Genomic DNA, 115,343 nt, shown 5'->3' with positions numbered 1-115,343 from the left:
GGCGGCGGCACCGTGTGGATCCCGGCAGGCGACTTCAGGCTCGACTCCGAGCTCAGCGGCGTCGAGAACGTGACCATCCAGGGCGCCGGCAGCTGGCACTCGGTCGTGCACGCCTCACGGTTCATCAACCAGAGCGGCTCCGCGGGCAAGGCCGTCATCAAGGACTTCGCGGTCATCGGCGAGGTCACCGAGCGGGTCGACAGCAATCCCGACAACTTCGTCAACGGCTCCCTCGGCCCGGACTCCCGGGTCAGCGGCATGTGGCTCCAGCACCTCAAGGTCGGCCTCTGGCTCACCGGCAACAACGACAACCTGGTCGTCGAGAACAACCGGATCCTCGACACCACCGCGGACGGCCTGAACCTCAACGGCAGCGCCCACGGCGTCCAGGTCCGCGACAACTTCCTGCGCAACCAGGGCGACGACTCGCTCGCCATGTGGTCGCTGAACGCCGCCGACACCGACTCCGTCTTCGCGAACAACACCATTTCCCAGCCCAACCTGGCGAACGGCATCGCGATCTACGGCGGCAGCGACATCACCGTCAAGGACAACCTGATCAGCGACACCAACGCCCTCGGCAGCGGCATCGCCATCTCCAACCAGAAGTTCGCCGATCCCTTCTTCCCCCTCGGCGGCACCATCACGGTCTCCGGGAACACTCTCGTACGCACCGGTGCCGTCAACCCCAACTGGGGCCACCCCATGGGCGCGCTGCGCGTGGACGCGTACGACAGCGCCATCGAGGCGCAGGTGAAGATCACCGACACCACCCTCACGGACAGCCCCTACAGCGCCTACGAGTTCGTCTCGGGCGGCGGCACCGGCCGGGGCGTCGAGAACGTGACCGTCGACGGGTCGTCGGTGGACGGGGTCGGCACGGTCGTCGTCCAGGCGGAGACGCCGGGCGCCGTGACGATGTCGAACGTCACGGCCACCGGCGTCGGCGCGGCAGGGGTCTACAACTGCCCGTACCCCGAGGGCTCGGGCACCTTCACCCTCACCGACGGCGGCGGCAACTCCGGCTGGGACAGCACCTGGGACGACTGCTCGGCCTGGCCCGAGCCGGACAGCGGGAACTGAGGCGTGTCCGCACCACCCCCTCCCCACACCGAAAGGAACGCTGTGACCAGGAGAGACCGGAGCCGGCGGGCCATCGCCCTCGCACTCGGCGCCACCCTGACCGCCGCCTGGCTGCTGCCGGCCGCCGCACACGCGGCGCCGGCACCAGGACCGGCCGCCGCCGCGGCCGACCGGGGCGCCGCGACCCCGTACACCGAGTACGAGGCGGAGGACGGCACCTACGACGGCACCTTGCTGGAGACGGACGCCACCCGCACCTTCGGGCACACCAACTTCGCCACCGAGTCCTCGGGGCGCAAGTCGGTACGCCTGGACACCACCGGCCAGTACGTGGAGTTCACATCGGCCGGCTCCACCAACTCGATCGTCGTCCGCAACTCGATTCCCGACGCGCCGGGCGGCGGGGGCCAGGACAGGACGCTGAGCCTCTACGCCGACGGCACGTTCGTGCAGAAGCTCGACCTGTCGTCCAAGCACAGCTGGCTGTACGGCAGCACGGACGACCCGGAAGGCCTGACGAACACCCCCGGCGGCGACGCGCGGCGGCTGTTCGACGAATCGCACGCCCTGCTCGACAAGACCTACCCCGAGGGCACCACCTTCCGCCTTCAGCGGGACTCCGGTGACGACGCCGCGTACTACGTCGTCGACCTGGTCGACCTGGAGCAGGTGGCGCCGCCGGCGAGCAAGCCCGACGCGTGCACCTCGATCACCGAGTACGGCGCGGTCCCCGACGACGGGAAGGACGACACGGACGCCATCCAGAAGGCCGTCACCGCCGATCAGAACGGTGAGATCGACTGTGTGTGGATCCCGGCCGGGCAGTGGCGCCAGGAGCAGAAGATCCTCACCGACGACCCGCAGGACCGGGGTCAGTACAACCAGGTCGGTATCCGTGACGTCACCGTCCGAGGCGCCGGGATGTGGCACTCCCAGCTGTACTCCCTGACCCCGCCGCAGGACGCGGGCGGCATCAACCACCCGCACGAGGGCAACTTCGGCTTCGACATCGACGACAACACCCAGATCTCGGACATCGCGATCTTCGGTTCCGGCACCATCCGGGGCGGCGACGGCAACGCCGAGGGCGGCGTCGGTCTCAACGGCCGGTTCGGCAAGAACACCAAGATCACCAACGTGTGGATCGAGCACGCCAATGTCGGGACCTGGGTCGGCCGCGACTACAGCAACATCCCGGAGCTGTGGGGCCCCGGTGACGGCCTCGAATTCAGCGGGATGCGCATCCGCAACACCTACGCGGACGGCATCAACTTCACCAACGGCACCCGCAACTCCTCCGTCACCGACTCCTCCTTCCGCAACACCGGGGACGACGCGCTGGCGGTATGGGCCAGCAAGTACGTCAAGGACCCCGCCGTGGACATCGGCCACGACAACGTCTTCAGCGGCAACACCGTGCAACTGCCCTGGCGGGCCAACGGCATCGCCGTCTACGGCGGCTACGGCAACAGGATCGAGAACAACCTGGTCTACGACACCATGAACTACCCGGGCATCATGCTGGCCACCGATCACGACCCGGTGCCCTTCTCCGGCGAAACCCTGATCGCGAACAACGGGCTCTACCGCACGGGCGGGGCGTTCTGGAACGAGGACCAGGAGTTCGGCGCGATCACCCTGTTCGCACAGGGCCCCGACATCCCCGGCGTCACGATCCGTGACACCGACATCCAGGACTCGACGTACGACGGCATCCAGTTCAAGACCGGCGGCGGCGCCATGCCGGATGTGAAGATCAGCAATGTGACGATCTCCGGCTCCGCCAACGGCTCCGGGATCCTCGCCATGGGCGGCGCGCGGGGCAGCGCGACGCTCACCGATGTGACGATCAGCGGCTCGCGCGACGGGGACGTCCTGGTCGAACCCGGATCGCAGTTCGTCATCGACACGGGCACGGGCACGGCCCGGACCGCCGGCGGGACGCGGGGCGGCGGCCAGGCACGGTAACGACCTGCCGCTCCACCGGGCCGCCCTGATCCGCACCGGATCCGGGCGGCCCCCGCCCTGGCGGGCCGGTGCAAAGAGCCGGCAAAACCCGGCGTACGCTGCGGATATGAGCGAGCGACGCGCCCTGCAGAGGCGTATACGCGTGTGGTTGGCCGTCTTCGTCATCTGTCTGGTTCTGAGCGGGCTGACCGCCTTCCCGCTCGTCCACGAACTGCGCTGGACCGAGGACCTGCTGAGCTCCTCGGCCTCGCCCGTCCCCGAGCACTTCCCCGCCCTGATGGAGTGGATCACCCGGGTCCGCACCGGCCTCGACACGGCCGACGCCGAGTACCCCTTCGTCCTCTACGGCACCGACTGGCTGGCCTTCGCCCACCTCGTGATCGCGGTCGCCTTCTACGGCCCCTACCGGGATCCGGTCCGCAACATCTGGGTCATCGAATTCGGCATGATCGCCTGCGCCGGGATCATCCCGCTCGCGCTGATCTGCGGGCCCATCCGCGACATCCCGTTCTGGTGGTCGGTCATCGACATGTCGTTCGGTGTCTTCGGAGTCATCCCGCTGCTGATCGTGCACCGCAAGATCAAGCGGCTGGAGGCCCTGGAACGGACCCCGGAAGCGGCGCCCGCGCCGGAGGCCGCTGCGGTCGGCTGAGCCGGCCGGAGCCCCCGCCGTGCGGTGGGGAATGGTCAGCGCTTCCGCGCCACCGCGCCGAACTGCGCCACCTCGGGCTCGGCCGTCCCCGGTGACGGGCGCCAGCGGGCGCAGGAGACGATGCCAGGCTCCACCAGGTCGAGGCCGGTCAGGAACGAGGCGAACTCGAAGCGGGTGCGGGCGGTGATCGGGGGTGTGGCGTTCTCGTTCCAGAACCGCATCGCCGCCTCGTTGCCCTCGCCGCCCAGCTCGAGGGTGGGGTGGGTGAGGACCAGATAGCTGCCGGAGGGCACCGCGTCCATCAGCACACGGACGACGCGCGTCGCCTCGTCCGTGTCGAGGACGAAATTCAGGATGCCCAGCAGCATCACGGCGACCGGCCGCCGAAGGTCCAGGGTCGGCTGGGCGGCCCTCAGGATCAGCTCCGGGCGGCGCGCGTCCGCGTCGACGTACTCGGTCGCGCCCTCCGGGGAGCTGGTGAGCAGCGAGCGGGCGTGCGCCAGGACGATCGGGTCGTTGTCGACGTAGACGACCCGGGCGTCCGGGGCGGTGTGCTGGGCGACCTCGTGGGTGTTGTCCGCCGTCGGCAGACCGGTGCCGATGTCCAGGAACTGGCCGATCCCCGCGTCCCCGGCCAGATACCGCACCGCCCGGCCCAGGAACGCCCGGTCGGCCCGCGCCACCTCGCCGATGCTCGGGTACATGGCGGTGACCTGGTCGCCGACCGCGCGGTCCACGGGGAAGTGGTCCTTGCCGCCGAGCCAGTAGTTCCAGACCCGGGCGTTGTGCGCGACATCGGAACGGACCCGGGCGGGGAGGGAGTTGCTGCGGGGCGTGGTCACGTCTGCTCCTTGGCGCCGGCCTGGCATCGGGGACGATGAGGTGCCGTCCATGATGCCGGACCGATCAAGTCGCGTCGCCGCCCGCGGACTTGAGGATCAGCCGGTGCAGGACGTCGACCCGGTTGGTGGTGACGGAGTCCACGCCCGCGCGGATCAGCCGGCGCATCGTCCGACCGGTGTCCGCCGTCCACGCCGAGACCAGCAGCCCGTCCCGGTGGTTGCGGTCCGTCAGCTCGCGGCTCACCAGCCCGAACCGGTAGTTCAGCCAGCGCGGCCCGATCGCCTCCAGCAGCCCCGCCCGGGGCGGGGCGAGCGAGGTCCAGGTCATCGCGATCTCGGCGGACGGGTCGGCCGCGCGCACCCGCAGCATGGCCTCGGGCCCCGCGCAGTAGTAGGCGCGCTCACCGGCCCCGCACTCGCGGACCACCCCGACCGTCCTGCGCACGGACTCGTCCGTGGAGCCGGGCAGATCGACCATCACCCGGTGCGCCCCGACGGCGAGCAGGGCATCGCGCAGGGTGGGCACCCCGCCGCCGGTCAGCTCGGTCACCTCCTGGTGGGTGAGCCGGTCCAGCCGCACGTCATGGCCCCACAGCCGTTCCAGTGTGGCGTCGTGCAGCAGGACCGGCACCCCGTCGCGGGTGACCCGGACATCGATCTCGACCGCGTCCGCCCCCCGTTCGAGGGCGGAGCGGATCGAGGGAAGGGTGTTCTCGCGGAACCGGTACGGATCGCCGCGATGCGCGACCGCTGTGACGGGAGTGAGAGGGGTGACCATGGGCCCATTGTCACCGCAGGGGTGTCACCGGCCCGTGCGCGCGAGCCAGTCCGTCGTGTACGTGTCGATCTCGGCGGCCAGCGTGCGCTTGCCGGCCGGGTCGAGGAAGGACGCCTCGACCGCGTTCTTCGCGAGCGCGGCGAGACCCCGCTCGTCGAGGCCGAGCAGCCGGGCGGCCACCGCGTACTCGTTGTTGAGGTCCGTGCCGAACATGGGCGGGTCGTCGCTGTTGATCGTGACCAGCACGCCCGCCCGGACCATCTCCCCGACCGGGTGCTGCTCGATGTCGGCCACCGCGCGGGTCGCGATGTTCGAGGTGGGGCACACCTCCAGCGCGATGCGGTGCTCGGCGAGGTGGTCCAGCAGCTTCGGGTCGCGCACCGAGCTGGTGCCGTGGCCGATGCGCTCCGCGCGCAGATGGGTCAGGGCGTCCCAGACGGTCTGCGGTCCCGTGGTCTCCCCGGCGTGCGGCACGGAGTGCAGGCCCTCGGCGATCGCCCGGTCGAAGTACGGCTTGAACTGGGGCCGGTCCACCCCGATCTCGGGGCCGCCGAGGCCGAACGAGACGAGTCCTTCGGGCCGCAGGTCCACGGCGAGCCGGGTGGTCTCCTCGGCGGCCTCCAGACCGGCCTCGCCCGGAATGTCGAAGCACCAGCGCAGCACCACACCGAGCTCCGACTCGGCGGCCTTGCGGGCGTCCTCGATGGCTTCCATGAAGCCCTGCTCGGGAATGCCCCGGCGGGTCGAGGAGAACGGGGTGACGGTCAGCTCCGCGTAGCGGATGTTCTGCCGCGCCATGTCGCGGGCGACCTCGAACGTCAGCAGCCGGACGTCCTCCGGGGTGCGGATCAGGTCCACGACCGAGAGGTAGACGTCGATGAAGTGCGCGAAGTCGGTGAAGGAGAAGTAGTCGGCCAGCGCCTCGGGGGCGGTGGGGACCTTGGAGTCGGGGTGGTGCGCGGCGAGCTCGGCGACGATCCGGGGCGAGGCCGAACCGACGTGGTGGACATGGAGCTCGGCCTTGGGCAGCCCCGCGATGAAGGGGTGCAGATCGGTCATCGGTTTCTCCGGGGAGCTGGGACGGTGCGGTGTCCCGGGTCGCCGTCGGAACCGGGGCAGGGACGGGAGTCATCGTAGGACGGGGGCCGGGCCGTAGCATGACCGCATCACGATGGGGGAGGCCCATGTCAGACAACACAGAGCAGCCGGCGGACGGGGCCGCACCGCGCGATCCGTGGGCTCCGCCGGACAATCAGGGCAACCCGGGATATCCGGGCAGCAAGGTGCCGCTGGACAAGAGCACCGAGGACAGCCGCCCGCCGACGGACGGCGCCACCGGGGGCGGCCTGCCGCCGACCGTGCACGACCAGCAGACGGTCACCTCGATGCCGAGCGCCGGTACGGGACCCCTCCCGACGGCCGGCTTCGGCGCACCGGAGGCGGGGCAGCCCTCCGGCACCGGCGCGATACCCGCGCCGCCCGTCGGACCGAACGGTCCCGGACAGCCGGCCCCGCCGACCGCGGGGCAGTACGGCTACCCGGCCCCGCCGCAGTACGGCTATCCGGCGGCCCAGGGCCCGCAGGCCCCGCAGGCCCAGTACGGCTACCCGGCCGCGCAGCCGCAGTACGGCGACTACCCGGGATACCCCGGGTACGGCCAGGCCGGGTGGGGCGGGCCGCAGCCCGCGAACGGGATGGGCATCGCCTCGCTGGTGCTCGGCATCATCGCGGTGGCCGGCTTCTGCCTGTACGGCCTCGGCATCATCCTCGGCGTCCTCGCGCTGATCTTCGGGATCCTCGGCCGCGGCCGGGCCAACCGGGGTGAGGCCAACAACGGCGGTGTGGCCCTGGCCGGCATCATCCTCGGCTCGGTCGGCATCGTCGTCAGCGCGGCGTTCCTGGGCTTCTTCGTCTGGGCCGTCACCACGGACGACTTCGACGAGAGCCGCGCACCGGTCCACGCACCGGTCTCGGTGTCGGTGGCCGCCGACGCGGGGCAGCACCTCCCGCTGGGGGTGTGACCGGCCCGTCGCGGCGTGCCGCACAACGGCCCGCGGGGCGGTGGGAGCCTCTCCCGCCGCCCCGCAGGCCGTTTCATATGCCGTCCGCCCCGTCCCGCAGCCCCGCCCGGGCCTCCATCAGCGCGAACCCCAGCAGATTCAGCCCCCGCCACCTCGCCGGATCCTCGGCGCGCGGATCGTCCGCCGCCAGCCCGATGCCCCAGATCCGGTCCAGCGGGCTCGCCTCCACGAGGACCCGGTCACCCGTGGTCCGCAGGTACGCGGCCAGCTCCGGGTTCTGCCCGAACTTGTGGGCGCTGCCCGCCACCACCAGCCCGTACCGCTCGCGCACCCAGACCGCGTCGTCGAAATCGCGGACCAGGCGCCCCACCTTCTTGGCCTGTGCCGGGCTCTTCGCCGCCACGGCGCGCTCCTCCGCCTCCGCGTCACCGAACAGCCGCGCCTTGCCCGCCATCATCCAGTGCTCGGCGGACGCGTATGTCACCCCGCCGACCGTGAACGGAGACGGCCACCACTGGCTGAGGCAGCTCGCGCCGATCCGGCCGTCCGGGCGCGGACGGTGCCCCCAGAAGAGCAGGTACTTCACTCGTTCGCCCGCAGCGGCCAGCGACACGAGCGCGTCGACATCCCGGACATCCCCGATGTGTTCCATGACACGCGAGTCTGGCATTCGCCACTGACACTACGTACGGGGAATTCCATGCCGACCCGACACATGGTCGACAGATTCCGTCGCGTAACCAAAAGGCAACAACGGAATCACTTGTTGGGTGCGGGACCCTCTGTCAGGATCGGCACTCAAATCGAGCAGATGCTACGCCGCCCCCGGTCTGCGGGGAGCGGCGGAGGAGAGCGTGATGGGCAACAGCTTCCAAGTGCAGGACCGCTTCGCGGACGGCGCGCAGTACATCGGCGGAAGACTGCGGCCCGGCACATCGGGACGCAGCCACGACGTGGTGAACCCGGCCACGGGTGAGACCGTCTACACCTACGAGCTGGCGAGCACCGCCGATGTCGACGCGGCCGTCGCGGCGGCCCGCGAGGCGTTCCCCGGCTGGTCCGGGGCGAGCCCGGCCGAGCGTTCCGAGGCGATGCACCGCTTCGCCGCCGTCCTCGCCGGGCAGGCGGACGACTTCGCGTACGCGGAGTCCCTCCAGTGCGGCAAGCCGGTCAGGCTCTCCACCGAGTTCGACGTCCCCGGCACGGTCGACAACACCTCCTTCTTCGCGGGCGCCGCCCGCCATCTGGAGGGCAAGGCCGCCGGAGAGTACTCCGGCGACCACACCTCGTACGTACGCCGTGAGGCGATCGGGGTCATCGGCTCCATCGCCCCCTGGAACTACCCGCTCCAGATGGCCGCCTGGAAGGTCCTCCCGGCCGTCGCCGCGGGCAACACCATCGTGCTCAAGCCCGCTGAGATCACCCCGCTGACCTCGCTGATGTTCGCGCAGGCGGCCACCGAGGCGGGCATCCCGGACGGGGTGATCAACATCGTCACGGGCGCCGGCAAGGACGCCGGTGAGCACCTCGTCGGCCACCCCGACGTCGTGATGACCTCCTTCACCGGCTCCACGGCCGTCGGCAAGCGGGTCGCGGAGATCGCCACCTCCACCGTCAAGCGCCTCCACCTGGAGCTCGGCGGCAAGGCGCCCTTCGTGGTCTTCGACGACGCCGACGTGGAGGCCGCGGTCAACGGCGCGGTCGCCGGCTCCCTCATCAACACCGGCCAGGACTGCACGGCCGCCACCCGGGCCTACGTCCAGCGCCCGCTGTACGACGCCTTCGTCGAGGGCGTCGCCGCGCTCATGGAGTCCGTCCGGCTCGGCGACCCGTTCGACCCGAAGACCGACCTCGGCCCGCTGATCAGCCATGCCCAGCGCGACCGGGTCGCCGCCTTCGTCGAGCGCGCCCGCGCCTACGCCACGGTCGTCACCGGCGGCGAGGCCCCCGGCGGCGAGCTGGCCGCCGGCGCCTACTACCGGCCGACGCTGGTCACCGGCGCCGCCCAGGACAGCGAGATCGTCCAGTCCGAGATCTTCGGCCCGGTCCTGGTCGTGCTGCCCTTCGACACCGACGACGAGGGCATCGGTCTGGCCAACGACACCCCCTACGGCCTCGCCGCGTCCGCCTGGACCCGCGATCTGTACCGGGCCGGCCGCGCCACCCGCGAGATCAAGGCGGGCTGCGTCTGGGTCAACGACCACATCCCGATCATCAGCGAGATGCCGCACGGCGGATACAAGGCCAGCGGCTTCGGCAAGGACATGTCGGCGTACTCCTTCGAGGAGTACACACAGGTCAAGCACGTCATGTACGACAACACCGCGGTCGCCCGCAAGGACTGGCACCGCACGATCTTCGGGGACCGATAAACCGGCCGGTCCGGCCGCACACCCACCCGGAAGGGCAACGCGCATGGAGCAGTACGAGCCCGAGCGTCTCTCCGCGGCCCAGCTGGCCGCGATGCGTCGCACGCTGACCAACGGCAGGGGAGCCCTCACCCGCCGGTCGCTGCTGCGCGCCTCAGGTATGGGCGCGCTCGCGATCGGCGGGCTGGGCACCCTGAGCGCCTGCGGCATCCCGCCCGCCAAGCGCGAGGGCGACGCGGCCGCGGCCTCGGACGACCACTCGGCCAAGGAGAAGCAGGTCAACTTCTCCAACTGGACCGAGTACATGGACGTCAGTGACGACGGCAAGCACCGGCCCACCCTGGACGCGTTCACCGAACGCACCGGGATCAAGGTCAAGTACACCGAGGACATCAACGACAACGTCGAGTTCTTCGGGAAGATCAAGCCGCAGCTCGCGGCCGGCCAGGACACCGGCCGCGACCTGATCATCGTCACCGACTGGCTGGCCGCCCGCATCATCCGGCTCGGCTGGGCCCAGAAGCTCGACCCGGTGAACCTGCCGCACGCGTTCGCCAACCTCTCGGCCCAGTTCCGCACCCCCGACTGGGACCCGGGCCGCGCCTACACCTATCCGTGGACCGGCATCCCGACCGTCATCGCCTACAACTCCAGGGCGACCGGCGGCCGCAAGGTCGACTCCGTGACCCAGCTGCTCGACGACCCCACGCTCAAGGGCCGGGTCGGCTTCCTCTCCGAGATGCGCGACTCCGTCGGGATGACGCTCCTCGACATGGACAAGGACCCCGGGAAGTTCACCGACGCCGACTACGACGCCGCGATAGGCCGGATCCAGAAGGGCGTCGACAAGAAGCAGATACGCCGCTTCACCGGCAACGACTACACCGCCGACCTCGACAAGGGCGACATCGCCGCCTGCGTCGCCTGGGCCGGCGACATCATCCAGCTCCAGGCCGGGAACCCGGACATCAAGTTCGCCATCCCGGCCGCCGGATACATCACCTCCAGCGACAACATGCTGATCCCGGCCAGGGCCCGGCACAAGACCAACGCCGAGAAGCTCATCGACTACTACTACGAGCCCCCGGTCGCCGCTCGGCTCGCCGCGTACATCAACTACGTCTGCCCGGTCGACGGGGTCCGCGACGAACTCGCCAGGATCGACAAGGCGATGGCCGCCAACACGCTGATCCTCCCGGACAAGGCGATGGCCGCCAGGTCGCACGCCTTCCGCTCCCTGACCTCCGAGGAAGAGACGGCGTACGAAGAGAAGTTCGCCAAGCTCATCGGCGCCTGACGCCACCCCCTCGAAGACTCTCCGACCTCCCCCTGACACCACTGGGACTGCGATCCATGACACAGCAGCAGACAGGCGGCGATGTCCGCCTCACCGGGATCAGCAAGACGTACGGCTCCTTCCACGCCGTCCGCCCGCTCGATCTGACCGTCCCGCAGGGCTCCTTCTTCGCGCTCCTCGGCGCGTCCGGCTGCGGCAAGACCACCACCCTGCGGATGATCGCGGGCCTGGAGGAGGCCACCACCGGCACGGTCACCCTCGGCGGCCAGGACATCACCGCCCTGCCCCCGTACAAGCGGCCCGTCAACACCGTCTTCCAGAGCTACGCACTCTTCCCGCACCTCGACATCACCGAGAACGTGGCCTTCGGACTGCGCCGCCGCGGCATCAAGTCGGTGAAGAAGCAGGTCGACGACATGCTGGAGCTCGTCCAGCTCGGCGACTTCGCCAAGCGCAAGCCGCACCAGCTCTCCGGCGGCCAGCAGCAGCGCGTCGCCGTGGCCCGCGCCCTGATCAACCACCCGCAGGTCCTCCTGCTCGACGAACCCCTCGGCGCCCTCGACCTCAAGCTGCGCCGCCAGATGCAGCTGGAGCTCAAGCGCATCCAGACCGAGGTCGGCATCACGTTCATCCACGTCACCCACGACCAGGAGGAGGCCATGACCATGGCCGACACCGTCGCGGTGATGAACGCGGGCCGGGTCGAACAGCTCGGCGCCCCCGCCGACCTCTACGAGAACCCGCGCACGACGTTCGTCGCCAACTTCCTCGGCACCTCGAACCTCATCGAGGGCGAGGTCGTCTCCGGCGGCACCGACCTCGTCGTGGCCGCCGGCGGCGGGAAGCTCCGGCTGCCCGCCGGCCGATGTACCGGCCCCACCGACCAGGGCGGCAAGCTGCTGCTCGGCATCCGCCCCGAGAAGATCTCCCTCGCGGCCGCCGCCGAGGCGGACGCGATAGCGGACGGCCGCAACCGGGTCACCGGCCGGATCGTCGACTCCAGCTTCATCGGCGTGTCCACGCAGTACGTCGTCGAGAGCCCGGCGGGCAAGGCCCTGCACGTGTACGAGCAGAACGTCGAGTCCCGCTCCGGTCTGACGCCCGGCGCCGAGGTGGTCCTGCACTGGAACCCGGCGCACACCTTCGGGCTCGACGCCGCCCAGGACATCGACGCCGGTGTGGAGACGGTGGAGGACGCGGCGTGAGCCTCACCCAGGAGGCGCCGCCGGCTCCCGCAGCCGAGCCGGTCGTGCGCAAGCCCTCCACCCGCAAGCGCCTGATCCCCTACTGGCTGCTGCTCCCCGGCATCCTGTGGCTCGTCGTCTTCTTCGCGCTGCCGCTGGTCTACCAGGCCTCGACCTCCGTACAGACCGGATCCCTGGAGAAGGGGTTCGAGGTCACCTGGCACTTCCGGACCTACTGGGACGCGCTGAGCGACTACTACCCGCAGTTCATCCGCTCCCTGCTGTACGCCGGCACCGCCACGCTCCTGTGCCTGCTGCTCGGCTACCCGCTGGCCTACCTCATCGCCTTCAAGGCGGGCCGCTGGCGCAATCTGGTGCTGGTGCTGGTCATCGCCCCGTTCTTCACCAGCTTCCTGATCCGTACGCTCGCCTGGAAGACGATCCTCGCGGACGGCGGCGCGGTCGTCGACGTACTGAACACGCTGCACGTCCTGGACGTCACCAGCTGGCTCGGCTGGACCGAGAACAACCGGGTCCTGGCCACCCCCATGGCGGTCGTCTGCGGCCTCACGTACAACTTCCTGCCGTTCATGATCCTGCCGCTCTACACCTCGCTGGAGCGGATCGACGGCAGGCTGCACGAGGCGGCCGGCGATCTGTACGCGACCCCCGCCACCACCTTCCGCAAGGTGACGTTCCCGCTGTCCATGCCGGGCGTGGTCTCCGGCACGCTGCTGACCTTCATCCCGGCCAGCGGCGACTACGTCAACGCGGAACTGCTGGGCTCCACCGACACCAAGATGGTCGGCAGCGTCATCCAGACCCAGTTCCTGCGCGTCCTCGACTATCCGACGGCGGCCGCGCTCTCCTTCATCCTCATGGCGGCCGTCCTGATCATGGTCACCGTCTACATCCGCCGCTCCGGGACGGAGGACCTGGTCTGATGTCCGCACTGCGCTGGCTGCGACGCCATCTGGTCGTCATCGCGGGTCTGCTGACCCTCGCCTACATGATCCTGCCGAACATCGTCGTGATGGTGTTCTCCTTCAACAAGCCCAACGGCCGCTTCAACTACTCCTGGCAGCGCTTCTCGCTGGACGCCTGGAAGGACCCCTGCGGCGTCGCCGACATGTGCGGCTCGCTCTCGCTCTCCCTCCAGATCGCCGTCTGGGCCACGATCGGCGCGACCGCGCTCGGCACGATGATCGCGTTCGCCCTGGTCCGCTACCGCTTCCGGGCGCGCGGCGCGATCAACTCGCTGATCTTCCTGCCGATGGCGATGCCCGAGGTCGTCATGGCCGCGTCGCTGCTCACGCTCTTCCTCAACATGGGCGCGCAGCTCGGCTTCTGGACGATCCTGATCGCCCACATCATGTTCTGCCTCAGCTTCGTCGTGACGGCGGTCAAGGCGCGCGTCATGTCGATGGACCCGAGGCTGGAGGAGGCGGCCCGCGATCTGTACGCCGGACCGGTGCAGACCTTCGTGCGGGTGACCCTGCCGATCGCCGCCCCCGGAATCGCCGCGGGAGCGCTGCTCGCGTTCGCGCTCTCCTTCGACGATTTCATCATCACCAATTTCAACGCGGGCTCCACGGTGACCTTCCCCATGTTCGTCTGGGGCTCGGCACAGCGCGGCACGCCCGTACAGATCAATGTCATCGGCACGGCGATGTTCATCATTGCGGTACTGGTGGTTCTCACCGGCCAGCTGATCGCGAACCGGCGGAAGAACGCACGACCCTGAAAGTCCCGAAGGAGTTGGAAACCATGGCCCCAGCTGCCATGCGTACTGCTGCACAATCACTCTCCGACGCCAAGCCGGTGTCCTTCTGGCTGGACGACCCCGGCCGGCCCGAGGCGCTTCCCGCGCTCACCGGTGACGAGCGATGCGACCTCCTCGTCATCGGCGGCGGATACAGCGGACTGTGGACCGCCCTGCTCGCCAAGGAACGCGAACCGGAACGCGATGTCGTGCTGATCGAGGGGCACGAGACGGGCTGGGCCGCCTCGGGCCGCAACGGCGGATTCTGTGCCGCGTCCCTCACCCACGGGCTGCCCAACGGACTGGAGCGCTGGCCCGGGGAGATCGCGAGGCTGGAGGAACTCGGCGCGCGCAACCTCGACGCCATCGAGGAGGCCGTCGCCCGCTACTCCATCGACTGCGAGTTCGAGCGGACCGGCGAGATCGATGTCGCCACCGCGCCCCACCAGCTCGAAGAGCTGCGGGAATGGCACCGGGACGCCGAACGGCACGGCTTCGGCGGGGTGGAGTTCCTCGACCGCGACGCCCTGCGCGCCGAGGTCGACTCACCGACCTTCCTCGGCGGTCTCTGGGACCGGCGCGGGGTCGCGATGCTGCACCCGGCCAAGCTGGTCTGGGGCCTGAAGCGGGCCTGCCTCGACCTCGGGGTGCGGATCTACGAGCACACCCGGGGCCTGGAGCTGGCCCGAACCGGAACCGGAATGGCGGTGCGCACCCCGTACGGCAAGATCCTCGCCCGCCGCGTCGCGCTCGGCACCAACATCTTCCCCTCGCTCGTCAAGCGGGTGCGCCCGTACACCGTCCCGGTCTACGACTACGCGCTGATGACCGAACCGCTGAGCGAGGACCGGCTCGCCGCGATCGGCTGGAAGAACCGGCAGGGACTGGGGGACAGCGCCAATCAGTTCCATTACTTCCGGCTCTCCGCGGACAACCGCATTCTGTGGGGCGGATACGACGCGATCTATCCGTACGGGGGCCGGCTCAGCGCCGATCTCGACCAGCGCCCGGAGACCTTCCTGAAACTCGCGGGACAGTTCTTCGAATGCTTCCCGCAATTGGCCGGGGTGCGTTTCACCCACGCCTGGGGCGGTGCGATCGACACCTGTTCGCGGTTCTCCGCCTTCTTCGGTACGGCCCATCAGGGCCGGGTCGCCTATGCCGCCGGGTTCACCGGTCTGGGCGTCGGGGCCACCCGGTTCGGTGCCGACGTCATGCTCGACCTGCTGGCCGGCGAGCACACCGAGCGGACCGCGCTGGAGATGGTGCGCAAGAAGCCGCTGCCCTTCCCGCCCGAGCCCCTCGCCTGGGCCGGGATCGAGCTCACCAAGCGGTCGCTGGCCAGGGCCGACAGCAACGGCGGCCACCGCAATCTGTGGCTGCGCACGATGGACCGCGTGGGCCTCGGTTTCGACAGCTGAGCCCCGGCCGGCGGGTGCGTGACGCAGACCACTACCGATTGGTAGCCGAACCCGCGTAATGGATCGGCCCCACCCCGCTCTCTTCCCGTGAACGCACCGGCGACTCCCCGCCGGTGGGCAACGGAGTTGGAGGCGGGTTCATGGCCGGCGCGGAGATCAGGGCAGCGGTCGAGTGGCTGGCGTCGGCGGCGCCGGATCCCGACGCCTGCCGGTGGGAATGGGAGCGCAACCCCCAGGGGATCGCGCTCCTTCCCGCCGGCCGGCGCTGGGACGTGCTGATTCTTCCGGGGGAGCTGGGCTATCCCACGCTCGACGTGCTCACCCGGCTCATCGACCGCCCGGGGCCGGTCCTCTCGGACTTCGGCGAGGCCCGGATGGGCTTCTTCGTCCCGCCGGGGACCGTCACCCGCTGGGTGGGGACCGGGGTGCGGGGTGCGGGCCGGGGCACCTGGATCGTCGTGCCCCATCCGGGGCGGGCCGCCGGCGGGGTGCGCTGGCTGATCCCGCCGGACGGTTCGGGGACCCTCACCGACGCCACGCTGCTGGAACTGGCCATGCACGAGGCCGCGGGCAGCGCGGCGGCGGGGGAGCAGGAATAGGGCGCCCGGTGCCAGAGGTCTTGACAACCCGATTGGTCTGGACCATGTTGTGCGCCACACTCAATTCCCCCCTGCACGGAGGCCGTTGTGGAACGCACGGGACCCCCCGCCCGCATGACCGGACTTCTGGCCGTGTTCTCGGCCGCCCTGCTGGCCGTCGGCGGCCTGGCGGCCACGGCGCCCAGCGCCGCCGCGGCCGACGTCGATCTGGCGAGCAACGGCACCTTCGAGGCCGGGCTGACCGGCTGGACCTGTACGGGCGGCAGCGGAGCCGTCGTCAGCACGCCGGTGCACGGCGGGACTTCGGCGCTGAAGGCCACCCCGGCCGGCAGCGACAACGCCAAGTGCTCCCAGTCCGTGACGGTCAAGCCCGGCTCCACGTACACGCTGAGCGCCTGGGTGCAGGGCAGCTACGTCTACCTGGGGGCCGAGGGCACCGGCACGACCGACGTGTCCACCTGGACGCAGTCCGCCGGGGCCTGGCAGAAGCTCACCACCACGTTCACCACCGGTGCCTCGACGACCTCGGTCAAGGTGTACACGCACGGCTGGTACGGAACCCCCGCCTACTACGCCGACGACCTCACCCTCGTCGGACCCGGCGGCGACCCGGTCGCGCTCCCCGCCGTACCCACCGGCCTCAAGGCGGGCACGCCCACCGCGTCCTCGGTGCCGCTGTCCTGGAACGCGTCCTCGGGGGCCACCGGTTACAACATCTACCGGGGCGGCACGAAGGTCCTCTCGGCGACCGGGACCTCGGCGACCGTGACGGGGCTGACCGCCTCGACCGCGTACAGCTTCCAGGTCAGTGCCACCAACTCCGCGGGCGAGTCCGCGAAGTCCGCGGCCGTCCCGGCGACCACCGTCGCGGGCGGCGGCGGGGGCGGCGGCACGGAGCTGCCGGCCCACGCGCTCGTCGGCTATCTGCACTCCAGCTTCGCCAACGGCTCCGGCTACACCCGGATGGCGGACGTGCCCGACTCCTGGGACGTCATCGACCTGGCCTTCGGCGAGCCGACCTCCGTCACCTCCGGCGACATCCGCTTCTCGCTCTGCCCGGTCACCGAGTGCCCGAACGTCGAGTCCGCGGCCGAGTTCAAGGCGGCCATCAAGGCCAAGCAGGCCGCAGGGAAGAAGGTGCTGATCTCCATCGGCGGCCAGAACGGACAGGTGCAGCTCGCCACCACCGCCGCCCGCGACACCTTCGTCTCCTCGGTCAGCAAGATCATCGACGAGTACGGTCTGGACGGCCTTGACATCGACTTCGAGGGCCACTCGCTCTCGCTGAACACCGGCGACACCGACTTCCGGAACCCCACCACACCGGTGATCGTCAACCTGATCTCCGCGGTGAAGACCCTCAAGGCCAAGTACGGCGAGAAGTTCGTCCTCACCATGGCCCCCGAGACCTTCTTCGTGCAGCTCGGCTACCAGTACTACGGCTCGGGCCCCTGGGGCGGCCAGGACCCGCGCGCCGGGGCCTACCTCCCGGTGATCCACGCCCTGCGCGACGACCTCACCCTGCTGCACGTCCAGGACTACAACTCGGGCTCCATCATGGGCCTGGACAACCAGTACCACTCCATGGGCGGCGCCGACTTCCACATCGCGATGACCGACATGCTGCTGGCCGGGTTCCCGGTGGCGGGCGACCAGACCAAGGTCTTCCCCGGGCTGCGCCCCGACCAGGTCGCGATCGGCCTGCCGGCGTCCACCCAGGCGGGCAACGGCCACACCTCGCCGGCCGAGGTCACCAAGGCGCTCAACTGCCTGACGAAGAAGACCGACTGCGGCTCGTACGCCACCCACGGCACCTGGTCCGGGCTGCGCGGGCTGATGACCTGGTCCGTCAACTGGGACCGCTTCAACAACTGGGAGTTCTCGAAGAACTTCGACGCCTACTTCGGCGGCTGAGCGCCGGCGGGATCAGCAGCAGCCCGCACAGGAACCAGCTGCCCAGCACATCCAGCGGCCAGTGATAGCCGCGCAGCACCAGACCGATGCCCGTCGCCGCTGTCAGCAGGACAGCGGCGACGGGCATCATCCACGCGCGCCGCGCGTACGGGGCCAGCAGCAGCGCCGCCGCCCCGTACGCCACCGCGGCGGTCGCCGCATGGCCCGACGGGTAGTAGCCGGTGGCTTCGGTCAGCGGCCCGGGGCGGGCGATCCAGTCCTTGAGCGGAACGACGAGCAGCGGCACGGCGGCCATGGCGAGCGCGGCGGTGACCGGCGCCCGGCGCTCGCCGCGCAGCAGGCACCAGAACAGCGCGCAGCCCAGGACCGGGAGCGCGACCTGCATATTGCCGAGATCGGCGAGGAATTCGGTGAGCCACCGGGGGCCGTGTCCGACGAGGAACCGGCCGGTGCGTTCGTCGAGGGCGCGCAGCGGGCCGTCGGCCGCGATCTGCCAGGTGGTGAGGGCGAACAGGGCCGACAGCCCCGACACCGCAGAAAAGAGAAGAGCCGTCCGTCCCGGAACAGGGGGGGTGGTTCCGGGACGGACGGACGGACCGGTTTGCCGCGCGCCCCGGGGGGTGTGGGGCGGGCGGCAAACCGATCGGTGAGGAGTTCCGGAGCCGGAGGCTCCAGTGGTGTGCGCGAAGGCACAACCAGGACGGCGCTGGGGAAGCTCCGGCCCGGCGTCGCCCGCAGTCCCCTGCGGGCGGGGTGTTTCTCTCATCTGCGCAAACCGTACGTCAGGCGGTGGGGGACGGACAGCGGGTACCGTATCCCGCCATCGCCCCCGCACACCTTCTTCACAGGACCGTGCGGACGGTGGTCCGGCCACCGGGCATCCCGGCGGAAAACGCCCCGTGCGGAGCCCGGGACCGTACCGGCGTCAGACCGAGGCGAAAGCCCGCTCGATCACGTCGAGGCCCTCGTCGAGCAGGTCCTCGCCGATCACCAGCGGCGGCAGGAAGCGCAGCACGTTGCCGTACGTGCCGCAGGTGAGGACGAGGACGCCCTCGGCGTGGCAGGCCTTCGCGAGCGCGCCGGCCGCCTCCGGGTACGGGTCCTTGGTGCCCGGCTTCACCAGCTCGATCGCGATCATGGCGCCGCGGCCGCGGATGTCGCCGATGATGCCGCCGTTCGGCAGCTTGGCCCGCATCTCGGCGAGGCGGCCCTTCATGACCTCCTCGATGCGCCTGGCCTTCGCGTTCAGGTCAAGCTCGCGCATGGTCTCGATGGCGCCGAGCGCGCCCGCGCAGGCGACCGGGTTGCCGCCGTACGTGCCGCCGAGGCCGCCCGCGTGCGCCGCGTCCATGATCTCGGCGCGGCCGGTCACGGCGGACAGCGGCAGACCGCCCGCGATGCCCTTGGCGGTGGTGATCAGGTCCGGGACGATGCCCTCGTCCTCGCAGGCGAACCACTGGCCGGTGCGGCAGAAGCCGGACTGGATCTCGTCCGCGACGAAGACGATGCCGTTGTCCTTGGCGAACTGCGCGATCGCCGGGAGGAAGCCCTTGGCCGGCTCGATGAAGCCGCCCTCGCCGAGCACCGGCTCGATGATGATCGCGGCGACGTTGTCCGCGCCGATCTGCTTGGTGATCTCGTCGATGGCCTGCGCGGACGCCTCGGCGCCGGCGTTCTCCGCACCGGTCGGCCAGCGGTAGCCGTACGCCACCGGCACCCGGTAGACCTCGGGCGCGAACGGGCCGAAGCCCTGCTTGTACGGCATGTTCTTCGCCGTCAGCGCCATCGTGAGGTTGGTCCGGCCGTGGTAGCCGTGGTCGAAGACGACGACGGCGGTGCGCTTGGTGTAGGCGCGGGCGATCTTCACCGCGTTCTCGACCGCCTCGGCGCCCGAGTTGAACAGCGCGGACTTCTTGGCGTGGTCGCCCGGCGTCAGCTCGGCGAGCTGCTCGCAGACCTCGACGTACCCCTCGTACGGCGTGACCATGAAACAGGTGTGGGTGAAGTCCGCGAGCTGGGCGGACGCCCGGCGCACGACCGCCTCGGCGGAGGCGCCGACCGAGGTCACGGCGATCCCGGAGCCGAAGTCGATCAGCCGGTTGCCGTCCACGTCCTCGATGATCCCGCCACCGGCACGGGCGGTGAACACCGGCAGCGTGGAGCCCACACCAGCGGCGACCGCCGCCAGCCGGCGGGCCTGCAGCTCCACCGACTTCGGGCCGGGAATGGCGGTGAGGACGCGGCGCTCCTGCGGAATAGCGGTCATGCGGGGCTCCTGGGGGGTATTGCGGACGCTTCTCTTTCTGCAGGCTAGGGGCGGGGGAGGGGGTCCGGCATGCTCCGATCGGGAGTGGTGGCGGGCATGTCCTTGTCCGTGGCGGACAGAAGCCGGTGCGGAAACGTCGCGCACCCGGCCCGTCACCATCCGGGCGCGTTGCTGAACTCCCCGTGTTCCCGCACTAGATTGACCGGTGCAGGGGTCGGACCCGGCTGGTCAGGGGGCAACGGTTCATGGACAACGACGGTACGTACGGCGGGCGGGGTACGCGGGGGGCGCAGCCGCCCGACGACCGTGCCGGCCGGCCGGGGGGCTCCGTACCGCGTCCGGCGGGCCCGCCGCCCGCCGGACCGCCCCCGTTCCCGCCCGCCGTGCCGCCGTCCGTCCCGAGGCCGCCGGCGGCTCCGCCCCGGGCGGCGGGTGTCCCCGCTGCCACGGCCGACTGGCTGAACGCGCCCCGCCCGGAACCCGGGCCCGGCGTGTGGCGGTACGGCCATGTGCCGAGGCCCGACGAGCGGCCGCCGCGCCCCTCGCTGGTGGGCCCGGCCGCGACGTTCGCCCTGTGGCTGCTGCTGTGGCTGCTGCTGACGGAGCGCACCGTCCCCTATGTGAGCAAGCCGATCGAGATCATCACCGGGCCCGAGTGGTGGTCCTTCGGCGGTCTGCGGAAGGACGCGCCCGCGCTGGTGGTCAACTCCACCACGCTCTACTACCAGGTCCTGGTCTTCGGCCTCGGCTTCTGGGCCGCCCGGATCGGCGGCTGGGCCGGGGTGTTCCGCTATTTCGCCGGAGACGGCCTCGGCCGGGCCAGGGCCGTTCTCACGGCGACCGCCGCGGTGCTCATGCTCTGGCTCGTCTGGACCCACCGGGTGCCGCTCGCGGACATCGTCTTTCCCGCCGTCCCCACCGGGCTGATGCAGGGCGGCGGCAACAAGTACCTGGCGCTGCTCGTCTCGCTCGTGCTCTACGCCCTGATCGCCACCGCGATCGTGTGGCCCTTCGCCAGAATCGGCCGGTGGGCGACGGAGTTCGGCCCCTTCACGGGCCGGGCCCGGGGCGCCGCCGAGCACCCGGCCCGGCAGCCCGGCACCACCCCCGCCCCCGAGTCCACCGGCCCCCTCAGGGCCCACTGGCCGGATCTGCGCGCTGCGGGCAGCACCGACGCCGCCGAGGCGCTCACCGCCGCCGTGCACGCCGGCCGGATGAACGACGTGGACTGCGTACGGCTGCGCCACGCGTGGTCCACCGTCCGGACCCGCCCCGACCGGATCGCGTCCTTCACCGAGACGGTGCTGCGCAAGGGCCCCGACGCCTATCTCCACCCCTCCGGCAGCCGGGACGTACCCCGGCGCACGGCCGAGCACGACCCGCTCACCGGCCAGGTCCGGGTCGGCGACGTCGCCGACGACCCGCGCAACCCCTACCCCCGCCGGGGCTCGGGCCTGGCTCTGGACCCCGCGTCCCTCGGCACCTCCCTGCTGGCCGTCGGGCCCCCGGGCTCCGGCAAGACGGACCGGGTGGTCCGGCCCGTCGTCGAGTCCCTCGCCCTGCGGGCCCTCACCGGCCAGGCCGCGGTGCTGGCCGTCGGGGGAGCAGGTGCCGGGCTCGGCCCGGACGACGCCTACGACGTCGTCGTCCGGATCGGCGACCCCTCCTCCGTGCACGACTTCGACCTGTACGGCGGCACCACGGACCCCGACGAGGCCGCCGCCGCCCTCGCGGAGGGCCTGGCCGGTGACATCCCCGGCCTGGACACCCGGCGCGCGGCCACCGCGCTGGGCCAGCTGCTCGGCCCCTACCGGGCCGTCCACGGCCGCTTCCCCGCCGTCCCCGAACTCCGCGAACTCCTGGAGGGCTCGCCCGCCGCACTGGGCGCCCTGCGCCGGGCGCTGGAGGAGGCAGGCCATCACGCGATGCTGCGTGAACTGGACGCCCGGGCCCGGCAGGCGGGCGGCGCGGCCGACCCCGCCGCCGTACTCGCCGACCGGATCGCCGCACTCGACCGGCCCGCCTTCGCCGGGTTCTTCGCCACCGGCGAGGGCGCCCGCCCGTTCTCGCTGCGCTCCCTGGAGCAGCACCCGCTGCGGGTGCGCATCGATCTGCCCGAGCGCGTGCACGCCGAGGCGTCCCGCGTGCTGGCGCGGCTCGTCCTGGCCCAGTTCAACGCGATCGCCGCCGCCCGCGCCGACCGCTCGCTCTTCGTCTGCCTGGTTCTGGACGACGCGACCGGGACCCTCACCGCCGAGACCGTCCGGGGCATCCGGCGGCTGCGCTCCGTCAACGCCGGGGCGGTCCTCGCCCTGCGGACGCTGGACGACGTCCCCGAGGGGCTGCACACCGCGCTGCTCGGCGCGGTCGGCTGCGCCATGGCCTTCCCCGGGGTCACCACCTGGGACGGCAAGCGCTTCGCCGAGGCGTGGGGCAAGGAGTGGGTGGAGGTCCGGGAGGTCGCCCAGCACGGCGTCTTCGCCGACCAGCCCGTCACCCGCGCCCTGCACGCGCTGCGGAAGCTGGCCACCGGCAAGGCCGTGACCACGGACGCGGTGACCGTGCGCCAGGTCGAGCGGGAGCGCTGGTCCGCCTCCGGACTCGCGTACGAACTGCCGGCGGGGCACGCGGTGCTCTCGCTGACCACGGTCGGCGGTGAACACGTACCGCCGCTCCTGGTGCGGCTGACGGGCTGACCGGCGCAAAGGGGGCCCGGGGGTGGCAGCGGTGACAGGAACTCTGCCACCCTGGCAGAATCGACGACAGCCGTTCGTACGGGACGGCGTAATCGCCTCCTCCCAAAGGTCCCCCCATCCCCATGCCCCCCACCCTCGCCTCGCTCGTCCAGCACTCGGCGCTCAAACTCACGGTGCGTGCGGGGGCGGACCGGCTCGGTACGCCCGTGCGCTGGGCGCACGCCAGTGAGTTGACCGATCCCGTTCCGTACATGGAGGGCGGTGAGCTGCTGCTGGTCACCGCGACCAATCTCGACGCCGACAACCCCGAGGCCATGGGGCGGTACGTGCGGCGGCTGGCCGCAGCCGGGGTGGCCGGGCTGGGGTTCGCCGTCGGGGTCAACTACGACGACGTGCCGCAGCCCCTGATCGGCGCCGCCGAGGAGGCCGGGCTGCCCCTGCTCGAGGTGCCGCGCCGCACCCCGTTCCTCGCCATCGCCAAGGCCGTGTCCTCGGAGATCGCCGCCGACCAGTACCGGGCCGTCACCGCCGGCTTCGAGGCGCAGCGCGAGCTCACCCGGGCCGCGCTCGCCGGGGACGGGCCCGCCGATCTGCTCGCCCGGCTCGCCGCGCAGGTCGACGGCTGGGCCGCGCTGTACGACGCCTCCGGGGCCGTCGTGGCCGCCGCCCCCGACTGGGCCGCCCGCCGCGCCGCCCGGCTCACCCCCGACGTGGAGCGGCTGCGCGAGCGGCCGGCGCCGGCCAGCGTCGTCGTCGGCGACACCGACGACCGGGTCGAGCTCCAGTCCCTGGGCACCGGCCGCCGCGTCCGCGGCGCCCTCGCCGTCGGCACCGGGGCCGCGCTCGGCACGGCGGAGCGGTACGCGGTGCACTCGGCCGTCGCCCTGCTCACCCTCACCACGGCCCGCTCCCGCTCGCTCCAGGGCGCCGAACAGCGCCTGGGCGCGGCCGTCCTGCGCATGCTCCTGGCCAGCCAGCCCGACCACGCCCGGGCCGTCGCCGGAGACCTCTACGGCGGGCTGCTCGACGCCCCCTTCCGGCTGCTCATCGCCGAGGCCCCGGAGTCCTCGTCCACCGCACAGCTCGCCGAGGCCATGGAGACCGCGGCCGCCCGGTCCGGCGAGACCCTGCTGATGGTCCCCGAGGGCGAACGGCTGGTCGTGCTGGCCGCCGACGGGGGAGCCGCCGTCGCCGCCTGCGCGGCCTACGCCGAGGCCCAGGAGGACCGCCCGCCGCGCGACCCGGCGGCGGAGGACACCGAGGTCGTCGTCGGGCTCTCCGCCCCCGCGGGCCCGATCGCCGTCTCGGCCGCGTACAAACAGGCCGAGCAGGCCCTCTCGGTGGCCCGCCGCCGGGGCAGGGCCCTGGTCGAGCACGAGGAGCTGGCCGCCGGTTCGGTGCTGCCGCTGCTCGCCGACGACGCCGTACGGGCCTTCGCCGACGGCATGCTCCGCGCCCTGTACGAGCACGATGCCAAGGGCCGGGGCGACCTGGTCGCCTCCCTGCGCGCCTGGCTCTCGCACCACGGCCAGTGGGACGCGGCGGCGGCCGACCTGGGCGTCCACCGGCACACCCTGCGCTACCGGATGCGCCGGGTGGAGGAGATCCTCGGCCGCTCGCTGGACGACCCGGACGCCCGGATGGAGCTCTGGCTCGCCCTCAAGGTCACTCACCCCCCGACGGCCCCGTAGAAGCGCCCGCCCCTGCGACAAACCGGCGCACCCCGGCCCGCCTCTGCTCCACCCCGGACAAACGCCAGGCGGGCGGTACGGCCCTACGGTGGGGACCGGAACACCCCACGCCATCGAAGGGCCGGAACCTCCATGACCTCCACCCACGCCTTCTGGCTGGCCGGCCGCGAGGCCACCGGCGAGGAAAGCTTCGACGTCACCAACTCCTGGGACGGGCGCCTCGTCGGCACCGTCAGCGTGCCGACCGAGGCCCAGGTCGAGGAGGCCGTCGCCGCCGCGCACGCCGTGCGCGAGGAGTTCGCCGCGACCCCGGCCCATGTCCGCGCCGCCGCCCTCGACCACGTGGCCCGCCGCCTGACCGAGCGCACCGAGGAGATCGCCCAGCTGATCTCCGCCGAGAACGGCAAGCCGGTCAAGTGGGCGCGCGGCGAGGTCGGCCGGGCCGTCTCCGTGTTCCGCTTCGCCTCCGAGGAGGCCCGCCGCTTCAACAGCGGCGACGCCCAGCGCCTGGACACCGACGCCGGCGGCACCGGCCGCCTCGGCCTGACCCGCCGCTTCCCGCGCGGCACCGTCCTCGGCATCGCGCCCTTCAACTTCCCGCTGAACCTCAGCGCCCACAAGGTCGCCCCGGCCATCGCCGTCGGCGTCCCGATCATCCTCAAGCCGGCCCCCGCCACCCCGATCTCCTCGCTGGTCCTGGGCGAGCTGCTGGCCGAGACCGACCTGCCGGCCGGCTCCTGGTCGGTACTGACGGTCCCCAACGACCGCATGCCCGCCCTCGTCCAGGACGAGCGGCTGCCCGTCATCTCCTTCACCGGCTCCGCCCAGGTCGGCTACTCGATCATGGACTCGGTGCCCCGCAAGCACTGCACCCTGGAGCTGGGCGGCAACGGCGCGGCCGTCGTCCTCGGCGACTGGGCCTCCGATGAGGACCTCGACTGGGCCGCGACCCGCATCGCGACCTTCTCCAACTACCAGGGCGGCCAGTCCTGCATCTCGGTCCAGCGCGTCATCGTGGACGCCGCCGTCCACGACCGGCTGCTCCCGAAGATCGTCGCCGCCGTCGAGGCCCAGGTCACCGGCGACCCGTCCGACGCCGCCGCCGACGTCGGCCCGCTGGTCGACGAGGCCGCGGCGCGGCGCGTCGAGTCCTGGGTCGACGAGGCCGTCGCGGCCGGCGCCCAGCTCCTGGCCGGCGGCAAGCGCGACGGCTCGACGTACGCGCCGACCGTCCTCGCCGCACTCCCCGACGGCGTCACCCTGGCCACCGAGGAGGTCTTCGGCCCGGTCCTCTCGGTGCAGAAGGTCGACGGCGAGGCCGAGGCGTTCGCCGCCGTCAACTCCTCGAAGTACGGCCTCCAGGCAGGCGTGTTCACCCACGACCTGCAGACCGCGTTCCGCGCCCACCGCGCGCTGGAGGTCGGCGGCGTGATCATCGGCGACGTCCCCTCGTACCGCGCCGACCAGATGCCGTACGGCGGCGCCAAGCAGTCCGGCGTCGGCCGCGAGGGCGTCCGCTACGCGATGGACGACTACACCTACGAGCGGGTCCTGGTCCTCACCGGCCTCGCGCTCTAGGCACCCCCGGGCCCCCGGGGGCCGACGGACGGCCGGGGCCCCACTGTGCGGGGGGCTCCGGCCGTTCCGGCATGCCGCACGCGGTAGCGGGCACTGGAGTGGTGGCCGACCCGATCGGCGTCCGCAGGCTGGTGAGGGCGTCCGGAATCGGGTACATACGGACGAGTAGAACCGATAGGTGCGCACGGCGGACGGATCCCCGGACCGCCCGCGCGCCTGCCGGATCCACCCAACCGACGAAGCGGCGAGGTGAGCTCCTCATGTCCGCACCATCCGCACAACAGCACACGCCCAAGGTCTCCGAGCGCGAAGCGCGCCAGGTGGCCGAGGACGCGCGTGAGCAGGACTGGCACAAACCCAGTTTCGCCAAGGAACTGTTCCTCGGCCGCTTCCGCCTCGACCTGATCCACCCGCACCCGCTGCCCGCCGGCGAGGACGTCCGGCGCGGCGAGGAGTTCCTCTCCCGGCTGCGGGAGTTCTGCGAGACGAGGATCGACGGCGCGGCGATCGAGCGCGAGGCCCGGATCCCCGACGACGTGGTCGACGGGCTCAAGCAACTCGGCGCGCTCGGCATGAAGATCGACGTCAAGTACGGCGGTCTCGGGCTGACCCAGGTCTACTACAACCGGGCCCTCGCCCTCGTCGGCTCCGCCAGCCCGGCGATCGGCGCCCTGCTCTCCGCGCACCAGTCCATCGGCGTCCCCCAGCCGCTGAAGGTCTTCGGCAGCCAGGAGCAGAAGGACGCCTTCCTGCCCCGGCTGGCCCGTACCGACATCTCGGCGTTCCTCCTGACCGAGCCGGACGTCGGCTCCGACCCGGCCCGGCTGGCCACCTCCGCCGTCCCGGACGGGGACGACTACGTCCTGGACGGGGTGAAGCTCTGGACGACCAACGGGGTCGTCGCCGATCTGCTCGTCGTCATGGCCCGGGTCCCCAAGTCCGAAGGGCACAAGGGCGGCATCACCGCGTTCGTCGTCGAGGCCGACGCCCCGGGCATCACCGTGGAGAACCGCAACGCCTTCATGGGCCTGCGCGGCATCGAGAACGGCGTCACCCGCTTCCACCAGGTGCGCGTCCCCGCCGCCAACCGCATCGGCCCCGAGGGCGCCGGACTCAAGATCGCGCTCACCACCCTCAACACGGGCCGGCTCTCCCTGCCCGCCATGTGCGTCGGCTCCGGCAAGTGGTGCCTGAAGATCGCCCGCGAGTGGTCGGCCGTCCGTGAGCAGTGGGGCCGCCCGGTCGCCCGGCACGAAGCCGTCGGCGCCAAGATCTCCTTCATCGCGGCGACCACCTTCGCCCTCGAAGCCGTGGTGGACCTCGCCTCGCAGATGGCGGACGAGAACCGCAACGACATCCGGATCGAGGCGGCGCTCGCCAAGCTGTACGGCTCCGAGATGGGCTGCCTGATCGCCGACGAACTCGTCCAGATCCGGGGCGGCCGCGGCTTCGAGACCGCCGACTCCCTCGCCGCCCGCGGCGAACGGGCCGTGCCCGCCGAGCAGATGCTCCGCGACATGCGGATCAACCGGATCTTCGAGGGCTCGACGGAGATCATGCACCTGCTGATCGCGCGCGAGGCGGTCGATGCCCATCTGAAGGTCGCGGGCGACATCATCGACCCCGACAAGCCGCTCTCCGCCAAGGCGAAGGCGGGCGCCAACGCGGCCGGCTTCTACGCCAAGTGGCTGCCGGGGCTCGTCACCGGACCCGGACAGCTCCCGCGCACGTACGCCGAGTTCCACCCGGCCGGGCACACGGATCTGGCCACGCATCTGCGCTACGTCGAACGCGCCTCGCGCAAACTGGCCCGCTCCACCTTCTACGCCATGTCGCGCTGGCAGGGCCGGATGGAGACCAAGCAGGGCTTCCTCGGCCGGATCGTCGACATCGGCGCGGAGCTCTTCGCGATGAGCGCGGCCTGCGTCCGGGCCGAACTCCTGCGCTCGGAGGGCGACCACGGCCGCGAGGCGTACCAACTGGCCGACGCCTTCTGCCGGCAGTCCCGCATCCGGGCCGAGGAACTCTTCACCCGGCTCTGGTCCAACACCGACGACCTCGACCGGCGCGTCGTCGACGGCGTCCTGTCCGGCACGTACACCTGGCTGGAGGAGGGCGTCGTCGACCCGAGCGGCGACGGCCCGTGGATCGCCGACGCCACCCCCGGCCCCTCCGCCCGGGACAACGTCCACCGTCCCATCCGCCGAACCTGAACCCCGGCACCCGGCGGCGGGGCACGTCCAGTCGATGGACGCGCCCCGCCGCCGAGTGCCGGGGCACGGCAGGATGAGGAAGCGTGACCGTCATCCATGTCCCCGGTTCCAAGTCCGTCACCGCGCGCGCCCTCTTCCTGGCCGCCGCCGCGAACGGCGACAGCACGCTCGTACGCCCCCTGAGCTCGGACGACACCGAGGGCTTCGCCGCCGGTCTCACCGCACTCGGCTACCGGGTGGCGCGGGAGCCGGACCGCTGGCACCTCACCGGGCGCCCGTCCGGGCCCGCCGCCCCCGAGGCCGACGTCTACTGCCGCGACGGGGCCACCACCGCCCGGTTCCTGCCCACCCTCGCGGCGGCCGGCGCCCGCGGCAGCTACCGCTTCGACGCCTCCGCGCAGATGCGCCGCCGCCCCCTCGCCCCGCTCACCGAGGCCCTGCGCACGCTCGGCGTCGACCTGCGCCACGAGGAGGCCGAGGGCCACCACCCGCTGCGCATCGAGGCCGCCGGCATCAAGGGCGGCGAGCTGACCCTGGACGCCGGGCAGTCCAGCCAGTACCTCACCGCGCTGCTGATGCTCGGACCGCTGACGGAGACCGGGCTGCGGATCACGGTCACCGACCTGGTCTCGGCGCCCTACATCGAGATCACCCTCGCCATGATGCGGAGCTTCGGCGCCGAGGTCACCCGGGGCGGCCCCGGCGACGCCGTCTTCACGGTGGCGCCCGGCGGCTACCGGGCCACGGAGTACGCCGTCGAACCCGACGCCTCCACGGCCGGCTACTTCTTCGCGGCGGCGGCCCTCACCGGCCGCGAGGTCACCGTCCCCGGGCTCGGCCGCGACGCCCTCCAGGGCGACCTGCGGTTCGTCGACGTCCTCGGCCGCATGGGCGCGCGGGTGGACATGACGGCCGGCTCCACCACTGTCCGCTCCACCGGTGAACTGCGCGGCCTGACCGTCAACATGCGCGACATCTCCGACACCATGCCGACCCTGGCCGCCCTCGCGCCCTTCGCCTCGGGGCCCGTACGCATCGAGGACGTCGGCAACACCCGGGTCAAGGAGTGCGACCGGCTGGAGGCGTGCGCGCAGAACCTGCGGCGCATGGGCATCACGGTCACCACCGGACCCGACTGGATCGAGATCCGGCCGGGCACCCCGAAGCCGGTGGAGATCGAGACCCACGGCGACCACCGCATCGTGATGTCGTTCGCCGTCACCGGCCTGCGCACCCCCGGCATCACCTTCGACGACCCCGGCTGCGTACGGAAGACCTTCCCCGAGTTCCACGAGGAGTTCGCCGCCTTCGCCGGTCTCCCCGACGGCCGGACCGGGGCCGGTACGGGGCGATAGGCTCCGCCCCATGATCTCCGCCGCCGACGTGCTGTCCGTCCTCGCGCTGCTCCGCGAGGCCGGAGCGGACGTCGTGATCGCGGGCGGCTGGGGCATCGACGCCCTGCTCGGCGAGGAGACCCGTGTCCACGGGGACCTCGACCTGCTGCACCGCGAGGAGCAGGAACCGGCCGCGGTCGCGGCGCTGACGGCGGCAGGCTGGACCGAGACCCTGGACTGGCGCCCGGTGCGCTTCGTCCTCAGCCACCCGTCGGGGCCCGACATCGACCTGCATCCGCTGCGGTTCGCCCCCGACGGCTCGGCGGTCCAGTCGTCGCCCGACCCGCAGGAGCCGTTCCACTACCCGGCGGAGTGCTTCGTCACCGGCACCATCGGCGGCACGCCCGTACGCTGCCTCTCGGCCCAGCGGCAGATCGACTTCCACCAGGGGTACGAGCCCCGCCCGCAGGACCTGCACGACATGGCGCAGCTCCGCCGGGCGTTCGGCGTGACCACGCACTTCTGAGACACCGCCACATCAGCACGTCAGCACATCAGGGGATTGGGGACAGGCATGCACGGGGTGAGGGACCAGCGGCGCCGACGGCGCCGGCTCGCGGCCACCGGGATCGCGGCCGCGACGCTCCTGGGCGCGTCCGCCTGCGGCGGCGGCGACAGCGGCACGGGCAAGGACGCCAAGGCGCCGGCCGCATCCTCCGCGAAGCCCTCGGGACCGGCGGCCCGCACCGAGGCCCGGCTGCGGGCCGCCGCCTTCGGCGACGGCGAGAGGATCGGCCCGTACACGGCGTCCGAGTACGTCCTCGACAGCCCGCTCGGCGACGGCTACACCGCCGCCCCGGCCGGCTGCCAGCCCCTCGTCAGCCTCGCCGGTGACGTCGCCGACCCGGACCCCGCCGCCCAGGTCCAGCGCAAGGCCGACGTCCCCGACGAGCTGCTCGGCCTCACCGTGGACATCACCCTGCGCAGCTACCGCGACGGGGGCGCCGCCACCGTGATGAAGGCACTCGCCAAGGCGGGCAGGGACTGCGCCGGCGGGTTCACCGAGGAGCGGGCCGTCGCCCGTGCGAAGTACCTGAAGGTCGAGCCGGCCAAGGCCCCCGCCTTCGCCTCCGAGGCCGACGAGGCGAAGGCGTACCGCTTCACCCTCCTCGACGTGAAGGGGGAGAAGAAGCTGTACGAGTACCTCACCGTCGTCCGCTCCGGCTCCACCACGCTCGCCTTCCGGGGGGAGATCACCTCCACCGAGGACATCGGGGGCGTACCGCCCGAGATCATGGCCGCCCAGTGGGCGAAGTTCCGCGCGGCCGGGGGCTGAGCCCCCGCATGAGCCGGACGCCACGACCCGGCACACGGGACGCCCTGTCCACAGCCGCGCCGGAAGCGGCAACAATGGGGGCCATGAGCGACAGTCCTGCCCCCCTCGCCGACCCGCACCTCGTCTTCGACGCCGTGGAAGGCCGCCGGGATCTCGTCATCCTCGGCTCCACCGGGTCCATCGGCACCCAGGCCATCGACCTGGTGCTGCGCAACCCCGACCGCTTCCGCGTGACCGCGCTGTCCGCGGCCGGCGGCCGGGTCGGCCTCCTCGCCGAGCAGGCCCGCCTGCTCAAGGTCCGTACGGTCGCCGTCGCCTCGCCCGAGGCCGTACCGGCCCTGCGCGAGGCCCTGCGGCACGAGTACGGGACGGCCGAGCCGCTGCCCGAGATCCTCGCCGGGCCCGACGCGGCCACCGAGCTGGCCGGCAGCGACTGCCACACCGTGCTGAACGGGATCACCGGCTCGATCGGGCTGGCGCCCACGCTGGCCGCGCTGAAGGCGGGCCGCACCCTGGCGCTCGCCAACAAGGAGTCGCTGATCGTCGGCGGCCCCCTCGTCAAGGCGCTGGCCGCGCCGGGGCAGATCATCCCGGTCGACTCGGAGCACGCCGCGCTCTTCCAGGCGCTCGCGGCCGGCAAGCGCGCCGATGTGCGCCGGCTCGTCGTCACCGCGTCCGGCGGCCCGTTCCGGGGACGCACCCGCGACGAGCTGGAGAACGTGACGAGGGAGCAGGCACTCGCCCACCCGACCTGGGCCATGGGCCCGGTCATCACCGTCAACTCGGCCACCCTGGTCAACAAGGGACTCGAAGTCATCGAGGCGCACCTCCTCTACGACATCCCCTTCGACCGGATCGAGGTCGTGGTCCACCCCCAGTCCTACGTCCACTCCATGGTGGAGTACACGGACGGCTCCACCCTCGCCCAGGCCACCCCGCCCGACATGGGCGGACCCATCGCCATCGGGCTCGGCTGGCCGCAGCGGGTCCCGGACGCGGCCCCCGCCTTCGACTGGACGAAGGCCTCCAGCTGGGAGTTCTTCCCGCTGGACACCGAGGCCTTCCCGTCCGTCGGTCTCGCCCGGCACGTGGGCACGCTGGGCGGCACCGCACCGGCGGTGTTCAACGCCGCGAACGAGGAGTGCGTGGACGCGTTCCTCGACGGACGGCTGGCCTTCAACGGCATCATGGACACCGTCACGGCGGTGGTGAACGAACACGGAACGCCCCGGTCGGGAACTTCTCTCACGGTCGCGGACGTCCTTGAAGCGGAGACCTGGGCGCGGACCCGGGCCCGGGAACTCTCGGCCAAGGCCACCGCGGAGGCACGCGCATGAGTACGAGCACGATCCTGCTGACGGTGCTCGGCATCGCCGTCTTCGTCTTCGGCCTGCTGTTCTCCATCGCCTGGCACGAGCTGGGCCACCTGTCGACCGCGAAGCTCTTCGGCATCCGCGTCCCGCAGTACATGGTCGGCTTCGGCCCCACGCTCTGGTCGCGCAAGAAGGGCGACACGGAGTACGGGATCAAGGCCATCCCGGCCGGCGGCTACATCCGCATGATCGGGATGTTCCCGCCCGGACCGGACGGCCGGCTGGAGGCACGGTCCACCTCGCCGTGGCGGGGCATGATCGAGGACGCCAGATCCGCCGCCTTCGAGGAGCTGGAACCGGGCGACGAGAAGCGGCTCTTCTACACGCGCAAGCCGTGGAAGCGCGTGATCGTCATGTTCGCCGGACCCTTCATGAATCTGGTCCTGGCCGTGGCGATCTTCCTCGGTGTGGCGATGACCTTCGGCTTCCAGACGCAGACGACCGAGGTCGCGGGCGTCCAGAAGTGCGTGATCTCGCAGAACGAGAAGCGCGACACCTGCGAGAAGTCCGACCCGGTCTCGCCCGCGCAGGCCGCCGGACTCAAGGTCGGCGACAGGATCGTCGCCTTCGACGGCCAGAAGGTCGACAAGTGGTCCGTGCTCTCCGACCGCATCCGCGACACGATCGGCCCCGCCACCATCACGGTCGTGCGCGACGGCCGGGAAGTCGAGCTGCACCCCGTGCTCATGAAGAACGCGGTGGCGAAGAAGGACTCCGACGGCGAGGTGATCCCCGGGAAGTTCGTCTCCGCCGGCTACCTCGGCTTCGCGGCGCAGACGGAGATCGTCCCGCTCTCCTTCGGTGACTCGGTCGTCCGCATGGGCGACATGATCGAGAACGGCGTCGACTCCATCGTCGCCCTCCCGTCCAAGATCCCGGCCCTGTGGAACGCGGCCTTCTCGGACGGCGAGCGGGCCGCCGACTCCCCGGTGGGCGTCGTCGGCGCGGCCCGCATCGGCGGCGAGGTGATGACGCTGGACGTACCGGCGGAGAACCAGGTCGCGATGATGCTGTTCCTGCTCGCCGGCTTCAACCTCTCGCTCTTCCTCTTCAACATGCTGCCGCTGCTTCCGCTCGACGGCGGCCACATCGCGGGGGCGCTGTGGGAGGCGCTGCGCCGGCACTCGGCGCGGATCTTCAAGCGCCCCGACCCCGGCCCGTTCGACGTCGCGAAGCTGATGCCCGTCGCCTATGTGGTCGCCGGGGTCTTCATCTGCTTCACCCTGCTCGTCCTGGTTGCCGATGTCGTCAACCCGGTCAAGATCACCTGACCGGTGCGGCGCACGCGCCGGATGAACACCGAGTGACGGTGGATGAGCACGGTGCGTCCGACGGCCCGAATTCTTCGCGGGCCCCGGACACGGTGTGCTCCATGCCGCGCTCGGTGCCGTAACCTCGAAGGTCGGAGCCCGCCGATCTCGGGACCTTGATCCACACCTTGGGGATGCTCAGCGCATGACTGCGATTTCTCTCGGAATGCCCGCCGTTCCGACCAAGCTCGCCGACCGGAGGGTCAGCCGCAAGATCCAGGTCGGGTCGGTGGCGGTCGGTGGGGATGCGCCGGTTTCGGTGCAGTCGATGACGACGACGCGTACGTCGGACATCGGTGCGACTCTGCAGCAGATCGCGGAGTTGACGGCTTCGGGTTGTCAGATCGTGCGGGTGGCGTGTCCGACGCAGGATGATGCGGATGCGTTGGCGACGATTGCTTCGAAGTCGCAGATTCCGGTGATCGCGGATATTCATTTCCAGCCGAAGTATGTGTTCGCGGCGATTGACGCGGGTTGTGCGGCGGTGCGGGTGAATCCGGGGAACATCAAGCAGTTCGACGACAAGGTGAAGGAGATCGCGCGGGCGGCGAATGACGCGGGGACTCCGATCCGGATCGGTGTGAACGCGGGTTCGCTGGATGCGCGGTTGCTGAGGAAGTACGGGAAGGCGACTCCGGAGGCGTTGGTGGAGTCGGCGCTGTGGGAGGCGTCGTTGTTCGAGGAGCATGGGTTCCGGGACATCAAGATCTCGGTGAAGCACAATGATCCGGTCGTGATGGTGAACGCGTACCGTCAGCTGGCCGCGCAGTGCGACTATCCCCTTCATCTGGGTGTGACGGAGGCGGGTCCGGCGTTCCAGGGCACGATCAAGTCCGCTGTGGCGTTCGGTGCGCTGTTGAGTGAGGGGATCGGGGACACGATCCGGGTCTCGTTGTCGGCGCCGCCGGCGGAGGAGGTCAAGGTCGGGCTGCAGATTCTGGAGTCGTTGAATCTGAAGCAGCGTCGGCTGGAGATCGTGTCGTGTCCGTCGTGCGGGCGGGCGCAGGTGGATGTGTACAAGCTCGCGGACCAGGTGAGTGCGGGTCTGGAGGGTATGGAGGTGCCGTTGCGGGTGGCTGTGATGGGCTGTGTCGTCAATGGTCCTGGTGAGGCCCGTGAGGCCGATCTGGGTGTGGCCTCCGGCAATGGGAAGGGGCAGATCTTCGTCAAGGGCGAGATCATCAAGACCGTGCCCGAGTCGAAGATCGTCGAGACCCTCATCGAGGAAGCCCTCAAGATCGCCGAGCAGATGGAGAAGGACGGCGTCGCCTCCGGCGAGCCCGAGGTCTCCATCAGCTGAACCATGACACCCACGACAACGCCCCGCCGGAGGAACCCCCTCCGCGGGGCGTTGTCCGTGAGCAGGGTCACCACCCTGCGCGGAAGCTGTTCACGGCCACGAGCGGCGGCCCCGGGCCTCTTTGGGTACAGTGCGGAAATCAGCAGACCGCATGGTGAGGCCCCCTCGTGTTGACGCAGACCACCACCCGGGTCCTCGAACCCAGCGACCTCGGCGCCGCCCTCGCGGTGCTCGAGAGCGAACCCGTAGCCAACGCCTTCGTGACCTCACGGGTCCAGATCGCCGGCCTCGACCCCTGGCGCCTCGGCGGCGAGATGTGGGGCTGGTACGCGGACGGCCGGCTGCGCTCCCTGTGCTACTCGGGCGCCAACCTCGTCCCCATCTGCGCCGGCCCCGAGGCCGTGCGCGCCTTCGCCGACCGCGCCCGCCGGGCCGGCCGCCGCTGCTCCTCGATCGTCGGCCCCGCCGGCCCCACCGCCCAGCTCTGGCGGCTCCTCGAACCGGGCTGGGGACCCGCCCGCGAGGTCCGGGCCAACCAGCCCCTCATGGTCACCGAGAGCCAGTCCGCCGACATCGAGCCCGACCCGCTCGTCCGCCGCGTCCGCAAGGACGAGATGGACGTCCTGATGCCCGCCTGCGTCGCCATGTTCACCGAGGAGGTCGGCATCTCCCCGCTCGCGGGCGACGGCGGACTCCTCTACCAGGCGCGCGTCGCCGAGCTCATCGCCGCCGGCCGCTCCTTCGCCCGCATCGAGGACGGCAAGGTCGTCTTCAAGGCCGAGATCGGCGCGACCACCTCGCAGGCCTGCCAGATCCAGGGCGTCTGGGTCGCCCCGGAGTTCCGGGGCCGCGGCCACTCCGAGACCGGCATGGCCGCGGTGCTGCGGTACGCGCTGGCCGATGTCGCCCCCGTCGTCAGCCTGTACGTCAACGACTACAACACCCCCGCGCGCAAGGCCTACCGCCGCATCGGCTTCCGGGAGACCGGCGCGTTCATGAGCGTGCTGTTCTGAGCCGCCTTTCCGCCCTCACCGGCGGGCCCGGACAGTAGGGTCGGTCCATGGCAGCAGCATCAGGGGGCGGCCCCCGCACCACCGGCGTCCGGGTCGGCCCGATCGATCTCGCCGCACGCGTGGACGAGGCGCTCGCCGTGCAGGCCGTCGCCTTCGGCCTCGGCGCCGACGAGATCGAGGTACGCCGCCACATCGTGCTCCGGCACCTCGACCACCCCCACGCCCGCGCACTCGGCGCCCTGGCCCCCGACGGCCGGCTCGTCGGCTTCGTCTACGGGATGCCGAACGAGCGCGGCCACTGGTGGTCCACCGTCGTCGAGCCCTATCTGCGGGCCACCGGCTCCGCGCACTGGCTCGACGACTCCTTCGTCATCACCGAGCTGCACGTCCACCCGGAGTTCCAGAACCGGGGGATCGGCCGCACCCTGATCACCACCGTCACGGACGCGGTCGACCAGCCCCGGTCCATCCTCTCCGCGATCGACACGGACAGCCCGGCCCGCGGCCTGTACCGCTCCCTCGGCTACGAGGACCTGGCCCGGCAGGTGCTCTTCCCGAGCGCCCCCAAGCCGTACGCGGTCATGGGCGCGCCCCTCCCGCTGCGCCGCCGCTGACGAATCGATTTCCGCCCGCGAGGGCCGCCCGGCTAACCTCGGGCCCATCACCCTTCCGAGCAGGAGTTCATCATGGCCCAGGTCCAGCGCATGTCCCGATTGATGATCAAGACACTGCGCGACGACCCGGCGGACGCCGAGACGCTCAACCACAAGCTCCTCGTCCGCGCCGGATACGTACGTCGCACCGCGGCCGGCATCTGGTCCTGGCTGCCGCTCGGCAAGAAGGTGCTGGAGAACATCACCCGCGTCGTCCGCGAGGAGATGGACGCCATCGGCGGCCAGGAGGTCCTGCTCCCCGCGCTGCTGCCCAAGGAGGCGTACGAGGCGAGCGGCCGGTACGACGAGTACGGCGACCTGCTCTTCCGGCTCAAGGACCGCAAGGGCGCCGACTACCTCCTCGGCCCCACGCACGAGGAGATCTTCACGCAGGTCGTCAAGGACATGTGCTCGTCCTACAAGGACCTGCCCGTGATCCTCTACCAGATCCAGACCAAGTACCGCGACGAGGCCCGCCCCCGCGCCGGTGTGCTGCGCGGCCGCGAGTTCCAGATGAAGGACTCGTACTCCTTCGACACCACGGACGAGGGCCTGGCCGAGGCCTACCAGCTGCACCGCGCCGCCTACATCCGGATCTTCGAGCGGCTCGGCCTCGACCACCGCATCGTCTCCGCCGTCTCCGGCGCCATGGGCGGCTCCGCGTCCGAGGAGTTCCTCGCCCCCGCGCCCGCCGGTGAGGACACCTTCGTCGACTGTCCGAACTGCGACTACGCGGCCAACACCGAGGCCGTGACCTTCAACGCCACGCCGGGCGACGCCTCCGCCGTCGGTGCCGTCGAGGAGCTGGACACCCCCGACACCCCGACCATCGAGACGCTCGCCGCCCACCTCGGCGTGGACGCCTCCGCCACCCTGAAGAACCTCCTGGTCAAGGTCGACGGCGAGATCGTCGCCGTGGGCGTGCCCGGTGACCGCGAGGTCGACCTCGGCAAGCTCGGCGAGCACCTCGCCCCGGCCGTCGTCGAGCTGGTCACCGCCGAGGACTTCGTGGGCCGCCCCGACCTGGTGCGCGGCTACGTCGGCCCGCAGGGTCTGGAGAAGGTCCGCTACATCGCGGACCCCCGCGTCGCCGCCGGCACCGCCTGGATCACCGGCGCCAACAAGGACGGCAAGCACGCGAAGAACGTCGTCGCGGGCCGTGACTTCGAGGTCGACGACTACCTCGACGTCGTCGTCGTCGAGGCGGGCGACCCCTGCCCCAAGTGCGGCACCGGCCTCCAGGTCGACCGCGCCATCGAGATCGGCCACATCTTCCAGCTGGGCCGCAAGTACGCCGACATCTTCTCCCTCGACGTCCTCGGCCAGCAGGGCAAGCCCGTCCGCGTCACGATGGGCTCGTACGGCATCGGCGTCTCCCGCGCCGTGGCCGCGCTCGCCGAGCAGACCGCCGACGACAAGGGCCTGTGCTGGCCCCGCGAGATCGCCCCGGCCGATGTACACGTCGTCGCGGCCGGCAAGGCGCTCCAGACCGAACTGGCCCTCGATGTCTCCGAGAAGCTGAACGCGGCCGGCCTGCGCGTCCTGGTCGACGACCGCGCCGGCGTCTCGCCCGGCGTCAAGTTCACCGACTCCGAGCTCATCGGCGTCCCGAAGATCCTGGTCGCCGGCCGCCGCTCGGCCGAGGGCGTCCTCGAACTGAAGGACCGCCGCACGGGCGAGCGCGAGGAGCTCACGGTGGACGAGGCGATCGCCCGCCTCACCCAGGAGGGCTGACCGCCCCGGAACATTGCGAAGGGCCCCGCACCCAGGGTGCGGGGCCCTTCGGCATGTTCTGCGCCTACAGCCAGCCCGCGAACTCCAGCGTCACTTCGCCCTCCTGGCGGCGCCCGGCCGTCAGCGCCCGGGTGCCGGACTCCACCGCGCGGAACAGCGTCCAGCCGTGCAGCCGCTCCCGGTCCACGTCCAGCGCGTCCGCGAGCTTCTTGACCCTGCGCCGGGCCGTCATCGCGCCACCCGGCGAGGCGATCAGATCCTCGACCCGGTCCCGCACCAGCCGCGCCAGGTCGTAGGCGCGCTCACCGACCAGCGGCTCGGGGCCCACCGTCAGCCAGGGCGCGCGCTCGCCGGAGAGCACCTTGCTCTGCCGGAAGTTGCCGTGCAGCAGCAGTTCCTCGGGGGAGCCGGCGACCAGTTCCTCGCGGACCGCCAGCGCGGCCGAGACCAGCGGCTCCAGCGCGGGGTCCGCCTCGGCGGCGGCGCGCATCGGCCCGACGCGCAGCCCGGTCCGGCCGGCGACCGTCTCGAAGGAGTGTCCGGCGGGCGGGTCGACCCACAGTCGGCGCACGGTCCCGGCCGCCTCCAGCAGCGCCTTCGCCTCCGGGAGCGAACGCAGCGAGACCTCCGGGTGGAGCCGCTCCAGCAGCAGCACGCCGTCGGCGAGGTCCGCCTTGTCGTCCGCCGCGAGCAGCCGCACCGCGCCCCAGCCGTTCCAGTGCTCCAGCGCCGCCGCCTCGAGCCAGGGCTCGGCCCCGGCGGGAGCGATCTTCAGCGCGGCGGGGGTGCCGTCGGCGCCCCGCACCAGCAGGACCAGGCTGCTGCGGCCACCTGGTGCGGCGACCCGTTCCACGGTCAGGTCCCGCCCGGCCCCGGCCAGCGCCTGTTCGGCCAGTCCGGGAAGTCCCGCGAGCCATGCTCCGGCGGCCGTATCCCCGTACGACTCGCCGAGCGCTCGCACCAGACGCTGCGGCGGTTCAAAACCCATACGTGCCGTGTTCCCTTTCAGAGCCTTCTTCAGTGCGCGCCGGACCCGGCCTTCGCAGCGGTCCCGTCGGTGCCGGATCCGTCGGCCGCCCGTTCGGCGAGCCCGGGAAAGGGTACGCCGCTGCCCCGCCAGCGGACCGCACGCACCGCGGCCTCCCGCAGCGCGTCCGCCGCCGTCCGCCGCAACGGCCCCTGAGCGGCCCGTACGAGGTCGGAGTAGACATCCGCGACCCGGTCCTCCAGCACGGCGGCGAGCCGTACCGCCGCGGCCGTGTCCGGCACCGCGAACGGCAGAGCGTACGCGGCGTCGGCGGCGACCGGCTCACCGCCCAGGTCGCGGACCGTGCGCACCAGGGCGTCCCGGCGGGCCCGGTGGGCGTGCTGGGCGGCGGTGGCCTCGGCCCGGCGCGCCGAGGCGACCCGGCCGCCTGCCACCCCGTACCCGTACACCGCGGCGTGTTCGGCGGCCAGTGCCGCCTGGGCCGCGTCCAGCGTGCCGTCGTCGCTCATGCCGTGGTCTCCTTGGCCAGTTCGGTCAGCAGGTAGGCATGGGCCGACGAGGCGGCGGCCACCGAGGCGAGCAGCCGGGCCAGTTCGCCGGGTGCCTCCATCAGCAGGGCCGTGTGCGCGTCGGCGGCGCGGCGCTCGGCGGCGGCCAGCTCCTTGACGGCGGCGGCCGGGTGCGCTGCGCTCCTGCGGGCGGCGGCGGGCGTCTGCCCCGTACCGCCGGGGCCAAGGGCCTTGAGGTGGGCGCGTACGGCGTCGCGCAGCGGGGTGATCGCGGCAGCGGTCGAGGGGTGGGCGGTCAGAACCTGGTCGTAGCCCGCCAGCAGGGTCGCGGTGGTGCGTGAGGCGCTCGAGCGGACCGACTTCTCCGTGCGCACCGAGGACGGGCGGTCGGCCGCGGTCCGTGCGCCGGCGTGCGCGGAGTCCTTCCGGCCCGGGTCCCCGTCATCGCCTCCGCAGCCGGCCAGGACCGCCCCGAGGGCGAGCGCTCCCGTCGCCGTGAGCGCGCCCCTGCGCGTCGTCCCCGTGCGCCGCACTTGTTCTCCTTCGGGCCTGGACCTGTCTTGACTGGATCTGTCCGGAAGTGATCACCGTTGGCGAGCGTACCCGCGCCCAGGGGGCCGGCGGACAGCAACACCCCTTGGGACCGGATACCCTTTGACCAGACACGCGACGATCCCCACAACAGCACACGCGGCCGAGGAGTCACCCGGATGAGCACCACCCAGAGCGAGAGGCTGCGCGGGCTGGTCGAACCGCTCGTCAGCGCCGAGCAGCTGGATCTGGAAGAGATCGAGGTGTCCCGGGCCGGCCGCCGCCGGGTGCTGCGGATCATCGTCGATTCCGAGGAGGGCGTCGAGCTCGACGCCTGCGCGGATCTGAGCCGCGCCATCTCCGCGAAGCTCGACGAGACCGACGCGATGGGCGAGGACGAGTACGTCCTGGAGGTCAGCTCGCCCGGTGCCGACCGCCCGCTGACGGAGCACCGCCACTACGTACGCGCCACCGGCCGGCTGGCCAGACTGACCCTGAACGAGGGCGGCGAGCTGGTGGCCCGCATCCTCGCGGTCGACGAGGACGGTCTCGATCTCGAGGTGCCGGGCGTCAAGGGCCGCAAGCCCACGTCCCGCCGGATCGCCTTCGACGAGATCGCCAAGGCGCGCGTGGAGCTGGAATTCAACCGCAAGGACAAGAAGGAAGAGGAGGCGTAGCCGTGGACATCGATGTGAAGCTTCTGAAGGGCTTGGCGCAGGACAAGGAGATCCCGTTCGACGTGCTCGTCGAGGCGATCGAGTCGGCCCTCCTCATCGCGTACCACCGCACGGACGGCAGCCACCGCCGGGCGCGCGTGAAGCTGGACGAGCGCGGCCATGTGACGGTGTGGGCGAAGGAGGACCCGGCCGATCTGGAGGAGGGCCAGGAGCCCAAGGAGTTCGACGACACCCCGTCGGGCTTCGGCCGGATCGCCGCGACCACCGCCAAGCAGGTCATCCTCCAGCGTCTGCGCGACGCCGAGGACGACCGGACGTTCGGGGAGTACGCGGGCCACGAGGGCGATGTCGTCACCGGCGTCGTCCAGCAGGGCAAGGACCCGAAGAACGTCCTGGTCGACATCGGCAAGCTGGAGGCCATCCTGCCGGTGCAGGAGCAGGTGCCGGGCGAGGAGTACACCCACGGCCTGCGGCTGCGCACCTATGTCGTCCGGGTCGCCAAGGGCGTGCGCGGCCCCTCGGTCACGCTCTCGCGGACCCACCCCAACCTGGTGAAGAAGCTCTTCGCGCTGGAGGTCCCCGAGATCGCCGACGGCTCCGTCGAGATCTGCGCGATCGCCCGCGAGGCCGGCCACCGCACCAAGATCGCTGTCCGCTCCACCCGCTCCGGCCTCAACGCCAAGGGCGCCTGCATCGGCCCGATGGGCGGGCGTGTGCGCAATGTCATGGCGGAGCTGCACGGCGAGAAGATCGACATCGTGGACTGGTCGGACGACCCGGCCGAGATGGTCGCCAACGCCCTGTCGCCCGCACGGGTGAGCGAGGTCGAGGTCGTTGACCTCGGCGCGCGCTCCGCCCGGGTCACCGTGCCCGACTACCAGCTGTCGCTGGCGATCGGCAAGGAGGGGCAGAACGCCCGTCTCGCCGCCCGCCTCACCGGCTGGCGCATCGACATCCGCCCGGACACCGAGACCGACGCCGAGCGCGATGTCGCCGACCGGGAGCGTGCCGAGCGGGCCCGGGAGCGCTCCGAGCGGCGCTGAACCGACGACCGACGACGGCCGCGGGGAATAGATCACGTCCCCACGCCGCTGAGATCACGACAACATCCGTTCGATTTTTGCCCCAAAGGGGTGAGGTCGGTACGGGGAGGTAGACTTAAACGTGTCTGGCCGGACGCACGCCCGCGCTTGCCCTGAGCGAACCTGTGTGGGATGCCGGGAGCGAGCGGTCAAGAGCGCGTTGCTGCGCATCGTGGTGGACGGGGACGCATGCGTCCCTGATCCTCGCGGTACGCTGCCCGGCCGGGGTGCCTATGTACACCCCGTCCCCGTCTGTCTGGACCTGGCGGTTCGCCGCCGGGCATTCCCCCGGGCCTTCAAGGCCAAGGGGCCGTTCGACCCCACCGCGGTACAGCGGTTCGTCGAGCGGGTGACACCGTAAGAAATGAACGGCACGGGTCCCCGTGCGGTCAGGTACCTCGCGAGTTGGAAGTAGGTCGAGATTGCGATGAGCACTCGATGAGTACGCGATGAGTACGCCCATGAAGTAGCGACGGTCCGGCGGTAACCCGGACCTAAAAGGAGCGAAGTGGCTAAGGTCCGGGTATACGAACTCGCCAAGGAGTTCGGCGTAGAGAGCAAGGTCGTCATGGCCAAGCTCCAAGAACTCGGTGAATTCGTACGTTCGGCGTCCTCGACGATCGAGGCGCCGGTTGTACGCAAGTTGACTGATGCACTGCAGGGGCCCGGCGGCAACGCCGGCAAGTCCGCTGCCAAGCCCGGCGCGCCCCGCAAGGCCGCGCCCGCCAAGCCCGCAGCGCCCTCCCCGGCCGCTGCGGCACGTCCCGCTGCCCCGAAGCCCGGCGCCCCGGCCCCCAAGCCGGCCGCAGCCGAGGCCCCGGCGAGCAGCACCCCCGCCGCACCTGCCGCGCCGTCCGCCGGTCCGCGTCCGGGCCCCAAGCCCGCGCCGAAGGCCGCCCCGGTCACCCCGGTGCCCGCAGCCGAGTTCTCGGCTCCCGCCCCGGCCCAGCCGGCCGCGCCGCAGCAGCAGACCCCGCGTCCCGCGGGTGCCACCCCGGGTCCCCGCCCCGCCCGTCCGGCTCCGGCCGGCGGTCAGCGTGACGGTGGCCGAGGTGGCGAGCGTGGCGCCGAGCGCCCCGCACGTCCCGCCGGTCAGGGCGCCCCGCGCCCCGGCGGCGCACGTCCGGCCGGTCCCCGTCCGGGCAACAACCCCTTCACCTCCGGTGGCTCGACGGGCATGTCCCGTCCGCAGGCACCCCGTCCCGGCGGCGCCCCGCGTCCCGGTGGCGGCCAGGAGCGCCCCGGCGCCCCGCGTCCGCAGGGCGGCCCCGGCGGCGCCCCGCGCCCGCAGGGCCAGGGCGGCGCACGTCCGTCTCCGGGCGGCATGCCGCGCCCGCAGGCTCCTCGTCCCGGCGGCGCCCCCGGCGCCGGCGGTAACCGTCCGAACCCGGGCATGATGCCGCAGCGTCCCGCTGCGGGTCCGCGTCCCGGTGGTGGCCCCGGCGGTGGCCGCGGTCCCGGTGGCGGCGGTGGCCGTCCCGGTGGCGGTGGCGGCGCAGGCCGTCCCGGTGGCGGCGGCTTCGCAGGCCGTCCGGCCGGTCCCGGCGGCGGTGGCGGCGGCTTCGCCGGCCGTCCCGGTGGCGGCGGTGGCGGCGCGGGCCGTCCCGGCGGTGGCGGCGGCTTCGGCGGTCGTCCCGGTTTCGGTGGCCGTCCGGGTGGTCCCGGTGGCCGCGGTGGCACGCAGGGCGCCTTCGGCCGTCCCGGCGGTCCCGCGCGTCGTGGCCGCAAGTCGAAGCGGCAGAGGCGCCAGGAGTACGAGGCCATGCAGGCCCCGTCGGTGGGCGGCGTCATGCTGCCCCGCGGCAACGGACAGGCCGTCCGGCTGTCGCGCGGTGCCTCCCTCACCGACTTCGCCGAGAAGATCAACGCCAACCCGGCGTCGCTCGTCGGCGTGATGATGAACCTCGGCGAGATGGTCACGGCCACGCAGTCCGTCTCCGACGAGACGCTGAAGCTCCTCGCGGACGAGATGAACTTCGTCCTGGAGATCGTCAGCCCGGAGGAGGAGGACCGCGAGCTGCTCGAGTCCTTCGACATCGAGTTCGGCGAGGACGAGGGCGGCGAAGAGGCCCTGGTCTCCCGTCCGCCGGTCGTCACCGTCATGGGTCACGTCGACCACGGCAAGACCCGACTGCTGGACGCGATCCGCAAGACGAACGTCATCGCGGGCGAGGCCGGCGGCATCACGCAGCACATCGGTGCCTACCAGGTCTCCTCCGAGGTCAACGGCGAGGACCGCCGGATCACCTTCATCGACACCCCGGGTCACGAGGCGTTCACCGCCATGCGTGCACGCGGTGCGAAGTCCACCGACATCGCGATCCTCGTGGTGGCGGCGAACGACGGTGTGATGCCCCAGACGATCGAGGCGCTGAACCACGCCAAGGCGGCCGACGTGCCGATCGTGGTCGCGGTCAACAAGATCGACGTCGAGGGTGCCGACCCGACCAAGGTGCGCGGTCAGCTCACCGAGTTCGGTCTGGTGGCCGAGGAGTACGGCGGCGACACGATGTTCGTCGACATCTCCGCCAAGCAGGGCCTCAACATCGAGGCACTGCTGGAGGCCGTCGTCCTCACCGCCGACGCCTCGCTCGACCTGCGGGCCAACCCGGAGCAGGACGCGCAGGGCATTGCGATCGAGTCCCACCTCGACCGCGGCCGCGGTGCCGTCGCGACCGTCCTCGTCCAGCGAGGCACGCTGCGCGTCGGCGACACGATGGTCGTGGGCGACGCCTACGGCCGTGTGCGCGCCATGCTCGACGACAAGGGCGAGAACGTCGAGGAAGCGGGTCCCTCGACCCCCGTCCTCGTGCTGGGTCTCACCAACGTCCCGGGCGCCGGCGACAACTTCCTGGTGGTCGACGAGGACCGTACGGCCCGTCAGATCGCCGAGAAGCGTGCCGCTCGTGAGCGCAACGCCAACTTCGCCCGCAAGGGTGTCCGGTTCTCCCTGGAGAACCTGGACGAGGCGCTCAAGGCCGGTCTGGTCCAGGAACTCAACCTCATCATCAAGGGCGACGCGTCCGGTTCGGTGGAGGCTCTCGAGTCCTCGCTGCTCCAGCTCGACGTCGGTGAAGAGGTCGACATCCGGGTCCTGCACCGCGGTGTGGGTGCGGTCACCGAGTCGGACATCGACCTGGCGACCGGCTCCGACGCCATCGTGATCGGCTTCAACGTGCGCGCCGCAGGGCGTGCCGCGCAGATGGCCGACCGCGAAGGTGTGGACGTCCGGTACTACTCGGTCATCTACCAGGCGATCGAAGAGATCGAAGCGGCCCTCAAGGGCATGCTCAAGCCGGAGTACGAAGAGGTCGAGCTCGGTACGGCGGAGATCCGCGAGATCTTCCGCTCGTCCAAGCTGGGCAACATCGCCGGTGTGCTGGTCCGGTCCGGAGAGGTCAAGCGCAACACCAAGGCGCGCCTGCTGCGCGATGGCAAGGTCATCGCGGAGAACCTCAACATCTCCGGTCTGCGCCGCTTCAAGGACGACGTCACCGAGATCCGCGAAGGCTTCGAGGGCGGTATCAACCTCGGAAACTACAACGACATCAAGATCGACGATGTCATCGCGACGTACGAGATGCGCGAGAAGCCGCGAGGCTGACCCGTACCTCAACAGTCGGGGCCGGTCGACGGGACGTATATCCGTCGATCGGCCCCGGCCGTTCCGTGTACGGTTCTTGTGTCCCTGCCAATCACCGGCGGGGCACGAACCCGAACCGGCGGGACATCCGGACACACATGTATGTGGGGACACTGTCCTTCGATCTGCTTCTCGGCGACGTACGGTCGCTGAAGGAGAAGCGCTCCATAGTCCGCCCGATCGTTGCCGAGCTCCAGCGCAAGTACGCGGTGAGCGCGGCGGAGACGGGCGGTCAGGACCTCCATCGCAGGGCCGAGATCGGCCTCGCCGTGGTCTCCGGGGACACCGGACACCTCACAGACGTGCTCGACCGGTGCGAGCGTTTGGTCGCCGGCCGGCCGGAAGTGGAGCTGCTGTCCGTACGACGGCGGCTGCACAGCGACGAAGACGATTGAGCAAGGCGAGAAGGAGACGGACCAGTGGCCGACAACGCGCGGGCGAAGAAGCTGGCGGACCTCATCCAGGAGGTGGTCGCCGAGAAACTGCAGCGTGGAATCAAGGACCCGCGCCTGGGGACGCACGTGACCATCACGGACACCCGGGTCACCGGCGACCTGCGGGAGGCCACGGTCTTCTACACGGTCTACGGGGACGACGAGGAGCGGGCGAGCGCGGCGGCCGGCCTGGAGAGCGCCAAGGGCATCCTGCGCTCGGCGGTCGGTGCGGCGGCGGGGACCAAGTTCACCCCCACGCTCGCCTTCGTGGCGGACGCGCTGCCCGAGAACGCCAAGGCGATCGAGGACCTCCTCGACCGGGCCCGGGCCTCGGACGCCAAGGTGCGCGAGGCGTCCTCGGGTGCCACGTACGCCGGCGACGCGGACCCGTACCGCAAGCCGGAGGACGACACCGACGAGGACACCGCCTCCGAATGACAGCGCAGAACAGGACGCCGGACGGCCTTGTCATCGTCGACAAGCCGTCCGGCTTCACTTCGCACGACGTCGTCGCCAAGATGCGCGGCATCGCCCGGACCCGCCGTGTCGGCCACGCCGGCACGCTGGACCCGATGGCGACGGGCGTGCTCGTGCTCGGCGTCGAGAAGGCCACCAAGCTCCTGGGCCATCTCGCGCTGACCGAGAAGGAGTACCTCGGTACGATCCGGCTCGGCCAGAACACCGTCACGGACGACGCGGAGGGCGAGATCACCTCGTCCACCGACGCCTCCGCCGTGACGCGCGAAGGCATCGACGCGGGTGTCGCCGCGCTGACCGGCCCCATCATGCAGGTGCCCTCCAAGGTCAGCGCCATCAAGATCGACGGCAAGCGGTCCTACGCGCGGGTGCGCGGCGGCGAGGAGTTCGAGATCCCGGCCCGGCCGGTGACCATCTCGTCCTTCCGTGTCTACGACGTCCGCGAGGCCGTCGCCGAGGACGGCACCCCGGTGGTCGACCTGGTCGTCTCGGTGGTCTGCTCGTCCGGTACGTACATCCGGGCCATCGCCCGCGATCTCGGGGCGGGACTCGGCGTGGGCGGTCATCTGACCGCGCTGCGGCGTACGCGCGTCGGGCCGTACGGGATCGATGCCGCGCGGACGCTGGACCAGCACCAGGAGGAGCTGACCGTGATGCCGGTGGCCGAGGCCGCCGCTTCGGCGTTCCCCCGCTGGGACGTCGACGACAAGCGCGCCAAGCTGCTGCTGAACGGCGTCCGTCTGGACATGCCCGCGTATCCGCCGGGGCCGGTCGCGGTCTTCGGTCCGGACGGGCGGTTCCTGGTGCTCGTCGAGGAGCAGAAGGGCAAGGCCAAGAGCCTCGCCGTCTTCGGCTGACGACCGACCGGACCTCGTCGGGACCCGATCGTGGAGCGGGCAGGGCCTGGGAGCCCGCTCCACGATCCCCCTTCTGTTCCTGTCCAGGGAATGCCGCTGATTCACCCCAATGGGCAGGCGCTCGGAGTGAATCAGGGGGGCGACGGGGGCGCTTTTGCCCCGAGTGGTTCTCGCGCGGATCATCACCGACTTACCGTCGGATCATGGGAAGCGGGGACCGGGCAACACTGGTACGACTGTGCGATCCGGCCGGCCGGCCGCGGGGGACCGGATTCGTCGCGGACGACCGGGGCACGGTCGTGACCAGTCACGAGGCGGTCGACGGCCTCCCGCACCTCGTCCTGCACGGCGCGGACGGCCGCAGCCACCGCGTCGAGGCCCACGACATCACCGCCCTGCCGGAGCTGGACCTCGCACTGCTGCCCACCGGGGGAGCGGACGCGCTGGGCGTCCCGCCGCTGCCGGTGTCCCGGCGGGAGCGCATCGACCCCGGTACGTACGTGACCATCGCCGCCCACGGCTGGCGCGAGGCGCGCGTCCTGGGCCCCGCACCGGTGACGTACACCGCCCGGGGCCGCAGCACCCACCGGATCGAACGCGCGCTGGAACTCGCGCTCGGCACGGACGGCAGCGACGCGCTCCGGCTCGGCGGCACCGCCGTGGGCGGGCCCGTCCTCGACCCCGGCAGCGGGGCGGTCATCGCCGTCCTGGGCGTCGCGCTGCGCGCCGGGCACGCGGCCGCCGGCTGTGCGGTCCACCTCGCCGGGGTCTGCCAGGACGGTCCGCTGGAGGAGCTGCTGCGGCGCAACGCCATGACCGTCCCCGGCTACGGCGACGACCTGAACCTGGCGGGGGCCCTGCAGCTCACCGCCATGTCCGTGGGCTCGGCCGGCGGACACGGCGACGGCGGCCACGAGCCGGTGGAGCGGCCGGACGTCCTGGCCGAGTCCGACGCGTTCGCGGAGGCGGGGGAGCCCGCCGTGGTCCTCGGCCTCGTCGGCGAGCCCGGCACGGGCCGCACCACCGAACTCGCCGCGCTCGCCGCCCGCCGGGCCAGGGGCCCGGTGCCCGCGCTCACGCTGTGGCTGCGCGGCGCCGATCTGCTGGCCGACGACACCTCCGTGGCCGACGCGATCGGCCGCACGCTCCGGCAGGCGGGGCGCATCGTCAGCTCGGCGGGTGCCGTCGGCGACATGGGAGGCGCCACCCCCGAGCGGGTGGCGCGGCTCGCCGCCGACTCCGGCAGCCCGCTGCTGGTCCTGCTGGACGGCCCCGAGGAGATGCCGCCCGTCCTCGCCCACCGGCTGGCCCGCTGGACGGCCGGCTCGGTCGACTGGCTCCGGACGCACGGTGCCCGGCTGGTCGTCGCCTGCCGGCCGGAGCACTGGGAGACCGCCGGGGCGTTCTGGCCGCCCGACGCGCTGCACCGCCCGGCCAGGCCCGCCCGGCGGCTGCCCCCGTCCGTCCGCATCGGCGACTTCACCGCAGGCCAGGCGGAGCGCGCCCGGGAGCTCTACGACCTGCCGCCCGACGCGCTCGCCGTCGGCCACGACCGGCACCCCCTCACCCTGCGCCTGCTGGCGGAGGTCCGCGCTGCCCTGCCCGGCCACACCCCCGGACGGCTCGACACGGAGCAGGTCTTCGGCGCCCATCTGGACCTGATGTGCCTGCGCATCGCGGTCCGGATCGCCGCCGAGTGCCGTCCCGCACCACGCGGCGCGGCGGTGCGGCGGCTGGCGGCGCGGGTGGCCGGACAGGTCCACGAGGCGGCCCGCCGCTGTCTGGGCCCCGGGCAGGGCGAGCTGGACCGGGCCTCGTTCGAGGAGATCTTCCCCTGGCGCCCGGGCTGGGCGTCGGCGGTGCTCACGGAAGGTCTCCTGGTCCCGGCGGGAGCGGGCTACCGCTTCGCGCACGAGGAGCTGGGCGACTGGGTCCAGGGCGCCCATCTGGACCTGGACGCGGCGCTCAGGTCGCTGGTGCACCGCTGGCATGCGGAGCCGGTGGCGCGGGAGGGCAGTGACCGGGCGGCCCACGAGGCCGACGACCGGGTGCCGCAGCCACGCAGGGCCGGGGCGCCCGCGCCCGCGACCGCACCGGACCCGGAAACCGCCCCGGCGGAGCCGCGCAGTCTCCCCGTGCCCCGGCACCGCATCGGCCCGGTGATCCAGGCCCTGCTTCTGCTGGGCCGCCGCCAGGGCCCGGCCGCGCTGGCCCACCGCCTGGCCGACCTGATCGACGCCCTGGACCGGCTCCCGGACCGGCCGGCCACGGGGGAGGACGAGGGGGCGGACAGCCCGGAGGACGCCCACGGGCACGGCGCGCCGCCGCTCACCGACCCCCGCTGGTGGGCCGCCCATCTGCTCTGCGAGACGCTGCTCCGCGTCCCCGACGCCCGCCCGCACCTCGGCGTGCTCCGGCTGCTCGCCGGGCGCATCGTCCGCAGCTCCGCCGAGGCCGGCGGGGGCGGACCCCGGGGCGCGTACGCGGAGTTCGGGCCGTGGTTCTGGCGGCGGCTCCGGCTGCCCGAGGCGGACCGGATGGATCTGTTCCGCCGGCTCGTGCCCGCCGACGGCCCGCCGCGCGGCGAGGCCGACACCGGGGGCGACGGACGGTTCCTGGACGCCGTGGCCCGCAGGCTCGCCGCCCATCCGCGTACGCTTCAGCCGCTGCTGTGCGCCTGGTTCACCGACGAGCACCCGCTCACCTCCCACACGGACGTCGCCATGCGGCCGACCGTCGCGGCCGCCGCGCAGGCGCTGCTCTACGCCCGCCGCGACCTCGCCGTGGACGACCTCGCCGACGCGCTCGTCTCGGCCGGCCACCCCCGCGCCGGCGAACTGCTCGCCGCACTGGCCGAGGACGAACCGGCCGCGCTGTGCCGGGCCGTCGAGCGGTGGTCCCGCGACGAGGAGCACCCCGCCCGGCGCGCCGCCGCCGCCTCGTACGGGACGCTCGTCGCCCCGTACCTGACCGAGGACACGGACCGCGCCGTGCTGCGGCGGGCCGCGCTCGCCCTGCTGGCCCGGCCGGCCGACGGCGAGCTGCACGGGCCGGCGCTCGCCCTGCTCCTCGCCGACCCCCGGACCCGGGACCGCTATCTGCCGCAGGCCCTGCGTGCCTTCGCCGCAGACGGGCCGCGGCTGTCCGCCGCCGCGCTCGCCGTCGCCCTGCCCACCCACCCGGAGCCCGTGCTCGCCGCCTACCGGGACCGGCTCACCCGGCCCGGGAGCGGCGCGGGCGACGTGCTCCGCGCGCTCGCCGGCATCGACGCGCCCGAGCTGACACTGCACGCCGCCGGGCTCGTCCGCGCCTATGTCGACAGCCACCCCGCGGACACCTCGGACACCGCCGCCTACCTCGACCGCAGGCTGGAGCACGGGCCCGCCGCACGCGCCCTGCTGCTTCCCCTGCTCACCGGGCTGCTCCGGGGCCGCCCGGCGCCCGCGCCCGTCAGGGGAGCGCTCGCCGGAGTGCTCGCCTCGCCCGGCAGCCCGGCCTCCCAGCACACGCGCGACGAGCTGCTGGAAGTCCTGCTGGACTTCGAGCAGGGCGGCGCCTACCGGGACCCGGTCGTGCTGGAGGCGCTGCTGCGGGCCGCCGCGACCGGTTGCGCCGGGCGGGCACCGGCCCGCACCAGGGCGCTGGTGCACCGGACGGGGATGCTGCTGGTCCGTACGCCCGAAGGGGCCGGGCTGTTCGACCGGCGGCTGGTCGCACTCGCCCGTGAGGTCCCCGGATTCGGCGCGCTGGTCATGGGGTGGCTGGCCGACGCCCCGCAGGAGTGGGCGGCGGTCGTCGGCCCCAGCACCCGGCACACGGTCGAGGCCCTCGGGGCTCCGGGGGCCCCGATGCCCATGCCGATGCAGGCCGCAGGGCGTGAGCATGGCAGTCTTAGACCTGCGTAAGAGATACACCCACGTACACAGGTTCGGGCGAGGAGCGGTCAGAGTGCAGCGCTGGCGTGGCTTGGAGGACATCCCCCAGGACTGGGGACGCAGCGTCGTCACCATCGGCTCCTACGACGGGGTGCACCGCGGACACCAGCTGATCATCGTCAGGGCCGTCGAGCGGGCCCGCGAACTGGGCGTGCCGTCCGTCGTGGTCACCTTCGACCCGCACCCCAGCGAGGTCGTCCGGCCCGGCAGCCATCCGCCGCTGCTCGCCCCGCACCACCGCCGCGCGGAGCTGATGGCGGAGCTCGGCGTGGACGCGGTGCTGATCCTGCCGTTCACCACCGAGTTCTCCAAGCTCGCCCCGGCCGACTTCATCGTGAAGGTGCTCGTCGACAAGCTGCACGCCCAGCTGGTCATCGAGGGCCCCAACTTCCGCTTCGGCCACAAGGCCGCCGGCAACGTGCAGTCGCTCACCGAGCTGGGCGCCACCTACGACTACCGCGTCGAGGTCATCGACCTGCGGGTGCGCGGCGAGGCGGGCGGCGGCGAGCCGTTCTCCTCCACCCTCACCCGGCGTCTGGTCGCCGAGGGCGATGTGGCGGGCGCCGCCGAGATCCTGGGCCGGCCGCACCGGGTCGAGGGCATCGTCGTACGGGGAGCGCAGCGCGGCCGTGAACTCGGCTTCCCCACCGCGAATGTGGAGACCCTGCCGCACACCGCGATCCCGGCGGACGGCGTGTACGCGGGCTGGCTGCAGGTGAACGGCGAGGCGATGCCCGCCGCGATCTCGGTCGGCACCAACCCCCAGTTCGACGGCACCGAGCGCACGGTGGAGGCGTACGCGATCGACCGGGTGGGTCTGGATCTGTACGGCCTGCATGTCGCCGTGGACTTCCTCGCCTATGTGCGCGGCATGCTGAAGTTCGACACGATCGACGATCTGCTGGTGGCGATGGCCGCCGACGTGAAGCGGTGCAGCGAGCTGATCGCCGCGTACGACCGGGGCTGAGCCACCGAGGGGGGCCGCACCACCCGAGGAGGCCCGAACCGTGCGCGAACTGCTCGCGGAACTGCGCGCCTGGCATCAGGCCGGCACCCCCTTCGCCCTGGCTACCGTCGTCTCCGTCCGGGGCAGCGCTCCGCGCGCGCCCGGCGCCACCATGGCCGTGACCGCCGACGGAACGGTGGCCGGCAGCGTCTCCGGAGGCTGCGTCGAGGGCGCGGTGTACGAGGCGGCCGGCGAGGTCCTCGCCTCCGGGACCCCGCAGCTCCAGTCGTACGGGATCAGCGACGACGAGGCGTTCGGCGTCGGCCTGACGTGCGGCGGCACGATCGACGTCCTGGTCGCCCCCTTCACCGCCGAGGCCGACCGCGACCGGCTCCACGAGGTCACCGAGTCCGTCGCCCGCGGCGAACCCGTCGCCGTCGCCACCCTGCTGCCCGGCGCGGGAGCGGCCGGGGCCCGGCTGGTGGTCCGGGCGGCGGACACCCGGGGGACCCTCGGCGACGAGGGCCTTGACGCGGCCGTGACCGACGACGCCCGCGGCCTCCTCGCCCAGGGCGCGACCGGCCGCCAGTGGTACGGGAGGCACGGCGAGCGCCGCATGCAGGAGGTGTCCGTCTTCCTCCAGACGTACGCGCCACCGCCCCGCATGCTCGTCTTCGGCGCCATCGACCACGCGGCAGCCACCGCCCGCATGGGATCGTTCCTCGGCTACCGGGTCACCGTGTGCGACGCGCGTCCGGCGTTCGCGACCCGGGAGCGGTTCCCCACCGCCGACGAGGTCGTCCGCGCCTGGCCGCACACCTATCTCTCCGGCACGGACGTCGACGCCCGCACCGTCATCTGCGTCCTCACGCACGACCCGAAGTTCGACGTGCCGCTGCTCCTCGCGGCCCTGCGCACCCCGGCCGCGTACATCGGGGTGATGGGCAGCCGGCGCACCCACCTGGAGCGGACCGCACGGCTGCGGGAGGAGGGGGTGAGCGAGGCGGACCTCGCGCGGCTCGCCTCACCGGTCGGGCTCGACCTCGGGGCCCGTACACCGGAGGAGACGGCCGTCTCGATCGCGGCGGAGATCATCCAGCACCGCTGGGGCGGCACCGGTCGGCCGCTCGGCGAGCTGACGGGCACGATCCACCACGGACAGCGGTGACGGGCGGGCCCCCGGAGCGGGGACCCGCCCGCCTTCGTCGCGCTACGACCGGGCGGCCACCGAGGCCCCGGCCCAGTGGCACGCCACCTGGGTCTCGCCGCCGCCCGACAGCACCGGCAGATCCTTCGTACGGCACGCGTCCGCGACGCCCGCCCGCTCCGCCTCGCCCGAGGCCAGCACCTGGCAGCGCACATGGAAGCGGCAGCCGGACGGCACCCTGGACGGGTCCGGCGGCTCCCCGGTCAGCACCACCGGATCGCCGTCCGCCTCCGGCAGCACCGACAACAGGGCCTGGGTGTACGGATGCTGCGGGGCCGTCAGGATCTGCTCGACGTCCCCCGTCTCCACGATCCGGCCGAGATACATCACGGCCACCCGGTCCGCGATGTTCCACGCCAGACCGAGGTCGTGCGTCACCACGAGCGCGGACAGGCCCAGCTCGTCGCGCAGCCGCAGCAGCAGCGCCAGGATCTCGCCGCGCACCGACGCGTCCAGCGAGGCCACCGGCTCGTCGGCCACGATCAGCTCGGGCTCGAGGACGAGGGCGCCCGCGATGACGACGCGCTGGCGCTGGCCGCCCGACAGCTCGTGCGGGTAGCGCAGGAAGAACCGCTCCGGGGGCCGCAGCCCGGCCCGGGACAGCGCACCGGAGACCGCCTCCCGCTCGTCGCCCGCGTACCCGTGGATGCGCAGTCCCTCGGCGACCGCGTCGTACACCGTGTGGCGCGGGTTGAGCGAGCCGCTGGGGTCCTGGAGGACCAGCTGGACCCGCTTGCGGTACGCCTTGAGCGCCCGGCTGCCGTAGTCCAGCGGCTTGCCGCCGAAGGTGACCTGCCCGGCCGTCGGCGGGACCAGGCCCAGCAGCGAACGGGCCAGCGTCGTCTTGCCGCACCCCGACTCCCCGACCAGGGCGACGATCTCGCCCGGCCGGATGTCGAGATCGACCCCGTCCACGGCACGCGCCGGGTCGGCCCCGTGCCTGCCGGGGAACGTGACCTGAAGGCCCTGCGCGTTGAGCAGGTCCGCGGTGCTGGTCATGAAGTGCTCCTTGCTTCCTCGGCGCCCGGCAGGACCGGGGCCGCGGCCCCGTCCGGACCCACCAGCACACACGCGGCCTGCCGTCCAGGACCCGCGTCACGCAGCTCCTGGTCCTGTGTGGCACAGGAGTCCAGGGACAGCGCGCAGCGCGGGTGGAAGGTGCAGCCGGCCGGCAGGGCCGAGGGGTCGGGCGGATCGCCGGGCAGCCCGCGCGGTGCGAACCGGGAGGCCGGGTCCCCGATGCGCGGGAAGGCGCCCGACAGGGCCTTGCTGTACGGGTGGTGCGCGCTCTCGTAGACCTCGGACGCCGGGCCCTGCTCGACGACCCGGCCCGCGTACATCACGGCGAGCCGGTCACAGGTGTCGGACAGCACCGCGAGGTCATGGCTGATCATGATCAGACCGAGGTCCTGGTCGGCGACCAGCCGCTCGATCAGCCGCAGGATCTGGGCCTGGATCATGACGTCGAGGGCCGTCGTCGGCTCGTCGGCGATGATCAGTCCCGGATCGCAGGCGAGCGCCATCGCGATCATCACGCGCTGCCGCTGCCCGCCGGAGAGCTCGTGCGGATAGGCGTCGGCCCGGGCGGCGGGCAGTCCCACCTGCTCCAGCAGCTCACCGGCCCGCTTGCGCGCGGCGGCCTGGGTGACCTTCTTGTGCAGCAGGATCGGTTCGGCGATCTGGTCCCCGATGCGGTGCACCGCGTTCAGCGAGTGCATGGCGCCCTGGAAGACGATCGAGGCGCCCGCCCAGCGCACGGCCCTGACCTGGCCCCACTTCATGGCGAGGACGTCCTCGCCGTTCAGCAGGATCTCGCCGGTGACCTTCGTGCCGGCCGGCAGCAGCCGCAGCAGCGCGAGCGCCAGCGTCGACTTCCCGCAGCCGGACTCCCCGGCGATGCCGAGCTTGCGGCCCGCCTCGACCTCCAGGTTCACCCCCCGGACGGCCTGCGCCCCGCCGGCGTACGTCACCGTCAGGTCGCGTACCTGGAGAAGAGGCGTCTTGCGGATGCTCGTCGTGCTCAACGGGCCACCCCCAGCTTGGGATTGAGGACGGACTCGATGGCGCGGCCGCACAGTGTGAACGCCAGGGCCACCAGCGCGATGGCGATACCGGGCGGCGCCAGGTACCACCAGTCGCCTGCGCTCACGGCGCCCGCGGCACGGGCGTCCTGGAGCATGCTGCCCCAGGAGGTGATGGTCGGGTCGCCCAGGCCGAGGAAGGCCAGGGTGGCTTCCGTCAGGATCGCGCTGGAGATCACCAGGGTGGTCTGCGCGAGGACCAGCGGCATCACGTTCGGCAGGACGTGCCGGAGCATGATGTGGCCGTGGCCGCCGCCCAGCGCGCGGGCCCGCTCGATGTACGGGCGGGACTCGACCGCCAGGGTCTGCGCCCGCACCAGCCGGGCCGTGGTCGGCCAGGTCGTGACGCCGATCGCGATGATGATGGTCCACAGGGAGCGGTCCATCACCGTGGCGAGGGCGATGGCCAGCACCAGGGTCGGCATCACCAGGAACCAGTCGGTGACGCGCATCAGGACCGTGGAGTACCAGCCCCGGAAGTGACCGGCGACGATCCCGACGACCGTGCCGATGGCGACGCAGAGGAACGCCGCGAGCAGCCCCACGGTGAGCGAGACGCGCGCGCCCCACACCAGCAGGGCCAGCACGCTGCGCCCGAACTGGTCGGTGCCGAGCGGGAACTCGCCGCTCGGCGACTCCAGCGCGCCGCCCGGTGCCGTGGTCACACTCTGCGAGTCGGCGCCGACCAGCTGCGGCGCGGCCAGTGCGATCACCGCGATGAGCACGAGGCAGGCCAGGCCCCACAGGCCGCCCCTGTGCCTGCGGTACTCCCGCCAGAAGCGGGCCAGCGAACGGCGCTTACGGGCCCTGGCCAGCGCGCGGGCGCTCCTGGCCGGTCCGGTCTGTGTCCCGGTGGGCATGGAATCGGTCGTGGTCATCGGCCCACCCGGGGATCGAGCAGCGGATACAGCACATCGGCCAGGGTGTTCGCCAGGATCACCGCGGTGGCGAAGACGAAGAACAGCCCTTGTACGAGCGGAAGGTCGGGGGTGGACAGGCCCTGGTAGAAGAGGGAGCCGAGGCCCGGCCAGGAGAACACCGTCTCGACCAGGATCTGCCCCGCGACCACATGCCCGAGGTTGACGAACATCAGCGTGAACGTGGGCAGCATCGCGTTGGGGACGGCGTGCCTGCGGCGTACCGCGTCGTCCCGCAGCCCCTTGGCGCGGGCTGTCGTCAGGTAGTCGCTGCCCATCTCGTCCAGCAGCGAGGAGCGCATCACCAGCAGGGTCTGCGCATAGCCGACCGCGACCAGGGTGATGACCGGCAGCACCATGTGGTGCGCCACGTCGATGACGTGGGCGAGGCCGCTCCCGTCGTCGGTCGACGACATCCCGCCCGTCGGGAACATCCCGGGGATCGGGCCGACGCCCACCGAGAAGACGATGATCAGGAGCAGGCCCAGCCAGAAGGAGGGCACCGAGTAGAGGGTGAGCGCCAGCGCGGTGTTGAAGCGGTCGCTCGCCGAGCCGTTGCGCCAGGCGGTACGGGTGCCGAGCCAGATGCCGAGCACGCTGTACAGGACATAGGCGGTGCCGGTGAGCAGCAGAGTCGCGGGGAGCTTCTCGACGATCTTGTCGACGACCGGTGCGTGGTAGGCGAAGGAGGTGCCGAAGTCACCGGTCAGGGCGTCGCCCACATAGTCGGTGAACTGCTTCCACATCGGCTGGTCGAGACCGAACTGATGGCGCAGCGACTCGAGTTGTTCGGCCGAGACCCGGCGTCCGCCGGTCATCTGCTTGACCGGGTCGCTGGGAATGAGCCGGAAGAGGAAGAAACTCGTGACCAGGACCGCGAACAGCGAGACGACGGCGCCCGCGATCTTGGCGGCCACGTACTTCAGATAGGCCTTGGTGTTGCGCGCCCGTGGGCCGCGGGCGGCCGGAGGCCCGGCGGGTGCCGGACCGTCCGTGTCCGCATCCGCCTGTTTCACGAGCGCCGGAGTGCTGTCAGCTGTCATGGGGAACTCTCGTTACTCGTGGTGCGCTTGGAGGGACCGGCCGGCGCGGGCCGTTGCCGCGCCCGCGCCGGCCGGTCCTTCTCATCCCGTGCGAGAACCTACTCGCGATCGTCCGCGGTGGTGCGGCGGCGCCGCGAGAGGAGGAATCCGCCACCTGCGAGGACCACGACCGCGACGACGATGCCGATGATCACACCGGTGGAGGAGCCGGAGTCGCTTCCGCCGTCCGTGTCACCGCTGCCGGCCGCCGGGACCGCCGACCACCAGCTCCAGTAGCCGTCCTGGCCGTAGATGTTGCCGGCCGCCTCGGGCATGGTCGTGATGGACTTGATCTGGTCGGTGCGGTAGGCCTCGACCGCGTTGGGGTACGCGATGACGCTCATGTACCCGGAGTCGTACAGCCACGACTGCATCTGCCCGACGATGTCCGCGCGCTTGGCGGGGTCGTACTCGGCGAGCTGCTTCTTGTAGAGCCCGTCGTACGTCTTGTCGCAGATGAAGTTGTCCGTGGCCGCGCTCTCCTTGGCCTTCACCGGCAGGGCGGCGCAGGTGTGGATGCCGAGGACGAAGTCCGGGTCGGGGTTGACGGACCAGCCGTCGAAGGCGAGGTCGTACTCACCGGCGTACCAGGGCACCGAGACGTCATCGAGGCAGTCGACCTTCAGGCCGATGCCGAGCTTGCCCCACCACTCCTTGAGGTACTTGCCGACGGCCTTGTCGTTGGGGTCCGTGGCGTGGCACAGGATGCGCAGGTCGAGCGGCTTGCCGTCCTTGCCGACGCGCTGGTCGCCCTTGAGCTTGTAGCCCGCCTGGTCCAGCAGCTTGCCCGCCTTGTCGGGGTCGTACCCGAGGCTCTGGCTGGCGGAGGGCTGCCACTGGTACGCGGAGAAGCGCGGCGGGATGTAGCCCTGGCCCTCGACGGCGTGGCCCTGGAACACCTTGTCGATGATCGTCTTGCGGTCGATCGACAGGAACAGCGCCTGGCGGACCTTCTGGTCGAGCAGCGCCTTGTTGCCGTTGCCGAACTTCTTGCCGTCCTTGGTCTGCGCGCCGGGGTTGGCGGCCAGCGCGAAGAAGCGGCGGCCGGGGCCCTCGTTGACCTTGATGTTCTTGTCGCCCTTGAGCGAAGCCGCCTGAGCGGGCGTCAGCGCGGGCGAGCCGGCGACGAAGGAGACCTCACCCTTGCGGAGCGCGGCGACGGCCGCGTCCTGGTCCTTGTAGGTCTTGAAGACGACCTCGTCGAACTTGGGCGCCCCGCGCCAGAAGTCCTTGTTGGCCTTGAGCTTCACATACTGGTCGACCTTGTAGTCGGTCAGGATGAACGGCCCGTTGCCCACGACGGGGAACGACTCGTCGTTGTTGAACTTCGAGAAGTCCTTGACCTTCTCCCAGACGTGCTTGGGGACGATCGGGACGTCGAGCGCGGCCATGGTGGCCTGCGGCTCCTTGAGCTCGATGACCAGCTTCGTGGGGCTGGGAGCCGTCACCTTCTTGAAGTTGGTGACGAAGCTGCCGTTGGCCTGCGCGGCGCCCTCATCGGTCATGATCTTGTTGAACGTCCAGGCCGCGTCCTCGGCGGTGGCCTGCTGCCCGTCCGACCACTTGGAGTTGGACCGAATGGTGTACGTCCACGTCAGCTTGTCGGCGGACGGCTCCCACTTGGTGGCGAGGCCCGGGACCGCGTGGTTGTCCTTGGCGTCGTAGTTCGTCAGGAAGTCGTACATGAGCCGCGAGACGCTCGTGCTCAGCAGCCGCTGGGCGAGGAACGGGCTCAGGGAGTCGACGCTCTGCGCGACCGCGACGGTCAGCGTCTTGTTGCCGCTGTCGGCGGCCTGTGCCTGCTGGGGCGCGGCCCCGAGGGGCAGGCCCGGTACGACGGACCCGGCTGCGAGAGCGAGGGCGGCGGCGCCGGAGGCCAGGAGGACACGCAGACGTGAGCGTGGCTGGGCGGAGGATGGTGGGACTCTTTCGACCATGGTCAGGGACCTCGCGTCATGACTCGCACGGAGAAGGCGTGTTGATCTGTGGTTCGCCAGCTGGTGAAGCGAAGGTTTATCAGCGGTGGTCGAGCCGCGTCAACGGTCACCGAAACGGCGTGTGGTCTGCGGGAATGCGCGGAGGGCCCGCATCGCGGAGGCGATGCGGACCCTCATTGGTTCAGACCTCTGACGCCTTACTGCTGAGGCGCTGGCGGCGGCTGCGGAGGCTGCTGCTGCCACCCCGCCGGCGGTACCGGACCCTGCAGTTCGGGAGGCGTCGGCTGTCCGGGCTGACCTGCTTCTCCGCCGTGCGGCTGAGCCGGCGGACCGGCCTGGCCGGCACCCGGCTGCGGCTGTCCGGGCAACGGCTGTCCCGGCTGCGGCTGCTGCTGCCAGCTCTGCCCGGCGCCCGGACCCCCCGGCTGCCCGGGATAGGGCTGCGGCAGGCCGCCGTACGGCTGCCCCTGCTGCGGCGGATACGGCTGACCGGGCTGCTGCGGTACGTGAGGCTGCTGGCCCGGCACCTGCTGGCCCGGGTACTGCTGGCCCTGGAACTGCTGCCCCGGGTACTGCTGCTGTCCGGGCAGCGGCGGCGCGAACTGCGGCGGCGGGCTGGAGCCGTCCGACGTCCACAGCCCCTGCTGCTGCTGGGCGCGCACGAAGTCCTCGGCGACCAGGGCCGAGAGATGGAAGTACGCCTCCCGGGTCTTCGGCCGCATCATGTCGAGATCGACCTCGGCGCCGGCCGCCAGATGCTCGTCGAACGGCACCACGATCACCCCGCGGCACCGCGTCTGGAAGTGCTGCACGATGTCGTCGACCTTGATCATCTTGCCGGTCTCGCGGACCCCGGAGATGACCGTGAGGGACCGCTGCACCAGATCCGCGTAGCCGTGCGCCGACAGCCAGTCCAGCGTGGTGGAGGCGCTTGACGCACCGTCGACCGAGGGCGTGGAGATGATGATCAGCTGGTCGGCGAGGTCCAGCACCCCGCGCATCGCGCTGTAGAGGAGCCCGGTGCCCGAGTCCGTGAGGATGATCGGGTACTGCTTGCCGAGCACGTCGATCGCGCGCCGGTAGTCCTCGTCGTTGAAGGTCGTCGAGACCGCCGGGTCCACGTCGTTGGCGATGATCTCCAGACCGGAGGGCGCCTGCGAGGTGAACCGGCGGATGTCCATGTACGAGTTGAGGTGCGGGATCGCCTGGACCAGGTCGCGGATGGTCGCCCCGGTCTCGCGGCGGACCCGGCGGCCCAGCGTGCCGGCGTCCGGGTTGGCGTCGATGGCGAGGATCTTGTCCTGCCGCTCCGTGGCCAGGGTCGCGCCGAGCGCGGTGGTCGTCGTGGTCTTGCCGACGCCGCCCTTGAGGCTGATCACCGCGATCCGGTAGCAGGAGAGCACCGGAGTACGGATGAGCTGGAGCTTGCGCTGCCGCTCGGCCTCCTCCTTCTTGCCGCCCAGCTTGAAGCGGGAGACCCCGGACGGGGTGCGGCTGCTCTTCGTCTTCTGCTTGCCCCGGACGAGCCGGTCGGAGGACAGCTCGACGGCGGCCGTGTAACCGATCGGCGCGCCCGGAACCGAACGCTCGCGCTGGTCATGGGCGACCGGCGTGGGCCAGGAGTTCCCGGCCCGGGGGTCGACGGGCTGACCCTGCGGGTGGGGCTGCGGCTGCTGCGGGAACTGCTGCTGCGGGTGGGGGTGTTGCTGTTGCTGGGGCAGCTGCGGGTTCTGCGGCTGGACCTGTGCCGGCAGGTTCGGAGTGCCCTGCGCCTGTGGCCGGCCGGGCTGGGGGAAGCCGTACCCGGCCTGCGGCTGGGGCTGCGCGTGCTGCTGCGGCACGGCCGGGGGCAGAGCGCCCTGCTGCTGCGCGGGCCACTGGGCCTGCGGCTGGGGCGCCTGAGGTGCCTGAGGCGCTTGCGGCGCCTGAGGGGTGGGTGCGGGCGGCAGAGCGGCCTGCTGGGGGTGCGGTTGGGGCTGTGCCTGAGGCTGCTGGTTCTGCTGGGGGAAGCCGTGCCCCGCCTGCGGCGCCGGGGCCTCGGGCTGGACGGAGGCCGGGGCAGGAGCCGGGTTCGGCGTCCGGCCGGGCCACGGGGACGCCGCCTGGGGTGCGGCCGGCTGCGGAGCCGCAGGCTGGAAGGCGGGCGGCAGCGGCGGGAGTCCGCCCTGCGCCGGGGCGGGCGTCCACGGGACCGGCGCCGCGTCCTGCGGCACGCTGTCGGCCGGCTCGTCCTCGGGCACCGCGTCGGCCGGGGCGTCCGACGGTACGGAGTCGGCCGGCTCGTCGTCCTTCGGGGCATCGGCGGATTCCGCCTCGGCCTCCGGCTCGTCCGACGGGCGGCCGGCGTCGAGCGGCACCGCGTCGGACGGCTCCTCGCGCTCATCCTCGGCGGACTCGTCGGCCGCGACGGCCGCCAGCGGCTCCTCGGCCGCATCCGGCACATCGAGCTCGGAGCGGTCGGAGCGGTCGGAGCTGTGCGAGCCATCGGAGCCGTGGGTGCCTTCGGTGCCTTCGGCGCCATCGGCACCTTCGGTATCGGAACCGGCCTCGGCCGACCCGGCGTCCGCCACCGTGCCACGCACGTCGTCGTTGCCGCCGTCGCGGTCACCGCTGTCAGCACTGTCGGCGCTGCCACCGTCGTCCGCGCTCGCCGACTCCGCCGCCGCCTCGCGCTCCGCGATCTCCCGCTTCAGCGCGGCGGACGAGAAGCGCATGGTGGCGCCGCTCTCCAGATCGCCGCTCCCGAAGGGGTCCGACGCCCCGCCCGCGCCCGGCGCGGGCTCGGAGGTGTCGGTGGAGACGGAGGAGGCCGGGGCAGGTGCCCAGTCGGGGTCGAAGCCGCCGCGCTCCGGCAGTCCCGGCACCGACACCGGCGCGCCCTCGGGCGCCGGGGGCGGTGCCAGATACGTACCGGCGCCGCCCGACGAGTCGCCCGGCGCATTCTGCGTGTACCAGGCGGGCGGGGTGTAGTCGATGGTGAACTCACCCGTCACATCGGCGGGCTCCGCGTCGGACGACTCGTCGACGGGCTTGTCCCAGCCCCCGCGCATCTCGTCCCGATCGCCGTTCACTTTGCCTCCTGGTGTGGTCGAGCACCCTTGTGCCGTGGTGGGTGGGGGCGACCGTTCCCGTAGTGCGAACCGCCCGGCTCTCCCCCTGGGACGCGCCTTCCCTGCCCGCAGGTTCTTCTGCTGCGCCCGGACCCACCCTAATCGTCATCGGGCCCGTCGTGGCAGGCCGTCGGGCACCGCGAGCGCTGTCCCGTACGTCACGTACTGCTCCCAAGTGGACTGAGTGCGGCGGCGAGTGGCACGTAAAGCGGTCAAATGTGCACATCCGCGTCGGGGAATCTGAACATTTCGCACACGCCGTGCGACGCCCTCAGTCCATCCGGCGTGCGTCGCCCAGCAGTCCCGTCTCGGCGTCCGTGGCCCGGGTCATCACGAGCCGGCGGTCCCGGCGCGTGCACCAGAGGGTGACCCCGTCCGCCAGCGCCGACAGAGTGCGCGTCGCATCGGCCGGCAGCCGCATGAGATGTCCGGCCCGCGCGGCTTCCCGGGGCGAGACCCGCTGGATGCCGACGAGGGACGACTTCTCCATCAGCGCGGGCGCCACCGGGCTCAGATACGGCAGCAGCGTCACCACGGACTGCCACGGGCCCGAGACGACCCGCCCGCGCGGCGGTCGCATCCCGCAGTCCCGCACCACCACGACCGGCGCCCCGGCCGACGGGCCCTGCGGCGGCACCCGGCCGACCTCGTGCAGCGCGATCCCCGGAGAAGTGCTCGCGCCGGCCCCCGTATGTCCTCCGGCGCCCGCGGCCCGCGCCACACCCGCCCAGGCCGGAGCCCGCCCGGTCTCGACGACGATCCGGGCGCCGGTCGCCGCCGCCCGCAGCGCCAGCACCTGCGCGGTCCACAGCCCGCCGATGAGGGTGACGTCGTACGGGGCGGGCCTGCTGATCCCGAGGACGGCGGGCCGTCCCTCGTCGTCCACGCCGATCACCACGCCGTCGTCGCCGACCGGCACGGCCAGCGACGCCCACTGCCCCTCCTCGACGGTGTGCCGGGGCAGGCGCGGGCCGAGCAGCCCGAACCCCGGCCGGCCGCGCCCCCGCGCCGCCGTCCCGCGGCCCCATGCCCTCATCAGCGGGTGCCCCCGAGCGGCAGGGTGGCGAGCACGCCCGGCAGCTGCTCGCGGTCGAGCGGCACCAGCGAGGTCCGCACCCCGCGCGCGGTGCGCCGCAACTCGTCCCGGGCCGCGCGGAGTTGTCCGTCGTCCCGGCCGGTGATCCGGAGGTGTCCGGTGAGTGTCAGCTCATGGCGGTCGCCCCGCCCGAGTGTGAGGCTGAAGGTCGTGGCCAGCGCGGGGACGGAGGTGAGCAGTGCGACGAGCCGGGCCATCGGCGCGCCGCCCGCGCCCCACTGCGGCCAGCGGCCCACCCAGTAGGTGGTGTGGGGCCGCCCGTCGCACTCCCAGGTGCGCGAGGTCTCGCGGGTACGGGTGCCGGAGCCGCCCGCCCGGTCCGCGCAGGCCGCCGTGGTGACCGCCGAACCGATCTCCTGCTCCGTCAGCACCGTCGCCCGGAAGCCCGCCCCGGTCAGCCGGCCGGCCAGCTGGTCGGCCGTGCGCACCAGGCACTTCTGCGCACCGGTGAGCCCGCCGCCGCGCGCCCGCACGGCCCCCGGGCACAGCTCCGGGTCCAGCTTCAGCGCGATCCAGGTGATCCGGACGGCCGGTGAGCCCGTCCGGGCCTGCAACGGCGCGTAGTTGCGGGCCGCGACCGAATGCTCCGGCAGCCGGGCGGCGGGGGCGGGCCTGGTGTGCTGCACGATCTGCGCCGACTCCAGCCGGATGCCGTCGACATCGAGCGCGTCCCGGACCAGCGCCAGCGGCAGCGGCCGTGCGGACCGGTCGGCACGCAGCGCCGTGCCGTCCGCGTCGACCCGGAGGACGGCGGTCAGGAAGGTGCCGTCCCCGATCATGCCGACCGGCCGGCTGCCGGGGCGGCCGAACCCGTAGGTGCGCAGGGCCGGTTCGCAGGCGACAGCGGGTGCGATACCGGGTTCGCCGTCTGCGGCCGGCACCGCCGATGCCGCCCTGCGGGTACGGGCGCGCAGCGCGAGGACCGTGCGCAGCCACTCGGGCAGCGAACGGCGGCGCAGGCGTACGGCGGCGAGCACCGCCAGGAGGGCGGCGGCAGCCCACGCCGGGGCCGACGCGACACGCTCACCGGCCCCGGCGCAGAGGGGAAGCGCAGCCGCGACTTCGAACAGCACCAGCTGTTGCAATCGAAAAGAACCGATCGGCCGGACCCGGCGCTTCAGCCTGTCGGCGGCCGGAGGTGTCCGCGTCGCGGAAGCCGTCATAGTGGCCCTTCCCCCGTTCGTGCGGGACCCGGGCCGCCCCGTGCCCCACCCGCCCGCCGAGGTCTCCGGCGGCCGGATCAGGGTACCGGCCCGCAGCCGCCCCCGATCGCCCGCAGCCATAGTGGGGCGGTCGGGAATCGGGAGACGGGGTGGGCGTATGGCCACGCGGCGGGACGAGCTCAATGCGTACACGTTTGCGAAGCGACGCACACTCGCGGCCTTCCTCCAGCTCTCGGCCACCGGCTCCGACGAGGGTGCCCCGCGCCCCCTGCGCGCCGTCCTGCCGGGCCTCGTCACCGGCGCCCTGCTCCTCGCGGGATTCGGCGCCTGGGGCATGTTCCGGCCTGCGGCGCCGAGGGACTGGGACAGCCCCGGCGCCAAGGTGATCGTCGGCAGGACGTCGACCACCCGCTATGTCGTGCTCACCACCGGCCGGGGCGCCCACCGGAGGCCCCGGCTGCACCCCGTGCTGAACCTCGCGTCGGCCCGGCTGCTGCTCGACCCGCGCGACTTCGGCGTGGTGCAGGTCGCCGACGGCGTCCTCGACGCGGGCAGGCCCCCGCGCGGACCGGTCCTCGGCATCCCGTACGCCCCCGACCGGCTCCCCGAACCCGGGGACGCGGGCACGGCCAAGCGCTGGGCGGTCTGTGTGCGGCCGGGCGGCCGGGGCGACACCGTGCGTACGGCCGCCTTCGTCCTCGCCGCACGCGACAACACCCTGACGGAGGGCCCGAATCGGCTCACCGGGGGCCAGGTCCTCTATGTGCGGGGCCAGGACGGGACGCGGTACCTCGTGGATGCCCGGGGCACCAAGTACCGCATCGACGAGAAGGCCGCCGACCTCGGCCATCTGACCGACGCGCTGGTCGGCAGCGCCCGGCCGCAGCCCGTCACCGACGACTGGCTCGCCACCCTGCACGACGGCGACCCGGTCGGCTTCCCGCGCATCCCGGGCGGGGTGGGCGCCCCGGCCCGCGTCACCGGGCACCTGTCCGCGCGGGAGAACCGGATCGGCACGGTCCTGCGGACGCGGACCGGCGGGGGCACCACGTACTACGTCGTCCTGGACCAAGAGGTGCGCCGCGTCACGGAGTTCACCGCCTGGCTGCTGATCAACTCACCGCAGACCGCCGCGCTCGACCTGGCGGGCGAGGCGAGCCCGGCCGGCCTCCAGGACTTCGTGCCCGCCGCCGAACCCTTCGCCGGCGGCCGTGCGCACTGGCCCGCCCGCAGAGCGGTCCGTGTCAACGGGACGGGTCCCGCCGGCCGCGACACCGTCTGCGCGGTGCTGCGCCGGGTGGACGCCAAGGGCCGCACCACGCTGGGGACATGGGCGGGCGGCGGGTACCCCGCCCCGGTCGGCGCGGGCGGCACGAGCACCTATGTCACCCCGGGCAGCGGGCTCCTGTACACCCAGGTACGGGGCCGGCGGACCGGCCCGGACGGATCACTCTTCCTGGTGACGGACACCGGACTGCGGTACGCGGTTCAGGCGAACGGCGACAGCGGCACCGGGCCCTCCGGCACCCGTACGCACGCGGGCACGGGCGCAGGCACCGCCGGCCCGGCGCAGGTCAGGCTCGGGTACGGGAGGGTGCGGCCCGTCCTCGTCCCCCTCGCCTGGTCGGAGTTCCTGGCCCGGGGCCCCCGGCTGGACACCGACAGCGCCCGCCGGCCCCAGGGTTCCTGAGAGGCGGGGGAGTGCGCACGACGACGTACCGGAACACCGGACCGCTGCCGGCCGCCGTCGCGGCGCTGGCCCTGCTCGCCGGGCCGCAGGCCGCGTACGCCGCGACGGGACCCGGGGGCGGCGCCTGCGCGTTTCCCGTGGGAAACCGGTTCGAGGGCCGTCCCTGGCCCCTGCAACGCGTGCTGCTCGACGAGCTGTGGCAGGACACCGAGGGCAAGGGTGTCCGCGTCGCCGTCGTCGACACCGGCGTGGACGCCACCCATCCGCAGCTCGCCGGGGCCGTCGACGCCTCCGCCGGCGCCGACACCATCGGCGGCGGCGACGGCACGCGGGACGATGCCGGCCACGGCACGGAGGTCGCCGGGATCATCGCCGCGCGCCCCGCTTCCGGCACCGGGTTCGTGGGTCTCGCCCCGGCGGCGACCGTCATCCCGATCCGCCAGAACGACGCGCACGGCAGCGGGACGAACGCCACGATGGCCGCCGCGATCCGCCACGCCGTCGCGCGGGGCGCCCAGGTCATCAACATCTCCCAGGAGACCGCAGGACCGCTCGCCGAGACGTCCGTCCTGGGCCGGGCGGTGGCCGAGGCCGTCGCCCGGGACATCGTCGTCGTCGCCTCGGCCGGCAACGGCGGCACGGACGGCAGACGCGGACGCACCTACCCCGCCGCCTTCGACGGGGTCCTCGCCGTCGCCGCCTCCGACCGCAACAACGAGCGCGCCCCGTTCTCCCGGCCGGGTGCGTTCGTCGACGTCGCGGCACCGGGCGTCGACATCGTCTCCACCGTCCCCGGCCACGGCCAGTGCACCGACAGCGGCACCAGTTTCGCCGCGCCGTACGTGAGCGGGGTCGCCGCGCTGATGCGCGCCAAGTACCCGCACTGGACGGCGGCCCAGATCGCCGCCCGCATCGAACAGACCGCGGAACGCTCCGTCAACGGCCGTGACGACTTCGTCGGATGGGGTGTAGTCGACCCGGTCCGCGCACTGTCCGGGGACGACGTTCCGCAGGACGCACCGCACCCCGGCCCCTCGCCCGCCCGCGCCCCGGCCCCCGACCCCGCGCCGCTGTCGACGACGGAGACCCCGCAGCAGCGCGACAGGCGCCACGCCACCGCCGCCATGGCCCTCACCGCCCTTCTGACCGGCGCGGTGGCGGGCGTCGCGGCCGTCGCCCGCGACCTCCGCCGACGCCGTACGACGGGTGGCGGACGGCCCCGTCCGGACCGCCGCGCGCAGCCGGACCGGGCCCGCCGGCCGGTCGGGAGCGGGAGGCGAACTGGCTAGCCTGATCGGTCTGAACGGCCCGAAGCACCCCGAAACGCCCCGAGAGAGGACCCCGTATGACCAGCCCCGCAGGTGGATTCGGCCTGGCCGACGATCCGGTCGTCCAGGCCAGGAACAAGATCGTCAACACGGCCGAGGCGGTGTCCCGGCAGTCCCGGGAGCTGGCCGACATCCTCGCGACGGTCGGCGCGGGCTGGACGGGCACCGGAGCCTCCGGATTCACCTCCGCCCAGCTCGTGATCAACGAGGACCACGACGAGATCCGCCGCCTCCTCGGCGTACTCCACCACGCGGTCAGCGGCACCAAGGCCCTCAGCAACGCCAACGACGAGGAGGTCCGCGCGGCCTTCAGCGCGGTCAAGGAGCCGGTGGCGCCGACCGGCGGCTCCGGCCTGCACGGCGTCTGAACCGCGCGCCCCGCCCCGTCACCGCAACTCAGCCCGAGGAGAGCCCGGATGGGCCACGATCCGCACACCAAGGTCAGGTACGAGAGCGTCCAGGAGGTCGCGAACCGCATCCGCGCGGTCTCGCAGAACATCTGCCGCGACCTCGAAGAGATGGACACCGCGCTCAAGGTCGTCACCGACACCTGGGACGGCGAGGCCTACAGCGAGTACGTGACGCTCCAGAGCCGGTACCGGACCAAGGCGGACCACATGAAGGGCCGCCTCGCACACGTCGCGCACATCATCGAGACCGGCAAGGACCACTACCGCGCCACGGACCTCAGGGCCTCGCGCCTGTTCACCGAGGCGTACTGACGGCATGAGGGGCACGCCCGTCCGGGCGTGCCCCTCATCCCTGCCGGCTCCTCATCACGTGAGGTCGAACTCGCCGTCCCTGGCGCCCAGGACGAACGCACGCCACTCGGCCTCCGTGTACCGCAGCACGGTGTCCGGGTCCAGCGAGGACCGCATCGCCACGGCACCGCCCGGCAGATGCGCGATCTCGACGCGCTCCTCGGCCTCCTCGGTGCCCGGCGCACTCAGCCATTCCACCCCCGAGATGTCGAGTGCGTACAGCTCGTCCTTCTCCGCCTGCGTGCCCATCGTGAGGGCTCCTTTCCCGTACGTGGCTCTGCACGGAACGGTACAGGCCGCGAGGTGCCCGGGGACCGACTCGGCCAATCCCCGGCGGACCCCGCCGACATGTGCTCCACGGCCCTCCCGCGCATCTCAGGGGCGCTCCGGCAGCCAGCCCGTCTGCACGAGCGGGTGGCGCCCGCGCCGGCCGGCGAAGTACCCCCGGCCCGGTGGCATCGGCCGCCCGCGCACCGGCCCGACGAGGTCGCCCTCGGCCGGGTCGCCGGACAGGACGACCCCCTGCGCACCCAGCTCCTTGACGCGTTGCACGAACGTCTCGTACATCGACCGCGAGGCCCCCGCCGAGTTGCGCGCGACGACGAAACGCACCCCGGTGTCCCGCGCGAAGGGCAGGTACTCCGCGAGCGGGGCCAGCGGACTGCCCGCCGCCGTCGCGACCAGGTCGTAGTCGTCGACGACCACGAAGATGCGCGGACCGCTCCACCAGCTCCGGTCGCGCAACTGCCGGGGCGTGACGTCCGCCGGCGGCTGACGGCGGGCGAACACCCCGGCCAGCGCCTCCATATGCGTCCGCAGCGCGTCCGGGGTCGGCGCGTACTCCAGCAGATGGCTCTCCGGCAGCGCACCCAGCAGCCCCCGCCGGTAGTCCCCGACGACGAGCTTCGCCTCGTCGGGGGAGTACAGCTCCGCGATCCGATGCGCGATCAGGCGCAGCAGCGCGGTCTTGCCCGACTCGCTCTCCCCGAAGACCAGCAGGAACGGATCGGTGTCGAAGTCGACGAACACCGGCTCCAGATCCGTCTCCGCGATGCCGATCGCGATGCCCCGCCCGGGGAACTCGGACCCCTTCGGCAGCCGGTCGGCGGGCAGCAGCGCGGGCAGCAGCCGTACGGCGGGGGCCGGCGGCCCCGTCCAGCCCGCCCGTACCCGCTCCACCAGTGCGGCCGTCCCGTCGGCGAGTCCGTCCGCGCCGTCCGCCGCGTCGACGCGCGGCAGCGCGCCCATGAAGTGCAGCCGCTCCGCGACCTGCCCGCGCCCCGGCATCCCGGCGGGCACCCGGGCGGCGACCGCGCGGTCGAACTCGGAGTCCATGACGTCACCGAGCCGCAGCTCCAGCCGCCCGGCCACCTGGTCCTTCAGCGCCGCCCGCACCTCCATGGAGCGGGCGGCGGACAGGACCACATGGACGCCGTAGCCGAGCCCGCGCGCGGCGATGTCCGTGACGACCGGCTCCAGCCCCTCGTACTCCGTACGGAAGGCGCCCCAGCCGTCGACGACCAGGAAGACATCGCCCCACGGCTCGCCGGGCAGGTCACCGAGGGCGCGGGCGCGCCGGTAGGTGGCCATGGAGTCGATCCCGCGCGCACGGAAGAGCTCCTCGCGCCGCGCCAGCACCCCCGCCACCTCCGCGACCGTGCGCCGCACCCGCTCGGGGTCCAGCCGGGCGGCGACCTGCCCCACATGCGGCAGCCCCGCCAGCGCCGCGAGTCCGCCGCCCCCGAAGTCGAGCCCGTAGAACTGCACTTCGGCGGGTGTGTGGGTGAGCGCGAACGACGCGATCAGGGTGCGCAGCAGGGTCGACTTGCCCGACTGCGGGCCGCCGATCACCAGCAGGTGCCCGGCTGCCCCGGAGAAGTCCTGGTACAGCACCTCGCGCCGCTGCTCGAACGGCTTGTCCACCAGACCGAGCGGGACCGTCAGCCCACCGGGCCCCGCGTACTCCGTACTGGTGAACCCCCGGTCCCCGGTCACCGCGAGCCCCGGCAGCAGCTGGTCCAGGGCGGGCGCCCGGTCCAGCGGCGGCAGCCACACCCGATGGGCGGGGACCCCCTGCCCCTCCAGCCGCCGCACGAGGACATCGAGCACGGATTCGGCGAGCGCGTCGTCCCCGGCGGCGGGCACGGCCGCTTCCGGCTCCGCCTCCGGGGCGGCCACCGGCAGCGCGGTGAACAGCGCCGCCCGCCGCCCGGCCGGCAGCCGCCCCGGGGGCCGGCCGGGTCCGCCCGCCCGGTACGCCCCCGACACGTACGCCGCCTTGAACCGGGTCATCTCCCGCGTACCCGCCTTGAGGAGGCCCGAGCCGGGCACCGACGGCAGCTCGTACGCGTCCGGCACGCCCAGCGCGGCGCGCGACTCGGCGGCCGAGAACGTGCGCAGCCCGATCCGGTACGAGAGATACGTGTCGAGGCCGCGCAGCCTGCCCTCCTCCAGCCGCTGCGAGGCCAGCAGCAGATGCACGCCCAGCGAGCGGCCGATGCGCCCGATCTGGAGGAACATGTCGATGAAGTCGGGCCGGGCGGTGAGGAGTTCGGAGAACTCGTCGATGACCAGCACCAGCGAGGCGAGCGGTTCGAGCGCGGCGCCCGCCGCCCGGGCCCGCTCGTAGTCGTGGACGCCCGCGTAGTTCCCCGCCGCGCGCAGCAGTTCCTGGCGGCGGCGCAGCTCACCTCGGATCGCGTCGCCCATCCGGTCCACCAGCGCCAGGTCGTCGGCCAGATTGGTGATGACCGCGGCCACATGCGGCAGCCGCGCCATCCCGGCGAAGGTCGCCCCGCCCTTGAAGTCCGCGAGGACGAAGTTCAGCGTCTGAGAGGGGTGCGTGACCGCGAGCCCCAGCACCAGCGTCCGCAGCAGCTCCGACTTCCCGGAGCCCGTCGCGCCCACACACAGCCCGTGCGGCCCCATGCCCTCCTGCGCCGCCTCCTTGAGGTCCAGCATCACCGGCAGCCCGTCCTCCCCGACGCCGATGGGCACCCGCAGCCGCTCGGCGGCCGAGCGGGGCCGCCAGGTGCGCGCCGCGTCGACCGCGCCCGCGTCCCCCAGATCCAGCAGTTCGGTGAAGTCCAGCTCGGCCAGCAGCGGTTCGTCCCCGTCACCCCCGCCGGCCCGCAGCGGCGCGAGCCGCCGGGCCAGCGCCTCGGCGGCGGGCAGCGAGAGGCCGTCCGGCATCCCCTCGTACGCGGTGCCCGCGGCGGACTCCAGCCGCAGCAGGCCGGGCCGCGCCACCACGGACAGACCGCCGCGGTGCCCGCCGGGCTCGCCGTCCACCAGCTCGACGAGCGTCACGCCCTGCACCCCCTCGACCGCCGCCAGTGCGGAACCCGGTGCCACCGCCCGGCCGTCCAGGACCACCACCACATGCGGCCGGTCCAGCAGCGGCGCACCGTCCGGCGCGAACCGGGGCCGCCCCTCCAGCCGGCCCGTCAGCAGCCCCTCCAGCGCGTCCGGGTCGTCGACGCACAGCCTGCGCGTCCCGGCCCCGTCGGACTGCCCGGGCACCTGGGTGTGCGGCAGCCACTTCGTCCAGTCCCAGTCCGCCACCGCTCCGGGCGCCACCACGACCGCGACCACCAGGTCATCGGGCGAGTGCAGCGTCACCAGCTGGGCCACCACCGCCCGCGCCAGCGAGCGCACCGTCTCCGGGTCGCCGCAGAGCGTCACCCGGTACGACCCCCGCAGCGGGAAGGCCACCGGCATCCCGGCCGGCGACCCGTGCACCGCCACGAACCGCCGCACCGCGTCCGCGCACACCGGCTCAGCATCCTGCGCCGGCCCGGTCCCGGGGCCATCCGGGGGAGTCGGGGCACCGGGACATGTCAGAGGCGTCGAGAGCCGCCGCACCCCGAGCCCGACCCGTACCAGGCCGAAGTCCGGGTCGCCGGGACGGCGTTCCCAGATCCGACGGCCCTCGGCGACCACCGACCACAGCTGCCCGGGATCCGGATGCAGATACCACTGCGCATCGCGCTGGGCCCGCGCCGTCCGCCGCACCGCCCGCCGCGTCCGGGCCAGATACATCAGGTAGTCGCGTCGCACGTCCGCCGTCCGCCCCTGCGCGCCCCGGCGGTGGCGGACCAGCTGCGCGATCACCATCGCCCCGGTCGACACCAGCATCAGCACGCCCATGACCCGCATGAACGGCGGTGCCTGCGGCGAGAAGAAGAACACCACCGACGACGCCATCCCCAGTACCGGCAGAACCTGCATCAGCACGCCCTCCCGCTGCCCGCGCGGTAACGCCGGGGGCGGGTCCAGCACCACCTCGTCCACGGGGAGTTCCGGCGGCAGGGCGCGCGGCGGACGCTTGACGACGATCTGGCTCACGGCGGACGGGCGGGGCACCGGGTCGGTCCGCACCGGCGCCCCGGGGCGCACCCGGCCCGCGGACCGGCCACCGGGCGTCCATGATCCCGTCCGTGATCTCCGGCGCCGACCGTCTTCGCCCCATTCCGCCCGATAGGGTTGCGCGCGCATCGTGAGCGACCCGCGCAGTGCGCGGAGCAGGGGGACCGGTACACGTGAGTACGACCGCGGCGACGGGCTTTCGCCGGATCACCGTCGTGACGCCCGACCGCCGCATCGACGTCGCCCTGCCCGAGGACATCGCCGTCGCCGACATCCGGCCCGAGATCCTCCGCCTCACCGGCCGGGCCCAGGCCGCCGCCACCCCCACCGGCCACCACCTCGTGCGCCTCGACGGCACGGTCCTGGACGACACCCGCACCCTCGCCGCCCAGCAGGTCCTCGACGGGGAGCTGCTCAGCCTGCGCCCGTTCGCGGACTCGCTGCCGCCTCCCGTCTTCGACGACGTCCCCGACGCGGTCGCCGCCGCCGTCGGCCGCGACCGCCGCCTCTGGGACGACGGCCTGCTGCGCGGCGCGGGACCGGCGGGCGGCGCGCTGCTGCTCGTCCTGACGGCCCTCGTCCTCTGGTTCACCGACCCGGCCCGCCACGTCATGCACGGCCTGCCCGGGGTCGTCGCGGGCGCGGCGGGACTGCTGCTCACCGCCGTCGCCGGGGTACGCGCCCGGGCCTACGCGGACCGCGCCACCGCCCTCGCCCTCGGCCTGGGCGCCCTGCCCCTCGTCCTCGTCGCGGGCACCGGCCTCCTCGCCCCGGACACCGGCCGCGGCGCGGGCCGGATGCAGCTGCTGCTCGGCTGCGCCGCCGTCCTCGTCGCCTCGGCCGTCCTGGTCGCCCTCACCCCGGACGGCGACGCCCCGTTCGTCGCGACCGCCTTCCTCGCAGCCGCCGGCGCCCTCGCGGCCTTCGGCGCGATCCTCACCGAGGCATCCGCCACCGCGACCGCCGCCGTCTGCGCCCCCGCCGCCCTCGGCCTCGTCGCCTTCCTGCCCGGCCTCTCGGCCCGCTTCGCCCGGCTCCCCGTGGGATACGACCCGCCGCGCCCCGTCACCGGCGGCTACGACCCGTACCCCGACGCCTTCGGCGGCCCCCGCGACGACCCGGACCGGGGCGGCGCCCGCCTCGACGCCGTCGACGCCCGTCTGGTCGCGGAGCGGGCCCGGCGCGGCCACGAACTGCTGCTCGGCCTGGTCGGCGGCTGCGCCGCCCTCGTCGTGGCGGCTGCCGCAGTGCTCGGCTTCTCCGACAACGTCTGGGCCCGCCTGCTGGCCCTCGCCGCCGGACTCGCGATGCTGCTGCGCGCCCGCCTCTTCCGCTACACCGCGCAGGTCGCCTGCGTCCTGGCGGCGGGCGCCGGCGCGATCGCCGCACTGGTCCTCGGCCTGGCCCTCACCCCGCCCGCCGAGCTGACGGCGGCCCTGGTCCGCAGCGGCGGCCGCGCCGCCCTCGACCTGCGTACGCTCGGGCTCTGCGCGGCCCTCACCGCCGGTGCCGCCCTGCTCACCGCCGCCGGCACGGCCGTACCGCGCAAGGGCCTCTCGCCGTTCTGGGGCCGCTGCCTGGACCTGGCCGAGAGCGCGCTCCTGCTCTCCCTCGTCCCGCTCTGCCTGGCCGCGCTCGACGTGTTCGACCGGGCCAGGGCCCTCACCGGCTGAGCCCGTCGGGGGCGGGTCCGGACGGCTGGTAGTCTGGCTGTGGCCGTTTGTGTACGCGTTCCCGGTTCGCTCTGGGAGCTGCGCTCATCGGACCTTCGCTCCCGAGTCACTCAAGCTCCCCTGAGATCAAGACCAGGGGCACTCGTGGGCGCATCGAACACCAAGAGGAGTACCGCGTGCCGCTCGACGCCGCTACGAAGAAGCAGATCATGACCGAGTTCGCGCAGAAGGAGGGCGACACCGGTTCCCCCGAGGTTCAGGTCGCCATGCTCTCGCGCCGTATCTCGGACCTGACGGAGCACCTCAAGACGCACAAGCACGACCACCACTCCCGTCGTGGTCTGCTGATCCTGGTCGGCCAGCGTCGCCGCCTCCTGCAGTACCTGGCCAAGAAGGACATCCAGCGCTTCCGTGCGCTCGTCGACCGCCTCGGCATCCGCCGTGGCGCGGCCGGCGGCGCCAAGTAAAGACGCTGTCGAAGGGAGCGGTACCCACTTCCAGGGGACCGCTCCCTTTGCCGTACGTGCGGTACCGGGCCCAAGCTCAGTAACCTGGACGTACAACACCAGACGAGGAGAGGCGCCCCACGGCCGCCGCCGGTCCTCGGTAGTGGCCCCCGGGACAACGCCCGGGAGCTTCGATCGAAGACCGGCCCCGCACACACGGTGCGCTTCTCCGCCCGTCCTGCGCCACACGGGCGCCAGGACGAAAGACGACGAGTATGGAGAAATCACTAGTGGAGAACGAGACCCACTACGCCGAGGCCGTTATCGACAACGGAACCTTCGGCACCCGCACCATCCGCTTCGAGACGGGCCGCCTGGCCAAGCAGGCCGCAGGCTCCGCCGTCGCGTACCTGGACGACGACACCATGGTGCTGTCGGCCACCACCGCTTCCAAGCGGCCCAAGGACAACCTCGACTTCTTCCCCCTGACGGTGGACGTCGAGGAGCGGCAGTACGCCGCCGGCAAGATCCCCGGCTCCTTCTTCCGCCGGGAGGGCCGCCCCTCCGAGGACGCGATCCTCACCTGCCGCCTGATCGACCGCCCGCTGCGCCCCTCCTTCAAGAAGGGCCTGCGCAACGAGATCCAGATCGTCGAGACGATCATGGCGCTCAACCCCGACCACCTGTACGACGTGGTCGCGATCAACGCCGCCTCCGCCTCCACGATCCTGGCGGGCCTGCCCTTCTCCGGCCCGATCGGCGCCACCCGCGTCGCCCTGATAAAGGGCCAGTGGGTCGCGTTCCCGACGCACACCGAGCTCGAGGACGCCGTCTTCGACATGGTCGTCGCCGGCCGCGTCCTGGAGGACGGCGACGTCGCGATCATGATGGTCGAGGCCGAGGCCACAGAGAAGACCATCCAGCTGGTCAAGGACGGCGCCGAGGCCCCGACCGAAGAGGTCGTCGCCGCCGGTCTGGAAGCAGCGAAGCCGTTCATCAAGACGCTCTGCAAGGCCCAGTCGGACCTCGCCGCCAAGGCCGCCAAGCCCACCGGCGAGTTCCCCGTCTTCCTCGACTACGAGGACGACGTCCTGGAGGCCCTCACCAAGGCCGTCAGCACCGAGCTCGCCAAGGCGCTCACCATCGCCGGCAAGCAGGAGCGCGAGGCGGAGCTCGACCGCATCAAGGAGATCGCGGGCGAGAAGCTCCTCCCGGCCTTCGAGGGCCGCGAGAAGGAGATCTCCGGTGCCTACCGCGCGCTGACCAAGAAGCTGGTCCGCGAGCGCGTCATCAAGGACAAGGTCCGCATCGACGGCCGCGGCGTCACGGACATCCGTACGCTCGCCGCCGAGGTCGAGGCCATCCCGCGCGTGCACGGCTCGGCGCTCTTCGAGCGTGGCGAGACCCAGATCCTGGGCGTCACCACCCTCAACATGCTCCGGATGGAGCAGCAGCTGGACACCCTCTCCCCGGTGACCCGCAAGCGCTACATGCACAACTACAACTTCCCGCCGTACTCCGTCGGTGAGACCGGCCGCGTGGGCTCGCCCAAGCGCCGCGAGATCGGCCACGGCGCGCTCGCCGAGCGCGCCATCGTGCCGGTGCTGCCGTCGCGCGAGGAGTTCCCCTACGCGATCCGCCAGGTCTCCGAGGCGCTGGGCTCCAACGGCTCGACGTCCATGGGCTCGGTCTGCGCCTCCACCATGTCGCTGCTGAACGCCGGTGTGCCCCTCAAGGCCGCCGTCGCCGGTATCGCCATGGGTCTGATCTCGCAGGAGATCGACGGCAAGACCCACTACGTCGCCCTCACCGACATCCTCGGTGCGGAGGACGCGTTCGGTGACATGGACTTCAAGGTCGCCGGTACGAAGCAGTTCGTGACCGCGCTCCAGCTCGACACCAAGCTCGACGGCATCCCCGCCTCGGTCCTGGCCGCCGCGCTGAAGCAGGCCCGTGACGCCCGCCTCCACATCCTCGATGTGATGAACGAGGCCATCGACGTCCCGGACGAGATGTCCCCGAACGCCCCGCGGATCATCACCGTCAAGATCCCGGTGGACAAGATCGGTGAGGTCATCGGCCCCAAGGGCAAGATGATCAACCAGATCCAGGAGGACACCGGCGCCGACATCACGATCGAGGACGACGGCACCATCTACATCGGTGCCCAGCAGGGCTCGCAGGCCGAGGCCGCGCGCGCCACGATCAACGCGATCGCCAACCCGACCATGCCGGAGGTCGGCGAGCGCTACCTGGGTACGGTCGTCAAGACCACCACCTTCGGTGCGTTCGTCTCCCTGATGCCCGGCAAGGACGGCCTGCTGCACATCTCGCAGATCCGCAAGCTCGCCGGTGGCAAGCGCGTGGAGAACGTCGAGGACGTGCTCGGCGTCGGTGCCAAGGTCCAGGTCGAGATCGCCGAGATCGACTCCCGCGGCAAGCTCTCCCTCATCCCCGTCATCGAGGGCGAAGAGGACGAGAAGAAGGACGACACCGACAAGTGACGTCCCGTAGTTCCGCGACGACGGCCCGCCCCTCCTCGGAGGGGCGGGCCGTCGCCCGTACCCAAACGCTTCTCAAGGGCAGCAACGGCATCGGCACGGTCCGCCGCACGGTCCTCCCCGGCGGCCTGCGCGTGGTCACCGAGACCCTGCCCTCCGTACGCTCCGCCACCTTCGGCATCTGGGCCAACGTCGGATCACGCGACGAGACCCCGAGCCTGAACGGCGCGACCCACTACCTCGAACACCTCCTCTTCAAGGGCACCGCCAAGCGCAGCGCCCTCGACATCTCCTCCGCGATCGACGCGGTCGGCGGCGAGATGAACGCCTTCACGGCGAAGGAGTACACCTGCTACTACGCGCGGGTCCTCGACACGGACCTGCCGCTGGCCATCGACGTGGTCTGCGACATGCTGACCGGCTCGCTGATCGCCGCCGAGGACGTCGACGCCGAACGCGGCGTGATCCTCGAGGAGATCGCGATGACGGAGGACGACCCGGGCGACTGCGTGCACGACCTGTTCGCGCACACGATGCTCGGCGACACCCCGCTCGGCCGCCCGGTCCTCGGCACCGTCGACACGATCAACGCCCTGAACCGGGGCCAGATCGCCCGCTTCTACAAGAAGCACTACGACCCCACGCACCTGGTCGTCGCGGCGGCCGGCAACGTCGACCACGCCACGGTCGTGCGCCAGGTCCGCAGGGCCTTCGAGCGCGCCGGCGCCCTGAGCCGCACCGACGCCGTCCCCACGGCCCCGCGCGAGGGCTCCCGCACGCTGCGCACGGCAGGCCGGGTCGAGCTGCTGAACCGCAAGACCGAGCAGGCCCACGTGGTCCTCGGCATGCCCGGACTGGCCCGCACCGACGAGCGCCGCTGGGCGCTCGGCGTACTCAACACCGCCCTCGGCGGCGGCATGAGCTCCCGCCTCTTCCAGGAGGTACGGGAGAAGCGCGGCCTCGCCTACAGCGTCTACTCGTACACCTCGGGCTTCGCGGACTGCGGGCTCTTCGGTGTGTACGCGGGCTGCCGGCCCAGCCAGGTCCACGACGTCCTCAAGATCTGCCGCGACGAGCTGGACAGGGTCGCGTCGGACGGACTGGACGACGAGGAGATCAGCCGCGCCATCGGCCAGCTCTCCGGCTCCACCGTCCTCGGCCTGGAGGACACCGGCGCGCTGATGAACCGCATCGGCAAGAGCGAACTGTGCTGGGGCGAGCAGATGTCGGTCGACGACATGCTCGCCCGGATCGCGGAGGTGACCCCGGACGACGTCCGCGCGGTCGCGGGCGAGGTCCTCGGACACCGCCCCTCGCTCTCCGTCATCGGCCCGCTCAAGGACAAGCAGGCCGGCCGCCTCGAAGAAGCGGTCTCGTAACTCCTCCCGTGAAGGAAGCAGAGCAATGAGCAAGCTGCGCGTGGCCGTTCTCGGTGCCCGGGGCCGTATCGGCTCCGAGGCGGTACGAGCGGTCGAGGCCGCCGACGACCTGGAGCTGGTGGCCGCACTCGGCCGGGGCGACAAGCTGGAGACCCTCACGGAATCCGGCGCCCAGGTCGTCGTCGAACTGACCACCCCCGACTCGGTGATGGACAACCTCGACTTCTGTATCGCGCACGGCATCCACGCGGTGGTCGGCACCACCGGCTGGACCGACGAACGGCTCGCGCGGCTGAACACCTGGCTCTCCGGCTCTCCGGAGACCGGTGTGCTCATCGCGCCGAACTTCTCCATCGGCGCGGTCCTCACGATGAGGTTCGCCCAGCAGGCGGCCCGCTACTTCGAGTCCGTCGAGGTCATCGAGCTGCACCACCCGAACAAGGCCGACGCCCCCTCGGGCACCGCCGCGCGCACGGCCCAGCTCATCGCCGAGGCCCGCCGCGCGGCCGGCTCAGCCCCCCAGCCGGACGCCACCGCCACGGCACTGGACGGGGCGCGCGGCGCGGACGTCGACGGGATCCCGGTCCACTCGGTACGCCTCCGGGGCCTCCTGGCCCACCAGGAGGTGCTGCTCGGCGGCGAGGGCGAGACCCTCACCATCCGGCACGACTCCCTGCACCACAGCAGCTTCATGCCGGGCATCCTGCTCGGCGCGCGCCGCGTGGTGACCGCTCCCGGCCTCACGTTCGGCCTGGAACACTTCCTCGACCTGAACTGACTGAGCCCACGCCATGCGCGCAAAGATCACTTACGTCGTCACCGCTGCCGTCCTGGTCTTCTACTTCGTCCTGGTCGGCAGCCGTGGCGTCCTGCTCATCGAGCACGGCACGCTGATCACGGTGACCTTCGGGATCTCCGTGCTGATCCTGCCGGCGATCGGCATCTGGTTCCTCTGGAAGAACACCCAGTTCGTCCGCCGGGCCAACGCCCTGGCCGCCGAGCTCGACGCCGAGGGCGGCCTGCCGGTCGACGAACTCGTCCGCACACCCAGCGGCCGCATCGACCGGGACTCCGCGGACGCGGTGTTCGCCCGCCGCCGCGAGGAGACCGAGGACGCCCCCGACGACTGGCGCTGCTGGTTCCGCCTCGCCGTGGCCTACCAGGACGCCAGGGACACCCCCAGAGCCCGCAAGGCCATGCAGCGCGCGATCGCGCTGCACGGCCTCGCCGTCAAGTCCTAGCCGTCAGGTCTTAGCCCTGGCGGTACTCGTCGCCCCAGGCCTCGATCGTGTCGGCGGCCCGGTCGAACGCCTCGCCACGCGCGAGGAAGTCCGCGTTGGAGTCGGTGAGCAGCGGCGGCACCGCGTCCCCGCCCTTGCGGACGACGATCAGGGCCTGGCCCTGCACCGTACGGGGGAAGCCGAGCCACTTCACCGGCTGCTGCACCGTCCGCACGGCCGCGGCGCGGTTCCACGGCACGGTCGTGGTCCGGAAGAAGCCGACCCGGCGCACGCCGTGCCGGCTCACCCATGCGCCGATCCGCAGCATGCGCAGCGCGCAGAGGATGATCGCGAGGCCGAGCGCGAGGCAGGCGCCCGCGCCGGGCAGCGCTCCGGCGAACGCGATGATCATCCCGGCGAACAGGATGAACGAGGCGAGCAGCAGGAGGCCGGCCGCGGCAGCGACCCGCCAGGGCCCGGGGCGGTAGGGCCGCCGCCAGCTGTCATGGTCGTCGAACGGCAGCGCGGCATCCTCCGCGCTCGCGTCAAATGCGCGGTCGGCCGTCAGAAAGGGCAGGGGCACGACTGGTCCTCACTCACAAGCACGCTCGATTGCTGTGCCCGGTGAGGCTACCGAGGAGATGACCGGCCGGACCACCCGAGGGGGCCCGTACGAGTCAACGCCCGTGCGCGGCCTCGGTCTGCTGGCCGTGCGACGGGGCCTGGTCCGGTGCCAGGGCCGGCAGCCCCAGCAGCAGCGAACCGGCGAGCCCCGCGACGACGGCGAGACCGACCAGGCCGCGCCCGGCCAGCTCGGGAAGGGTGCTGCGGCGGCGGGGCGGCGGTGTGACGTTACTGCGGAATCGGTCGGCCTCGGCCACGAACGAGAACGGGACGGATTCACGCCGGCGGAACATGAGCTGACTCTCCTTAGCACTGCGTTTCGGGTGGTGCCAATGAGTCAGACGTACGAGAAGCCCGATCGGTGCCCGGAAACACCGGATTGACCGAAGAAATCCTACGGAGAACCGGTGCGTCCGGCACTGCTTCGCGGCCCGTAAAGTGGTCGCCGCCCGAGCGACGCCATTGGAAGGACCCCCGCCGGTGACCGACACCCCCGAGCCCGCAAAGCCCAGCTTCCGCAGCGATGTCACCGTTGACCTGGTGAAACACGCCGCAGGCGACTCCGACGTCCTGTTCGCCGCCCGTGTCTCCACGGCCGGTGAGCAGTCCCTCGAAGAGGTCACCAAGGATCCTGAGCGCTCCAAGGGGCTCATCAACTTCCTCATGCGGGACCGGCACGGAAGTCCGTTCGAGCACAACTCGATGACCTTCTTCATCAGCGCCCCGATCTTCGTCTTCCGCGAGTTCATGCGGCACCGCGTCGGCTGGTCGTACAACGAGGAATCGGGCCGCTACAGGGAGCTGGAGCCGGTCTTCTACGTCCCGGGGGAGTCCCGCAAGCTCGTCCAGCAGGGCCGCCCCGGCAAGTACGAGTTCGTCGAGGGCACCGAGGCGCAGCAGGAGCTCACGGGCCGCGTCATGGAGGACTCCTACCGCCAGGCGTACGACGCGTACCAGGAGATGCTGGCCGCCGGCGTGGCCCGCGAGGTGGCCCGTGCGGTGCTTCCGGTCGGCCTGTTCTCCTCGATGTACGCCACGTGCAACGCCCGCTCGCTGATGCACTTCCTCGGCCTGCGGACGCAGCACGAGCTGGCGAAGGTCCCCTCCTTCCCGCAGCGGGAGATCGAAATGGTGGGTGAGCAGATGGAGGCGCACTGGGCCCGGCTCATGCCGCTCACCCATGCAGCCTTCAACAAAAATGGACGCGTCGCTCCATAGGCGGTGTCCGTATTGCGGCGTTTCGTGAAGTTCATCTAGGCTGATCAAACGGACCCGGCACTGCTTGAACCCCCGAGCAGGCAGTGCCGGGCTCCTCTTGCTTGTCCCCCCGAGGGGGCACCGTGCGCCGAGCAACGAGTAGCGTGTTACCCATGGCTCCGATCTCCACTCCGCAGACCCCCTTCGGGCGGGTCCTCACCGCTATGGTCACGCCGTTCACGGCGGACGGCGCACTCGACCTCGAGGGCGCCCAGCGGCTCGCCACCCACCTGGTGGACGCAGGCAACGACGGCCTGATCATCAACGGCACCACCGGCGAGTCCCCGACCACCAGCGACGCGGAGAAAGACCAGCTCGTACGGGCTGTACTCGAAGCGGTGGGGGACCGGGCGCACATCGTCGCCGGCATCGGGACCAACGACACCCGCCACAGCATCGAGCTCGCCCGCACCGCCGAGCGCACCGGCGCACACGGCCTGCTCGCCGTGACGCCGTACTACAACAAGCCGCCGCAGGAGGGCCTGCTGCGGCACTTCACCGCCATCGCGGACGCCACCGGTCTGCCGGTGATGCTCTACGACATTCCGGGCCGCAGCGGTGTGCCGATCGACACAGAGACACTCGTACGGCTGGCGGAGCACCCGCGCATCGTCGCCAACAAGGACGCCAAGGGCGACCTCGGCCGCGCCAGCTGGGCCATCGCCCAGTCCGGCCTCGCCTGGTACTCCGGCGACGACATGCTGAACCTCCCGCTCCTGTCCGTCGGCGCGGTCGGGTTCGTCTCGGTCGTCGGCCATGTCGTCACCCCGGACCTGCGGGCCCTCATCGAGGCCCACCTCGGCGGAGACGTGCAGAAGGCCACGGAGATCCACCAGAAGCTGCTGCCGGTCTTCACCGGCATGTTCCGCACCCAGGGCGTGATCACCACCAAGGCCGCGCTGACCCTCCAGGGTCTGCCCGCCGGCCCGCTCCGCCTCCCGATGGTGGAACTCACCGCGCAGGAGACGGCGCAGCTCAAGATCGATCTCGCCGCCGGCGGGGTACAGCTGTAACCACGGACTTCACAACTGAATACGCGAAGAAATCGCAAGTGAGCACCACCAAAGACAACAGCAAGTGCACGAATGACATGCGCGCCACGTGCCCAAGCGGTACGTGGCGCGCGTGGTAAGGAGAGTCTTTTGAGTCATCCGCATCCTGAACTCGGCACCCCGCCGAAGCTCCCGAAGGGCGGCCTGCGGGTCACCCCGCTCGGCGGCCTCGGCGAAATCGGCCGCAACATGACGGTCTTCGAGTACGGCGGCCGCCTGCTCATCGTCGACTGCGGTGTCCTCTTCCCCGAGGAGGAGCAGCCCGGGATCGACCTGATCCTGCCGGACTTCACCACCATCCGGGACCGCCTCGACGACATCGAGGGCATCGTCCTCACGCACGGACACGAGGACCACATCGGTGGCGTCCCGTATCTGCTGCGCCTGAAGCCCGACATCCCGCTGATCGGCTCCAAGCTGACCCTCGCGCTCATTGAGGCCAAGCTCCAGGAGCACCGCATCCGTCCGTACACCCTCGAGGTCACGGAGGGGCAGCGGGAGCGCATCGGAGTCTTCGACTGCGAGTTCATCGCCGTCAACCACTCCATCCCGGACGCGCTCGCGGTCGCCATCCGCACCCCCGCGGGCATGGCCGTCGCCACCGGTGACTTCAAGATGGACCAGCTTCCGCTGGACGGCCGCCTCACCGACCTGCACGCGTTCGCCCGGCTGAGCGAGGAGGGCATCGACCTGCTGCTCTCCGACTCGACGAACGCCGAGGTCCCCGGCTTCGTACCGCCCGAGCGGGACATCCAGAACGTCCTGCGCACGGTCTTCGCCAACGCGCAGAAGCGCATCATCGTGGCGAGCTTCGCCAGCCATGTGCACCGCATCCAGCAGATCCTGGACACGGCCCACGAGTACGGCCGCAGGGTCGCCTTCGTCGGGCGCTCGATGGTCCGGAACATGGGCATCGCCCGCGATCTGGGCTATCTGAAGGTTCCCGCAGGTCTCGTCGTCGACGTCAAGACCCTCGACGACCTGCCCGACGACGAGGTCGTGCTCGTCTGCACGGGCTCGCAGGGCGAGCCGATGGCGGCCCTGTCCCGGATGGCCAACCGCGACCACCAGATCCGCATCGTCCAGGGCGACACGGTCATCCTGGCGTCGTCGCTGATCCCGGGGAACGAGAACGCGGTCTACCGCGTGATCAACGGTCTGACCCGCTGGGGCGCCAACGTCGTCCACAAGGGCAACGCCAAGGTCCATGTCTCGGGCCATGCCTCGGCCGGCGAGCTGCTGTACTTCTACAACATCTGCAAGCCGAAGAACCTGATGCCGGTCCACGGCGAATGGCGCCACCTCCGGGCCAACGCCGAGCTGGGCGCCCTCACCGGCGTTCCGAAGGACCACATCGTCATCGCCGAGGACGGCGTGGTCGTCGACCTGATCGACGGCAAGGCCAAGATCGTCGGCAAGGTCCAGGCGGGCTATGTCTACGTCGACGGCCTCTCGGTCGGCGATGTCACCGAGACCTCCCTGAAGGACCGCCGCATTCTCGGCGACGAGGGCATCATCTCGGTCTTCATCGTGGTCGACAGCTCCTCCGGCAAGATCGTGGGCGGCCCCCACTTCCAGGCCCGGGGATCCGGCATCGACGACGCCGCGTTCAGCGCGGTCGTCCCGAAGGTCGAAGAGGCGCTCAACAAGTCGGCCCAGGACGGCGTGATGGAGCCGCACCAGCTCCAGCAGCTGGTCCGTCGCACGGTGGGCAAGTGGGTCTCCGACACCTACCGCCGGCGCCCGATGATCCTTCCCGTCGTGGTCGAGGTCTGACCCCGACAGGCGCGAACTCCGGAGCGGGGCCCTCGATTTGCATCGGGGCGCCCCGCTCCAGTACGTTTACGGCTCCGCCTCACCGGGAAACACCGCGCGCACTCGTGCGCCCACGCTTCCCGCAGGGGGCGGGGAATTTCCGACTCAGAACTTCTGATAAAGTCGGAGCCGCCGGAAAGGGAAACGCGAAAGCGAAGAACTGGAAAGCGGAAAATGCGAGACCCGCTTCGACCGGGAATCGGACACGAAAGAGTCTGATAGAGTCGGAAACGCAAGACCGAAGGGAAGCGCCCGGAGGAAAGCCCGCAGGGGTGAGTACGAAGGAAGCGTCCGTTCCTTGAGAACTCAACAGCGTGCCAAAAGTCAACGCCAGATATGTTGATACCCCGGCCTGCTTCGGCAGGTTGGAGGTTCCTTTGAAAGTCCTGCACAGACCCTTCGGGGTTTGGTAGGCGATGAACACAGCGAGGACACAGTGGACGATCGGTCTTATTCCGGCCTGATTGTTCCGCTCTCGTGGTGTCGACCCGATTACGGGAAAACATTCACGGAGAGTTTGATCCTGGCTCAGGACGAACGCTGGCGGCGTGCTTAACACATGCAAGTCGAACGATGAAGCCCTTCGGGGTGGATTAGTGGCGAACGGGTGAGTAACACGTGGGCAATCTGCCCTTCACTCTGGGACAAGCCCTGGAAACGGGGTCTAATACCGGATAATACTTTCTCTCTCATGGGGGAAGGTTGAAAGCTCCGGCGGTGAAGGATGAGCCCGCGGCCTATCAGCTAGTTGGTGGGGTAACGGCCTACCAAGGCGACGACGGGTAGCCGGCCTGAGAGGGCGACCGGCCACACTGGGACTGAGACACGGCCCAGACTCCTACGGGAGGCAGCAGTGGGGAATATTGCACAATGGGCGAAAGCCTGATGCAGCGACGCCGCGTGAGGGATGACGGCCTTCGGGTTGTAAACCTCTTTCAGCAGGGAAGAAGCGAAAGTGACGGTACCTGCAGAAGAAGCGCCGGCTAACTACGTGCCAGCAGCCGCGGTAATACGTAGGGCGCAAGCGTTGTCCGGAATTATTGGGCGTAAAGAGCTCGTAGGCGGCTTGTTGCGTCAGTTGTGAAAGCCCGGGGCTTAACCCCGGGTCTGCAGTCGATACGGGCAGGCTAGAGTGTGGTAGGGGAGATCGGAATTCCTGGTGTAGCGGTGAAATGCGCAGATATCAGGAGGAACACCGGTGGCGAAGGCGGATCTCTGGGCCATTACTGACGCTGAGGAGCGAAAGCGTGGGGAGCGAACAGGATTAGATACCCTGGTAGTCCACGCCGTAAACGTTGGGAACTAGGTGTTGGCGACATTCCACGTCGTCGGTGCCGCAGCTAACGCATTAAGTTCCCCGCCTGGGGAGTACGGCCGCAAGGCTAAAACTCAAAGGAATTGACGGGGGCCCGCACAAGCAGCGGAGCATGTGGCTTAATTCGACGCAACGCGAAGAACCTTACCAAGGCTTGACATCGCCCGGAAAGCCGTAGAGATACGGCCCCCCTTGTGGTCGGGTGACAGGTGGTGCATGGCTGTCGTCAGCTCGTGTCGTGAGATGTTGGGTTAAGTCCCGCAACGAGCGCAACCCTTGTTCTGTGTTGCCAGCATGCCCTTCGGGGTGATGGGGACTCACAGGAGACTGCCGGGGTCAACTCGGAGGAAGGTGGGGACGACGTCAAGTCATCATGCCCCTTATGTCTTGGGCTGCACACGTGCTACAATGGCCGGTACAATGAGCTGCGATGCCGCGAGGCGGAGCGAATCTCAAAAAGCCGGTCTCAGTTCGGATTGGGGTCTGCAACTCGACCCCATGAAGTCGGAGTTGCTAGTAATCGCAGATCAGCATTGCTGCGGTGAATACGTTCCCGGGCCTTGTACACACCGCCCGTCACGTCACGAAAGTCGGTAACACCCGAAGCCGGTGGCCCAACCCCTTGTGGGAGGGAGCTGTCGAAGGTGGGACTGGCGATTGGGACGAAGTCGTAACAAGGTAGCCGTACCGGAAGGTGCGGCTGGATCACCTCCTTTCTAAGGAGCACTTCTTACCGGGCTTGCCCGGTCAGAGGCCAGTACACCGGCGAATGTTCGGTGCTGGTTGCTCATGGGTGGAACGTTGACTATTCAGTACCTGGTGGTTCTACCGGGTCGTAAGTACTGCTCCTCGGAGCGTGGAAAACGAACCGGTTGAATTCCGGGTGCTGGGCGCGCTGTTGGGTGTCTGAAGGTATGGCCGCAAGGTTGCCTTCAAACGCCGGCCCCAGTGAACTCGTCCGGAAGGGCGGGGTGATGGGTGGCTGGTCGTTGTTTGAGAACTGCACAGTGGACGCGAGCATCTGTGGCCAAGTTTTTAAGGGCGCACGGTGGATGCCTTGGCACCAGGAACCGATGAAGGACGTGGGAGGCCACGATAGGCCCCGGGGAGCTGTCAACCGAGCTTTGATCCGGGGGTGTCCGAATGGGGAAACCCGGCAGTCGTCATGGGCTGTCACCCGCTGCTGAACACATAGGCAGTGTGGAGGGAACGAGGGGAAGTGAAACATCTCAGTACCCTCAGGAAGAGAAAACAACCGTGATTCCGGGAGTAGTGGCGAGCGAAACTGGATCAGGCCAAACCGTATGCGTGTGATACCCGGCAGGGGTTGCGCATGCGGGGTTGTGGGATCTCTTTTTCATGGTCTGCCGGCTGTGAGACGAGTCAGAAACCGTTGATGTAGGCGAAGGACATGCGAAAGGTCCGGCGTAGAGGGTAAGACCCCCGTAGCTGAAACATTGACGGCTCGTTTAAGAGACACCCAAGTAGCACGGGGCCCGAGAAATCCCGTGTGAATCTGGCGGGACCACCCGTTAAGCCTAAATATTCCCTGGTGACCGATAGCGGATAGTACCGTGAGGGAATGGTGAAAAGTACCGCGGGAGCGGAGTGAAATAGTACCTGAAACCGTGTGCCTACAAGCCGTGGGAGCGTCGCGCATCGAGCTTGCTCGGTGCGTCGTGACTGCGTGCCTTTTGAAGAATGAGCCTGCGAGTTTGCGGTGTGTTGCGAGGTTAACCCGTGTGGGGAAGCCGTAGCGAAAGCGAGTCCGAATAGGGCGGTTTAGTAGCGCGCTCAAGACCCGAAGCGGAGTGATCTAGCCATGGGCAGGTTGAAGCGGAGGTAAGACTTCGTGGAGGACCGAACCCACCAGGGTTGAAAACCTGGGGGATGACCTGTGGTTAGGGGTGAAAGGCCAATCAAACTCCGTGATAGCTGGTTCTCCCCGAAATGCATTTAGGTGCAGCGTCGTGTGTTTCTTGCCGGAGGTAGAGCACTGGATAGGCGATGGGCCCTACCGGGTTACTGACCTTAGCCAAACTCCGAATGCCGGTAAGTGAGAGCACGGCAGTGAGACTGTGGGGGATAAGCTCCATGGTCGAGAGGGAAACAGCCCAGAGCATCGACTAAGGCCCCTAAGCGTACGCTAAGTGGGAAAGGATGTGGAGTCGCAGAGACAACCAGGAGGTTGGCTTAGAAGCAGCCACCCTTGAAAGAGTGCGTAATAGCTCACTGGTCAAGTGATTCCGCGCCGACAATGTAGCGGGGCTCAAGCGTACCGCCGAAGTCGTGTCATTCATACGTATAGGGCTAACGCCTGTATGGATGGGTAGGGGAGCGTCGTGTGCCGGGTGAAGCAGCCGCGGAAGCGAGTTGTGGACGGTTCACGAGTGAGAATGCAGGCATGAGTAGCGATACACACGTGAGAAACGTGTGCGCCGATTGACTAAGGGTTCCTGGGTCAAGCTGATCTGCCCAGGGTAAGTCGGGACCTAAGGCGAGGCCGACAGGCGTAGTCGATGGACAACCGGTTGATATTCCGGTACCCGCTTTGAAACGCCCAGTACTGAATCAGGCGATGCTAAGTCCGTGAAGCCGGCCTGATCTCTTCGGAGTTGAGGGTAGTGGTGGAGCCGACGAACCAGACTTGTATTAGGTAAGCGATGGGGTGACGCAGGAAGGTAGTCCAGCCCGGGCGGTGGTAGTCCCGGGGTAAGGGTGTAGGCCGTGTGGTAGGTAAATCCGTCACACATTAGGGCTGAGACCTGATGCCGAGCCGATTGTGGTGAAGTGGATGATCCTATGCTGTCGAGAAAAGCCTCTAGCGAGTTTCATGGCGGCCCGTACCCTAAACCGACTCAGGTGGTCAGGTAGAGAATACCGAGGCGTTCGGGTGAACTATGGTTAAGGAACTCGGCAAAATGCCCCCGTAACTTCGGGAGAAGGGGGCCATCACTGGTGATGACATTTACTGTCTGAGCTGGGGGTGGCCGCAGAGACCAGCGAGAAGCGACTGTTTACTAAAAACACAGGTCCGTGCGAAGCCGTAAGGCGATGTATACGGACTGACGCCTGCCCGGTGCTGGAACGTTAAGGGGACCGGTTAGCTGACTTTCGGGTTGGCGAAGCTGAGAACTTAAGCGCCAGTAAACGGCGGTGGTAACTATAACCATCCTAAGGTAGCGAAATTCCTTGTCGGGTAAGTTCCGACCTGCACGAATGGCGTAACGACTTCTCGACTGTCTCAACCATAGGCCCGGTGAAATTGCACTACGAGTAAAGATGCTCGTTTCGCGCAGCAGGACGGAAAGACCCCGGGACCTTTACTATAGTTTGATATTGGTGTTCGGTTCGGCTTGTGTAGGATAGGTGGGAGACTTTGAAGCGGCCACGCCAGTGGTTGTGGAGTCGTCGTTGAAATACCACTCTGGTCGTGCTGGATGTCTAACCTGGGTCCGTGATCCGGATCAGGGACAGTGTCTGATGGGTAGTTTAACTGGGGCGGTTGCCTCCTAAAGAGTAACGGAGGCGCCCAAAGGTTCCCTCAGCCTGGTTGGCAATCAGGTGTTGAGTGTAAGTGCACAAGGGAGCTTGACTGTGAGACCGACGGGTCGAGCAGGGACGAAAGTCGGGACTAGTGATCCGGCAGTGGCTTGTGGAAGCGCTGTCGCTCAACGGATAAAAGGTACCCCGGGGATAACAGGCTGATCTTCCCCAAGAGTCCATATCGACGGGATGGTTTGGCACCTCGATGTCGGCTCGTCGCATCCTGGGGCTGGAGTCGGTCCCAAGGGTTGGGCTGTTCGCCCATTAAAGCGGTACGCGAGCTGGGTTTAGAACGTCGTGAGACAGTTCGGTCCCTATCCGCTGTGCGCGTAGGAATATTGAGAAGGGCTGTCCCTAGTACGAGAGGACCGGGACGGACGAACCTCTGGTGTGCCAGTTGTCCTGCCAAGGGCATGGCTGGTTGGCTACGTTCGGAAAGGATAACCGCTGAAAGCATCTAAGCGGGAAGCCTGCTTCGAGATGAGTATTCCCACCTCCTTGAGGGGTTAAGGCTCCCAGTAGACGACTGGGTTGATAGGCCAGATGTGGAAGCCCGGTAACGGGTGGAGCTGACTGGTACTAATAGGCCGAGGGCTTGTCCTCAGTTGCTCGCATCCACTGTGTTAGTTCTGAAATAACGAACGGCTGTGATGGTACCGGTTGTTTTGAATTTCATAGTGTTTCGGTGGTCATTGCGTTAGGGAAACGCCCGGTTACATTCCGAACCCGGAAGCTAAGCCTTTCAGCGCCGATGGTACTGCAGGGGGGACCCTGTGGGAGAGTAGGACGCCGCCGAACAATTATTGTGGAAAGCCCCGTGCCCTTGTGGCACGGGGCTTTTCCGCGTTCCGGGACCGCTCACGGTGGGCTGGCCTGCGGCCGCCCCGTCTCGGCGGAACGCCGCTGGTGGGTGGGTCGGTGACGGTCTGCCAGATGGTTTTGCGCACCCCCTGGAGCAGGGTATGCTTTAGCTCGTTGCCGCAGGGCAGCAAGGCCCCAATAGCTCAGTCGGTAGAGCGTCTCCATGGTAAGGAGAAGGTCTGCGGTTCGATTCCGCATTGGGGCTCGTACAGACGAAAGGCCCCCACCAGGCGGTGGGGGCCTTTCGCGTTTCCGGACCTGGGGGCCGACGCCCTACGCGGTGGGCTGCGGCTCCGGGACGCGCATCGCGAGGATGGCCATGTCGTCCGAGGCCGGCTCGGCGGCGAAGCGTTCGACCGCCCGCAGAATGCGCGCGGCCACCGCTCCGGCCGTCAGGCCCGTGCAGTTGGCCAGCACGTCCGCCAGACCGTCGTCCCCGAGCATGCGCGTGCCCTCCCGGCGTTCGGTGACACCGTCCGTCACGCACAGGAGCACGTCGCCCGGGTCCAGGGTCACCGTCTGCTCGTACAGCTCCAGGTCCTCGATGACGCCCAGCAGGGGCTGCGGTTCGGCGGCGGCCTCGACCGAGCCGTCCTGGCGCAGACGCAGCGGCAGCGGGTGGCCGGCGCAGACGACCTTCAGCAGGGCGCTGCCGTCCTCCTGGGGCCACAGCTCGCCGTAGAGGAGCGTCAGGAAGCGGCTGCGGGAGCCCTCGTCGAGGATGGCGGCGTTGAGCCGCTCCAGGACGGCCGGGCCGCCGAAGCCCTCGCGGGCCAGCAGGCGCAGCGCGTGGCGGGCCAGGCCGGTGACGGCCGCGGCCTCGGGACCCGTACCGCAGACGTCGCCGATGGCGAAGCCGTAGGCGCCGTCGCGGATCGGGAAGACGTCGTAGAAGTCTCCGCCGACCTCGTTGCCTTCGCCGGCCGCCCGGTAGATGACCTCGATCTCGACATTGGGGACGTCGGGCAGCCCCGGGGGCAGCAGGCTGCGCTGGAGGGACTGGCTGATCGCCATGCGCTCCGAGTAGAGGCGGGCGTTGTCCAGGGCCAGGGCGGCCCGGCGGGACAGGTCCTCGGCCAGTTCCAGGATCTCCTGGCGGAAGTGGTCGTCGGACGGCTTGCCCAGCGTCAGCATGCCGATCACGCGGTTGCGGGCGACGAGCGGGAGGACCACGGTCTCCCCGCCCACCGCCGCCGCGGTGGCCAGCGTCGTACGGATGCCGGCGCCGAGGCCGCCGGGGTCGCCGAGGCCGATGTTGCGCATCGAGGTGCGCAGGGCCGCCTCGTGGGCGGCCTCGGACGGCGCGGACCAGATACGGGCGCCGGGGGTCGGCACCGGGTCCGGCGGGGCGATCTTGGAGAGCAGGGCCTTGAGGCCGTCGATGCGCTCCTCGTCCTCGTGAAGCACGTACGAGAGGTACGGGTCCGAGGACTGGTCGGCGATCGTGTAGACGGCGCACCAGGTGGACAGGGTGGGCACTGTCATCTGGGCCATCAGCGCCAGGGTCTGGTCCCGGTCCAGCGTGCCGGCCAGCAGGTCGGAGGCCTCGACGAGGAAGGACAGCGAGCCCCGGCGCAGCCGTTCCAGCTCGCCCAGGCGGGCCGACTCGACGGCCAGCGCGATGCGGTCGGCGGCGAACTGGAGGCGCAGGGCCTCCTCGTTGGAGTAGCGGCCCGCGGACTCGGCCGCGACGCCCAGGGAGCCCGTGAGGCGCCCCTCGACCTTCAGCGGGACCGTGACCACCGAGCGCATGCCGGTGTTGGCGAGCAGCGGGACGGCGCCGGGGACGGCGTCGAGGTCCTCGTGGACGGCGGGCATGCGCGCGGAGCCGTAGCGGCCGGTGCCGGCCTCCACGGGGACGCGGGCGAAGCGCTGGCGGGCCGAGGGGAGGCCGGTCGTGGCCCGTACCTCGAGTTCCGTCTCGTCGTCCGTCGCGAGCAGGAGGAACGCCGCGTCCGCGTCGAGCATGTCGCGGGCCCGCTCCACCGTGCGCTGGAGCAGGCCGTCGAGGTCCTCGGGGGCGGGGGAGCCGATGAAGACCTCGAAAGGGTCCGTCTTGCGGCTCTCGGCGGCCGCGTCGGTGACCGGCGTGCGTACCGGTGACTGGAGCACCGCGCGCTCGTAGTCGCGCACCAGCAGGCAGACCGTGGAGGGCTCGCCCTGGGTGTCGCGTACGCGCAGGTGGGAGCCGTAGACCGGGATCGTACGGCCGTCGGCGCCCCGGATGCCGTAGCTGCCCTCCCAGCGGGAGAGGCGCAGGGCGTCGGCGATGCCGGTGTTGGTGCCGGGGGTCTGCGGCCAGGCGGTGAAGTCGGTGAGCTGCTTTCCGGTCACCTGCTCCGCCGTGTGCCCGAAGAGGTAGGCGGCGTCGTCGTTCCAGGCGGCGATGGCGCCGGTGCTGTCGATCTGGACGACGGCGACCCGGACGCGTTCGTCCGTGACCGGGAGCAGTCCGACGGGGAGCAGCGGGCCCGCGGAGCGGATGCCCACCGGGCGGTCGGGAAGATCGAGCTGGAACCAGACGTGTTTGTGCGTGGGGGAGTACTCGACGCCCCACCGGGAGGCCAGGGCGGCGCACAGCAGCAGTCCGCGGCCGCTCTCGCGGTCGGGGCTGCCGAAGTCGAGTCCGGTGGACTGGAGCGGGATCTCCCGTTCCGGATAGTGGTCGGAGACCTCGACCCGGACGCCGTCCTCCGTACGCAGGCAGAGCACGTCGGCCGCGGTGCCCGCGTGGACCACCGCGTTGGTGACGAGCTCGCTGGTGAGGACGACGGCGTCGTCGACGACATCGGTGTATCCCCACCCCTGGAGGGTGTCTCGGACGAAGGCCCGGGCCGTCGCGACGGAGCGCCCCACCGGGTCGAAGGTGGCAGCCGCGCGCGCCGTGATCACAGCACTCCCCATATTGGTGTCTCGTCGCTTCCCCGAGTCCTGTGCCCGTTTCTCGCCGCTTCGATTCGCTAGCCAGGCTAGACGCTCCCTCCGTGTACCGGATACACGAGGGCCGACTTCGGGCAGGGACGGGCAGGAACAGGTCCGTGACCGGACAAGTGTGGGCTTCCCCTGGGAGGGATGAGGGACAACGATGGGAGGCGCCACCCCGACCGGTTCCGACCTGGTACGTTTCAACGATTTGACGTCCGCATGGTCACCCGTCGACGGTGGGCTGTGGCGGTGAGCCATGGAAGATCTGGGCAAGCTCTCGGACAAGGCCCGAGCTAAACGGTCAACCCCTGCGGGAGGGACACGGTGGAGTCTGACGTGGCGGCGCGGGGATCAGGCACGCGCACAAAAGGCGGACAGTCCGTGAAGAAGCAGCGCAATGGAACCGTAGAGGTCGACGCCGCGGCGCTCAACAGACTGCTGGCCGGCCTCGTCGCCATGCGCGACGGGAACTTCCGCCGGCGGGTGACGGTCTCGGGCGACGGCGTGATGGCGGAGCTCGCCGCGGTCTTCAACGAGGTCGCCGACCGCAATGTGCACCTCACGGGTGAGCTGGCGCGGGTGCGCCGGGTGGTCGGCCGAGAGGGCAAGCTCACCGAGCGCCTGGAGACGGGCGCCTGCGAGGGCTCCTGGGCCGCCGCGATCGACGCCTCCAACGAGCTGGTCGACGATCTCGCACGCCCGGTCTCGGAGGTCGGGCGGGTGCTGTCGGCGGTGGCCGACGGCGATCTCGAGCAGCGCATGGAGCTGCGCTCGCACAACTCCGACGAGACGGTACGGCCGCTGCGCGGCGAGTTCCTGAAGGTCGCCCGTACGGTCAACAACCTCGTCGACCAGCTGTCGGCGTTCACCGAGCAGGTGACGCGGGTCGCGGTCGAGGTGGGCACCGAGGGCAAGCTGGGCGGCCAGGCCCAGGTGCGCGGGATGTCCGGGTCCTGGAAGGACCTCACGGACTCCGTCAACACCATGGCGTTCCGGCTGACCGCCCAGGTGCGCGACATCGCGCTGGTGACGACGGCGGTGGCCAAGGGCGATCTGTCGCGGAAGGTCACCGTCCATGTGGCCGGTGAGATGGCCCAGCTGAAGAACACCGTCAACACGATGGTCGACCAGCTGTCCTCGTTCTCCTCCGAGGTGACCCGGGTCGCCCGTGAGGTGGGTACGGAGGGCGAGCTCGGCGGTCAGGCGACCGTGCCGGGCGTGGCCGGGGTGTGGAAGGACCTCACGGACTCCGTCAACACGATGGCCGGGAACCTCACCTCCCAGGTGCGCGGCATCGCCGAGGTGACGACGGCGGTCGCCAACGGGGACCTGTCGCAGAAGGTCCGGGTGAGCGCGCGCGGCGAGGTCGCCCAGCTCGCCGAGACGATCAACCAGATGACCGAGACCCTGCGCACCTTCGCGGACGAGGTCACCCGGGTGGCCAGCGAGGTCGGTGGCGAGGGTGTGCTCGGCGGCCAGGCGCAGGTGCCGGGTGCCGCGGGCACGTGGAAGGACCTCACCGACTCGGTGAACACGGTCTTCCGCAACCTGACGACGCAGGTGCGCGACATCGCGCAGGTCACCACGGCGGTGGCCAGCGGTGACATGACGCAGAAGGTCACGGTGGACGTGGCCGGCGAGATGCTGGAGCTGAAGAACACCGTCAACACGATGGTGGACCAGCTCCAGTCCTTCGGTTCGGAAGTGACCCGGGTGGCCCGGGAGGTCGGCGTCGAGGGCCGGCTCGGCGGCCAGGCCGAGGTACCGGGCGCGGCGGGCACCTGGAAGGACCTGACGGACTCCGTGAACACGGCGTTCCGGAACCTGACGGGTCAGGTGCGCGACATCGCGCAGGTGACGACGGCGGTCGCCAACGGCGACCTGTCGCAGAAGGTCACGGTGGACGTGGCCGGCGAGATGCTGGAGCTGAAGAACACCGTCAACACGATGGTGGCGCAGCTGTCGTCCTTCGCCGACCAGGTGACCCGGATGGCCAGGGACGTGGGCACGGAGGGCCGCCTCGGCGGTCAGGCGCGCGTCGACGGCGTCTCGGGTACGTGGAAGGAGCTCACGGACTCCGTCAACTTCATGGCGGGGAACCTGACCTCCCAGGTGCGCCAGATCGCGCAGGTGACCACGGCGGTGGCCCGGGGCGATCTGTCGCAGAAGATCGACGTCGATGCGCGCGGCGAGATCCTGGAGCTGAAGAACACCATCAATACGATGGTCGACCAGCTCTCCGCCTTCGCCGAGCAGGTGACGCGGGTGGCCCGCGAGGTGGGCACGGACGGGCGCCTCGGCGGTCAGGCGCAGGTGCCCGGTGTCGCCGGTGTGTGGCGCGATCTGACCGACTCGGTGAACGGCATGGCCGGCAACCTCACCGCTCAGGTCCGTAACATCGCGCAGGTCGCCACGGCGGTGGCGCGCGGTGACCTGTCGCAGAAGATCGACGTGGACGCGCGCGGCGAGATCCTGGAGCTGAAGAACACCCTCAACACGATGGTCGACCAGCTGTCGAACTTCGCGGAGCAGGTGACCAGGGTCGCCCGTGAGGTGGGTACGGAGGGCATTCTCGGCGGTCAGGCCGAGGTGCAGGGCGTGTCGGGTACCTGGAAGGACCTCACGCAGTCCGTCAACGGCATGGCCAACAACCTGACCCTCCAGGTCCGCAACATCGCCGAGGTCACCACCGCGGTCGCCAACGGCGACCTCTCCAAGAAGATCACCGTTGACGCCAAGGGCGAGATCCTCGAACTGGTGACGACGGTCAACACGATGGTCGACCAGCTGCTCAACTTCGCGGACGAGGTCACCAGGGTGGCCCGCGAGGTGGGTACGGAGGGCATCCTCGGCGGTCAGGCGCGGGTGCGGGGTGCGACGGGCATCTGGAAGGACCTCAGCGACAACGTCAACCTGATGGCCAACAACCTGACCAGTCAGGTGCGCAACATCTCCCGCGTCTCCTCCGCCGTCGCCAACGGCGATCTGACGAAGAAGGTCACCGTCGAGGCGCGCGGCGAGGTCGCCGAGCTGGCCGACACCGTCAACACGATGGTGACGACGCTGTCCTCGTTCGCCGACGAGGTGACGCGGGTGGCGCGCGAGGTGGGTACGGAGGGCGAGCTGGGCGGCCAGGCGCGCGTCCCGGGCGTCTCCGGTACGTGGAAGGACCTCACCGAGTCGGTGAACTCGATGGCGTCCAACCTGACCGGGCAGGTGCGCCAGATCGCGACGGTCACCACCGCCATCGCCAAGGGCGATCTCACCAAGAAGATCGACATCGATGCGCGCGGAGAGATCCAGGAGCTGAAGAACACCATCAACACGATGGTCGACCAGCTCTCCTCGTTCGCCGAGCAGGTGACCCGGGTGGCCCGCGAGGTGGGTACGGAGGGCCAGCTGGGCGGCCAGGCGCGGGTGCGGGACGTGGACGGCACCTGGCGCGACCTCACCGAGTCGGTGAACGAGATGGCCGGGAACCTGACCCGCCAGGTGCGGGCCATCGCGGCCGTCGCCACGGCGGTGACCCGCGGCGACCTCAACCTCAAGATCGACGTGGACGCCGCCGGGGAGATCCAGGCGCTCCAGGACAACATCAACACGATGATCGCCAACCTGCGTGACACCACCGCCACCAACAAGGAGCAGGACTGGCTCAAGGGCAACCTCGCCCGGATCTCCGGTCTGATGCAGGGGCGGCGCGACCTGGACGACGTGGCCTCGCTGATCATGAGCGAGCTGACCCCGGTCGTCTCCGCGCAGCACGGCGCGTTCTTCCTGGCCACGGCGACCGGCGAGACGGACGCGCTGGGCGCCGAGGGCGACAAGGACGGGGCGTACGAGCTCCGTATGCGGGGCAGCTACGGCTACTCCGCCGGCTCCATGCCGACGTCCTTCCGGCCCGGTGAGACGCTCATCGGCACGGCCGCCGAGGAGAAGCGGACGATCCAGGTGGACAACGTGCCGCCGGGCTATCTGAAGATCTCCTCCGGGCTCGGCGAGGCACCGCCGGCGCATGTGATCGTGCTGCCGGTGCTCTTCGAGGGGAAGGTCCTCGGCGTGATCGAACTGGCCTCGTTCCAGCCGTTCACGCACATCCAGCGGGACTTCCTCAACCAGCTCGCGGAAATGATCGCGACGAGCGTCAACACCATCAGCGTCAACACCACGACCGAGAAGCTGCTGGAGCAGTCGCAGGAGCTGACCGAGCAATTGCGTGACCGGTCGCAGGAGTTGGAGAACCGGCAGAAGGCCCTCCAGGCGTCCAACGCCGAACTGGAGGAGAAGGCCGAGCTGCTGGCCCAGCAGAACCGCGACATCGAGGTCAAGAACACCGAGATCGAGGAGGCGCGGCAGGTCTTGGAGGAGCGCGCCGAACAGCTCGCCGTCTCGATGCGCTACAAGTCCGAGTTCCTGGCCAACATGTCGCACGAGCTGCGGACGCCACTCAACTCGCTGCTCATTCTGGCCAAATTGCTCGCGGACAACGCCGAGGGCAATCTCTCGCCGAAGCAGGTGGAATTCGCCGAGACGATCCATGGCGCCGGTTCCGACCTGCTCCAGCTGATCAACGACATCCTCGATCTGTCGAAGGTCGAGGCGGGCAAGATGGATGTCAGCCCGACCCGGATCGCCCTGGTGCAGCTGGTCGACTACGTCGAGGCGACCTTCCGCCCGCTCACTGCGGAAAAGGGGCTGGATTTCTCCGTACGGGTGTCGCCGGAACTGCCGGCCACGCTGCACACCGACGAGCAGCGGCTGCTCCAGGTGCTGCGCAACCTGCTCTCCAACGCGGTGAAGTTCACCGACAGCGGGGCCGTCGAGCTGGTGATCAGGCACGCGGGTCCGGAGGTTCCCGACGCCATCCGTGAGCAGCTGCTCGAAGCCGGTTCGCTGCGGGACGCGGACGCCGATCTGATCGCGTTCTCGGTGACCGACACCGGGATCGGGATCGCCTCCAGCAAGATGCGGGTGATCTTCGAGGCGTTCAAGCAGGCGGACGGGACGACCAGCCGCAAGTACGGCGGTACGGGGCTCGGCCTGTCCATCAGCCGGGAGATCGCCCGGCTGCTCGGCGGCGAGATCCACGCGGCGAGCGAGCCAGGCCGGGGCTCCACGTTCACGCTGTACCTGCCGCTGCACCCGAGCGAACTCCCGCCCCAGGGCTACCCGCAGATCGCTCCCGGGCCCATCGAGATGCACGGGGCCGCGGTCGAGAGCGGCCGTCTTCCGGAGGCCGGGCAGGGTTCCGCTCCGGGCTTCCAGGACTACGGGCAGTCCGGGGGACGGCAGCCGGGCGGACAGGACGCGGGCGGTACGGCAGGGCTTCTGCGGCGGCGCCGCAAGGCCCTGGGAAGCGGGCGGCAGCAGCCCGCGCTGCCGCCCCGGCCGGCTGCCGCGCAGGAGCCGTGGGCGCTGGGCGGCCAGGAGGAGCCGGAGGTCCGCAGGACATTCCGCTTCAACGGCGAGAAGGTGCTGATCGTCGACGACGACATCCGTAACGTCTTCGCGCTCACCAGCGTCCTGGAGCAGCACGGACTGGCCGTCCTCTACGCGGAGAACGGGCGTGAGGGCATCGAAGTCCTGGAGCAGCACGACGATGTGACGGTCGTACTGATGGACATCATGATGCCGGAGATGGACGGTTACGCGACGACCTCGGCGATCCGCAGGATGCCGCAGTTCGCCGGGCTGCCGATCGTCGCGCTGACCGCGAAGGCTATGAAGGGCGACCGGGAGAAGGCGATCGAGTCCGGCGCCTCCGACTATGTCACCAAGCCCGTCGACCCTGATCACCTGCTTTCCGTTATGGAGCAGTGGATGCGCGGAGAGTGATCGTCGATTGAGCGAATCCATGTGATTTGTTGATGGACTGTGTCCGAAGGGGTGTGGGAACGCGGTTTCCGGGGAACCTTCTGGTCTCCCACCGCGTTTCCGGTACGTGCACAGTGACATCGCGGTGACAGGGTGTGGTGACGGGCGGGGTGCGGCTACCATGACCGGCACAAGGACGGACGGCGTAAGGGAGTCGTCCCCTGGGGCGGCGCCCGGTGCAATTCCGGGGCGAGGAGGACGGGCCATGGTGCAGAAGGCCAAGATCCTCCTGGTCGATGACCGGCCGGAGAATCTGCTGGCGCTGGAGGCCATCCTCTCTGCGCTCGATCAGACACTGGTACGGGCATCGTCAGGGGAGGAGGCGCTCAAAGCGCTGCTCACGGACGACTTCGCGGTCATTCTGCTGGACGTCCAGATGCCGGGCATGGACGGTTTCGAAACCGCCGCGCACATCAAGCGGCGGGAACGGACCCGGGACATCCCGATCATTTTTCTCACCGCGATCAATCACGGTCCGCATCACACCTTCCGGGGTTACGCGGCCGGCGCGGTGGACTACATCTCGAAGCCGTTCGACCCCTGGGTGCTGCGCGCCAAGGTCTCGGTCTTCGTCGAGCTGTACATGAAGAACTGCCAGCTGAGGGAGCAGGCCGCGCTGCTGCGCCTTCAGCTGGAGGGCAGCGGACACACGGGCGCCCAGCAGGAGAAGGAGCCCGCCGGTCTGCTGGCGGAGCTCTCCGCACGGCTCGCGGCCGTCGAGGAGCAGGCGGAGGCGCTCTCCAAACAGCTCGACGACGAGTCGGCGGACGCCGCGGCCGTGGCCACGGCCGCCCATCTGGAGCGCAAGCTGACCGGACTGCGCCGGGCGCTGGACGCCCTGGAGCCCGGCACCGGCGGCGCGTCGGCGGTCCTTCCGTCGTAGCGCGTCCCGCACCGCCCTTTCGCGCCGGGCCCCTTCGGGCCGGCGCGGGGGCAACTGCCGGTACTCCGCGCCGATTCGGTGCCCGCGCACCGGCCCGCGCCGGTCCCGGATGCCGTGAGGGCGCGTCAGTTCACGGCCTCCGTACGGCGACACGGTCGGGTGAACCGGTACGCGCACGTGTTCACCGGCGCAGACACCGGTAACCTCGGCGCCATGGCCTCACGTACGTCCGGCAAGGGTTCCCAGGGCACGGCGGGCACCGCGAAGCGCGTCGGCGGTGGCCCGGGCCCGGCGAAGAAAGCCGCGCCCGCCAAGAAGACCGCGGCGAAGAAGAGCGCGCCCGCGAAGAAGGCGCCCGCCAAGAGGCCACCGGCCAAGAAGGCCGCCCCGCCCAAACCGGCGCCCTCGCCCACCAACGGCGTGTACCGGCTGACGCGTGCCGTCTGGCTCGGCGCGGCCCACGCCGTCGGCGCGATGTTCCGCGGCATAGGCCGCGGCGCCAAGGGACTCGACCCCGCGCACCGCAAGGACGGCGTCGCGCTGCTGCTGCTCGGCCTCGCGCTGATCGTCGCGGCGGGCACCTGGTCGAACCTGCGCGGCCCGGTCGGCGACCTCGTGGAGATGCTCGTCACCGGCGCCTTCGGCCGGCTCGACCTCCTCGTGCCGATACTGCTCGGGGCCGTCGCCGTCCGGCTGATCCTCTATCCAGAGAAGCCCGAGGCCAACGGGCGCATCGTCATCGGTCTCTCCGCCCTGGTCATCGGGGTGCTGGGCCAGGTCCACATCGCCTGCGGCTCGCCGGGACGCGAGGACGGCACCGAGGCCATGCAGGACGCGGGCGGGCTCATCGGCTGGGCCGCGTCCAAGCCGCTTATCTTCACCATGGGCGAGGTGCTCGCCGTACCGCTGCTCCTGCTGCTCACCGTGTTCGGTCTGCTGGTCGTCACCGCGACCCCGGTGAACGCCATTCCGCAGCGGCTGCGGCTGCTCGGCACCAAGCTCGGGATCATCGAGCCGGCGTACGACCCCGAGGCGCAGGACGAGAGCGACGACGAGCGGTACGACGAGCAGTGGCGCGAGGCCCTGCCCGAGCGCTCGCGCCGCCCCTCCGCGCGCCGCTCGGAGACGTCGGGGGAGTACGACCCCGACCGGGCGGAGGCCGACGCGCTGTCCAAGCGCCGCAAGCCGCGCCGCCCCTCCGTGCAGCCGACGACGCACCGCACCATGGACGCGGTGGATGTCGCCGCCGCCGCTGCCGCGGCGCTCGACGGAGCCGTGCTCAACGGCATGCCGCCCTCGCCGGTCGTCGCCGACCTCACCCAGGGCATCTCGGTGGACCGCGAGCGCACGGGCACTCCCGTGCCGGGGGCGCGGGAGGCGGAGCGGCCCGGGAAGCCGGACAGGGCAGCCGAGCCCTCCGGAGGCGTGCCCGATCTGACCAAGCCGGTGCCCGAGCGCGCGCAGTCGCAGCCGCTGCCCGCCCGGGCCGAGCAGCTCCAGCTCTCCGGCGACATCACCTACTCGCTGCCCTCGCTCGACCTGCTGGAGCGCGGCGGTCCTGGCAAGACCCGCAGCGCCGCCAACGACGCGATCGTCGCCTCGCTGACCAACGTCTTCACCGAGTTCAAGGTCGACGCCGCCGTCACCGGCTTCACCCGCGGGCCGACGGTCACGCGGTACGAGGTGGAGCTCGGGCCCGCCGTGAAGGTCGAGCGGATCACGGCGCTGGCCAAGAACATCGCGTACGCCGTCGCCAGCCCCGACGTCCGGATCATCTCCCCGATCCCGGGCAAGTCGGCGGTCGGGATCGAGATCCCCAACTCCGACCGGGAGATGGTCAACCTCGGCGACGTGCTGCGGCTCGCGGACGCGGCGGAGGACGACCACCCGATGCTGGTCGCGCTCGGCAAGAACGTCGAGGGCGGCTACGAGATGGCCAACCTGGCGAAGATGCCGCACGTCCTGGTGGCGGGGGCGACCGGTTCCGGCAAGTCCTCCTGCATCAACTGCCTGATCACCTCGGTGATGGTGCGGGCGACCCCGGAGGACGTCCGGATGGTGCTGGTCGACCCCAAGCGCGTCGAGCTGACCGCGTACGAGGGCATTCCGCACCTGATCACACCGATCATCACCAACCCCAAGAAGGCCGCCGAGGCCCTGCAGTGGGTCGTCCGCGAGATGGACCTGCGCTACGACGACCTGGCCGCCTTCGGCTACCGGCACATCGACGACTTCAACCATGCCGTGCGCACCGGCAAGCTCAAGACGCCCGAGGGCAGTGAGCGGGAGCTCTCGCCGTACCCGTATCTGCTGGTGATCGTCGACGAGCTGGCCGACCTGATGATGGTCGCCCCGCGCGATGTCGAGGACTCGATCGTCCGCATCACCCAGCTGGCCCGCGCCGCCGGCATCCATCTGGTGCTCGCCACCCAGCGGCCCTCGGTCGACGTCGTCACCGGTCTGATCAAGGCGAACGTGCCCTCCCGGCTCGCCTTCGCGACCTCGTCGCTGGCCGACAGCCGGGTCATCCTCGACCAGCCCGGGGCCGAGAAGCTCATCGGAAAGGGTGACGGGCTGTTCCTGCCGATGGGGGCGAACAAGCCCACCCGGATGCAGGGCGCCTTCGTCACCGAGGACGAGGTCGCGGCCGTGGTCCAGCACTGCAAGGACCAGATGGCCCCCGTCTTCCGCGACGACGTGGTGGTCGGGACGAAGCAGAAGAAGGAGATCGACGAGGACATCGGCGATGACCTGGATCTGCTCTGCCAGGCCGCTGAGCTGGTCGTTTCCACCCAGTTCGGATCGACGTCGATGCTTCAGCGCAAGCTGCGGGTGGGCTTCGCGAAGGCCGGCCGGCTGATGGACCTGATGGAGTCGCGGAACATCGTCGGACCCAGCGAGGGCTCCAAGGCGCGCGACGTCATGGTGAAACCGGACGAGCTCGACGGGGTGTTGGCCCAGATCCGGGGGGAAACCGGTTCGTAAGGGTTTTGCGAGCAACCGTTTCGCCGGGCCGTACGTCAAGTTGAAGGGAGGGACAGCAGGATGTCCTTCCCCGGGGCGGTCCGGCGAATCCGGCTCTGTTCGAATCTGATGGCGTACAAAGCCGTCCCTCCCGGTTGCCCCTCCCTTTCGTACCCCCCCTAGACTGAACACCCAGCAGGTGGCTCACGCTCGAAAGGCGCCCCCGTGTCCATCGGCAACTCCCCCGAAGACGACCGGCCTTCGATCGGTCGAGTGCTTCAGCAGGCTCGTATCGCCGCAGGTCTCACGGTCGAAGAGGTCAGCACGTCCACCCGGGTGCGCATCCCCATCGTGCACGCGATCGAGGAGGACGACTTCTCCCGCTGCGGCGGCGACGTGTACGCCCGCGGCCATATCCGAACGCTGGCACGTGCCGTAGGCACCGATCCGGAACCGCTGGTCACGCAGTACGACGCCGAGCACGGCGGCCGTCCCGCGCCCACCCCGGCGGCCCCGCTGTTCGAGGCCGAGCGGATCCGTTCCGAACCCCGGCGGCCCAACTGGACCGCGGCCATGGTCGCGGCCATCGTCGCCGTGGTCGGGTTCGTCGGCTTCACCTTCTTCAAGGGCGGTGACGAGCCCACCACCGCAGGGCGCGTCGCCGAAGGCCCGACGTCCGACAAGATCGCCCCGAAACCCTCCGCCAGCAAGCCCGCCGACCCCAAACCGGCTCCCTCCGACAGCGCCATCGCGGCGGCGCCCCAGGACAAGGTGACGGTCCGGCTCAGCGCCAGTCAGGGCAAGAGCTGGATCTCCGCCAAGGACCACAACGGGCGCTCCCTCTTCGACGGGACGCTCCAGCAGGGCGAGACGAAGACCTTCCAGGACAAGGAGCGCGTCGACCTCGTCCTCGGCAACGCCGGCTCGATCGAGCTGTTCGTCAACGGCAAGAAGGTCGAGGACCAGTTCCAGCCCGGACAGGTCGAACGGCTCTCCTACACCAAGGGCGACCCCGAGGTCGGCTGACCGCCCCCTCGGACCACGCACATCGCGGCGAGCGCCCGGCCACCGGCCGGGCGCTCGCCGTCTTCGTCCCACCGCCGTCTGTTACTCCGTGTAACGGGGCAACCCTGCACGGCGGGGCCAGTGCCGGGACAAAGTAGTCTTGAGCCCATGCCCGAACGCCGTACCGTCGCCCTTGTCACTCTTGGCTGCGCCCGTAACGAGGTGGACTCGGAGGAGCTCGCAGGCCGCTTGGCAGCGGACGGCTGGGAGCTCGTCCAGGATGCCTCCGATGCCGATGTCGCCGTGGTCAACACCTGTGGATTCGTCGAGGCCGCCAAGAAGGACTCCGTCGATGCCCTGCTCGAAGCCAATGATCTGAAGGACCACGGCCGTACCCAGGCCGTCGTCGCCGTCGGCTGCATGGCCGAGCGCTACGGCAAGGACCTCGCAGAGGCCCTGCCGGAAGCGGACGGCGTCCTCGGATTCGACGACTACGCAGACATCTCCGACCGCCTCCAGACCATCCTCAACGGCGGCATCCACGCCTCCCACACCCCGCGCGACCGCCGCAAGCTGCTGCCGATCAGCCCCGCCGAGCGGCAGGACACCGCCGTGGCCCTGCCCGGCCACGCGCAGGACGTGGCACCGGCCCCCGCCGACCTCCCCGAGGGCGTCGCGCCGGTCTCCGGGCCGCGGGCGCCGCTGCGCCGCCGGCTGGGCACCAGCCCCGTCGCCTCCGTCAAGCTCGCCTCCGGCTGCGACCGCCGCTGCACCTTCTGCGCCATCCCGTCCTTCCGCGGCTCCTTCATCTCGCGCCGCCCCTCGGACGTCCTGGGCGAGACCCGCTGGCTGGCCGAGCAGGGGGTGAAGGAGGTCATGCTCGTCTCGGAGAACAACACCTCCTACGGCAAGGACCTCGGCGACATCCGCCTCCTGGAGACGCTGCTGCCCGAGCTCGCGGACGTCGAGGGCATCGAGCGCATCCGGGTCAGCTACCTCCAGCCTGCCGAGATGCGTCCCGGACTGATCGACGTCCTCACCTCGACGCCCAAGGTCGCGCCCTACTTCGACCTGTCCTTCCAGCACTCCGCCCCCGCCGTGCTGCGGGCGATGCGCCGCTTCGGCGACACCGACCGCTTCCTGGAGCTCCTGGACACCATCCGGAGCAAGGCACCGCAGGCGGGTGCCCGCTCCAACTTCATCGTGGGCTTCCCCGGTGAGACCGAGGACGACCTCGCGGAGCTGGAACGGTTCCTCTCCGGGGCCCGCCTCGACGCCATCGGCGTCTTCGGCTACTCAGACGAGGAGGGCACCGAAGCGGTCGGCTACGAGAACAAGCTGGACGCCGACGTCATCGCCGAGCGGCTCGCGCACATCTCGCAGCTGGCCGAGGAGCTGACCTCGCAGCGGGCCGAGGAGCGCGTCGGGGAGTCCCTCCAGGTGCTGGTCGAGTCGGTCGACGCCACCGACGACGAGTCGCGGGCCGTCGGCCGCGCCGCCCACCAGGCACCGGAAACGGACGGCCAGGTGCTCTTCACCACACGCGAGGGACTTGTCCCGGGCCGTATGGTCGAGGCAAAGGTCGTGGGTACCGAAGGCGTGGACCTGGTGGCCGAGTGTTCCGAGCTTGTGGAGGTAGCCAGATGACCGGAGTCCCGGCATCCGCGGCAGGTGGTTCCGGCGCGACGCCGGTCCGCGGCGGAAAGCTCGGTGCTGCGGCCGTCAATCAGGCCAGCCTGTGGAACATCGCCAACCTCCTGACCATGGCGCGGCTGGTGCTCGTCCCCGGCTTCGTCGTGCTGCTGCTGCACAACGGCGGTTACGACCCGGCCTGGCGTTCCGTCGCCTGGGCCGCGTTCGCCATCGCCATGATCACCGACCTGTTCGACGGTCATCTGGCGCGGACGTACAACCTGGTCACCGACTTCGGGAAGATCGCCGACCCGATCGCCGACAAGGCGATCATGGGCGCGGCCCTGATCTGTCTGTCGTACCTCGGAGACCTGCCCTGGTGGGTCACGGGAGTGATCCTCTTCCGCGAACTCGGCATCACCCTGATGCGGTTCTGGGTGATCCGGCACGGGGTCATTCCGGCCAGTCGCGGCGGCAAGATGAAGACCCTGGCCCAGGGGACGGCCGTCGGGATGTACGTCCTGGCGCTGACCGGTCCGCTGGCCACGCTGCGCTTCTGGGTCATGGCGGTGGCGGTCGTGCTGACGGTCGTCACCGGTCTGGACTATGTCCGCCAGGCTGTCGTGCTCCGGCGCCAGGGGCTCGCCGCGGAGCGGGCCGCCGCGGTGCAGGAGGCCGCAGAGGCGGCTGAGACCGCCGAGGCGGCCCTGGAAGGCGTCTCGGGCGCCGCGGTCCCGGCCGGGACCGCCGAGGGCGCTGAGGCCGCCGCCGCGAGCGCCGAGGGCATCGAGCCGGCGGCGGGGAGCGCCGAGGGCGTCGAGGGCGTCGAGCCCGCCGCGCGGACCGTCGGCGATGTCCGGGGTGCGGAACGGGTCACCGGGGCCTCCGGGGCCCGTGGTGCGGCGGAGGCGGAGCGGTGACGGCCGCGGCCCGGGTGCTGCGGCGGCTCGTCGAACGCGGGGAGACCCTCGCCGTCGCCGAGTCGCTGACCGGCGGCCTGGTCGCGGCAGAACTGACCTCCGTCCCGGGTGCCTCGCAGGCCTTCCGGGGCTCCGTGACCGCCTATGCGACCCCACTCAAGAGTGAAGTCCTGGGCGTGGACGCGGCTCTTCTGGCGGCGAAGGGCGCGGTGGACGCCGAGGTCGCCCGCCAGATGGCGGCAGGCGTGCGCCGGGCGCTCGGCGCGGACTGGGGCGTCGCGACCACGGGCGTCGCGGGCCCCGAGCCGCAGGACGGCCGGCCGGTCGGAACGGTCTTCGTCGCGGTCAGCGGGCCGCAGGGTGCCGGGAAAGTGGCGGCGCTGCGGTTGAACGGCGACCGTGCGGACATCCGTAAAGAGAGCGTACGAAGCGCGCTCGACCTTCTCTCAGGCGAACTCGGTGAGAATGAGGGCGCACAGGATACGGAACAGAACGGGGGGAATTGATGTTTGCAGCCCTGAGTGAACACGACATCGCTCCCCGCACGGCCGCGGCGCGAGGCGGTACGGTGGGGCGTGAAGGATGCGGCTACGCGGTCCGAGGAGGGAGCCACCGATGATTCTGCTCCGTCGCCTGCTTGGTGACGTGCTGCGTCGGCAGCGCCAGCGCCAAGGCCGTACTCTGCGCGAAGTCTCCTCGTCCGCCCGAGTTTCGCTCGGCTATCTCTCCGAGGTGGAGCGGGGGCAGAAGGAGGCATCCTCCGAACTGCTCTCCGCCATTTGCGACGCGCTTGACGTACGGATGTCCGAGCTCATGCGTGAAGTGAGCGATGAGCTGTCCCTGGCCGAACTGGCCGAGTCGGCGGCAGCCAGCGATCCGGTCCCTGTACCGGTGCGCCCCATGCTCAATTCCGTCTCCGTTTCGTCGGTGGCGGGTGTACCGACGGGGCGGGTGACCATCAAGGCGCCTGCGGAAGCGGTGGATGTCGTCGCCGCCTGATCCGTTCGGTTCGTTGTGAAGCCGGAAGCCCCGGTCCTCCCCTCAGGGGGCGGACCGGGGCTTCTGTGTGTCACCGGGGCTTCCGGGTGTCAGGGGAGCTTTGGGGGGAAGGCGGATGGATGAGACCGGGAAGCCATCTCGTGCAAGCTCGCACTGAAACTTCCTCGAATGACTGTTTTGCTTCGTTTGTGCCATCGTGGTGGTGCTGAACGGAACGGATCCAAGATCGGAGACGTGCATGTCTGTGGTGAAGAGCCCGCTGTCCGAGACCGACCTCAAGTCCGTGGGTGGTGCCCTCCAGGGCGCTCTGGTGGACCTCGTCGACCTCTCCCTGGTGGCCAAGCAGGTCCACTGGAACGTGGTGGGGCCGCGCTTCAGGTCCGTGCACCTTCAGCTCGACGAGGTCGTCGACACCGCCCGCCAGCACTCCGACACGGTCGCCGAACGGGCCTCCGCGCTGGGTGTCAACCCGGACGGCCGGTCGGCGACGATCGCCCGGGCCACGGCCATCGACTCCGTGCCCGAGGGCTGGATCAAGGACGTGGACGCGGTACGGACCCTGGTCGACGCCCTCGGCGTGGTGATCGGGCGGATGCGTGAGCGGATCGAGGTGACCGGCGATCCCGACCCGGTCAGCCAGGACATCCTGATCGCGCTGACCGCGGATCTCGAGAAGCACGCGTGGATGTTCCAGGCCGAGAGCGCCTGAGCCTCATCCCCGTCACTCCCTCAACCCCCTTTCCCCGGAGTGCCCGGACCCGGGCACACACCGGTTTCTCTCTGCGACAGAGGAGTCCCCATGACTGACGAAGGCGCGAAGGACAAGATCACCGGTAAGGCGAAGGAAGCGATGGGCAAGATCGCCGGCAACCGGCGCATGGAGGCCGAAGGCAAGACGGACCAGGCGAAGGGCAAGGCCAAGGACGCCGCAGGCGGCGCCAAGGAGCGTGCCGAGGGCGTCAAGGACTCCCTCACGGACGACGACAAGAGCTGAACGGAAACGGCGAGCCCCCACCGGAGACGGTGGGGGCTCCCTTCTGAACCCCTGCCCGGCTCCGCCGGCGCGAGCGTGAAGGTGCGCGACTGCGCCGTGCGCGCCGGTAGTGCACCGGTGCGCTCTCCCGTCGGGTGATCGGGCCGCAGTAGGTTCGGCCGGAGGAGGCAGCCATGGTACGGCGATGGGTGCCGGCGCTCGTTCTCGGCGGTGTGTGGTGGTGGGCCGTGCTGCGGCTGGTCCTGGAGCCGGCGCACGCCGGAGTGGTCGAGGGAGCGGTGGCGGCGGGTGGCTGGGGGCTGAGCCTCCTGCCGGTCCATGTGGCCGCGACCGCCCGGCCCACGGGCATCTTCGACACGGGCGCGGCGCTGGCCCGGCGCGGGGCGGCGTGGCTGCGGGAGTCCGGCAGGTCCTGGCGGACTGCCGGCGGGCCGTGGCCCGCCGCCGCGACGGAGCGTCTCACCGGCGCGTGGCGCGCTACCAGGGCATGGCGACGCCGCCGTTCGGGCGGAGGATCTGACCGGTCATGAAGGCCGAGGCGTCGGACGCCAGATGCAGCACGGTGTGCGCCACGTCCTCGGGCTCCCCGACCCTTCCCAGCGGCGAGATCCGGACCATCGTGGCCTCGGCCCGGTGCTGCTGCTCCGCGTCGTGGCGGGCGGTCATGGGTGTGCGGATCCAGCCGGGGGCGACGGCGTTGACCCGAATGGCGTGCGGTCCCAGCTCGGTCGCCAGCGTCTTGGTCAGCTGCACCACGGCTGCCTTGGCGGCGCCGTAGCAGAGCAGCCCGGGGCTCGCGGAGTCGACCGCGCCCGAGGCCATGGTGACCAGCGAGCCCGGGGCGGAGCGGGCGACCATCGTGCGGGCCACTTCCTGGCACGCGTACAGGACCCCTTTGAAATTGACCGAGAGCACGCGGTCGAGATCCTCGTCGGCCGTCTCCAGGACGCTGCTCGTGTGCATGATCCCGGCGACGGCGGCCAGGATGTCCAGCTCCCCGGCGGCCGCGACGGCGGCCCGGACCTGGTCGCGGTCGGTGACATCCAGCGGATACGTGTGGGCTTCGCCACCCGCCCCGGTGATCAGCTCCCGGGTCTCCAGAAGCCCCTTCTCGTCGAGATCCGCACCATGCACGACGGCACCCGCCTCGGCCAGCAGTACGGCACAGGACCGGCCGATCCCGCCGGCGGCGCCGGTGACGAACGCGGAACGTCCGGTGAGGTCGTACGCGGCGATGGGCATGACTGGACGGTACGGCTGGATCTGACGGGGCGTCAACTGTGATGCGCGGAATGCTGGTTCGGCGTTCGGACCTAGGGCGTCGGGCCGGTCTGGCAGCGTGGGCACCAGTAGGCGGGGCGGTTGTCCTGTTCGGCCTCGCGGATCGGGGTTCCGCAGCGCAGGCAGGGGCGGTGGGTGCGGCCGTAGACCCAGAGGTTCTCGCTCGGGCGGGCGGGGCGGGGGGCCCGGCCCGTGGCGGTGCGGGGGCGGGCGGCGGCCGTGGTGGTGCGGACCGGGCGGTCGCGGTTGGCCTCCAGGAGTTGTCTGGCCGTACTGACCAGGAGGGTGGCCGTGCGCGCGGGCAGGTCGCCGATGGGGAGCCAGGGGGTGGCTCGGGCCAGGAAGCAGAGTTCGGCCTTGTAGATGTTCCCGATGCCGGCCAGGTTGCGCTGGTCCAGGAGGGCTTCGCCGAGGGGGCGGGCGGGGTCGGCGAGGAGGTTGCGCAGCGCCGTGTCCGGGTCCCAGTCCGGGCCCAGCAGGTCCGGGCCGAGATGGCCGACGGCGTTCCCCTCGTCCCGGGTGCGCAGGAGTTCGAGGACCGGAAGGCGGTAGCCGACGGCGGTGTGCGCGGCGTTGCCCAGGACGGCCCGGATCTGGTGGCCGGGGCCGCCGCGCCAGCGTTCGCCCGGGGCGTAGATGCGCCAGGCCCCGTCCATCCGGAGATGGCTGTGCAGGGTGAGTCCGCCCTCGATGCGGGTCAGCAGGTGCTTGCCCCGGGCGGAGACGTCGAGAACGGTCCGGCCCGTGAGGTCGGCCGTGGCGAACCGGGGGACGCGCAGGTCGGACCTGGTGAGGACCCGGCCGGCGAGCGCGTGGTGCAGACGCTCGGCGGTCTGCAGGACGGTGTCTCCTTCGGGCATGTCTCCATGATGCGCGGACCGGGGTCAGGCGCGCAGGCGCAGGCCTCTCGGGGTGGCGAGGAAGCCGGCCGACTCCAGGGTGCGGCCCAGGGGGGAGGTCAGGGACGAGGCGCCGTTGGTCCGCTCGACGGTCACCGTGCCGAGGGCTCCGGCGCGGGCGGCGGCGGCCAGGGCACCGGCCGCCGCGAGGAGCGCCGGATCGTCCGGGTCGGTCGGCCAGGCCAGCAGCGTCTTGCCGCCGCGCTCCATGTACAGCGTCAGCTCGCCGTCGACCAGGACCACGAGCGCGCCCGCCTTGCGGCCCGGCTTGTGTCCCGCGCCCGCCGGCGGTTCCGGCCAGGGGAGGGCCGCGCCGTACGCGTTGGCCGGGTCGGCGGCCGCGAGGACCAGGGCGCGGGGGTCCGCGCCGGGTTCCGTACGGTCGCGGGCGGTGGACGCCGCGCGGAGCCGGTCGACCGCGCCGTCCATGGCGAACTGCGCCGCGCCCAGTCCCTCCACGACATAGCCGCGCCTGGCCTGTCCGTTGTCCTCGAAGGCGGACAGCACCCGGTAAGCGGCGGAGAAGCCGCCCTCGACGCCCTCCGCCTGGACCGCGCCGCGGGTCACCACTCCGTGCCGGTCCAGCAGGGTGCGGGCCAGGGCATGGGCCCGGTGGGTGGGGTCGGGTTCCAGGGCCGGCAGCAGGGACCAGCGGCCCGAGACCGTGGGCGGGCCGGTCCGTGAGACGGGGCGGGCCGCAGCGGTCAGCGTGCCGTACCGGCCGCGCGGGACGCTGCGTCTGGCGCGGTGCGCGGTCGCCCCGGCCGTGCGGCCGGAGCCGAGGAGCGAACGCAGCGGTGCGAGCGTGTCGTTGGTGAGCCGGCCCGACCAGGCGAGGTCCCACAGCGCGTCCGCCAGCTGCGGATCGGTGCAGTCGGGGTGGGTGGTGGCGCGGACCTGGTCGGCGATCTGACGGAAGAACAGTCCGTAGCCGCCGGAGAGCGTGGTGAGCACCGACTCGTGCAACGCGCTGAGTTCGAACGGGCGCGGGGGTGGCAGGAGCAGGGGTGCGCTGTCGGCCAGGTAGAGGGAGATCCAGCCGTCCTTGCCGGGGAGAGCGCCCGCGCCGGCCCACACGACCTCGCCGGTGGTGGTCAGTTCATCGAGGAGCGCGGGGGTGTAGCCCGTGACCCGGGCCGGGAGGATCAGCTTCTCCAGGGCGGACGCGGGCACGGGCGCGCCCTGCAGCTGCTCGACGGCCCGGGCCAGTCCGTCGATTCCGCGCAGGCTGTTGCTGCCCAGGTGCTGCCACTGGGGCAGGAATCCGGCCAGGGCGGCGGGCGGGACCGGCTCCAGCTCGTGGCGCAGCGCGGCGAGCGAACGCCGTCGCAGCCGCCGCAGCACTGTGGCATCGCACCACTCCTGGCCGATGCCCGCCGGATGGAACTCGCCCTGGACGATCCGGCCGGAGGCCGCGAGCCGTTGCAGCGCACCGTCCGTGACGGCGGTACCGAGGCCGAACCGGGCGGCCGCCGCGGTCGAGGTGAACGGGCCGTGCGTACGGGCGTAGCGGGCGAGGAGGTCGCCCAGGGGGTCCTTCACCGGTTCGGTGAACGCCTCGGGGACGCCGACCGGGAGAGCCGTGCCCAGCGCGTCGCGCAGCCGGCCCGCGTCCTCGATCGCCGCCCAGTGGTCGGCGCCGGCGATCCGGACCCTGATGGCGCGGCGGGCCGACGCCAGCTCCCGCGCCCAGGGCTCCTCGGCTCCGCGCGCGGCCAGCTCCTCGTCGGTCAGCGGGCCGAGGACGCGCAGCAGGTCGGCCACGCCCTCGATGTCCTTGATCCGGCGGTCCTCGGCCAGCCACTGGAGCTCCTGCTCCAGCTCCGTGAGGACATCGGCGTCCAGCAGTTCGCGCAGCTCGGCCCGGCCCAGCAGTTCGGCCAGGAGACGGGAGTCCAGGGAGAGCGCGGCGGCCCGCCGCTCGGCGAGCGGCGAGTCGCCCTCGTACAGGAACTGGGCGACGTAGCCGAAGAGGAGCGAGCGGGCGAACGGGGAGGGCTCCGGGGTGGTGACCTCGACGAGCCGGATGCGGCGCGCCTCCAGATCGCCCATCACTTCCGTGAGCCCGGGGACGTCGAAGACGTCCTGGAGGCATTCGCGGACCGCTTCGAGAACGATGGGGAAGGAGCCGAACTCGGAGGCGACCTGAAGGAGCTGGGCGGCCCGCTGACGCTGCTGCCACAGGGGTGTGCGCTTTCCGGGGCTGCGGCGGGGCAGCAGCAGCGCCCGCGCCGCGCACTCGCGGAACCGGGAGGCGAACAGGGCGGAGCCGCCGACCTGGTCCGTGACGATCTGCCCGATCTCCCCCTTGTCGAAGGCGACATCGGCGGCGCCGACCGGCGGCTGGTCGCTGTCCAGCGCGGCGTTGGCCGCGGGCAGCGGCGCCCCGCCGGAATCGTGCGGGTCCTGGGCGGGATCGAAGTCGAGGAGGTCCAGGCCCATCATGTCCGCGTCCGGCAGCCTCAGCACGATGCCGTCGTCGGCGTGCATGACCTGGGCGTCCATGCCGTACCGCTCGGCGAGCCGGGCGCTGAGCGCGAGCGCCCAGGGGGCGTGCACCTGGGCGCCGAACGGGGAGTGCACGACGACGCGCCAGTCGCCCAGCTCGTCCCGGAACCGCTCGACGAGGATGGTCCGGTCGTCCGGCACATGGCCGCAGGCCCGGCGCTGTTCGTCGATGTACGCCAGGACGTTGTCCACGGCCCAGGTGTCCAGCCCCGCGGCCAGCAGCCGCTCCCGCGCGTCCTGCGGGGACAGCCCGCCCAGCTCGCGCAGGAAGGCACCGAGCGCGCGGCCCAGCTCCAGCGGGCGGCCCAGCTGGTCGCCCTTCCAGAACGGCAGCCGCCCGGGGACGCCGGGCGCGGGCGAGACCAGCACCCGGTCACGGGTGATGTCCTCGATCCGCCAGGACGTGGTGCCCAGGGTGAAGACATCTCCGACGCGGGACTCGTAGACCATCTCCTCGTCCAGCTCACCGACCCGGCCGCCGCCCTTCTTGGGGTCGGCACCGGCGAGGAAGACCCCGAAGAGCCCTCGGTCGGGGATGGTGCCGCCGGAGGTGACCGCCAGCCGCTGGGCGCCGGGGCGGCCCGTGACCGTACCGGCGACGCGGTCCCAGACCACGCGCGGGCGCAGCTCCGCGAAGGCGTCGGACGGATAGCGGCCGGCGAGCATGTCGAGGACGGCGGTGAACGCCGACTCGGGGAGCGAGGCGAAGGGGGCGGCGCGGCGGGTCACCGCCAGCAAGTCGTCCACCTGCCAGCTGTCCAGGGCGACCATCGCGACCAGCTGCTGCGCCAGCACGTCCAGCGGATTGGACGGGATGCGCAGCGCCTCGATGGAGCCGGTGCGCATCCGCTCGGTGACCACGGCGGCCTGGACGAGGTCGCCGCGGTACTTCGGGAAGACGACGCCGGTGGACACCGCGCCCACCTGGTGGCCGGCGCGGCCCACCCGTTGCAGCCCGGAGGCGACCGAGGGCGGCGACTCGACCTGGATCACCAGGTCCACCGCACCCATGTCGATGCCCAGCTCCAGGCTGGAAGTGGCGACGACCGCGGGCAGCCGGCCCGCCTTGAGGTCCTCCTCGACCTGGGCGCGCTGCTCCTTGGAGACCGATCCGTGGTGCGCCCGGGCGAGCAGTGCGGGGGCGCCCTTGGCCGCCCCCGACTCCGCCATGATCTCGGCGGGGGAGTGGGCCTCGGGCATGGTCTCGCCGGTGGCCCGCTCGTACGCGATCTCGTTGAGCCTGTTGCAGAGGCGTTCGGCGAGGCGCCGGGAGTTGGCGAAGACGATGGTGGAGCGGTGCGACTGCACGAGGTCGGCGATCCGCTCCTCCACATGCGGCCAGATCGAGGGCTTCTCGGCCTGGCCCGAGGAGTCGTCGGTGGCCGGGGAGCCGCCGAGCTCGCCCAGGTCCTCGACGGGCACGACCACCGACAGGTCGAACCGCTTGGTGGACGGCGGCTGGACGGTCTCCACCTTCCGCCGGGGGGAAAGGAAGCGCGCCACCTCGTCGACCGGACGGACCGTCGCCGACAGGCCGATCCGGCGGGCCGGACGGGGCAGCAGC

At 71.1% G+C, this 115,343-nt stretch carries 84 protein-coding genes, 1 tRNA gene and 3 rRNA genes (2 of these 88 cut by a window edge); 63 read left to right on the top strand and 25 right to left on the bottom strand.

What is annotated here, in order from left to right:
- From RLT58_RS09495 to RLT58_RS09485, 3 genes are all read left to right on the top strand, one after another.
- A protein-coding gene (locus RLT58_RS09495; RefSeq protein WP_399131207.1) for a glycosyl hydrolase family 28-related protein crosses the window boundary here: on the top strand, window positions 1-1,083 show its 3' portion. It extends 696 nt beyond the left edge of the window; the window shows 1,083 of its 1,779 coding nt (coding positions 697-1,779); its start codon lies beyond the left edge, outside the window; it ends in the stop codon at window positions 1,081-1,083.
- A gap of 42 nt (window positions 1,084-1,125) precedes the next feature.
- On the top strand, window positions 1,126-3,051 hold the full coding sequence (locus RLT58_RS09490) for a glycosyl hydrolase family 28-related protein (RefSeq protein ID WP_399131205.1): 1,926 nt from the start codon (window positions 1,126-1,128) through the stop codon (window positions 3,049-3,051).
- A 106-nt stretch (window positions 3,052-3,157) separates the two neighbouring features.
- On the top strand, window positions 3,158-3,703 hold the full coding sequence (locus tag RLT58_RS09485; RefSeq protein WP_311309968.1) for a hypothetical protein: 546 nt from the start codon (window positions 3,158-3,160) through the stop codon (window positions 3,701-3,703).
- Between the two features lie 35 nt (window positions 3,704-3,738).
- On the opposite strand, the gene RLT58_RS09480 is transcribed toward RLT58_RS09485, so the two are convergent.
- The 3 genes from RLT58_RS09480 to RLT58_RS09470 are packed head-to-tail and all read right to left on the bottom strand — an operon-like array spanning window position 3,739 to window position 6,382.
- Window positions 3,739-4,572: an SAM-dependent methyltransferase gene (locus RLT58_RS09480; protein ID WP_311309967.1), complete on the bottom strand. Its 834-nt coding sequence runs from the start codon at window positions 4,570-4,572 to the stop codon at window positions 3,739-3,741.
- A gap of 37 nt (window positions 4,573-4,609) precedes the next feature.
- Window positions 4,610-5,323: a glycerophosphodiester phosphodiesterase gene (locus RLT58_RS09475; RefSeq protein WP_311309966.1), complete on the bottom strand. Its 714-nt coding sequence runs from the start codon at window positions 5,321-5,323 to the stop codon at window positions 4,610-4,612.
- A gap of 24 nt (window positions 5,324-5,347) precedes the next feature.
- Entirely contained in the window at window positions 5,348-6,382 is a 1,035-nt protein-coding gene (locus RLT58_RS09470; RefSeq protein ID WP_311309965.1) for an adenosine deaminase, read from the bottom strand.
- Between the two features lie 125 nt (window positions 6,383-6,507).
- On the opposite strand from RLT58_RS09470, the gene RLT58_RS09465 reads away from it, so the two are divergent.
- Window positions 6,508-7,344, top strand: coding sequence for a DUF4190 domain-containing protein (locus RLT58_RS09465; protein WP_311309964.1), 837 nt, complete (start codon window positions 6,508-6,510; stop codon window positions 7,342-7,344).
- Window positions 7,345-7,417: 73 nt separating this feature from the next.
- Here RLT58_RS09465 and RLT58_RS09460 read toward each other — a convergent pair whose 3' ends face one another.
- Window positions 7,418-7,996: a riboflavin biosynthesis intermediates N-glycosidase gene (locus tag RLT58_RS09460; protein WP_311309963.1), complete on the bottom strand. Its 579-nt coding sequence runs from the start codon at window positions 7,994-7,996 to the stop codon at window positions 7,418-7,420.
- A gap of 205 nt (window positions 7,997-8,201) precedes the next feature.
- On the opposite strand from RLT58_RS09460, the gene RLT58_RS09455 reads away from it, so the two are divergent.
- The 8 genes from RLT58_RS09455 (at window position 8,202) to RLT58_RS09420 (ending at window position 17,890) form a co-directional block, all read left to right on the top strand.
- Window positions 8,202-9,716, top strand: a complete 1,515-nt coding sequence (locus tag RLT58_RS09455; protein WP_311309962.1) for a gamma-aminobutyraldehyde dehydrogenase — start codon at window positions 8,202-8,204, stop codon at window positions 9,714-9,716.
- A 43-nt stretch (window positions 9,717-9,759) separates the two neighbouring features.
- Complete coding sequence (locus RLT58_RS09450; protein WP_311309961.1) at window positions 9,760-11,010, top strand: polyamine ABC transporter substrate-binding protein; 1,251 nt, start codon at window positions 9,760-9,762, stop codon at window positions 11,008-11,010.
- A 56-nt stretch (window positions 11,011-11,066) separates the two neighbouring features.
- Window positions 11,067-12,215 carry an ABC transporter ATP-binding protein gene (locus tag RLT58_RS09445; protein ID WP_311309960.1) on the top strand — a complete coding sequence of 383 codons (1,149 nt, stop codon included), beginning with the start codon at window positions 11,067-11,069 and terminating at the stop codon, window positions 12,213-12,215.
- A complete protein-coding gene (locus tag RLT58_RS09440) occupies window positions 12,212-13,138 on the top strand; it encodes an ABC transporter permease (RefSeq protein ID WP_311309959.1) in 927 nt (308 codons plus the stop codon). The genes RLT58_RS09445 and RLT58_RS09440 overlap by 4 nt, the downstream gene beginning before the upstream one ends.
- A complete protein-coding gene (locus tag RLT58_RS09435; RefSeq protein ID WP_311309958.1) occupies window positions 13,138-13,938 on the top strand; it encodes an ABC transporter permease in 801 nt (266 codons plus the stop codon). The genes RLT58_RS09440 and RLT58_RS09435 overlap by 1 nt, the downstream gene beginning before the upstream one ends.
- Before the next feature lie 23 nt (window positions 13,939-13,961).
- Window positions 13,962-15,377 carry an NAD(P)/FAD-dependent oxidoreductase gene (locus tag RLT58_RS09430; RefSeq protein WP_311309957.1) on the top strand — a complete coding sequence of 472 codons (1,416 nt, stop codon included), beginning with the start codon at window positions 13,962-13,964 and terminating at the stop codon, window positions 15,375-15,377.
- Between the two features lie 140 nt (window positions 15,378-15,517).
- Window positions 15,518-15,976, top strand: coding sequence for a bifunctional DNA primase/polymerase (locus RLT58_RS09425; RefSeq protein WP_311309956.1), 459 nt, complete (start codon window positions 15,518-15,520; stop codon window positions 15,974-15,976).
- Between the two features lie 87 nt (window positions 15,977-16,063).
- Window positions 16,064-17,890 (top strand): chitinase, encoded by a 1,827-nt coding sequence (locus RLT58_RS09420; RefSeq protein WP_311309955.1) that lies wholly within the window; start codon window positions 16,064-16,066, stop codon window positions 17,888-17,890.
- Here RLT58_RS09420 and RLT58_RS09415 read toward each other — a convergent pair.
- Both RLT58_RS09415 and gabT read right to left on the bottom strand, forming a co-directional pair.
- Window positions 17,841-18,656, bottom strand: a complete 816-nt coding sequence (locus tag RLT58_RS09415; RefSeq protein WP_311309954.1) for a phosphatase PAP2 family protein — start codon at window positions 18,654-18,656, stop codon at window positions 17,841-17,843. The genes RLT58_RS09420 and RLT58_RS09415 overlap by 50 nt on opposite strands.
- Before the next feature lie 159 nt (window positions 18,657-18,815).
- The gene (gene gabT / locus RLT58_RS09410) at window positions 18,816-20,156 is read right to left on the bottom strand and encodes a 4-aminobutyrate--2-oxoglutarate transaminase (RefSeq protein ID WP_311309953.1); all 1,341 of its coding nucleotides are present in this window, start codon (window positions 20,154-20,156) and stop codon (window positions 18,816-18,818) included.
- A gap of 245 nt (window positions 20,157-20,401) precedes the next feature.
- Here gabT and RLT58_RS09405 point away from each other — a divergent pair, with 245 nt between their 5' ends.
- The 13 genes from RLT58_RS09405 (at window position 20,402) to RLT58_RS09345 (ending at window position 38,387) form a co-directional block, all read left to right on the top strand.
- Entirely contained in the window at window positions 20,402-22,852 is a 2,451-nt protein-coding gene (locus RLT58_RS09405) for an ATP/GTP-binding protein (RefSeq protein WP_311309952.1), read from the top strand.
- Window positions 22,853-22,974: 122 nt separating this feature from the next.
- Window positions 22,975-24,543 (top strand): PucR family transcriptional regulator, encoded by a 1,569-nt coding sequence (locus tag RLT58_RS09400; protein WP_311309951.1) that lies wholly within the window; start codon window positions 22,975-22,977, stop codon window positions 24,541-24,543.
- Window positions 24,544-24,675: 132 nt separating this feature from the next.
- A complete protein-coding gene (locus RLT58_RS09395) occupies window positions 24,676-26,121 on the top strand; it encodes an aldehyde dehydrogenase family protein (RefSeq protein ID WP_311309950.1) in 1,446 nt (481 codons plus the stop codon).
- A 260-nt stretch (window positions 26,122-26,381) separates the two neighbouring features.
- Window positions 26,382-28,334: an acyl-CoA dehydrogenase family protein gene (locus RLT58_RS09390; protein ID WP_311309949.1), complete on the top strand. Its 1,953-nt coding sequence runs from the start codon at window positions 26,382-26,384 to the stop codon at window positions 28,332-28,334.
- 83 nt (window positions 28,335-28,417) lie between these two features.
- Window positions 28,418-29,689, top strand: a complete 1,272-nt coding sequence (gene aroA, locus RLT58_RS09385; protein ID WP_311309948.1) for a 3-phosphoshikimate 1-carboxyvinyltransferase — start codon at window positions 28,418-28,420, stop codon at window positions 29,687-29,689.
- A gap of 10 nt (window positions 29,690-29,699) precedes the next feature.
- Entirely contained in the window at window positions 29,700-30,194 is a 495-nt protein-coding gene (locus RLT58_RS09380; RefSeq protein ID WP_311309947.1) for a nucleotidyltransferase domain-containing protein, read from the top strand.
- Between the two features lie 48 nt (window positions 30,195-30,242).
- Window positions 30,243-31,004, top strand: a complete 762-nt coding sequence (locus RLT58_RS09375) for a hypothetical protein (RefSeq protein WP_311309946.1) — start codon at window positions 30,243-30,245, stop codon at window positions 31,002-31,004.
- A 74-nt stretch (window positions 31,005-31,078) separates the two neighbouring features.
- Complete coding sequence (dxr, locus tag RLT58_RS09370; protein ID WP_311309945.1) at window positions 31,079-32,341, top strand: 1-deoxy-D-xylulose-5-phosphate reductoisomerase; 1,263 nt, start codon at window positions 31,079-31,081, stop codon at window positions 32,339-32,341.
- Entirely contained in the window at window positions 32,338-33,648 is a 1,311-nt protein-coding gene (locus RLT58_RS09365; protein ID WP_311309944.1) for a M50 family metallopeptidase, read from the top strand. Before dxr ends, RLT58_RS09365 begins: the two co-directional genes overlap by 4 nt.
- A gap of 184 nt (window positions 33,649-33,832) precedes the next feature.
- Window positions 33,833-34,987 carry a flavodoxin-dependent (E)-4-hydroxy-3-methylbut-2-enyl-diphosphate synthase gene (gene ispG / locus RLT58_RS09360; protein WP_311309943.1) on the top strand — a complete coding sequence of 385 codons (1,155 nt, stop codon included), beginning with the start codon at window positions 33,833-33,835 and terminating at the stop codon, window positions 34,985-34,987.
- 167 nt (window positions 34,988-35,154) lie between these two features.
- Complete coding sequence (locus RLT58_RS09355; RefSeq protein ID WP_311309942.1) at window positions 35,155-36,000, top strand: GNAT family N-acetyltransferase; 846 nt, start codon at window positions 35,155-35,157, stop codon at window positions 35,998-36,000.
- 47 nt (window positions 36,001-36,047) lie between these two features.
- Window positions 36,048-36,614: a GNAT family N-acetyltransferase gene (locus tag RLT58_RS09350; RefSeq protein WP_311309941.1), complete on the top strand. Its 567-nt coding sequence runs from the start codon at window positions 36,048-36,050 to the stop codon at window positions 36,612-36,614.
- A 72-nt stretch (window positions 36,615-36,686) separates the two neighbouring features.
- Window positions 36,687-38,387 carry a proline--tRNA ligase gene (locus RLT58_RS09345; RefSeq protein ID WP_311309940.1) on the top strand — a complete coding sequence of 567 codons (1,701 nt, stop codon included), beginning with the start codon at window positions 36,687-36,689 and terminating at the stop codon, window positions 38,385-38,387.
- Window positions 38,388-38,451: 64 nt separating this feature from the next.
- Here the strand turns inward: RLT58_RS09345 and RLT58_RS09340 are convergent, their stop codons facing one another.
- Genes RLT58_RS09340 through RLT58_RS09330 form a run of 3 tightly spaced genes read right to left on the bottom strand, consistent with a single transcriptional unit; the run spans window position 38,452 to window position 40,417 of the window.
- Entirely contained in the window at window positions 38,452-39,375 is a 924-nt protein-coding gene (locus RLT58_RS09340) for an aminoglycoside phosphotransferase family protein (RefSeq protein WP_311309939.1), read from the bottom strand.
- A 29-nt stretch (window positions 39,376-39,404) separates the two neighbouring features.
- Window positions 39,405-39,884: a ferritin-like domain-containing protein gene (locus RLT58_RS09335; protein ID WP_311309938.1), complete on the bottom strand. Its 480-nt coding sequence runs from the start codon at window positions 39,882-39,884 to the stop codon at window positions 39,405-39,407.
- Window positions 39,881-40,417, bottom strand: coding sequence for a hypothetical protein (locus RLT58_RS09330; protein WP_311309937.1), 537 nt, complete (start codon window positions 40,415-40,417; stop codon window positions 39,881-39,883). Before RLT58_RS09330 ends, RLT58_RS09335 begins: the two co-directional genes overlap by 4 nt.
- 177 nt (window positions 40,418-40,594) lie before the next feature.
- On the opposite strand from RLT58_RS09330, the gene rimP reads away from it, so the two are divergent.
- The 10 genes from rimP to RLT58_RS09280 all read left to right on the top strand — a co-directional run bounded on the left by rimP (window position 40,595) and on the right by RLT58_RS09280 (window position 53,634).
- Window positions 40,595-41,092, top strand: a complete 498-nt coding sequence (rimP, locus tag RLT58_RS09325; RefSeq protein WP_311309936.1) for a ribosome maturation factor RimP — start codon at window positions 40,595-40,597, stop codon at window positions 41,090-41,092.
- A gap of 2 nt (window positions 41,093-41,094) precedes the next feature.
- Window positions 41,095-42,135, top strand: a complete 1,041-nt coding sequence (gene nusA, locus RLT58_RS09320) for a transcription termination factor NusA (protein ID WP_072489327.1) — start codon at window positions 41,095-41,097, stop codon at window positions 42,133-42,135.
- 121 nt (window positions 42,136-42,256) lie between these two features.
- Window positions 42,257-42,535, top strand: a complete 279-nt coding sequence (locus RLT58_RS09315) for a YlxR family protein (RefSeq protein ID WP_311309935.1) — start codon at window positions 42,257-42,259, stop codon at window positions 42,533-42,535.
- 147 nt (window positions 42,536-42,682) lie between these two features.
- Entirely contained in the window at window positions 42,683-45,778 is a 3,096-nt protein-coding gene (infB, locus tag RLT58_RS09310) for a translation initiation factor IF-2 (protein WP_311309934.1), read from the top strand.
- A gap of 137 nt (window positions 45,779-45,915) precedes the next feature.
- The gene (locus RLT58_RS09305) at window positions 45,916-46,212 is read left to right on the top strand and encodes a DUF503 domain-containing protein (protein WP_311309933.1); all 297 of its coding nucleotides are present in this window, start codon (window positions 45,916-45,918) and stop codon (window positions 46,210-46,212) included.
- A gap of 24 nt (window positions 46,213-46,236) precedes the next feature.
- The gene (rbfA, locus tag RLT58_RS09300; RefSeq protein ID WP_311309932.1) at window positions 46,237-46,689 is read left to right on the top strand and encodes a 30S ribosome-binding factor RbfA; all 453 of its coding nucleotides are present in this window, start codon (window positions 46,237-46,239) and stop codon (window positions 46,687-46,689) included.
- Window positions 46,686-47,585 (top strand): tRNA pseudouridine(55) synthase TruB, encoded by a 900-nt coding sequence (gene truB / locus RLT58_RS09295; protein ID WP_311309931.1) that lies wholly within the window; start codon window positions 46,686-46,688, stop codon window positions 47,583-47,585. The genes rbfA and truB overlap by 4 nt, the downstream gene beginning before the upstream one ends.
- A gap of 203 nt (window positions 47,586-47,788) precedes the next feature.
- Complete coding sequence (locus RLT58_RS09290) at window positions 47,789-51,490, top strand: trypsin-like peptidase domain-containing protein (RefSeq protein WP_311309930.1); 3,702 nt, start codon at window positions 47,789-47,791, stop codon at window positions 51,488-51,490.
- A 43-nt stretch (window positions 51,491-51,533) separates the two neighbouring features.
- Window positions 51,534-52,487 (top strand): bifunctional riboflavin kinase/FAD synthetase, encoded by a 954-nt coding sequence (locus tag RLT58_RS09285; protein ID WP_311309929.1) that lies wholly within the window; start codon window positions 51,534-51,536, stop codon window positions 52,485-52,487.
- 40 nt (window positions 52,488-52,527) lie between these two features.
- Window positions 52,528-53,634: an XdhC family protein gene (locus RLT58_RS09280; protein WP_311309928.1), complete on the top strand. Its 1,107-nt coding sequence runs from the start codon at window positions 52,528-52,530 to the stop codon at window positions 53,632-53,634.
- A gap of 42 nt (window positions 53,635-53,676) precedes the next feature.
- Here the strand turns inward: RLT58_RS09280 and RLT58_RS09275 are convergent, their stop codons facing one another.
- The 8 genes from RLT58_RS09275 to eccE all read right to left on the bottom strand — a co-directional run bounded on the left by RLT58_RS09275 (window position 53,677) and on the right by eccE (window position 64,981).
- Entirely contained in the window at window positions 53,677-54,672 is a 996-nt protein-coding gene (locus RLT58_RS09275) for an ABC transporter ATP-binding protein (protein WP_311309927.1), read from the bottom strand.
- A complete protein-coding gene (locus RLT58_RS09270) occupies window positions 54,669-55,697 on the bottom strand; it encodes an ABC transporter ATP-binding protein (RefSeq protein ID WP_311309926.1) in 1,029 nt (342 codons plus the stop codon). The genes RLT58_RS09275 and RLT58_RS09270 overlap by 4 nt, the downstream gene beginning before the upstream one ends.
- Window positions 55,694-56,632 (bottom strand): ABC transporter permease, encoded by a 939-nt coding sequence (locus tag RLT58_RS09265; protein ID WP_311309925.1) that lies wholly within the window; start codon window positions 56,630-56,632, stop codon window positions 55,694-55,696. The genes RLT58_RS09270 and RLT58_RS09265 overlap by 4 nt, the downstream gene beginning before the upstream one ends.
- On the bottom strand, window positions 56,629-57,714 hold the full coding sequence (locus tag RLT58_RS09260; protein WP_311309924.1) for an ABC transporter permease: 1,086 nt from the start codon (window positions 57,712-57,714) through the stop codon (window positions 56,629-56,631). Before RLT58_RS09260 ends, RLT58_RS09265 begins: the two co-directional genes overlap by 4 nt.
- 98 nt (window positions 57,715-57,812) lie before the next feature.
- Complete coding sequence (locus RLT58_RS09255; RefSeq protein ID WP_311309923.1) at window positions 57,813-59,690, bottom strand: ABC transporter substrate-binding protein; 1,878 nt, start codon at window positions 59,688-59,690, stop codon at window positions 57,813-57,815.
- 197 nt (window positions 59,691-59,887) lie between these two features.
- The gene (locus RLT58_RS09250; RefSeq protein WP_311309922.1) at window positions 59,888-62,761 is read right to left on the bottom strand and encodes an SCO5717 family growth-regulating ATPase; all 2,874 of its coding nucleotides are present in this window, start codon (window positions 62,759-62,761) and stop codon (window positions 59,888-59,890) included.
- Between the two features lie 310 nt (window positions 62,762-63,071).
- A complete protein-coding gene (locus tag RLT58_RS09245) occupies window positions 63,072-63,836 on the bottom strand; it encodes a hypothetical protein (protein ID WP_311309921.1) in 765 nt (254 codons plus the stop codon).
- Window positions 63,836-64,981, bottom strand: coding sequence for a type VII secretion protein EccE (gene eccE / locus RLT58_RS09240; protein ID WP_399131851.1), 1,146 nt, complete (start codon window positions 64,979-64,981; stop codon window positions 63,836-63,838). The genes RLT58_RS09245 and eccE overlap by 1 nt, the downstream gene beginning before the upstream one ends.
- A 235-nt stretch (window positions 64,982-65,216) precedes the next feature.
- Here eccE and eccB point away from each other — a divergent pair, with 235 nt between their 5' ends.
- The 4 genes from eccB to RLT58_RS09220 are packed head-to-tail and all read left to right on the top strand — an operon-like array spanning window position 65,217 to window position 68,799.
- Window positions 65,217-66,749, top strand: coding sequence for a type VII secretion protein EccB (eccB, locus tag RLT58_RS09235; protein ID WP_311309920.1), 1,533 nt, complete (start codon window positions 65,217-65,219; stop codon window positions 66,747-66,749).
- 11 nt (window positions 66,750-66,760) lie between these two features.
- Window positions 66,761-68,038, top strand: coding sequence for a type VII secretion-associated serine protease mycosin (gene mycP / locus RLT58_RS09230; RefSeq protein ID WP_311309919.1), 1,278 nt, complete (start codon window positions 66,761-66,763; stop codon window positions 68,036-68,038).
- 56 nt (window positions 68,039-68,094) lie between these two features.
- Complete coding sequence (locus tag RLT58_RS09225) at window positions 68,095-68,445, top strand: hypothetical protein (protein WP_311309918.1); 351 nt, start codon at window positions 68,095-68,097, stop codon at window positions 68,443-68,445.
- A 48-nt stretch (window positions 68,446-68,493) separates the two neighbouring features.
- Window positions 68,494-68,799 carry a WXG100 family type VII secretion target gene (locus tag RLT58_RS09220; protein ID WP_311309917.1) on the top strand — a complete coding sequence of 102 codons (306 nt, stop codon included), beginning with the start codon at window positions 68,494-68,496 and terminating at the stop codon, window positions 68,797-68,799.
- Window positions 68,800-68,853: 54 nt separating this feature from the next.
- Here the strand turns inward: RLT58_RS09220 and RLT58_RS09215 are convergent, their stop codons facing one another.
- Entirely contained in the window at window positions 68,854-69,087 is a 234-nt protein-coding gene (locus RLT58_RS09215) for a DUF397 domain-containing protein (protein WP_148021251.1), read from the bottom strand.
- A 126-nt stretch (window positions 69,088-69,213) separates the two neighbouring features.
- Complete coding sequence (gene eccCa / locus RLT58_RS09210; RefSeq protein ID WP_311314452.1) at window positions 69,214-73,185, bottom strand: type VII secretion protein EccCa; 3,972 nt, start codon at window positions 73,183-73,185, stop codon at window positions 69,214-69,216.
- A gap of 194 nt (window positions 73,186-73,379) precedes the next feature.
- Between eccCa and eccD the strand changes: the two genes are divergently transcribed.
- The 6 genes from eccD to RLT58_RS09180 all read left to right on the top strand — a co-directional run bounded on the left by eccD (window position 73,380) and on the right by RLT58_RS09180 (window position 80,446).
- Window positions 73,380-74,879 (top strand): type VII secretion integral membrane protein EccD, encoded by a 1,500-nt coding sequence (eccD, locus tag RLT58_RS09205; RefSeq protein WP_311309916.1) that lies wholly within the window; start codon window positions 73,380-73,382, stop codon window positions 74,877-74,879.
- Between the two features lie 176 nt (window positions 74,880-75,055).
- Window positions 75,056-75,346 (top strand): 30S ribosomal protein S15, encoded by a 291-nt coding sequence (rpsO, locus tag RLT58_RS09200; RefSeq protein WP_018551846.1) that lies wholly within the window; start codon window positions 75,056-75,058, stop codon window positions 75,344-75,346.
- A 269-nt stretch (window positions 75,347-75,615) separates the two neighbouring features.
- Window positions 75,616-77,829: a polyribonucleotide nucleotidyltransferase gene (locus RLT58_RS09195; RefSeq protein WP_311314451.1), complete on the top strand. Its 2,214-nt coding sequence runs from the start codon at window positions 75,616-75,618 to the stop codon at window positions 77,827-77,829.
- Window positions 77,826-79,205 (top strand): M16 family metallopeptidase, encoded by a 1,380-nt coding sequence (locus tag RLT58_RS09190; protein WP_311309915.1) that lies wholly within the window; start codon window positions 77,826-77,828, stop codon window positions 79,203-79,205. Before RLT58_RS09195 ends, RLT58_RS09190 begins: the two co-directional genes overlap by 4 nt.
- Before the next feature lie 25 nt (window positions 79,206-79,230).
- Window positions 79,231-79,983, top strand: coding sequence for a 4-hydroxy-tetrahydrodipicolinate reductase (gene dapB, locus RLT58_RS09185; RefSeq protein WP_311309914.1), 753 nt, complete (start codon window positions 79,231-79,233; stop codon window positions 79,981-79,983).
- A gap of 13 nt (window positions 79,984-79,996) precedes the next feature.
- Complete coding sequence (locus RLT58_RS09180; RefSeq protein ID WP_311309913.1) at window positions 79,997-80,446, top strand: tetratricopeptide repeat protein; 450 nt, start codon at window positions 79,997-79,999, stop codon at window positions 80,444-80,446.
- A 10-nt stretch (window positions 80,447-80,456) separates the two neighbouring features.
- Here RLT58_RS09180 and RLT58_RS09175 read toward each other — a convergent pair whose 3' ends face one another.
- Both RLT58_RS09175 and RLT58_RS09170 read right to left on the bottom strand, forming a co-directional pair.
- Complete coding sequence (locus tag RLT58_RS09175; RefSeq protein ID WP_311309912.1) at window positions 80,457-81,008, bottom strand: SCO5741 family PH domain-containing membrane protein; 552 nt, start codon at window positions 81,006-81,008, stop codon at window positions 80,457-80,459.
- Window positions 81,009-81,102: 94 nt separating this feature from the next.
- Complete coding sequence (locus RLT58_RS09170; RefSeq protein ID WP_311309911.1) at window positions 81,103-81,342, bottom strand: hypothetical protein; 240 nt, start codon at window positions 81,340-81,342, stop codon at window positions 81,103-81,105.
- Window positions 81,343-81,529: 187 nt separating this feature from the next.
- Here RLT58_RS09170 and thyX point away from each other — a divergent pair, with 187 nt between their 5' ends.
- The 7 genes from thyX (at window position 81,530) to RLT58_RS09135 (ending at window position 91,100) form a co-directional block, all read left to right on the top strand.
- Window positions 81,530-82,267 (top strand): FAD-dependent thymidylate synthase, encoded by a 738-nt coding sequence (gene thyX, locus RLT58_RS09165; RefSeq protein ID WP_311309910.1) that lies wholly within the window; start codon window positions 81,530-81,532, stop codon window positions 82,265-82,267.
- Window positions 82,268-82,419: 152 nt separating this feature from the next.
- A complete protein-coding gene (gene dapA, locus RLT58_RS09160; protein WP_311309909.1) occupies window positions 82,420-83,319 on the top strand; it encodes a 4-hydroxy-tetrahydrodipicolinate synthase in 900 nt (299 codons plus the stop codon).
- 129 nt (window positions 83,320-83,448) lie between these two features.
- Window positions 83,449-85,134, top strand: a complete 1,686-nt coding sequence (locus RLT58_RS09155) for a ribonuclease J (RefSeq protein ID WP_311309908.1) — start codon at window positions 83,449-83,451, stop codon at window positions 85,132-85,134.
- A gap of 544 nt (window positions 85,135-85,678) precedes the next feature.
- Window positions 85,679-87,204, top strand: a 16S ribosomal RNA gene (locus RLT58_RS09150).
- A gap of 309 nt (window positions 87,205-87,513) precedes the next feature.
- Window positions 87,514-90,637, top strand: a 23S ribosomal RNA gene (locus RLT58_RS09145).
- A gap of 78 nt (window positions 90,638-90,715) precedes the next feature.
- Window positions 90,716-90,832, top strand: a 5S ribosomal RNA gene (gene rrf / locus RLT58_RS09140).
- Together the 16S, 23S and 5S rRNA genes with 1 tRNA gene alongside form the textbook arrangement of a ribosomal RNA operon.
- A gap of 195 nt (window positions 90,833-91,027) precedes the next feature.
- Window positions 91,028-91,100: transfer RNA gene (locus tag RLT58_RS09135), tRNA-Thr, on the top strand.
- Window positions 91,101-91,168: 68 nt separating this feature from the next.
- Here the strand turns inward: RLT58_RS09135 and RLT58_RS09130 are convergent.
- A complete protein-coding gene (locus RLT58_RS09130; protein ID WP_311309907.1) occupies window positions 91,169-93,799 on the bottom strand; it encodes a SpoIIE family protein phosphatase in 2,631 nt (876 codons plus the stop codon).
- Window positions 93,800-94,201: 402 nt separating this feature from the next.
- Here RLT58_RS09130 and RLT58_RS09125 point away from each other — a divergent pair, with 402 nt between their 5' ends.
- The 11 genes from RLT58_RS09125 (at window position 94,202) to RLT58_RS09075 (ending at window position 109,621) form a co-directional block, all read left to right on the top strand.
- Window positions 94,202-99,655, top strand: coding sequence for a HAMP domain-containing protein (locus RLT58_RS09125; RefSeq protein WP_311309906.1), 5,454 nt, complete (start codon window positions 94,202-94,204; stop codon window positions 99,653-99,655).
- A gap of 244 nt (window positions 99,656-99,899) precedes the next feature.
- Window positions 99,900-100,577, top strand: coding sequence for a response regulator (locus RLT58_RS09120; protein ID WP_311309905.1), 678 nt, complete (start codon window positions 99,900-99,902; stop codon window positions 100,575-100,577).
- 213 nt (window positions 100,578-100,790) lie between these two features.
- Window positions 100,791-103,562, top strand: a complete 2,772-nt coding sequence (locus tag RLT58_RS09115; RefSeq protein ID WP_311309904.1) for a DNA translocase FtsK — start codon at window positions 100,791-100,793, stop codon at window positions 103,560-103,562.
- Window positions 103,563-103,766: 204 nt separating this feature from the next.
- Complete coding sequence (locus RLT58_RS09110) at window positions 103,767-104,567, top strand: helix-turn-helix domain-containing protein (RefSeq protein WP_311309903.1); 801 nt, start codon at window positions 103,767-103,769, stop codon at window positions 104,565-104,567.
- Between the two features lie 147 nt (window positions 104,568-104,714).
- Window positions 104,715-106,193 carry a 30S ribosomal protein S12 methylthiotransferase RimO gene (rimO, locus tag RLT58_RS09105; protein WP_311309902.1) on the top strand — a complete coding sequence of 493 codons (1,479 nt, stop codon included), beginning with the start codon at window positions 104,715-104,717 and terminating at the stop codon, window positions 106,191-106,193.
- The gene (gene pgsA, locus RLT58_RS09100) at window positions 106,190-107,098 is read left to right on the top strand and encodes a CDP-diacylglycerol--glycerol-3-phosphate 3-phosphatidyltransferase (RefSeq protein ID WP_311309901.1); all 909 of its coding nucleotides are present in this window, start codon (window positions 106,190-106,192) and stop codon (window positions 107,096-107,098) included. Before rimO ends, pgsA begins: the two co-directional genes overlap by 4 nt.
- Window positions 107,095-107,604, top strand: coding sequence for a CinA family protein (locus RLT58_RS09095; RefSeq protein WP_311309900.1), 510 nt, complete (start codon window positions 107,095-107,097; stop codon window positions 107,602-107,604). The genes pgsA and RLT58_RS09095 overlap by 4 nt, the downstream gene beginning before the upstream one ends.
- A gap of 109 nt (window positions 107,605-107,713) precedes the next feature.
- Window positions 107,714-108,097, top strand: a complete 384-nt coding sequence (locus RLT58_RS09090; RefSeq protein ID WP_069169097.1) for a helix-turn-helix domain-containing protein — start codon at window positions 107,714-107,716, stop codon at window positions 108,095-108,097.
- Window positions 108,098-108,335: 238 nt separating this feature from the next.
- Entirely contained in the window at window positions 108,336-108,806 is a 471-nt protein-coding gene (locus RLT58_RS09085) for a Dps family protein (RefSeq protein WP_311309899.1), read from the top strand.
- 90 nt (window positions 108,807-108,896) lie between these two features.
- Window positions 108,897-109,091, top strand: coding sequence for a CsbD family protein (locus tag RLT58_RS09080; protein ID WP_311309898.1), 195 nt, complete (start codon window positions 108,897-108,899; stop codon window positions 109,089-109,091).
- Between the two features lie 173 nt (window positions 109,092-109,264).
- A complete protein-coding gene (locus RLT58_RS09075) occupies window positions 109,265-109,621 on the top strand; it encodes a hypothetical protein (protein ID WP_311309897.1) in 357 nt (118 codons plus the stop codon).
- On the opposite strand, the gene RLT58_RS09070 is transcribed toward RLT58_RS09075, so the two are convergent.
- From RLT58_RS09070 to RLT58_RS09060, 3 genes are all read right to left on the bottom strand, one after another.
- Window positions 109,569-110,333: an SDR family NAD(P)-dependent oxidoreductase gene (locus RLT58_RS09070; RefSeq protein WP_311309896.1), complete on the bottom strand. Its 765-nt coding sequence runs from the start codon at window positions 110,331-110,333 to the stop codon at window positions 109,569-109,571. The two genes, RLT58_RS09075 and RLT58_RS09070, sit on opposite strands and share 53 nt — an antisense overlap.
- A gap of 71 nt (window positions 110,334-110,404) precedes the next feature.
- Complete coding sequence (locus RLT58_RS09065; RefSeq protein WP_311309895.1) at window positions 110,405-111,232, bottom strand: DNA-formamidopyrimidine glycosylase family protein; 828 nt, start codon at window positions 111,230-111,232, stop codon at window positions 110,405-110,407.
- A gap of 24 nt (window positions 111,233-111,256) precedes the next feature.
- Window positions 111,257-115,343, bottom strand: partial view of an Lhr family ATP-dependent helicase gene (locus tag RLT58_RS09060; protein WP_311309894.1) — the 3' portion only. Its footprint extends 575 nt past the window's final position; 4,087 of the gene's 4,662 nt are visible here — the last part of the coding sequence; its start codon lies beyond the right edge, outside the window — the gene reads right to left on this strand; it ends in the stop codon at window positions 111,257-111,259.

The organism is Streptomyces sp. ITFR-16 (assembly GCF_031844705.1).
Taxonomy (GTDB): domain Bacteria; phylum Actinomycetota; class Actinomycetes; order Streptomycetales; family Streptomycetaceae; genus Streptomyces.
Note: the sequence above shows the minus strand (reverse complement) of the source record. Positions and strands in the feature narration are given on the sequence as shown.

Bases quoted from the DNA above. Each gene is read 5' to 3' on its own strand.
- RLT58_RS09485 (WP_311309968.1), top strand. From the start codon at position 3,158: ATGAGCGAGCGACGCGCCCTGCAGAGGCGTATACGCGTGTGGTTGGCC.
- RLT58_RS09480 (WP_311309967.1), bottom strand. From the start codon at position 4,572: ATGCCAGGCCGGCGCCAAGGAGCAGACGTGACCACGCCCCGCAGCAAC.
- RLT58_RS09475 (WP_311309966.1), bottom strand. From the start codon at position 5,323: ATGGTCACCCCTCTCACTCCCGTCACAGCGGTCGCGCATCGCGGCGAT.
- RLT58_RS09470 (WP_311309965.1), bottom strand. From the start codon at position 6,382: ATGACCGATCTGCACCCCTTCATCGCGGGGCTGCCCAAGGCCGAGCTC.
- RLT58_RS09465 (WP_311309964.1), top strand. From the start codon at position 6,508: ATGTCAGACAACACAGAGCAGCCGGCGGACGGGGCCGCACCGCGCGAT.
- RLT58_RS09460 (WP_311309963.1), bottom strand. From the start codon at position 7,996: ATGGAACACATCGGGGATGTCCGGGATGTCGACGCGCTCGTGTCGCTG.
- RLT58_RS09455 (WP_311309962.1), top strand. From the start codon at position 8,202: ATGGGCAACAGCTTCCAAGTGCAGGACCGCTTCGCGGACGGCGCGCAG.
- RLT58_RS09450 (WP_311309961.1), top strand. From the start codon at position 9,760: ATGGAGCAGTACGAGCCCGAGCGTCTCTCCGCGGCCCAGCTGGCCGCG.
- RLT58_RS09445 (WP_311309960.1), top strand. From the start codon at position 11,067: ATGACACAGCAGCAGACAGGCGGCGATGTCCGCCTCACCGGGATCAGC.
- RLT58_RS09435 (WP_311309958.1), top strand. From the start codon at position 13,138: ATGTCCGCACTGCGCTGGCTGCGACGCCATCTGGTCGTCATCGCGGGT.
- RLT58_RS09430 (WP_311309957.1), top strand. From the start codon at position 13,962: ATGGCCCCAGCTGCCATGCGTACTGCTGCACAATCACTCTCCGACGCC.
- RLT58_RS09425 (WP_311309956.1), top strand. From the start codon at position 15,518: ATGGCCGGCGCGGAGATCAGGGCAGCGGTCGAGTGGCTGGCGTCGGCG.
- RLT58_RS09415 (WP_311309954.1), bottom strand. From the start codon at position 18,656: ATGAGAGAAACACCCCGCCCGCAGGGGACTGCGGGCGACGCCGGGCCG.
- gabT (WP_311309953.1), bottom strand. From the start codon at position 20,156: ATGACCGCTATTCCGCAGGAGCGCCGCGTCCTCACCGCCATTCCCGGC.
- RLT58_RS09405 (WP_311309952.1), top strand. From the start codon at position 20,402: ATGGACAACGACGGTACGTACGGCGGGCGGGGTACGCGGGGGGCGCAG.
- RLT58_RS09400 (WP_311309951.1), top strand. From the start codon at position 22,975: ATGCCCCCCACCCTCGCCTCGCTCGTCCAGCACTCGGCGCTCAAACTC.
- RLT58_RS09395 (WP_311309950.1), top strand. From the start codon at position 24,676: ATGACCTCCACCCACGCCTTCTGGCTGGCCGGCCGCGAGGCCACCGGC.
- RLT58_RS09390 (WP_311309949.1), top strand. From the start codon at position 26,382: ATGTCCGCACCATCCGCACAACAGCACACGCCCAAGGTCTCCGAGCGC.
- RLT58_RS09380 (WP_311309947.1), top strand. From the start codon at position 29,700: ATGATCTCCGCCGCCGACGTGCTGTCCGTCCTCGCGCTGCTCCGCGAG.
- RLT58_RS09375 (WP_311309946.1), top strand. From the start codon at position 30,243: ATGCACGGGGTGAGGGACCAGCGGCGCCGACGGCGCCGGCTCGCGGCC.
- dxr (WP_311309945.1), top strand. From the start codon at position 31,079: ATGGGGGCCATGAGCGACAGTCCTGCCCCCCTCGCCGACCCGCACCTC.
- RLT58_RS09365 (WP_311309944.1), top strand. From the start codon at position 32,338: ATGAGTACGAGCACGATCCTGCTGACGGTGCTCGGCATCGCCGTCTTC.
- ispG (WP_311309943.1), top strand. From the start codon at position 33,833: ATGACTGCGATTTCTCTCGGAATGCCCGCCGTTCCGACCAAGCTCGCC.
- RLT58_RS09350 (WP_311309941.1), top strand. From the start codon at position 36,048: ATGGCAGCAGCATCAGGGGGCGGCCCCCGCACCACCGGCGTCCGGGTC.
- RLT58_RS09345 (WP_311309940.1), top strand. From the start codon at position 36,687: ATGGCCCAGGTCCAGCGCATGTCCCGATTGATGATCAAGACACTGCGC.
- RLT58_RS09340 (WP_311309939.1), bottom strand. From the start codon at position 39,375: ATGGGTTTTGAACCGCCGCAGCGTCTGGTGCGAGCGCTCGGCGAGTCG.
- RLT58_RS09335 (WP_311309938.1), bottom strand. From the start codon at position 39,884: ATGAGCGACGACGGCACGCTGGACGCGGCCCAGGCGGCACTGGCCGCC.
- rimP (WP_311309936.1), top strand. From the start codon at position 40,595: ATGAGCACCACCCAGAGCGAGAGGCTGCGCGGGCTGGTCGAACCGCTC.
- RLT58_RS09305 (WP_311309933.1), top strand. From the start codon at position 45,916: ATGTATGTGGGGACACTGTCCTTCGATCTGCTTCTCGGCGACGTACGG.
- truB (WP_311309931.1), top strand. From the start codon at position 46,686: ATGACAGCGCAGAACAGGACGCCGGACGGCCTTGTCATCGTCGACAAG.
- RLT58_RS09290 (WP_311309930.1), top strand. From the start codon at position 47,789: ATGGGAAGCGGGGACCGGGCAACACTGGTACGACTGTGCGATCCGGCC.
- RLT58_RS09275 (WP_311309927.1), bottom strand. From the start codon at position 54,672: ATGACCAGCACCGCGGACCTGCTCAACGCGCAGGGCCTTCAGGTCACG.
- RLT58_RS09265 (WP_311309925.1), bottom strand. From the start codon at position 56,632: ATGACCACGACCGATTCCATGCCCACCGGGACACAGACCGGACCGGCC.
- RLT58_RS09260 (WP_311309924.1), bottom strand. From the start codon at position 57,714: ATGACAGCTGACAGCACTCCGGCGCTCGTGAAACAGGCGGATGCGGAC.
- RLT58_RS09255 (WP_311309923.1), bottom strand. From the start codon at position 59,690: ATGGTCGAAAGAGTCCCACCATCCTCCGCCCAGCCACGCTCACGTCTG.
- RLT58_RS09245 (WP_311309921.1), bottom strand. From the start codon at position 63,836: ATGAGGGCATGGGGCCGCGGGACGGCGGCGCGGGGGCGCGGCCGGCCG.
- eccB (WP_311309920.1), top strand. From the start codon at position 65,217: ATGGCCACGCGGCGGGACGAGCTCAATGCGTACACGTTTGCGAAGCGA.
- RLT58_RS09225 (WP_311309918.1), top strand. From the start codon at position 68,095: ATGACCAGCCCCGCAGGTGGATTCGGCCTGGCCGACGATCCGGTCGTC.
- RLT58_RS09220 (WP_311309917.1), top strand. From the start codon at position 68,494: ATGGGCCACGATCCGCACACCAAGGTCAGGTACGAGAGCGTCCAGGAG.
- RLT58_RS09215 (WP_148021251.1), bottom strand. From the start codon at position 69,087: ATGGGCACGCAGGCGGAGAAGGACGAGCTGTACGCACTCGACATCTCG.
- dapB (WP_311309914.1), top strand. From the start codon at position 79,231: ATGAGCAAGCTGCGCGTGGCCGTTCTCGGTGCCCGGGGCCGTATCGGC.
- RLT58_RS09180 (WP_311309913.1), top strand. From the start codon at position 79,997: ATGCGCGCAAAGATCACTTACGTCGTCACCGCTGCCGTCCTGGTCTTC.
- RLT58_RS09170 (WP_311309911.1), bottom strand. From the start codon at position 81,342: ATGTTCCGCCGGCGTGAATCCGTCCCGTTCTCGTTCGTGGCCGAGGCC.
- dapA (WP_311309909.1), top strand. From the start codon at position 82,420: ATGGCTCCGATCTCCACTCCGCAGACCCCCTTCGGGCGGGTCCTCACC.
- RLT58_RS09130 (WP_311309907.1), bottom strand. From the start codon at position 93,799: ATGGGGAGTGCTGTGATCACGGCGCGCGCGGCTGCCACCTTCGACCCG.
- RLT58_RS09120 (WP_311309905.1), top strand. From the start codon at position 99,900: ATGGTGCAGAAGGCCAAGATCCTCCTGGTCGATGACCGGCCGGAGAAT.
- RLT58_RS09115 (WP_311309904.1), top strand. From the start codon at position 100,791: ATGGCCTCACGTACGTCCGGCAAGGGTTCCCAGGGCACGGCGGGCACC.
- rimO (WP_311309902.1), top strand. From the start codon at position 104,715: ATGCCCGAACGCCGTACCGTCGCCCTTGTCACTCTTGGCTGCGCCCGT.
- pgsA (WP_311309901.1), top strand. From the start codon at position 106,190: ATGACCGGAGTCCCGGCATCCGCGGCAGGTGGTTCCGGCGCGACGCCG.
- RLT58_RS09090 (WP_069169097.1), top strand. From the start codon at position 107,714: ATGATTCTGCTCCGTCGCCTGCTTGGTGACGTGCTGCGTCGGCAGCGC.
- RLT58_RS09085 (WP_311309899.1), top strand. From the start codon at position 108,336: ATGTCTGTGGTGAAGAGCCCGCTGTCCGAGACCGACCTCAAGTCCGTG.
- RLT58_RS09080 (WP_311309898.1), top strand. From the start codon at position 108,897: ATGACTGACGAAGGCGCGAAGGACAAGATCACCGGTAAGGCGAAGGAA.
- RLT58_RS09075 (WP_311309897.1), top strand. From the start codon at position 109,265: ATGGTACGGCGATGGGTGCCGGCGCTCGTTCTCGGCGGTGTGTGGTGG.
- RLT58_RS09070 (WP_311309896.1), bottom strand. From the start codon at position 110,333: ATGCCCATCGCCGCGTACGACCTCACCGGACGTTCCGCGTTCGTCACC.
- RLT58_RS09065 (WP_311309895.1), bottom strand. From the start codon at position 111,232: ATGCCCGAAGGAGACACCGTCCTGCAGACCGCCGAGCGTCTGCACCAC.